This is a genomic window from Pseudomonas sp. GM33 (assembly GCF_000282295.1).
GTDB lineage: Bacteria > Pseudomonadota > Gammaproteobacteria > Pseudomonadales > Pseudomonadaceae > Aquipseudomonas > Aquipseudomonas laurylsulfatiphila.
Genome location: NZ_AKJO01000182.1, coordinates 1 through 115,343 on the forward strand (window position 1 = coordinate 1; position 115,343 = coordinate 115,343).

98 protein-coding genes and 1 tRNA gene are annotated in these 115,343 nt (G+C 58.2%); 51 read left to right on the plus strand and 48 right to left on the minus strand.

Going from position 1 to position 115,343, the window contains the following annotated elements:
• Positions 1 to 56 precede the first annotated feature (56 nt).
• Positions 57 to 1,256 (minus strand): tyrosine--tRNA ligase, encoded by a 1,200-nt coding sequence (gene tyrS, locus PMI26_RS02010; protein ID WP_007980168.1) that lies wholly within the window; start codon positions 1,254 to 1,256, stop codon positions 57 to 59.
• A 211-nt stretch (positions 1,257 to 1,467) separates the two neighbouring features.
• Between tyrS and PMI26_RS02005 the strand changes: the two genes are divergently transcribed.
• Both PMI26_RS02005 and PMI26_RS02000 read left to right on the plus strand, forming a co-directional pair.
• On the plus strand, positions 1,468 to 2,892 hold the full coding sequence (locus PMI26_RS02005; RefSeq protein WP_007980170.1) for a peptidoglycan DD-metalloendopeptidase family protein: 1,425 nt from the start codon (positions 1,468 to 1,470) through the stop codon (positions 2,890 to 2,892).
• Positions 2,893 to 2,895: 3 nt separating this feature from the next.
• On the plus strand, positions 2,896 to 3,987 hold the full coding sequence (locus PMI26_RS02000) for an anhydro-N-acetylmuramic acid kinase (RefSeq protein WP_007980172.1): 1,092 nt from the start codon (positions 2,896 to 2,898) through the stop codon (positions 3,985 to 3,987).
• Between the two features lie 68 nt (positions 3,988 to 4,055).
• On the opposite strand, the gene erpA is transcribed toward PMI26_RS02000, so the two are convergent.
• Complete coding sequence (gene erpA / locus PMI26_RS01995) at positions 4,056 to 4,406, minus strand: iron-sulfur cluster insertion protein ErpA (RefSeq protein WP_007906865.1); 351 nt, start codon at positions 4,404 to 4,406, stop codon at positions 4,056 to 4,058.
• Between the two features lie 166 nt (positions 4,407 to 4,572).
• Complete coding sequence (gene argC / locus PMI26_RS01990) at positions 4,573 to 5,607, minus strand: N-acetyl-gamma-glutamyl-phosphate reductase (RefSeq protein ID WP_007980174.1); 1,035 nt, start codon at positions 5,605 to 5,607, stop codon at positions 4,573 to 4,575.
• Positions 5,608 to 5,742: 135 nt separating this feature from the next.
• Between argC and hemJ the strand changes: the two genes are divergently transcribed.
• The 6 genes from hemJ to coq7 all read left to right on the plus strand — a co-directional run bounded on the left by hemJ (position 5,743) and on the right by coq7 (position 10,373).
• Positions 5,743 to 6,171: a protoporphyrinogen oxidase HemJ gene (gene hemJ / locus PMI26_RS01985; RefSeq protein WP_007980176.1), complete on the plus strand. Its 429-nt coding sequence runs from the start codon at positions 5,743 to 5,745 to the stop codon at positions 6,169 to 6,171.
• Positions 6,172 to 6,204: 33 nt separating this feature from the next.
• Positions 6,205 to 7,173, plus strand: coding sequence for an NAD(P)H-dependent flavin oxidoreductase (locus PMI26_RS01980; RefSeq protein ID WP_007980178.1), 969 nt, complete (start codon positions 6,205 to 6,207; stop codon positions 7,171 to 7,173).
• A gap of 93 nt (positions 7,174 to 7,266) precedes the next feature.
• On the plus strand, positions 7,267 to 8,232 hold the full coding sequence (locus tag PMI26_RS01975; RefSeq protein WP_007980180.1) for a DUF805 domain-containing protein: 966 nt from the start codon (positions 7,267 to 7,269) through the stop codon (positions 8,230 to 8,232).
• Between the two features lie 61 nt (positions 8,233 to 8,293).
• On the plus strand, positions 8,294 to 9,082 hold the full coding sequence (locus PMI26_RS01970; protein ID WP_033048446.1) for an SDR family NAD(P)-dependent oxidoreductase: 789 nt from the start codon (positions 8,294 to 8,296) through the stop codon (positions 9,080 to 9,082).
• Between the two features lie 80 nt (positions 9,083 to 9,162).
• Positions 9,163 to 9,501, plus strand: a complete 339-nt coding sequence (locus PMI26_RS01965; RefSeq protein ID WP_007980184.1) for a histidine triad nucleotide-binding protein — start codon at positions 9,163 to 9,165, stop codon at positions 9,499 to 9,501.
• A gap of 224 nt (positions 9,502 to 9,725) precedes the next feature.
• Positions 9,726 to 10,373, plus strand: a complete 648-nt coding sequence (coq7, locus tag PMI26_RS01960) for a 2-polyprenyl-3-methyl-6-methoxy-1,4-benzoquinone monooxygenase (RefSeq protein WP_007980187.1) — start codon at positions 9,726 to 9,728, stop codon at positions 10,371 to 10,373.
• A 178-nt stretch (positions 10,374 to 10,551) separates the two neighbouring features.
• Here coq7 and speD read toward each other — a convergent pair whose 3' ends face one another.
• Together speD and PMI26_RS01950 are read right to left on the minus strand one after the other, a co-directional pair.
• On the minus strand, positions 10,552 to 11,343 hold the full coding sequence (gene speD, locus PMI26_RS01955; RefSeq protein WP_007980189.1) for an adenosylmethionine decarboxylase: 792 nt from the start codon (positions 11,341 to 11,343) through the stop codon (positions 10,552 to 10,554).
• Between the two features lie 239 nt (positions 11,344 to 11,582).
• On the minus strand, positions 11,583 to 12,005 hold the full coding sequence (locus PMI26_RS01950; RefSeq protein ID WP_003176451.1) for an OsmC family protein: 423 nt from the start codon (positions 12,003 to 12,005) through the stop codon (positions 11,583 to 11,585).
• 224 nt (positions 12,006 to 12,229) lie between these two features.
• Between PMI26_RS01950 and crp the strand changes: the two genes are divergently transcribed.
• Positions 12,230 to 12,874, plus strand: coding sequence for a cAMP-activated global transcriptional regulator CRP (gene crp, locus PMI26_RS01945; protein WP_007980190.1), 645 nt, complete (start codon positions 12,230 to 12,232; stop codon positions 12,872 to 12,874).
• 10 nt (positions 12,875 to 12,884) lie between these two features.
• Here crp and PMI26_RS01940 read toward each other — a convergent pair whose 3' ends face one another.
• From PMI26_RS01940 to PMI26_RS01925, 4 genes are all read right to left on the minus strand, one after another.
• Positions 12,885 to 13,586: a lipoate--protein ligase family protein gene (locus PMI26_RS01940; protein WP_007980191.1), complete on the minus strand. Its 702-nt coding sequence runs from the start codon at positions 13,584 to 13,586 to the stop codon at positions 12,885 to 12,887.
• Positions 13,587 to 13,685: 99 nt separating this feature from the next.
• Positions 13,686 to 14,522 carry an indole-3-glycerol phosphate synthase TrpC gene (gene trpC / locus PMI26_RS01935; RefSeq protein ID WP_007980192.1) on the minus strand — a complete coding sequence of 279 codons (837 nt, stop codon included), beginning with the start codon at positions 14,520 to 14,522 and terminating at the stop codon, positions 13,686 to 13,688.
• A complete protein-coding gene (gene trpD / locus PMI26_RS01930; RefSeq protein WP_007980193.1) occupies positions 14,519 to 15,568 on the minus strand; it encodes an anthranilate phosphoribosyltransferase in 1,050 nt (349 codons plus the stop codon). The genes trpC and trpD overlap by 4 nt, the downstream gene beginning before the upstream one ends.
• A gap of 9 nt (positions 15,569 to 15,577) precedes the next feature.
• Positions 15,578 to 16,171, minus strand: a complete 594-nt coding sequence (locus PMI26_RS01925) for an aminodeoxychorismate/anthranilate synthase component II (protein ID WP_007980194.1) — start codon at positions 16,169 to 16,171, stop codon at positions 15,578 to 15,580.
• A 408-nt stretch (positions 16,172 to 16,579) separates the two neighbouring features.
• Here PMI26_RS01925 and estP point away from each other — a divergent pair, with 408 nt between their 5' ends.
• Positions 16,580 to 18,490, plus strand: coding sequence for an esterase EstP (gene estP, locus PMI26_RS01920; RefSeq protein WP_007980195.1), 1,911 nt, complete (start codon positions 16,580 to 16,582; stop codon positions 18,488 to 18,490).
• A gap of 170 nt (positions 18,491 to 18,660) precedes the next feature.
• Here the strand turns inward: estP and trpE are convergent, their stop codons facing one another.
• From trpE to PMI26_RS01870, 10 genes are all read right to left on the minus strand, one after another.
• Positions 18,661 to 20,142: an anthranilate synthase component I gene (gene trpE, locus PMI26_RS01915; RefSeq protein ID WP_007980196.1), complete on the minus strand. Its 1,482-nt coding sequence runs from the start codon at positions 20,140 to 20,142 to the stop codon at positions 18,661 to 18,663.
• 69 nt (positions 20,143 to 20,211) lie between these two features.
• Entirely contained in the window at positions 20,212 to 21,030 is an 819-nt protein-coding gene (locus PMI26_RS01910; protein ID WP_007980197.1) for a phosphoglycolate phosphatase, read from the minus strand.
• Complete coding sequence (gene rpe, locus PMI26_RS01905; protein ID WP_007980198.1) at positions 21,027 to 21,701, minus strand: ribulose-phosphate 3-epimerase; 675 nt, start codon at positions 21,699 to 21,701, stop codon at positions 21,027 to 21,029. The genes PMI26_RS01910 and rpe overlap by 4 nt, the downstream gene beginning before the upstream one ends.
• 115 nt (positions 21,702 to 21,816) lie before the next feature.
• A complete protein-coding gene (locus tag PMI26_RS01900) occupies positions 21,817 to 22,965 on the minus strand; it encodes an iron-containing alcohol dehydrogenase (protein WP_007980199.1) in 1,149 nt (382 codons plus the stop codon).
• Positions 22,966 to 23,189: 224 nt separating this feature from the next.
• Entirely contained in the window at positions 23,190 to 24,014 is an 825-nt protein-coding gene (locus PMI26_RS01895) for an ABC transporter permease (protein ID WP_007980200.1), read from the minus strand.
• Between the two features lie 12 nt (positions 24,015 to 24,026).
• On the minus strand, positions 24,027 to 25,274 hold the full coding sequence (locus PMI26_RS01890; protein ID WP_007980201.1) for an ABC transporter permease: 1,248 nt from the start codon (positions 25,272 to 25,274) through the stop codon (positions 24,027 to 24,029).
• Positions 25,275 to 25,455: 181 nt separating this feature from the next.
• Positions 25,456 to 26,499: an ABC transporter substrate-binding protein gene (locus PMI26_RS01885; protein WP_007980202.1), complete on the minus strand. Its 1,044-nt coding sequence runs from the start codon at positions 26,497 to 26,499 to the stop codon at positions 25,456 to 25,458.
• Positions 26,500 to 26,547: 48 nt separating this feature from the next.
• The gene (locus PMI26_RS01880; protein ID WP_007980203.1) at positions 26,548 to 27,672 is read right to left on the minus strand and encodes an ABC transporter ATP-binding protein; all 1,125 of its coding nucleotides are present in this window, start codon (positions 27,670 to 27,672) and stop codon (positions 26,548 to 26,550) included.
• A 343-nt stretch (positions 27,673 to 28,015) separates the two neighbouring features.
• Positions 28,016 to 28,669, minus strand: coding sequence for a response regulator (locus tag PMI26_RS01875; RefSeq protein ID WP_007980204.1), 654 nt, complete (start codon positions 28,667 to 28,669; stop codon positions 28,016 to 28,018).
• Positions 28,670 to 28,771: 102 nt separating this feature from the next.
• A complete protein-coding gene (locus PMI26_RS01870; protein ID WP_007980205.1) occupies positions 28,772 to 31,168 on the minus strand; it encodes a PAS domain-containing sensor histidine kinase in 2,397 nt (798 codons plus the stop codon).
• A gap of 73 nt (positions 31,169 to 31,241) precedes the next feature.
• Between PMI26_RS01870 and PMI26_RS01865 the strand changes: the two genes are divergently transcribed.
• On the plus strand, positions 31,242 to 32,231 hold the full coding sequence (locus PMI26_RS01865) for an alpha/beta hydrolase family protein (protein WP_007980206.1): 990 nt from the start codon (positions 31,242 to 31,244) through the stop codon (positions 32,229 to 32,231).
• Positions 32,232 to 32,368: 137 nt separating this feature from the next.
• Here PMI26_RS01865 and PMI26_RS01860 read toward each other — a convergent pair whose 3' ends face one another.
• Genes PMI26_RS01860 through PMI26_RS01850 form a run of 3 tightly spaced genes read right to left on the minus strand, consistent with a single transcriptional unit; the run spans position 32,369 to position 34,825 of the window.
• Positions 32,369 to 33,136 (minus strand): TerB family tellurite resistance protein, encoded by a 768-nt coding sequence (locus PMI26_RS01860; protein ID WP_007980207.1) that lies wholly within the window; start codon positions 33,134 to 33,136, stop codon positions 32,369 to 32,371.
• A gap of 1 nt (position 33,137) precedes the next feature.
• Positions 33,138 to 33,809 carry an N-acetylmuramate alpha-1-phosphate uridylyltransferase MurU gene (murU, locus tag PMI26_RS01855; RefSeq protein ID WP_007980208.1) on the minus strand — a complete coding sequence of 224 codons (672 nt, stop codon included), beginning with the start codon at positions 33,807 to 33,809 and terminating at the stop codon, positions 33,138 to 33,140.
• Complete coding sequence (locus PMI26_RS01850; RefSeq protein WP_007980209.1) at positions 33,806 to 34,825, minus strand: aminoglycoside phosphotransferase family protein; 1,020 nt, start codon at positions 34,823 to 34,825, stop codon at positions 33,806 to 33,808. The genes murU and PMI26_RS01850 overlap by 4 nt, the downstream gene beginning before the upstream one ends.
• Before the next feature lie 130 nt (positions 34,826 to 34,955).
• On the opposite strand from PMI26_RS01850, the gene PMI26_RS01845 reads away from it, so the two are divergent.
• From PMI26_RS01845 to PMI26_RS01795, 11 genes are all read left to right on the plus strand, one after another.
• Complete coding sequence (locus PMI26_RS01845; protein ID WP_007980210.1) at positions 34,956 to 37,766, plus strand: LPS-assembly protein LptD; 2,811 nt, start codon at positions 34,956 to 34,958, stop codon at positions 37,764 to 37,766.
• A complete protein-coding gene (surA, locus tag PMI26_RS01840) occupies positions 37,741 to 39,063 on the plus strand; it encodes a peptidylprolyl isomerase SurA (RefSeq protein WP_007980211.1) in 1,323 nt (440 codons plus the stop codon). Before PMI26_RS01845 ends, surA begins: the two co-directional genes overlap by 26 nt.
• Positions 39,060 to 40,049: a 4-hydroxythreonine-4-phosphate dehydrogenase PdxA gene (pdxA, locus tag PMI26_RS01835; RefSeq protein ID WP_007980212.1), complete on the plus strand. Its 990-nt coding sequence runs from the start codon at positions 39,060 to 39,062 to the stop codon at positions 40,047 to 40,049. Before surA ends, pdxA begins: the two co-directional genes overlap by 4 nt.
• The gene (gene rsmA / locus PMI26_RS01830) at positions 40,046 to 40,864 is read left to right on the plus strand and encodes a 16S rRNA (adenine(1518)-N(6)/adenine(1519)-N(6))-dimethyltransferase RsmA (RefSeq protein WP_007980213.1); all 819 of its coding nucleotides are present in this window, start codon (positions 40,046 to 40,048) and stop codon (positions 40,862 to 40,864) included. The genes pdxA and rsmA overlap by 4 nt, the downstream gene beginning before the upstream one ends.
• A 115-nt stretch (positions 40,865 to 40,979) precedes the next feature.
• On the plus strand, positions 40,980 to 41,360 hold the full coding sequence (gene apaG, locus PMI26_RS01825) for a Co2+/Mg2+ efflux protein ApaG (RefSeq protein WP_007980214.1): 381 nt from the start codon (positions 40,980 to 40,982) through the stop codon (positions 41,358 to 41,360).
• The gene (locus PMI26_RS01820; protein ID WP_007980215.1) at positions 41,360 to 42,241 is read left to right on the plus strand and encodes a symmetrical bis(5'-nucleosyl)-tetraphosphatase; all 882 of its coding nucleotides are present in this window, start codon (positions 41,360 to 41,362) and stop codon (positions 42,239 to 42,241) included. Before apaG ends, PMI26_RS01820 begins: the two co-directional genes overlap by 1 nt.
• Positions 42,242 to 42,274: 33 nt before the next feature.
• Positions 42,275 to 42,604, plus strand: a complete 330-nt coding sequence (glpE, locus tag PMI26_RS01815; RefSeq protein ID WP_007980216.1) for a thiosulfate sulfurtransferase GlpE — start codon at positions 42,275 to 42,277, stop codon at positions 42,602 to 42,604.
• Between the two features lie 297 nt (positions 42,605 to 42,901).
• Positions 42,902 to 44,824: a PrkA family serine protein kinase gene (locus PMI26_RS01810; protein ID WP_007980217.1), complete on the plus strand. Its 1,923-nt coding sequence runs from the start codon at positions 42,902 to 42,904 to the stop codon at positions 44,822 to 44,824.
• A 204-nt stretch (positions 44,825 to 45,028) separates the two neighbouring features.
• Entirely contained in the window at positions 45,029 to 46,300 is a 1,272-nt protein-coding gene (locus PMI26_RS01805) for a YeaH/YhbH family protein (protein WP_007980218.1), read from the plus strand.
• Positions 46,297 to 47,859: a SpoVR family protein gene (locus PMI26_RS01800; RefSeq protein WP_007980219.1), complete on the plus strand. Its 1,563-nt coding sequence runs from the start codon at positions 46,297 to 46,299 to the stop codon at positions 47,857 to 47,859. Before PMI26_RS01805 ends, PMI26_RS01800 begins: the two co-directional genes overlap by 4 nt.
• A 63-nt stretch (positions 47,860 to 47,922) precedes the next feature.
• Entirely contained in the window at positions 47,923 to 49,146 is a 1,224-nt protein-coding gene (locus tag PMI26_RS01795) for a multifunctional CCA addition/repair protein (RefSeq protein ID WP_007980220.1), read from the plus strand.
• Between the two features lie 89 nt (positions 49,147 to 49,235).
• Here PMI26_RS01795 and folK read toward each other — a convergent pair whose 3' ends face one another.
• Positions 49,236 to 49,754 (minus strand): 2-amino-4-hydroxy-6-hydroxymethyldihydropteridine diphosphokinase, encoded by a 519-nt coding sequence (folK, locus tag PMI26_RS01790; RefSeq protein WP_007980222.1) that lies wholly within the window; start codon positions 49,752 to 49,754, stop codon positions 49,236 to 49,238.
• Positions 49,745 to 50,101: a dihydroneopterin aldolase gene (folB, locus tag PMI26_RS01785; RefSeq protein ID WP_007980224.1), complete on the minus strand. Its 357-nt coding sequence runs from the start codon at positions 50,099 to 50,101 to the stop codon at positions 49,745 to 49,747. The genes folK and folB overlap by 10 nt, the downstream gene beginning before the upstream one ends.
• Positions 50,102 to 50,175: 74 nt before the next feature.
• On the opposite strand from folB, the gene plsY reads away from it, so the two are divergent.
• Entirely contained in the window at positions 50,176 to 50,745 is a 570-nt protein-coding gene (gene plsY, locus PMI26_RS01780) for a glycerol-3-phosphate 1-O-acyltransferase PlsY (RefSeq protein ID WP_007980227.1), read from the plus strand.
• Between the two features lie 23 nt (positions 50,746 to 50,768).
• Here plsY and tsaD read toward each other — a convergent pair whose 3' ends face one another.
• A complete protein-coding gene (gene tsaD, locus PMI26_RS01775) occupies positions 50,769 to 51,794 on the minus strand; it encodes a tRNA (adenosine(37)-N6)-threonylcarbamoyltransferase complex transferase subunit TsaD (RefSeq protein ID WP_007980230.1) in 1,026 nt (341 codons plus the stop codon).
• Positions 51,795 to 51,993: 199 nt separating this feature from the next.
• Between tsaD and rpsU the strand changes: the two genes are divergently transcribed.
• The 8 genes from rpsU to PMI26_RS01745 all read left to right on the plus strand — a co-directional run bounded on the left by rpsU (position 51,994) and on the right by PMI26_RS01745 (position 63,170).
• Positions 51,994 to 52,209 carry a 30S ribosomal protein S21 gene (gene rpsU / locus PMI26_RS31090; RefSeq protein ID WP_002551877.1) on the plus strand — a complete coding sequence of 72 codons (216 nt, stop codon included), beginning with the start codon at positions 51,994 to 51,996 and terminating at the stop codon, positions 52,207 to 52,209.
• 480 nt (positions 52,210 to 52,689) lie between these two features.
• Complete coding sequence (gene dnaG / locus PMI26_RS01770; RefSeq protein WP_007980233.1) at positions 52,690 to 54,657, plus strand: DNA primase; 1,968 nt, start codon at positions 52,690 to 52,692, stop codon at positions 54,655 to 54,657.
• Between the two features lie 67 nt (positions 54,658 to 54,724).
• Positions 54,725 to 56,572, plus strand: a complete 1,848-nt coding sequence (gene rpoD / locus PMI26_RS01765) for an RNA polymerase sigma factor RpoD (RefSeq protein ID WP_007980239.1) — start codon at positions 54,725 to 54,727, stop codon at positions 56,570 to 56,572.
• A gap of 123 nt (positions 56,573 to 56,695) precedes the next feature.
• Positions 56,696 to 60,442 (plus strand): bifunctional diguanylate cyclase/phosphodiesterase, encoded by a 3,747-nt coding sequence (locus PMI26_RS01760; RefSeq protein WP_007980241.1) that lies wholly within the window; start codon positions 56,696 to 56,698, stop codon positions 60,440 to 60,442.
• A 15-nt stretch (positions 60,443 to 60,457) separates the two neighbouring features.
• Positions 60,458 to 60,534, plus strand: a tRNA-Ile gene (locus PMI26_RS01755).
• A 105-nt stretch (positions 60,535 to 60,639) separates the two neighbouring features.
• Complete coding sequence (locus PMI26_RS01750) at positions 60,640 to 61,704, plus strand: site-specific integrase (RefSeq protein ID WP_007980243.1); 1,065 nt, start codon at positions 60,640 to 60,642, stop codon at positions 61,702 to 61,704.
• Between the two features lie 117 nt (positions 61,705 to 61,821).
• Positions 61,822 to 62,091 (plus strand): hypothetical protein, encoded by a 270-nt coding sequence (locus PMI26_RS0129970; protein ID WP_007980245.1) that lies wholly within the window; start codon positions 61,822 to 61,824, stop codon positions 62,089 to 62,091.
• A complete protein-coding gene (locus PMI26_RS01745) occupies positions 62,088 to 63,170 on the plus strand; it encodes an AAA family ATPase (RefSeq protein WP_007980247.1) in 1,083 nt (360 codons plus the stop codon). The genes PMI26_RS0129970 and PMI26_RS01745 overlap by 4 nt, the downstream gene beginning before the upstream one ends.
• Before the next feature lie 277 nt (positions 63,171 to 63,447).
• On the opposite strand, the gene PMI26_RS01740 is transcribed toward PMI26_RS01745, so the two are convergent.
• Genes PMI26_RS01740 through PMI26_RS31565 form a run of 3 tightly spaced genes read right to left on the minus strand, consistent with a single transcriptional unit; the run spans position 63,448 to position 65,211 of the window.
• Positions 63,448 to 64,080 (minus strand): hypothetical protein, encoded by a 633-nt coding sequence (locus PMI26_RS01740; protein WP_007980248.1) that lies wholly within the window; start codon positions 64,078 to 64,080, stop codon positions 63,448 to 63,450.
• Positions 64,077 to 64,967, minus strand: a complete 891-nt coding sequence (locus tag PMI26_RS0129975; RefSeq protein ID WP_033048451.1) for a tyrosine-type recombinase/integrase — start codon at positions 64,965 to 64,967, stop codon at positions 64,077 to 64,079. Before PMI26_RS0129975 ends, PMI26_RS01740 begins: the two co-directional genes overlap by 4 nt.
• Positions 64,951 to 65,211, minus strand: coding sequence for a hypothetical protein (locus tag PMI26_RS31565; protein WP_007980253.1), 261 nt, complete (start codon positions 65,209 to 65,211; stop codon positions 64,951 to 64,953). Before PMI26_RS31565 ends, PMI26_RS0129975 begins: the two co-directional genes overlap by 17 nt.
• Before the next feature lie 846 nt (positions 65,212 to 66,057).
• On the opposite strand from PMI26_RS31565, the gene PMI26_RS0129980 reads away from it, so the two are divergent.
• From PMI26_RS0129980 to PMI26_RS01730, 3 genes are all read left to right on the plus strand, one after another.
• Positions 66,058 to 66,381, plus strand: a complete 324-nt coding sequence (locus PMI26_RS0129980) for a hypothetical protein (protein WP_007980255.1) — start codon at positions 66,058 to 66,060, stop codon at positions 66,379 to 66,381.
• A 52-nt stretch (positions 66,382 to 66,433) separates the two neighbouring features.
• Positions 66,434 to 66,718 carry a hypothetical protein gene (locus PMI26_RS01735; RefSeq protein WP_007980257.1) on the plus strand — a complete coding sequence of 95 codons (285 nt, stop codon included), beginning with the start codon at positions 66,434 to 66,436 and terminating at the stop codon, positions 66,716 to 66,718.
• Between the two features lie 144 nt (positions 66,719 to 66,862).
• Positions 66,863 to 67,219 carry a DUF805 domain-containing protein gene (locus PMI26_RS01730; protein ID WP_007980259.1) on the plus strand — a complete coding sequence of 119 codons (357 nt, stop codon included), beginning with the start codon at positions 66,863 to 66,865 and terminating at the stop codon, positions 67,217 to 67,219.
• 196 nt (positions 67,220 to 67,415) lie between these two features.
• On the opposite strand, the gene PMI26_RS01725 is transcribed toward PMI26_RS01730, so the two are convergent.
• Entirely contained in the window at positions 67,416 to 68,195 is a 780-nt protein-coding gene (locus PMI26_RS01725; protein WP_007980261.1) for a hypothetical protein, read from the minus strand.
• 44 nt (positions 68,196 to 68,239) lie between these two features.
• Positions 68,240 to 68,962, minus strand: a complete 723-nt coding sequence (locus PMI26_RS01720; RefSeq protein ID WP_007980263.1) for a hypothetical protein — start codon at positions 68,960 to 68,962, stop codon at positions 68,240 to 68,242.
• A gap of 879 nt (positions 68,963 to 69,841) precedes the next feature.
• Here PMI26_RS01720 and hhe point away from each other — a divergent pair.
• The 3 genes from hhe to PMI26_RS01705 all read left to right on the plus strand — a co-directional run bounded on the left by hhe (position 69,842) and on the right by PMI26_RS01705 (position 77,454).
• Positions 69,842 to 75,577: a DUF4011 domain-containing anti-phage protein Hhe gene (gene hhe / locus PMI26_RS01715; RefSeq protein WP_238540852.1), complete on the plus strand. Its 5,736-nt coding sequence runs from the start codon at positions 69,842 to 69,844 to the stop codon at positions 75,575 to 75,577.
• Between the two features lie 66 nt (positions 75,578 to 75,643).
• A complete protein-coding gene (locus tag PMI26_RS01710) occupies positions 75,644 to 76,243 on the plus strand; it encodes a hypothetical protein (RefSeq protein ID WP_007980267.1) in 600 nt (199 codons plus the stop codon).
• Positions 76,244 to 76,356: 113 nt separating this feature from the next.
• Entirely contained in the window at positions 76,357 to 77,454 is a 1,098-nt protein-coding gene (locus PMI26_RS01705; RefSeq protein WP_007980269.1) for an endonuclease NucS domain-containing protein, read from the plus strand.
• Between the two features lie 318 nt (positions 77,455 to 77,772).
• Here the strand turns inward: PMI26_RS01705 and PMI26_RS31510 are convergent, their stop codons facing one another.
• Positions 77,773 to 77,943, minus strand: a complete 171-nt coding sequence (locus tag PMI26_RS31510; RefSeq protein WP_007980273.1) for a hypothetical protein — start codon at positions 77,941 to 77,943, stop codon at positions 77,773 to 77,775.
• Between the two features lie 183 nt (positions 77,944 to 78,126).
• On the opposite strand from PMI26_RS31510, the gene PMI26_RS01700 reads away from it, so the two are divergent.
• Both PMI26_RS01700 and PMI26_RS31515 read left to right on the plus strand, forming a co-directional pair.
• Complete coding sequence (locus PMI26_RS01700; RefSeq protein WP_007980275.1) at positions 78,127 to 78,378, plus strand: hypothetical protein; 252 nt, start codon at positions 78,127 to 78,129, stop codon at positions 78,376 to 78,378.
• Positions 78,362 to 78,856: a hypothetical protein gene (locus tag PMI26_RS31515; protein WP_157222291.1), complete on the plus strand. Its 495-nt coding sequence runs from the start codon at positions 78,362 to 78,364 to the stop codon at positions 78,854 to 78,856. Before PMI26_RS01700 ends, PMI26_RS31515 begins: the two co-directional genes overlap by 17 nt.
• 492 nt (positions 78,857 to 79,348) lie before the next feature.
• On the opposite strand, the gene PMI26_RS01695 is transcribed toward PMI26_RS31515, so the two are convergent.
• The 7 genes from PMI26_RS01695 to PMI26_RS01665 all read right to left on the minus strand — a co-directional run bounded on the left by PMI26_RS01695 (position 79,349) and on the right by PMI26_RS01665 (position 88,574).
• Positions 79,349 to 79,966, minus strand: coding sequence for a recombinase family protein (locus PMI26_RS01695; protein ID WP_007980276.1), 618 nt, complete (start codon positions 79,964 to 79,966; stop codon positions 79,349 to 79,351).
• A gap of 267 nt (positions 79,967 to 80,233) precedes the next feature.
• On the minus strand, positions 80,234 to 80,827 hold the full coding sequence (locus tag PMI26_RS01690; RefSeq protein WP_033048457.1) for a hypothetical protein: 594 nt from the start codon (positions 80,825 to 80,827) through the stop codon (positions 80,234 to 80,236).
• A 174-nt stretch (positions 80,828 to 81,001) separates the two neighbouring features.
• The gene (locus PMI26_RS01685) at positions 81,002 to 84,343 is read right to left on the minus strand and encodes a tetratricopeptide repeat protein (RefSeq protein WP_007980281.1); all 3,342 of its coding nucleotides are present in this window, start codon (positions 84,341 to 84,343) and stop codon (positions 81,002 to 81,004) included.
• 57 nt (positions 84,344 to 84,400) lie between these two features.
• Positions 84,401 to 85,564 carry a patatin-like phospholipase family protein gene (locus tag PMI26_RS01680; RefSeq protein WP_007980283.1) on the minus strand — a complete coding sequence of 388 codons (1,164 nt, stop codon included), beginning with the start codon at positions 85,562 to 85,564 and terminating at the stop codon, positions 84,401 to 84,403.
• Positions 85,565 to 85,596: 32 nt separating this feature from the next.
• Positions 85,597 to 87,330, minus strand: coding sequence for a hypothetical protein (locus PMI26_RS01675; RefSeq protein WP_007980285.1), 1,734 nt, complete (start codon positions 87,328 to 87,330; stop codon positions 85,597 to 85,599).
• Positions 87,331 to 87,910: 580 nt separating this feature from the next.
• Positions 87,911 to 88,216: an XRE family transcriptional regulator gene (locus PMI26_RS01670; protein ID WP_007980287.1), complete on the minus strand. Its 306-nt coding sequence runs from the start codon at positions 88,214 to 88,216 to the stop codon at positions 87,911 to 87,913.
• Entirely contained in the window at positions 88,209 to 88,574 is a 366-nt protein-coding gene (locus PMI26_RS01665; RefSeq protein ID WP_007980289.1) for a type II toxin-antitoxin system RelE/ParE family toxin, read from the minus strand. Before PMI26_RS01665 ends, PMI26_RS01670 begins: the two co-directional genes overlap by 8 nt.
• A gap of 555 nt (positions 88,575 to 89,129) precedes the next feature.
• Between PMI26_RS01665 and PMI26_RS01660 the strand changes: the two genes are divergently transcribed.
• Complete coding sequence (locus PMI26_RS01660) at positions 89,130 to 89,429, plus strand: DUF3077 domain-containing protein (protein WP_007980291.1); 300 nt, start codon at positions 89,130 to 89,132, stop codon at positions 89,427 to 89,429.
• A gap of 94 nt (positions 89,430 to 89,523) precedes the next feature.
• Here the strand turns inward: PMI26_RS01660 and PMI26_RS01655 are convergent, their stop codons facing one another.
• Positions 89,524 to 90,156 carry a peptidase M41 gene (locus PMI26_RS01655; RefSeq protein ID WP_033048477.1) on the minus strand — a complete coding sequence of 211 codons (633 nt, stop codon included), beginning with the start codon at positions 90,154 to 90,156 and terminating at the stop codon, positions 89,524 to 89,526.
• Positions 90,157 to 90,344: 188 nt separating this feature from the next.
• Complete coding sequence (locus PMI26_RS01650) at positions 90,345 to 92,699, minus strand: glucose/quinate/shikimate family membrane-bound PQQ-dependent dehydrogenase (protein WP_033048459.1); 2,355 nt, start codon at positions 92,697 to 92,699, stop codon at positions 90,345 to 90,347.
• Between the two features lie 185 nt (positions 92,700 to 92,884).
• Here PMI26_RS01650 and PMI26_RS01645 point away from each other — a divergent pair, with 185 nt between their 5' ends.
• The 10 genes from PMI26_RS01645 to PMI26_RS01605 all read left to right on the plus strand — a co-directional run bounded on the left by PMI26_RS01645 (position 92,885) and on the right by PMI26_RS01605 (position 103,837).
• Positions 92,885 to 93,346: an Lrp/AsnC family transcriptional regulator gene (locus PMI26_RS01645; RefSeq protein ID WP_007980298.1), complete on the plus strand. Its 462-nt coding sequence runs from the start codon at positions 92,885 to 92,887 to the stop codon at positions 93,344 to 93,346.
• A gap of 222 nt (positions 93,347 to 93,568) precedes the next feature.
• The gene (locus PMI26_RS01640) at positions 93,569 to 95,251 is read left to right on the plus strand and encodes a flavin monoamine oxidase family protein (protein WP_007980300.1); all 1,683 of its coding nucleotides are present in this window, start codon (positions 93,569 to 93,571) and stop codon (positions 95,249 to 95,251) included.
• Positions 95,252 to 95,263: 12 nt separating this feature from the next.
• Positions 95,264 to 96,058 carry a carbon-nitrogen hydrolase family protein gene (locus PMI26_RS01635; protein ID WP_007980302.1) on the plus strand — a complete coding sequence of 265 codons (795 nt, stop codon included), beginning with the start codon at positions 95,264 to 95,266 and terminating at the stop codon, positions 96,056 to 96,058.
• A gap of 38 nt (positions 96,059 to 96,096) precedes the next feature.
• On the plus strand, positions 96,097 to 98,526 hold the full coding sequence (gene pqqF, locus PMI26_RS01630; RefSeq protein WP_007980304.1) for a pyrroloquinoline quinone biosynthesis protein PqqF: 2,430 nt from the start codon (positions 96,097 to 96,099) through the stop codon (positions 98,524 to 98,526).
• 157 nt (positions 98,527 to 98,683) lie between these two features.
• Complete coding sequence (gene pqqA / locus PMI26_RS31105) at positions 98,684 to 98,758, plus strand: pyrroloquinoline quinone precursor peptide PqqA (protein ID WP_003444522.1); 75 nt, start codon at positions 98,684 to 98,686, stop codon at positions 98,756 to 98,758.
• Positions 98,759 to 98,839: 81 nt separating this feature from the next.
• Positions 98,840 to 99,751 (plus strand): pyrroloquinoline quinone biosynthesis protein PqqB, encoded by a 912-nt coding sequence (gene pqqB, locus PMI26_RS01625; RefSeq protein WP_007980305.1) that lies wholly within the window; start codon positions 98,840 to 98,842, stop codon positions 99,749 to 99,751.
• Between the two features lie 125 nt (positions 99,752 to 99,876).
• Positions 99,877 to 100,629 (plus strand): pyrroloquinoline-quinone synthase PqqC, encoded by a 753-nt coding sequence (gene pqqC, locus PMI26_RS01620; RefSeq protein WP_007980308.1) that lies wholly within the window; start codon positions 99,877 to 99,879, stop codon positions 100,627 to 100,629.
• Entirely contained in the window at positions 100,626 to 100,901 is a 276-nt protein-coding gene (pqqD, locus tag PMI26_RS01615) for a pyrroloquinoline quinone biosynthesis peptide chaperone PqqD (protein WP_007980311.1), read from the plus strand. Before pqqC ends, pqqD begins: the two co-directional genes overlap by 4 nt.
• A complete protein-coding gene (pqqE, locus tag PMI26_RS01610) occupies positions 100,873 to 102,045 on the plus strand; it encodes a pyrroloquinoline quinone biosynthesis protein PqqE (RefSeq protein ID WP_007980313.1) in 1,173 nt (390 codons plus the stop codon). The genes pqqD and pqqE overlap by 29 nt, the downstream gene beginning before the upstream one ends.
• On the plus strand, positions 102,011 to 103,837 hold the full coding sequence (locus PMI26_RS01605; protein ID WP_007980314.1) for a S9 family peptidase: 1,827 nt from the start codon (positions 102,011 to 102,013) through the stop codon (positions 103,835 to 103,837). Before pqqE ends, PMI26_RS01605 begins: the two co-directional genes overlap by 35 nt.
• An 85-nt stretch (positions 103,838 to 103,922) precedes the next feature.
• Here PMI26_RS01605 and PMI26_RS31110 read toward each other — a convergent pair whose 3' ends face one another.
• The 4 genes from PMI26_RS31110 to PMI26_RS01585 form a co-directional block, all read right to left on the minus strand.
• Positions 103,923 to 104,081 carry a YqaE/Pmp3 family membrane protein gene (locus tag PMI26_RS31110; RefSeq protein ID WP_003228885.1) on the minus strand — a complete coding sequence of 53 codons (159 nt, stop codon included), beginning with the start codon at positions 104,079 to 104,081 and terminating at the stop codon, positions 103,923 to 103,925.
• A gap of 84 nt (positions 104,082 to 104,165) precedes the next feature.
• Positions 104,166 to 104,486 (minus strand): helix-turn-helix domain-containing protein, encoded by a 321-nt coding sequence (locus PMI26_RS01595; protein ID WP_007980317.1) that lies wholly within the window; start codon positions 104,484 to 104,486, stop codon positions 104,166 to 104,168.
• On the minus strand, positions 104,479 to 104,835 hold the full coding sequence (locus PMI26_RS01590) for a type II toxin-antitoxin system RelE/ParE family toxin (protein ID WP_007980319.1): 357 nt from the start codon (positions 104,833 to 104,835) through the stop codon (positions 104,479 to 104,481). The genes PMI26_RS01595 and PMI26_RS01590 overlap by 8 nt, the downstream gene beginning before the upstream one ends.
• Before the next feature lie 254 nt (positions 104,836 to 105,089).
• Entirely contained in the window at positions 105,090 to 106,373 is a 1,284-nt protein-coding gene (locus tag PMI26_RS01585) for an aspartate aminotransferase family protein (RefSeq protein WP_007980321.1), read from the minus strand.
• Positions 106,374 to 106,542: 169 nt separating this feature from the next.
• Between PMI26_RS01585 and PMI26_RS01580 the strand changes: the two genes are divergently transcribed.
• Positions 106,543 to 107,472, plus strand: coding sequence for a LysR family transcriptional regulator (locus tag PMI26_RS01580; RefSeq protein ID WP_007980323.1), 930 nt, complete (start codon positions 106,543 to 106,545; stop codon positions 107,470 to 107,472).
• 228 nt (positions 107,473 to 107,700) lie between these two features.
• Here the strand turns inward: PMI26_RS01580 and PMI26_RS01575 are convergent, their stop codons facing one another.
• The 4 genes from PMI26_RS01575 to PMI26_RS01560 all read right to left on the minus strand — a co-directional run bounded on the left by PMI26_RS01575 (position 107,701) and on the right by PMI26_RS01560 (position 115,157).
• On the minus strand, positions 107,701 to 109,479 hold the full coding sequence (locus PMI26_RS01575; RefSeq protein WP_007980325.1) for an acyl-CoA dehydrogenase C-terminal domain-containing protein: 1,779 nt from the start codon (positions 109,477 to 109,479) through the stop codon (positions 107,701 to 107,703).
• A 264-nt stretch (positions 109,480 to 109,743) separates the two neighbouring features.
• Positions 109,744 to 111,540 (minus strand): acyl-CoA dehydrogenase C-terminal domain-containing protein, encoded by a 1,797-nt coding sequence (locus tag PMI26_RS01570; protein ID WP_007980327.1) that lies wholly within the window; start codon positions 111,538 to 111,540, stop codon positions 109,744 to 109,746.
• Between the two features lie 85 nt (positions 111,541 to 111,625).
• Complete coding sequence (locus PMI26_RS01565) at positions 111,626 to 112,918, minus strand: GGDEF domain-containing protein (protein ID WP_007980329.1); 1,293 nt, start codon at positions 112,916 to 112,918, stop codon at positions 111,626 to 111,628.
• A 151-nt stretch (positions 112,919 to 113,069) separates the two neighbouring features.
• Positions 113,070 to 115,157, minus strand: coding sequence for a cytochrome-c peroxidase (locus PMI26_RS01560; protein WP_033048478.1), 2,088 nt, complete (start codon positions 115,155 to 115,157; stop codon positions 113,070 to 113,072).
• Positions 115,158 to 115,343: the final 186 nt, after the last annotated feature.

Genomic DNA, 115,343 nt, shown 5'->3' on the forward strand with positions numbered 1-115,343 from the left:
GGAAGTGGGGCGAATTATAGGCTTCTAAAATTCGCCGTCAACACTTAATTTCAACCTTATTCAGCTTTGAGCGTAATACGCGCAAATGCCTTCTTGCCGGCCTGGCAAACATGAGTTGCACCCACTGCGTATATAAAGGTGCGATCAACCACCTCACCATCTATACGCACGCCACCCGAGCCGAGAAGATCGCGCGCCATTGCCGAGTTCTTCACCAGGCCCGCCTTGTTAAGGACGGCAGCAATCGGCATATCTTCGGCAGCAGTCAACTCGATCTCTGGCAGATCGTCCGGCAGCTCGCCATCCTTCATTCGATTACCGGCAGCACGATGAGCGTTGGCAGCAGCCTCTTCACCATGAAAGCGCGCAACGATCTCTTCAGCCAGCTTGATCTTGATGTCGCGCGGATTGGCACCCGCCTCCACATCAGCGCGGAACGCATTGATCTCATCCATGGAGCGGAAGCTGAGCAATTCGAAGTAGCGCCACATCAGCGCATCCGGAATGGAAACCAGCTTGCTGTACATCACTCCCGGCGCCTCCTGGATGCCGACGTAGTTACCCAGGGATTTGGACATCTTCTTCACGCCATCCAGACCTTCAAGCAGCGGCATGGTCAAGATGCACTGAGCTTCCTGGCCATAACCACGCTGCAGCTCACGTCCCATCAGCAGGTTGAACTTCTGGTCGGTACCGCCGAGCTCGACGTCCGCACGCAGAGCTACCGAGTCGTAACCCTGAACCAGCGGATAGAGGAACTCGTGAATGGCGATTGGCTGATTGGTCGTGTAGCGCTTGTCGAAGTCATCGCGCTCGAGCATGCGAGCCACGGTGTACTGCGAAGTCAGGCGAATGAAGTCGGCCGGCCCCATCTGATCCATCCAAGTGGAGTTGAAAGCCACTTCGGTTTTTGCCGGGTCCAGAATCTTGAAGACCTGAGTCTTGTAGGTCTCGGCGTTCTCGAGGACCTGCTCGCGAGTGAGCGGCGGACGTGTAGCACTCTTGCCGCTCGGATCACCGATCATCCCGGTGAAGTCACCAATCAGGAAGATCACCTGATGCCCCAGCTCCTGGAACTGGCGCAGCTTATTAATAAGCACGGTGTGACCCAGGTGCAGGTCCGGAGCCGTTGGATCGAAGCCCGCCTTAATACGCAGCGGCTGGCCACGCTTGAGCTTTTCAATCAGCTCGGACTCGACCAACAGTTCTTCCGCACCACGTTTGATCAGCGCTAGCTGCTCTTCAACCGACTTCATAACAGACCCGCAAGGCTCAGATTCAAAGGGAACCAACCATACAAGATCGCGCGTCAAATACAAGGTTTGCCCGGCGCACGGACGCCAATCCGCAGGCAGGGCACCTACGGACTTGCTTCAGAGATGATTTGGTTATATTTTATACAGTTATTTCATCTTCATCATGTCATTCATCTTTTCCAATTCATCTTTTTCAAAGTCAAAACCACTTATGACCAACGAATCGTCTAAAGCGCCGCCGCTTTACCCGAAGACCCACCTGCTCGCCGCAAGTGGAATCGCCGCCCTTCTCAGCCTGGCGCTCCTGGTATTCCCTTCCAGCGATGTTGAAGCCAAAAAAACGACCCTGAGTCTTGAACTGGAAAGTCCTGCTGAACAACTGACACAAGATCAAGACGCTGCAGAAGTCGTTCAAGCCACAAATGAACCCGCAACATCCCCCTTCGCGCAGATCGACAACAGCGCCGAGGACACTCAGGAAGCCGCTCAAGCCGAACCGGCACCGGTCGTTGAAGTTGAAGAAAAGAAGCCGGCAAGCCACAGGGAAGTGATCGTCGCCAAGGGCGATACCCTCTCCACGCTGTTCGAGAAAGTCGGGCTGCCAGCCACTTCGGTGCATGAAATACTGGCCAGCGACAAGCAGGCCAAGCAGTTCAGCCAGCTCAAGCGCGGGCAAAAACTTGAATTCGAACTGAGCCCTGACGGCCAGCTGACCAACTTGCACAGCAAGCTCAACGACATCGAAAGCATCAGCCTGACCAGGAACGACAAGGGCTACACGTTCAATCGCATCACTGCGAAACCGACCGTGCGCTCCGCTTATGTTCATGGCGTGATCAACAGCTCGCTGTCGCAGTCCGCGGCCCGAGCTGGCCTGTCCCACAGCCTGACCATGGACATGGCGAGTGTGTTTGGCTACGACGTGGACTTCGCCCAGGACATTCGCCAGGGCGACGAATTCGACGTGATCTACGAACAGAAAGTAGTCAACGGCAAGGCCGTCGGCAATGGCCCGATCCTGTCGGCGCGCTTTACCAACCGCGGCAAGACCTACACCGCCGTTCGCTACACCAACAAACAAGGCAACAGCAGCTACTACACCGCTGACGGAAACAGCATGCGCAAGGCGTTCATCCGCACACCGGTGGACTTCGCCCGCATCAGCTCGAAATTTTCCATGGGCCGCAAACACCCGATCCTGAACAAGATCCGCGCCCACAAAGGCGTCGACTACGCAGCACCACGCGGCACGCCGATCAAGGCAGCCGGTGACGGCAAGGTCTTGCTGGCCGGGCGCCGTGGTGGCTACGGCAATACCGTCGTTCTCCAACACGGCAATACCTACACTACGCTCTACGGCCACATGCAAGGCTTCGCCAAAGGCGTGAAGACTGGCGGCACGGTGAAGCAGGGCCAGGTGATTGGTTATATCGGCACCACAGGCCTCTCCACCGGCCCGCACCTGCACTACGAGTTCCAGGTCAATGGTGTGCACGTCGACCCGTTGGGCCAGAAACTGCCGATGGCCGATCCGATTGCCAAGGCCGAACGCGCACGCTTCCTCGCCCAAAGCCAGCCTCTGATGGCGCGCATGGATCAGGAAAAAGCCACGATGCTGGCTTCGAGCAAGCGTTAAGTCATGGCGCTCTATATAGGTGTGATGTCCGGGACCAGCCTTGATGGCCTGGATATCGCGCTGATCGAGCAAGCCCCGGCGATCAGGCTGATCGCCTCCCACTACATTCCGATGCCCGACTCCCTGCGCGCCGAGCTGCTCGGCTTGTGCGCCAGCGGCCCGGACGAAATCGCCCGCTCCGCCATCGCCCAGCAGAACTGGGTGAAACTGGCAGCGAAAGGAATTCACACCCTCCTCGCTCAACAGCAACTGAAGCCTGACGACATTCGCGCCATTGGCAGCCATGGCCAGACCATCCGCCATGAACCGGCACGCGGCTTCACCGTGCAGATCGGCAACCCGGCCCTGCTGACGGAGCTGACCGGCATCACCGTGGTCAGCGACTTCCGCAGCCGCGATGTCGCTGCTGGGGGACAAGGTGCACCGCTGGTTCCCGCCTTTCACGAAGCCTTGTTTGAGGAGCGGATCGGGAACCGTGCAGTACTGAACGTAGGCGGCTTCAGCAATCTCAGCCTTATCGAGCCCGGCAAGCCGGTCGCCGGTTTCGACTGCGGCCCGGGCAACGTGCTGCTGGACGCCTGGATTCATCAGCAACGCGGCGACCACTTTGACCGTGACGGCCAATGGGCTGCCAGCGGCAACATTCAACCGGTGCTATTGAATGCGCTACTGAGTGACCCGTTCTTTGTGACCAAAGGCCCGAAGAGTACCGGGCGGGAAGTGTTCAACCTGCCATGGCTGACGCAGCATCTGGCGCAGCTGCCAGCCTTCTGCGCCGAAGATGTTCAGGCGACCCTGCTTGAACTGACTGCACTGACCATTATCGAATCACTGCAAAGCGCCCAGACAGACACGCAGGAACTGCTGGTCTGCGGCGGCGGCGCCCACAACACGACCTTGATGAACCGCCTGGCCAGCCTGCTGCCAAACGCCAGTGTCAGCAGCACCGCGACTTACGGTGTAGACCCCGACTGGGTCGAAGCCATGGCCTTCGCGTGGCTGGCTCATTGTTGCCTCGAAGGCATCGCGGCCAACCGTCCGAGCGTTACCGGTGCCCGTGGATTGCGCGTACTCGGCGCCATCTACCCCGCATAAATCCTCCACACAGCAAAACGCCGCAAGACCCTGAGGCCGTGCGGCGTTCTGTGAAACAGGCGCGCTGATCAGATCGAGAACGAAGACCCGCAGCCACAGGTGGTGGTCGCATTCGGGTTCTTGATGACGAAGCGCGAACCTTCCAGACCTTCCTGGTAGTCCACCTCGGCACCGGCCAGGTACTGGAAGCTCATCGGATCGACCACCAGGCTCACGCCTTCGCGTTCGACGATGGTGTCGTCATCGGCCACTTCCTCATCGAAAGTGAAACCGTACTGAAAACCTGAACAACCGCCGCCCGTAACAAATACGCGCAGCTTCAAGCGATCATTCCCCTCTTCATCGACCAGGCTCTTCACCTTGTGCGCGGCACCGTGGGTGAATTGCAAAGCCGTGGGGGTGAAGGATTCGACGCTCATGCTGACTATCTCCCGGCGTTACGCCGTCATATTGCGTGATGACGTGCATTATCCGCTTCTCCTAGAAAAGCGGTCAACTATTGTTATGGTATATCAACCAATCCGATCGCCGGCCCGGAATGCAAAAAGGCCCGTCAGACGGGCCTTTTGCTGTACGCGATAAACCTTACGGCAGCATGCCGGCGTGGGAGAGACCCAGACGCTCATCCAGCCCGAACAGAATGTTCATGTTCTGCACGGCCTGACCCGACGCCCCTTTGACCAGGTTGTCGATCACCGACAGCACCACCACCAGATCACCGTCCTGAGGGCGATGCACGGCAATACGGCAAACGTTGGCACCCCGCACGCTACGCGTCTCCGGATGGCTGCCGGCCGGCATGACATCGACGAACGGTTCATTGGCATAACGCTTTTCAAACAACGCCTGCAGGTCCACCGAGCGATCAACAACAGTCGCGTAGAGCGTCGAGTGAATGCCGCGAATCATCGGCGTCAGGTGCGGAACGAAGGTCAGCCCGACGTCCTTGCCTGCTGCGCGACGCAACCCCTGGCGGATTTCCGGCAAATGACGATGACCTTTGACAGCATAGGCCTTCATGCTTTCCGACGTCTCGGAGTACAGCGAACCTACGGAAGCACCACGACCGGCACCGCTGACACCGGATTTGCAGTCAGCAATCAGATGCGCAGCATCGGCCAGGCCGGCTTCGAGCAATGGCAGGAAACCCAATTGCGTTGCAGTTGGGTAGCAGCCCGGCACGGCAATCAGACGCGCTTTCTTGATCTGCTCGCGATTGACTTCCGGCAAGCCGTAGACCGCTTCGTCCAACAACTCCGGTGCACCGTGCGGCTGGCCGTACCACTTGGCCCATTCATCGGCGTCTTGCAGACGGAAGTCGGCCGACAGGTCGATAACCTTGGTCCCGGCCGCCAGCAGTTCGCCCGCCAGGGCATGGGCAACACCGTGCGGCGTGGCGAAGAACACCACATCACAGGCACCCAGGGTCTTGATGTCCGGAACGCTGAACGCCAGGCCGTCGTAATGGCCTCGCAGGTTCGGGTACATGTCGGCTACGGCCAGGCCAGCCTCGGATCGGGAAGTGATGACAACCACCTCAGCTTGCGGATGTTGCGCCAACAGACGCAGCAGTTCGACACCGGTGTAACCCGTGCCGCCGACGATACCGACCTTGACCATAAACCTGCCCTCAACGAACCCACTGGAAAGCCGTCGATAATAGGGGCCGCGCGCGCCTGCGACAACCGTCAAGGTGACGTGCGGACGCTCAAGCCTCTACTATTCCCATTACCGTGAATTGGGGAATAACCAAAAATGCTTTATCTGTGGCTCAAAGCGTTACATATCGTCAGCGTCGTGTGCTGGTTTGCCGGCCTGTTCTACCTGCCCAGACTGTTCGTTTATCACGCTCAAAGCGAAGACACGATCAGCAAGGAACGCTTCAGCGTCATGGAGCGCAAGCTGTACCGGGGCATCATGGGCCCGGCAATGATCGCCACTTTGATCTTCGGCGGCTGGCTCATCTACCTCAATCCTGGCATCTTCAGCCAGGGTGGCTGGATACACGCCAAACTGACCCTGGTCGTGTTGCTGATCGGCTATCACCACATGTGCGGCGCACAGGTAAAACGTTTTGCCCGTGGCGAAAACACCCGCAGCCATGTCTTTTATCGCTGGTTCAATGAGGTTCCGGTTCTGATATTGCTGGCAATCGTAATTCTGGTCGTCGTTCGGCCGTTCTAAATCCAATAGACACCACTCACCGGGGTACTTCCAATGTCGCTGCCCGCTCTGCTCGAACAACGTTTGCGTCTGCCTGTGGTGGCTGCGCCGATGTTCCTGATTTCCAATCCGCAATTGGTACTCGCCTGTTGTCGTCAGGGCGTGGTCGGCAGCTTCCCGGCGCTGAACCAGCGCGAAAGCAGCGGCTTCAAGGCCTGGCTGGAGGAGATCGAAGCCGGACTGGCAACAATGGAAGACCCCGCGCCTTATGCCGTGAACCTGATCGTGCATAACAGCAATCCACGCTTACAGGCGGACCTGGAGATCTGTGTAGAACACAAAGTGCCGATCGTGATCACCAGCCTCGGCGCCGTGAAAGAACTGGTCGATGCGGTGCACAGCTACGGCGGCCTGGTGTTCCATGATGTGACGACACGTCGTCATGCCGAGAAAGCGGCCGAAGCCGGCGTGGATGGATTGATCGCCGTGGCTGCCGGGGCCGGTGGACACGCCGGGACCTGGAGCCCGTTCTCGCTGATTGCCGAAATCCGCCAGTTCTTCGACAAGACCCTGTTGCTGGCCGGCTGTTTGAACCACGGGCATGAAATTCTTGCCGCGCAATTGCTCGGCGCGGATCTGGCCTACTTTGGCACTCGGTTTATCGGCACGACCGAAAGTCACGCGCCCGACGCCTACAAAGAAATGCTGCTGACATCCAAAGCCGCAGACATCATCCATACGCCAGCCGTGTCAGGTGTCCCCGCGAGTTTCATGCGCCAGAGCCTGGAAGCCGCCGGTTTCGACATGGCCGCGTTGCAGGGCAAGGGCGAGATCAACTTCGGTTCCAAGCTCAAACCCGTAAGCGATGAGGCCAAAGCCTGGAAAACCGTTTGGTCTGCAGGCCAGGGCGTGGGAGAAATCGAGGACTTGCCGAGTGTCGAGCAGTTGATTGCACGTCTCGACGCCGAGTACCGCCAGGCCCTGGAGCATGCCGCCCAGCTCCCAAAACGCTGGCCGCGCTGACAGTAAATCTTGGCCAGCCCCGCCCAGCTGGCCTTACACTCACCCGGGTAAAACCTTCTTCTTTCAACCTCTCGCGACAAGGATGCCTCGCACATGGGCGAAAATCGTTTCAAGATCATCTTCGAAGGTGCCTTGCTGCCCGGTGTCGACATCACCACGGCAAAGCTCAATCTCGCCGAATTGTTCAAAAGCGATGTCACGGCCATCGAGCGTTTGTTCACCGGGCGTCCGGTAGCGCTCAAACGCAACCTGTCGCAGGCCGATGCCCAGACCTATCTCCAGGCACTGAGCAAGACCGGTATCGACGCGCGCATCGAAGCCGAAACACCGATCGAGTTGAACCTCGCCGACGTGCATGACCATACCCCGGCCAGCAGCCAGGCGGCATTGGCAGAACCGCAGTCTCCCTACGCTCCGCCTCGCGCGCCCGTCGGCGAAGCCGTGGCGCAATTCGCCACGCTCAAGCCATTCAGTTTCGATGGCCGTATCGGTCGCTTGCGTTACCTCGCCTGGACGCTGGTGCTGACACTGGTGCTGATGGCTGTTTGCGGGGTGTTTGCATTGGTCGCTCTGGCCCTCATCGGTGCGGATTCAACCGCCGGCCTGATCCTGGGCGGCTTGCTGGCTCTGATCCTGTTTGTCGGATTTGCCTTCGTCAGTATCCAGATCACCGTTCAACGATTGCATGATGTCGGCTGGTCCGGCTGGCTGTGGTTGCTGAACCTGGTGCCGTTTGTGGGTACTTTCTTTCCGTTCGTGACCATGGTTGTACCGGGCAACGAACTGGCCAACCGCTACGGCCCACCGCCTCCGCCGAACAGTACCGCGGTCAAAGTATTGTCTTCGCTGTGGCTGGTCGTCATCGCATTGATTCTGGTCGGTTCCCTGGCCGGTGGTCTCTCGGCGATACAGGAAGAATACGAAAACGCCGCCCAGAGCAGCTACGACAGCAGTTCGGTCACCACCGATGAAATCGACGTCGAGGTCGAACCGGTGCCAAATTCCGCCGACGATGCAGCCGAAGAGGCCCAGCCCCCTGTAGACTCTGCGAAAGAATGAACAGCGCTCCTGGCCCGTGACACCTGCGTCGCGGCGCGGAGCTGTTGCGATGGAGAACTGCATGACCCGTTACGCTCTGATCACTGGCGCCTCCAGCGGCATCGGCCTGGCAATGGCCGAAGCGCTGGCCCGGCGCGGCCGCAGCCTGATTCTGGTGGCCCGACAACGTGATCAGCTGGAAAGCATTGCGATTGAATTGACCCAAAGGTTCGGCGTGGAAGTGCTGTTCCGTGCCTGTGACCTGGGCGAACCATTGCGCCTGTCCGGATTCCTGCTGGAGCTGGAAGAAGGCGACCGGCAGATCGATCTGTTGGTCAACTGCGCCGGCATCGGCACATGCGGCCCGTTTCTGGCCCAGGACTGGATGACCGAGCAAGACCTGATCGAAGTGAACATCCTCGCCCTCACCCGTCTGTGCCATGCCATCGGCAACAGCATGGCCCTGCAAGGTGGCGGGCAGATTCTGAATGTGGCCTCGGTGGCAGCGTTTCAACCGGGACCGTGGATGAGCACCTATTACGCCAGCAAGGCCTATGTGCTGCACTTTTCCGAGGGATTGCGCGTCGAGCTGAAAAAGTGTGCGATCAAGGTTTCGGTGCTCTGCCCCGGGCCGACCCGCACAGCGTTCTTCCGTACTGCGCAACTCGACAGCGACAAACTGACCAACAGCAAACTGTTGATGAGCCCCGAGGAAGTGGCGCTCTACACCGTGCGCGCACTGGAAAAGAACCAAGCGATCATTATTCCGGGGCGGCGCAACCGCTGGTTCGCCTTCCTGCCAAGGCTCGGCTCACGCTGGCTGACGCGCACAATCGCCGGCATGGTCAACAAGGCTTACTGCCCGCGCTGATCCAACTCAAGGTAAAAGGCTGGGCGCTGGCATACGCCATGAGTACACTCAGGCCAGCCCAAACAACGGAGAAAACAGCTGTGGATACTCTGTTCACCAAGATCATCAACCGGGAAATCCCGGCGAAGATCATTTACGAGGACGACCAGGTACTGGCCTTCCACGACATTTCCCCACAGGCACCGGTACATTTCCTGGTGATCCCGAAGAAGCCGGTTCGCACCCTGAACGATCTGACGGAAGACGACAAGGCATTGGCTGGACACATTCTGTTCACCGCCCAGCGCCTGGCCCTGGAACTGGGCTGCGAAAAAGGCTTCCGCGTCGTCATGAACTGCAATGAAGAAGGCGGGCAAACCGTCTACCACATTCATATGCACGTGCTGGGTCAGCGCCAGATGCACTGGCCGCCGGGCTGATTGCTGCCTCCCCTTGTGGGAGCGGCGGTGCGGCGATCCGACTTGCTCGCGAAGAGGACCTCACTTTCAACATCCTTGTTGACTGACACTCCGACTTCGCGAGCAAGCCCGCTCCCACAAGGGCATCACAACACTGTCACAGCCTCTGCATCACAATGACCCAGCGCAAACCATCCCCGGCCGATTGGGTTAAACTGGCCGCCGAAATTCCCCCGGAGGTCAGCATGACTACCCAACGTCACTACTCGCCCATTGACCGCCTTCTGCTGCAAGCCGATGCCGCGATGCGCACCCTGCTGCCCTTCAGCGGCCAGCCGTACCGTCCGTCGCCGGCCATCGTGCAGCCCGATGCAAAAATGAGCGACGAAGACACGCGCCACGTTGCCGGCCTGATGCGCATCAACCATACCGGCGAAGTCTGCGCCCAGGCGCTGTATCAGGGGCAGGCGCTGACCGCCAGACTGCCGCAGGTGCGTGCCGCCATGGAACATGCCGCCGAAGAAGAAATCGATCATCTGGTCTGGTGCGAACAACGCATCCATCAACTGGGCAGCCACACCAGCATCCTCAATCCGCTGTTTTATGGCATGTCGTTCGGAATTGGCGCCGTGGCCGGCCTGATCAGCGACAAAGTCAGCCTGGGCTTCGTGGCGGCAACGGAAGACCAGGTGTGCAAGCACCTGAACGAACACCTGGAGCAATTGCCGGCCGAGGATGAGAAATCCCGGGCGATTCTTGAGCAGATGCGTATCGACGAAGAACAGCACGCCGAAAGCGCGCTGGAGGCTGGCGGGTTCCGCTTCCCGGCGCCGGTGAAGTTCGGGATGAGTCTGATGGCCAAGGTGATGACCAAGAGTACTTACCGGATCTGATATCCCGGTCGCCTGTGAGGGCCTCTTCGCGGGCAAGCCCGCTCCCACAGGGTTCGGTGTGCGGCAGCTTAATGTGGGAGCGGGCTTGCTCGCGAACAGCATCACTCGACCGCCCTGACTGCCAGCAATAAAAAAGGCGACTACCGCAAGGAAGTCGCCTTTTTTGTGCTCGATAACCTTACGCCATGTTGCGCGCGTAGAAGATTTCGAGCATTTCGTGTTTCACCCGCTCGGTCACCTGGGCACGTTGCTCAGAGGACAGGTTGCTGGTGGCGTCACCGAACAGGTAGTTATCCAGCTCGAAGTTCTTCAGCAGCATTTTGGTGTGGAACAGGTTTTCCTGGTACACGTTCACGTCGGTCATCTGGTACGCGTCGCGAGTGTCATCGGAGAGGTAGTTCTGGATCGAGTTGATCTCGTGGTCGATGAAGTGCTTTTTGCCCTCAACGTCACGGGTGAAGCCGCGCACACGGTAGTCCACGGTCACGATGTCCGAATCGAACTGGTGAATCAGGAAGTTGAGCGCTTTAAGCGGTGAAATGACCCCGCAAGTCGACACGTCGATGTCCACACGGAAGGTTGCAATACCGCTGACCGGATGGATTTCCGGGTAGGTGTGCACCGTGATGTGGCTCTTGTCGAGGTGGGCCAGAATGATTTCGGGCAGCGGGCCCGGAGACTCTTCTATCTGACTGTCGGTCGGGGTTACCGGCTCTTCGGAGATCAGAATCGTGACGCTGGCGCCCTGCGGCTCATAGTCCTGACTGGCAATGTTCAGGATGTTGGCACCAATGATATCGACAACTTCCGTGAGGATCTGCGTCAGGCGTTTCGCGTTGTACTCTTTATTGATGTACTCGACGTAAGCCTGCTGGTCTTGCGGGGTTTCCGCGTAGCAGATGTCATAGATGTTGAAGCTCAAGGTCTTTGTCAGGTTATTGAACCCGTGGAGCTTGAGTTTGCTTTTCACCGTTAAAAACTCTCTATGTGTTTGCGGCCCGGCCGCGTGATCAAGCATGCCCGTCAGATGCGAACAACACACCTGCGTAGGACGGTTAACACCTCTTCGCGATGGCGATTTTGGTTGTCTGTTCGGGTGCGAGGCCTGTCGGCTGACGGGCCACTACCCTGAAAAAAGTGGCGCATTATGCAGACGTCAGCTTGTGTTCGCCAGAGTCTGCACTGCTTTTATGATAGTTGAATGTCGATTCAACCGAGCTCGATGATCTCGTAGTCGTGAGTAATTGCCACGCCAGCCGCGCCGAGCATGATCGAGGCCGAGCAATACTTCTCGGCAGACAATTCAATGGCGCGTTTGACCTGGGCCTCTTTCAGCCCGCGGCCCTTGACCACGAAGTGCATGTGGATCTTGGTGAAAACCTTTGGATCTTCGGTCGCGCGCTCGGCTTCGAGGAAGGCTTCGCAGCTCTCGACGGCCTGGCGGGACTTCTTGAGGATGCTGACCACGTCGAAATTGCTGCAACCGCCGACACCCAGCAGCAGCATTTCCATCGGCCGGACACCCAGGTTACGTCCGCCGGCCTCGGGCGGACCGTCCATGACCACGACATGACCGCTACCGGATTCGCCGAGGAACATGGCTTCGCCAGCCCATTGGATGCGTGCCTTCATCGCCAAGACTCCACTGTATAAAAAAGGGTCGCCAGCTTAGCACAGCCCCCGAGATTGACAGCGCCCGCCGTCCTAGGACATATCCCACTGCCTTGTAGGTAAATGCTCGAATATTTCAGGAGGTGTCTGGTAAGCTGACGCCAATTCAATGGCGCATGGCCAGCCTCACTCCAGCGTTCGCTATTTATAAAAACCATACCGTGCAGTCTTTTCGGGATACAACCATGGTTGCTATTGCCCCCAACCCCAAGCTCAAGAACCTCGACAAGCTGTTGATGCATTGCCAGCGCCGCCGCTATCAGGCCAAGAGCAACATCATTTGTGCCGGTGACCGCTCGGAAACGCTGTTCTTCATCATCAAAGGCTCAGTGACCATCCTGATCGAGGATGACGACGGGCGGGAAATGATCATTTCCTACCTGAACGCCGGGGACTTTTTCGGTGAGTTGGGCCTGTTTGAGCAAGCCGGTCTGGAGCAGGAGCGCAGTGCCTGGGTGCGGGCCAAGGTCGAATGCGAAGTTGCGGAAATCAGCTACGCAAAATTCCGCGAGTTGTCCCTGCAGGATCCGGACATTCTTTACGTCCTCAGCGGACAAATCGCACAGCGCCTGCGCAACACCACGCGCAAGGTCGGTGACCTGGCATTTTTTGACGTGACCGGCCGCGTTGCCCGCTGCCTGCTGGAGCTGTGCAAACAGCCAGACGCCATGACCCACCCCGACGGCATGCAAATCAAGGTGACCCGTCAGGAAATCGGGCGGATTGTCGGTTGTTCCCGGGAGATGGTCGGTCGCGTGCTCAAGGATCTGGAAGAACGCAACCTGGTGGACGTCAAAGGCAAGACCATGGTGGTCTTCGGTACGCGATAAGCTCGAAAACCTAGCCGCCGAACATCTGTGCCAGCATCAATCGATAAAGTTCGTCGAGGCGCGCCAGTGCATCGGGCGCCGCGAACTTCTCATGCAATGCAATGTGGCTTTCGGCGCGTACTCGCTGTTCCAGACCACAGGCCTCGTTGAAGCGATTGACCGCGGCGACCATTGACGCCCGGTCGTTATCCATCAGCATCGCACCGTGCACCAGCCCCACCGGACGCTGACCACCCTGACTCTGGCGCCAGCGCTGGGCGGTGCCAACCATTTTGCGCCCGTCGAGATTGACGTTGAAGCGGCCATCGCAGAACGCACCGTCGATTTCGCCAAGGGACGACGAGCCACCCAATTCATCCAGCAACTGGCAGATGGGGTCGCACAGGCGCCGGTAACCGGTTTCGATGCGGTTCAAATCACCTTCGCTGCGCGGTGGCGCGTAAACCAGGGCGATATTGATCGTAGTGGCGGATTGTGGAACCGGTTCGCCGCCGGTATCGCGCAGCAGCACCGGCCAACCGGCCGCCGCCGACACTTCACAGGCAGCCTCGAAACCCGGCAAGCGATTCAAGCGGCGCGGCATGACCAACGCCTGATCGCCCGGTTGCCAGAACAACAGGCCGAACTCCGCGTCGCCTGCACAGACCGAGGCCAGCAGATCTTGTTCGGCTTGCAGGCCGGCTTCGATGGTCAGGAAGGTTGGCAGCGACATGGAAGGCTCCGACAGACCTGAGGTCTCTAGGGGATTTGCGGGCCTCTTCGCGGGCAAGCCCGCTCCCACAGTGGAAGCGGTTTGCCTGTGAAGATGTGTTTAGTCGAGGGTCGAGCCGCTGACTGGAACGCCGCGCTCGGGGAAGAACAGTCGCTGCAATTCGGTACCCGGGCTTTCGGCGCGCATGAACGCTTCACCGACCAGGAACGCGTAGACGTCGCTGATTTCCATCAGTTCGACATCGGCGCGGTTGAGAATGCCGCTCTCGGTGATGACCAGACGATCGCGCGGAATACGCGGCAACAGGTCGAGGGTGGTTTCCAGGCTGACATCGAAGGTGTGCAGGTTGCGGTTGTTCACGCCAACCAGCGGAGTATCGAGGGTTTTCAAGGCCCGCTCCAACTCATCGCCGTCGTGGACTTCCACCAGCACATCAAGGTTGACGCTTTTGGCCACGGCTGCCAGTTCGGCCATTTTCACGTCATCCAGCGCCGACACGATCAACAGCACGCAATCGGCACCCAGGGCACGGGCTTCGACGATCTGGTAGGGATCGATCATGAAGTCCTTGCGGATCACCGGCAGTTGGCACGCCGCGCGGGCCTGCTGCAGGTACGCATCGGCGCCCTGGAAGTAGTCGATATCGGTGAGTACCGACAGGCAAGTCGCGCCGCCCTTCTCGTAGCTTCTGGCGATATCGGCGGGAACGAAGTTCTCGCGGATCACGCCTTTGCTCGGCGAAGCTTTCTTGACTTCAGCAATGACTGCCGGTTGCTTCAGCTTGGCCTGAGCCAGCAATGCCTTGGCAAAACCACGAGGTGCATCGGCCACCTTGGCCAGACTTTCCAGCTCGGCGAGGCTGACGCGAGCGCTGCGCTCGGCCACTTCCTCGACTTTGCGCGCCAGAATCTTTTCCAGAACCGTCGGTACACTCATCCCTCATTCTCCACTCTGAATACCGCGGTAAACGCACCCAGCTCCTCGAGCTTTTCTCGAGCGAGGCCGGTGTGCAGCGCATCGTGCGCAAGTGCAACTCCCTCTTTCAAACTGCTGGCATGGTCGGCCGCATACAGTGCGGCACCGGCATTGAGCATGATCATCTCGGCCGCTTTCTGACCGTTCTCGGTCTTGCGCTTGCCCAGGGCATCGCGAATCAGCTCCAGGGACGCCGCCGGGCTTTCCACGGCCAGGCCGTGCAGGCTCTGGCTCTTCATGCCCAGGTCTTCCGGCTCGACCCAATACTCGGTGATCTGGTCATCCTTCAGCTCAGCGACAAACGTCGGTGCGGCCAGGCTGAATTCGTCCAGGCCATCCTTCGAATGCACCACCAACACATGCTTGCTACCCAGACGCTGCAACACTTCCGCCAGCGGCCGGCACAAGGCCTGGGTAAATACGCCCACCACCTGATGCTTCACACCGGCCGGATTCGTAAGCGGGCCGAGCATGTTGAACAATGTGCGCAAGCCAAGATCACGACGCGGGCTGGCGGCGTATTTCATCGCAGAGTGATGAGTCTGGGCAAACATGAAACCAATACCAACGTTGTCAATGCAGCGCGCCACTTGCACCGGCGTCAGGTTCAGGTAGATGCCGGCCGCCTCCAGCAAATCGGCACTGCCGCTCTTGCCCGACACCGCACGGTTGCCGTGTTTGGCTACCGTACAACCGGCCGCCGCAACCACGAAAGCGGAAGCGGTCGATACGTTGAAGATATTGGCGCCGTCACCGCCGGTGCCCACCACATCGACCACACCGTCGAGGGTCTTGAGTTCGACCTTGTCCGCCAGTTCACGCATCACCGACACCGCGCCGACGATTTCGTCGATGCTTTCGCTCTTCATGCGCATGGCCATCATGAACGCACCGATCTGTGCGTCCGTGCATTGCCCGGTCATGATTTCGCGCATCACATCGCGCATTTCATCGGTGCTGAGGTCGAGGTGATCGACGACACGGCTCAGGGCTGTCTTGATATTCATGATGAGTCCTTAGCGTGTGCCGCCGGTTTGTTTGAGGAAGTTGGCGAACAGTTCGTGGCCCTGCTCGGTGAGGATCGATTCAGGGTGGAACTGCACGCCCTCGATGTTCAGGGTCTTGTGACGCAGGCCCATGATCTCGTCGACCGAGCCGTCTTCAAGCTGGGTCCAGGCCGTCAGCTCCAGGCAATCGGGCAGGGTTTCGCGCTTGACGATCAATGAATGATAGCGGGTCACCGTCAGCGGACGGTTCAGGCCTGCGAATACACCCTTGTCCTCGTGAAATACCGGGCTAGTCTTACCGTGCATCACTTGGCGGGCGCGCACCACATCGCCGCCAAAGGCCTGGCCGATGGATTGGTGACCCAGGCAGACGCCAAGAATCGGCAGTTTGCCGGCGAAATGCTTGATCGCTTCAATCGAGATGCCGGCTTCGGTCGGGGTGCAAGGACCGGGGGACACAACGATGCGCTCAGGATTGAGGGCTTCGATTTCAGCGATGGTCAGTTCATCGTTGCGCACGACTTTGACCTGGGAGCCGAGCTCGCCCAGGTACTGCACAACGTTGTAGGTAAAGGAGTCGTAGTTATCGATCATCAGCAACATGGCGTTAATAACCTCTTGAATTCACTGACTTTAAAGATGGCCTTCGAATGATTGACCCGCAGAGCGCTGCGCTTTGACAGGTGCTGGAGGAGCGCCAGCAAAGCGGCATTTCAAACAGGTAAAGAAGGCGAAGCGGTACAGGTCCGGCGAGGCCGGCAAAAGAATTCAGGCGCGCCAACGCCAGCGGGCGTGTGCCTTGATGACTTGATCCAGGAGTTTACTGATGATCAACACGGGGAAGGTCTCGTTCGTACGTCCCGGCACAGTATCGTAGCTGGGCAGAGCGTGCAATATCGCCGGGGGTCCTGCCCGCGAAACTATCAAAGGCTCCGCGACAGATGGCAAAAGGCCGAACGTTTTTGGTACTGTCGTTTCGTTCACTACAACAATAAATAAACGGACTTGCTCATGATCAAACAGTCGTTGTCTGTACCGCTCGCAGGATGCTTGCTCGCGATGGCGTGCGCCCAGGCGAACGCCGCACCCAATCCTTATACAAATTTCGTGGTCTTCGGGGACAGCCTCAACGACGCCGGGACCTTTGCCGACACCGGCGGGCCTGCCGGGGCGACGCAGCGCTTTACCAACCGGACAGGGCCGGTGTATCTGGATGGCAGCGGCGAAGTCCGCTCGCTCAACTCCACGCAGATACTGGGTGGAAAACTCGGGTTCTCGGCGGACCAGACTGCGTCATCATCTTCGGCGGTGCGTGCCAACAACGGCCAGCCCGATGGCAACAACTGGGCCGTCGGCGGCTACCGCACGGATCAGATCCTGGATTCGATCACCAGCGTTTCCGCCACCGGCGAACGCACCCGCGCCGGCTACCTGCCGTCGAACAACTTCCGTGCCGACCCGAACGCACTGTATTACCTGTCGGGTGGTGGTAACGACTTCCTGCAAGGTCGCGTCACCAGCCTGCCCCAGGCCAGCGCTGCAGCCGATCGACTGGCCGACAGCGTGCAGACACTGCAAACCGCCGGCGCCAAATACGTCATGGTCTGGTTGCTGCCCGATATCGGCTTCACCCCGGCGTTCAACGGCACCCCGCTGCAAGCGTTCACGTCCCAACTCAGCGCCCAGTTCAATAATGAACTGGTCAGCCGACTGCAGAACATCAATGCCGAAGTCATCCCGCTCAACATTCCGGTACTGCTCAAAGAGACGTTCGCCAATCCGGCGCAATTTGGTCTGGCCACCGACCAGAACCTCATCGCCACCTGCTTCAGCGGCAACGGGTGTACCGAGAATGCCCGTTACGGCATCAACAGCGCCACGCCGGACCCGACCAAACTGATCTACAACGACTCCGTGCACCCCACAGAAGCCGGGCAGCGCCTGATTGCCGACTATGCGTATTCCCTGTTGGCAGCCCCCTGGGAGCTGACATTACTGCCGGAAATGGCCCAGGGCACCCTGCGCGCGCATCAGGATGAATTGCGCAACCAGTGGCTGGCCGATTGGCAAAACTGGCAGGGCGTCGGCCAATGGCGAGCCATTGTTTCTGGCGGCGGACAGCATCAGGACTTTGACAGCCAGGACAGCGCGGTCAGTGCCGACGGCAACGGAGCCAACCTGAACATCGGGGGCAGCTACCGCATCGACGATGCCTGGCGCGTTGGCCTGGCGGCGGGTTTCTATAACCAGAAACTCGAAGCCGGCAGCAACGATTCCGACTACAAGCTCAACACTTACCTGGGCACGGCATTCGCCCAATACCAGCAAAACCGTGTCTGGGCTGACGTGGCGCTGACGGCCGGCCACCTGGATTACGACAGCCTCAAGCGCAAGTTCCAGTTGGGTGCCAACGAACGCAGTGAAAAAGGCGATACCAGCGGCTACATCGAAGCCTTCAGCGCTCGCCTGGGTTACGACATTGCACAACAAGCGAGCAGCCCCTGGCACGTGTCGCCGTTTATCAGCGCTGATTTCTCCAAGGCGAAAGTCGATGGCTACTCGGAGGACGGCAACGATTCCACGGCGCTGACCTTTGCCGATCAGGAAGTGATTTCCCGACGCCTGGGTGCTGGCCTGCAGGGTAAATACCAGATCACCCCGCAAACCCAGGTGTTCGGCGAGGCGGCAATCGAGCGTGAGTACAACGACGATACCCAGGACGTGGGCATCAACCTCAACAGTCTGCCGAACAACCAGTTCACACTGGAAGGCTACACCCCGCAAAGCCACTTGCAGCGCGTGAACCTGGGAGTGAGCCACAACCTCACCCGCGACCTGGCATTGCGCGCCAGCTACAACATTCGCAGGGACGACGACTTCACCCAACAAGGCATCAACGTAGGTGTTGCGCTGGACTTCTGATGGACCGGCAATAAAAAACGCGGCGCCCTTACAGGCGCCGCGTTTTTTTATTGCTGGTGTACCCCCTGTAGGAGCGAGCTTGCTCGCGATTGCGGTGGGTCAGACCACATCAATGTGGCAGTGCTGCCCCCATCGCGAGCAAGCTCGCTCCTACAGGTTTTTGCGTGAACTCAGGTGTTCGGGGTTTGTTCGGCCAGTGCCACGGCGCGGAACATTGCGCGGCGCTTGTTCAGGGTTTCTTCCCATTCCAATGCCGGCACCGAGTCGGCGACGATGCCGCCACCGGCCTGCACGTGCAGTTCGCCGTTCTTGATCACCGCCGTGCGGATCGCAATCGCGGTGTCCATGTTGCCGTTCCAGGCGAAGTAACCGACCGCACCGCCGTAGACGCCACGCTTGACCGGCTCCAGTTCGTCGATGATTTCCATCGCGCGAATCTTCGGTGCGCCAGACAAGGTGCCCGCCGGCAGAATCGCCCGCAGTGCATCCATTGCCGTCAGCCCGGCCTTAAGTTGCCCGGTAACGTTGGACACGATGTGCATCACGTTGGAATAACGCTCGATGACCATTTTCTCGGTGAGTTTCACCGAGCCGATTTCCGAGACACGACCAGTGTCGTTGCGACCGAGGTCGATCAGCATCAAGTGTTCGGCGATTTCCTTGTCGTCCGACAGCAGGTCTTTTTCCAGCGCCAGATCAGCTTCTTCATTGGCCCCGCGTGGGCGGGTGCCGGCAATCGGGCGCACGGTAATCAGGTTGTCTTCGACCCGCACCAGCACTTCCGGCGAACTGCCGACGACGTGGAAGTTGCCAAAATTGAAGAAGTACATGTAAGGCGTCGGGTTGAAGCAGCGCAGCGCGCGGTACAGATCGATCGGCGCGGCCTTGAAGTCGATCGACATACGCTGGGACGGCACGACCTGCATGCAGTCACCGGCCAGGATGTATTCCTTGATGGTGTCGACGGCTTTTTCGTAATCGTCCTGGGTGAAGCTGGAGCGGAACACCGGGTCAGCCGATTGTTGCTGGCTGAAGTCCAGGCCACGGCGCGGGGTGATCGGCTGGCGCAGTTTTTCCAGCAGCTCTTCCAGGCGGGCGCGGCCTTGCTCGAAGGCATCTTCCTGCGCCGGGTCGGCCAGCACGATGGCGTGCATCTTGCCGGCGAGGTTGTCGAACACCACGACGGCGTCGGAGACCATCAGCAGAATGTCCGGTACGCCAAGCGGATCCGGGTTCGGGCACTTGCCCAGACGCTTCTCCACATAACGCACGCAGTCATAACCGAAGTAACCCACCAGACCGCCGTTGAAACGCGGCAGGCCGGCGATGGTCGGCACGTTGTAGCGGGCCTTGAAGGTTTCGACGAAGGCCAGTGGGTCTTCCACGTCGTGGCTTTCGGTCTCGACGCCGTCGACGGTCACGCTGACGTGATGGTCGTGAACCCGCAGCACAGTGCGGCATGGCAAGCCGATGATCGAGTAACGGCCCCACTTCTCGCCGCCCTGCACGGACTCCAGCAAGTAGGAATTGGGCTCGTCGGCCAGCTTCAGGTAGATCGACAGCGGCGTGTCGAAGTCGGCCAGGGTTTCGCAGGCAAGCGGAATGCGGTTGTAGCCGGCAGCGGCCAAACGCAGGAATTCTTCGCGGATCATGAGGTGCCTCGTGGCTTGAGGGTCGAACGGTCAGGTATGCAAACGCGCCGGAAACCGGCCAGGATCAAGTCAGGCGCGCCAACGCCAGCGGGCCAGGGCCTTGATGACTTTCATCCAGAGTTTGCGAGTGACCACCACGATGGCGTTTCCAGAAGGGGGTTTGACAGAGTCGGCCAACGTTATCTCAGCGGCCGGATCCAGGCAACCGGGAATTAGTTTGCGCAGGTCGTCGATCACCAACGCCGGCGATTCTTCGGCGATCGGCCGCCCGTGGTTATAGCCGTAGCTCAGAGCCACACACTTGACCCCCGCCGCTTTCGCCGCCAGCACATCGCTGCGTGAATCGCCGACGAACAACGACTGCGAAGCCGGAATGTTGGCCATTTTCATCACGAAAAACAGCGCGGCCGGATCGGGTTTTTTCTGTGGCAGGGTGTCGCCGCCGATGATCCAGCGGAAATAACGGCCGATCTTCATCTGATCCAGCAGCGGCGCGACGAAGCGCTCCGGCTTGTTGGTGATCAGCGCCATCTCGACACCCTGCTTTTGCAGCCATTTGAGGGTATCGCGCACGCCGGGGTAAACCACCGTCAGCTCATGGCTCTCGCCATAGGCTTGCATGAAATACTCCAGCGCCCGTTCGGCCTCGGCGTTATCGACCGCCGAATGATCGATGCCGCCGGCCAGCGCGCGACGCACCAGTACCGGCGCGCCATTGCCGACCCATTCGCGCACTGCTTCCAGGCCGGCGGGTTGGCGACCGAGATTGAGCAGCATCTTGTCCACAGCCACTGCCAGGTCCGGGACCGAATCGATCAACGTGCCGTCCAGATCGAACATCACCAGCCGTGGCAATTGCCCCGGGAACAGCTGCTCAAAGCCACTCATGGGCGAGCCAGCGCCAGTTCGGAGCGCATCTTGTCGATGACTTCCTGATAGTTCGGCGCATTGAAGATGGCCGAACCGGCGACGAAGGTGTCAGCACCGGCCGCAGCGATTTCGCGAATGTTGTTGACGTTCACGCCGCCGTCGATTTCCAGGCGAATGTCACGACCCGAAGCATCGATCAGCGCCCGCGCTTCACGCAGCTTGTCGAGGGTGCCGGGGATGAACTTCTGCCCGCCGAAGCCCGGGTTGACGCTCATCAGCAGGATCATGTCGACCTTGTCCATCACGTACTTGAGGACGTCCAGCGGGGTCGCCGGGTTGAACACCAGGCCCGACTTGCAGCCGCCTTCGCGGATCAGTTGCAGGGAGCGGTCGACGTGCTGGGTGGCTTCCGGGTGGAAGGTGATGTAGGTCGCGCCGGCTTCGATGAAGTCGCCGACGATACGGTCCACCGGGCTGACCATCAGGTGCGCGTCGATCGGCGCGGTCACGCCGTACTTGCGCAGCGCCGAACAGACCATCGGGCCGATGGTCAGGTTCGGTACGTAGTGGTTGTCCATGACATCGAAGTGCACGAAGTCGGCGCCGGCGGCCAGGACGTTGTCCACTTCTTCACCCAGGCGGGCGAAGTCGGCGGAAAGAATCGACGGAGCAATTACGAAGGGCTGCATGACGCACCTTTTCTGAGCAGAATCACGATGGCGCGCATTGTATACCTCATGCTTTGACGCGCGCACCGTGAGCGCGATGATTGGACCTTGCCATCATCCATCAACGGCAGAGTCTCTAGTACGCCGCGCGATAGATCTTCTCGATATCGACGGCACTCAACTTGCGCGGGTTATTGCGCATCAGGCGCTCGATCCCCGCCGCTTCGACGGCCATGGACGCGATGGCGTCCTCGGGTACACCGAAACTGCGCAGGCCCTGGGGAATTTCCACGACGGCACACAGCTCGGTCATGGCTTGCACGGCTTTGTCAGCCGCTTCGTTGACACTTAGATGAGCGGTCTTCACGCCCATGGCCTCGGCGATATCCTGCATGCGTTCGATGCAGGCCATCTTGTTCCAGGTCATGACATAGGGGAGTAACAAGGCATTGCTCACGCCATGGGCAATGTTGAAACGTCCGCCTAGCGGATACGCCAACGCATGCACCGCGCCGACCCCGGCGTTGCCGAACGCCATGCCGGCCATCAGGCTGGCGGTGGCCATGTCTTCCCGGGCTTGCAGGTTCGACGGGTTGGCGTACGCCTTGGGCAAGGCCTTGGCGATCAACTTGATGGCGCCAATGGCCAGGGCATCGGTAATCGGCGAGGCATTGACCGACAGATAGGATTCGATGGCATGCACCAGCGCATCGACGCCGCTGGCCGCCGTGACGCTGCGCGGACAGGTCAGGGTCATTTGCGGACTGACCAGCGCCACGTCCGGCAACAGGTAGTCGCTGACGATACCTTTTTTCAGTTGCGCGACCTTGTCGGAAAGGATGGCGACGTTGGTCACTTCCGAACCGGTACCGGCCGTGGTCGGGATAGCGATCAACGGCGGGCCTTTGCGCGGCACCTGATCGATACCGAACAGATCCTCCAGCGCACCGTGGTATCCGGCATAGGCCGCCACGCTCTTGGCAATGTCGATGGCACTGCCGCCGCCCAGGCCGATCAGGCCGTCATGCCCGCCCTCGCGATACACCTGCATACAATCTTCGACGATGGCGATTTCCGGGTCCGGCAGTACCCGGTCGAAAATCTCGTAGCTGCGTTCGCCCAACTGCGCCAGCGCCAGCTCTACCGTGCCGGACTTGACCAGGGCGGCATCGGTGACGATCAGCGGATTATCAATGTCCAGACGCGCCAGCTCGGCGGACAGCTGCTCGATGGCACCTGCGCCGGTGATCAGTTTGTGAGCGATCTTGAAAGAGGAAAGACTCATGTGCGCAGCCTCTTATAGGTAGGGGAGCTGGGCACAATAGTAGCTGGGGATTGGGGTTTGTCTGGCATTCAGGCCATGAATGTCCGAACAGACTCTGGAGAACCCATGTAGGAGCGAGCTTGCTCGCGATGGACTTGAAAACGCCGCTGGGTGTCAGGCTTCCAGCGTTATCGTTGACGACCATCGCGAGCAGGCTCGCTCCTACAGGTGATCGGGGCGTGGCTTCAGACCTGCGCGGTCCGCAGTTTCTCGCTACGCCCACGCAGCCATTCCAGGGTCAGCAACAGGATCACCGAGAAGGCAATCAGCAGCGTCGCGGCGGCGGCGATGGTCGGGCTGAGGTTTTCGCGGATGCCGCTGAACATCTGCCGTGGCAGGGTCGCTTGTTCAGGGCCGGCGAGGAACAGCGTCACCACCACCTCATCGAACGACGTCGCAAAGGCAAACAGCGCCCCCGAAATCACGCCCGGCGCGATCAGCGGCAAGGTCACCCGGCGGAACGTGGTCAGCGGCGAAGCGCCCAGGCTGGCCGCAGCTCGCACCAGATTGTGGTTGAACCCCTGCAAGGTCGCCGACACGGTGATGATCACAAACGGCACACCCAACACCGCATGCACCACGATCAGCGAGAAGAAGCTGTTACCCAGCCCCAGCGGAGCGAAGAACAGGTAACTGGCCACACCGATGATCACCACTGGCACCACCATCGGCGAAATCACCAGCGCCATCACCAGCGCCTTGCCGGGGAAGTCGCCGCGGGTCAGTCCAATCGCCGCCAGCGTACCGAAGACCATGGCCAGCACCGTGGCCGCCGGGGCGACGATGATGCTGTTCTTCAGGGCGCGCATCCACTCCGCCGAGGCGAAGAAATCGTGGTACCACTGCAGCGAGAAACCTTGCAGCGGGTACACCAGGAAACTGCCGGAGTTGAACGACAGCGGAATGATCACCAGCACCGGCAGGATCAGGAACAACAGAATCAAGCCGCAGAGAATCCGCAAGCTGTAGAACCACACCCGTTCGATGGGCGACATATAAGGACTCAGCATTTCGTTCTCCCCTTAGCTCAGGCGCAGGCGGCTCGCGCCCACCAGCCAGCTGTAAATCAGATAAAGCACGACCGTTGCGAGCAACAGCAGCCCACCGAGTGCGGTCGCCATGCCCCAGTTGATGCTGGTGTTGGTGTAGAAGGCGACGAAGTAGCTGACCATCTGATCGTTCGGGCTGCCCAGCAAGGCCGGGGTGATGTAGTAGCCAATGGCGAGGATGAACACCAACAGGCAACCGGCGCCGACACCGGCATAGGTCTGCGGGAAGTACACCCGCCAGAAACTGGCGAACGGATGGCAGCCGAGGGAAATCGCGGCGCGCATGTAAGTCGGCGAGATGCCTTTCATCACGCTGTAGATCGGCAGGATCATGAACGGCAGCAGGATATGCACCATGGAGATGTAGACACCGACGCGGTTGAACACCAGTTCGATCGGCTTGTCGATGATGCCCATGGCCATCAGACCGCTGTTGATCAGGCCGCCCGACTGCAGCAACACGATCCACGCCGCGACCCGTACCAGGATAGAGGTCCAGAACGGCAACAGCACCAGAATCATCAGCAGGTTGCTCTGGCGCGACGGCAGATTGGCCAGCAGGTAAGCCAGTGGGTACGCCAGCACCAGGCAGATCACGGTGATGATCAGGCCCATCCAGAAAGTGCGGGCAAAGATGTCGAGGTAGATTGCCTGGTCCGGGGTGGCCGGGGCGATTTCGCCGAGGTCGTCGATGCGATGATCGACAGCCGCCAGCAGGTAATACGGGGTGATGCTGCTGGTGTTGCGGCGCACCGCTTGCCAGTAGGCCGGGTCGCCCCAGCGCTCATCGAGACCTTCCAGCGCTTCTTTATAGGAGGCCGGCTCGGTGGCAAGCGGCAAGGCGCGGGCGGTTTTGGTCAGCAGGCTGCGGTAGCCGGCCAGCTCCATGTTCAGGCGCTTGGACAGATCGCCCAGGGTCTGGTTCTTGCGGGCTTCGGCGAGGTCTTCGGCCGCCGCTTTGTAAACCGGTTCAGCGGGCAGGCCGCGGCCGTCCCAGCTGGCGATGGCGGTCACGGTGCGCGGCATGCCGCCGACCACTTCCGGGTTGCCAACGCTTTTGTAGAGCAGCGCCACGATCGGCACCAGGAACACCAGCAACAGAAACAACACCAGCGGCGCGATCAACGCCTGGGCCTTCCAGCGGTTGACCCGCTCGGCGTGCTTGAGCCGCTGCTTCAAGGTGGGGCTGGTGCCCTCGTTCAGGGGAACGGCGATAGCCATGACGTACTCCGGGAATCTTTGATCGTACAGAGGCGGAGAACCACCTCTGTTGTGTTGAAACACCGCAACCTGTGGGAGCGAGCTTGCTCGCGATGAGGCCATCACATTCAACATCTATGTTGATTGACCCACCGCTTTCGCGAGCAAGCTCGCTCCTACAGCGTAAGCCCGCGGTGCGGTCTTACTTGGCAGCCCAGGCGTTGAAACGCTGTTCCAGTTGCTCGCCGTTGTCAGCCCAGAAGCTGACATCGATCTGCACCTGGTTGGCGATGTTTTCCGGGGTGGTCGGCATGTCTTTCAGGACATCCTTGGCCAGCAACGGTACGGCTTGGGTGTTGGCCGGGCCGTAGGCGATGTTTTCCGAATAGGTCTTCTGCTGCTGTGGCATCACCGAGAAGGCGATGAACTTCTTCGCTGCTTCAGCACGCTTGGCATCCAGACCTTTTGGAATGGCCCATGCGTCGAAGTCGTAGATGCCACCGTTCCACACGACTTTCAGGTTGCTTTCTTTCTGCACGGCAGCGATCCGGCCGTTGTAGGCCGAACTCATGACCACGTCACCGGAAGCAAGGTATTGCGGCGGTTGTGCACCGGCTTCCCACCACTGGATGTTCGGCTTGAGTTCATCGAGCTTCTTGAACGCGCGGTCTTGACCGTCTTTGCCGGCCAGCACTTTGTAGACGTCCTTCGGCGCAACGCCGTCGGCCATCAGAGCGAATTCCAGGGTGTACTTGGCGCCTTTACGCAGGCCACGCTTGCCCGGGAACTGCTTGGTGTCCCAGAAATCCACCCAGCTAGTCGGTGCGGATTTCAGCTTGTCGGCGTTGTAGGCCAGCACGGTCGACCACACGAAGAAACCCACGCCGCACGGCTGGATGGCGCCCTTGACGTAGTCTTCGGTCTTGCCGAACAACTTCGGATCAAGCTGTTCGAACATGTCTTCGTCGCAACCACGGGACAGTTCCGGCGACTCAACCTCTACCAGATCCCAGGACACGCTCTTGGTGTCGACCATGGCCTTGACCTTGGCCATTTCGCCGTTGTACTCGCCGGCCACGATCTTGCCGTTGCCTGCCGCTTCCCACGGTGCGTAGAAGGCTTTGACCTGAGCCGCCTTGTTCGCCCCGCCAAAGGACACCACGGTCAGGTCAGGGCCGGCCGCCATTGCGTGTGCCGCGCCCATCATGCCCAGTGCCAAAGCGGTGAATTTCAGGGATCTCAACATTTATTGTTCTCTCCACGTGCAGGGTTGGTGTTGGTATTGCCGGGGCGATCAGTTCGCCTCTAGAAGGGGATCGAGTGCACGAACGTGCTCGACCTGCCAGCCAAGCGGTACCACGTCGCCGACGGCGAGCGAGGGATCAAGCTCGGCAATCGGTTGTTTCACGAAGAAGTCGCTCTTGCCGCAGACTTCCATGCGCACCCGGACGTGGTCGCCCAGATAGATGAATTCCTCGACCCGCCCGGAGAAGCGGTTGACGCATTGGTCGCTGGAGCCGTTGAGGCTCACTCGTTCCGGACGAATGGACAGGGTCACCGGCTCGCCGGTCTGGCCAACGTTGACCGCCAGGGCTTCCACCTTCTCACCGCGCCCGAGTTCCACAATGCAACGGTCGCCGGTTTGACTGTGCAGGCGGCCATTGAGGCGATTGTTCTCGCCGATGAAGTTGGCGACGAAGGTGTTCTTCGGCTCTTCGTAGAGGGTGCGCGGCGGCGCGATCTGCTGAATTTCGCCCTGATGGAACACCGCCACACGGTCGGACATGGTCAGGGCTTCACCCTGATCGTGGGTCACGTAGACCACGGTGACGCCCAGGCGCTGGTGCAGGTGCTTGATTTCCATCTGCATGTGTTCACGCAGTTGTTTGTCGAGTGCGCCGAGGGGTTCGTCCATCAGCACCAGTTGCGGCTCGAACACCAGCGCCCGGGCCAAGGCCACACGCTGTTGCTGACCGCCGGAAAGCTGCGCCGGGTAACGCTGGGCGAAGCTGTCGAGCTGGACCATGCTCAGCACGCGCTTGACCCGGGCACTGACGTCGCTCTTGTTCATCCCGCGCACGGTCAGCGGGAACGCCAGGTTCTCGGCCACCGTCATGTGCGGGAACAAGGCGTAGTTCTGAAACACCATGCCGATGTCGCGCTTGTGCGGCGGCACGTTGTTGATGGCGCGCCCGGCCAACAGGATTTCGCCCGCGGTTGGCGTTTCGAAGCCGGCGAGCATCATCAGGCTGGTGGTCTTGCCGGAGCCGGACGGCCCGAGCAACGTGAGGAATTCGCCTTTGCGAATGTCCAGGTTGAGGTCTTTGACGATCAGGTTCTCGCCGTCGTAGCTCTTCTGCACTCCACGAAAGCTGACCAGAACATCATTGGCCCCTGCGCTTGAATCGACCTGGCTCATACCCACACCTTTGTTATTGATGACTGCTGTGGGGTTAAGCCTAGTGGACGCTGGGGACCACGCAAATCGGGGGGCAAGAGAGATTCGCCTCAGCCGGATGGAAGGCTGGGGGTAGGGATTGCCCTACAAGGATGGCGCGTTTTGGCAAACGCAGTGACCGGCGGTCAGCTGCAGGCCGCCAGCAAAGGCAAAAGCGGATTTGCAGGATGTCGCAAATGGACATGCCACCACCAGACCTGTGGGAGCGGGCTTGCTCGCGAAAGCGGTGTATCAGGCCCGGATATGTCGACTGACACACTGCTTTCGCGAGCAAGCCCGCTCCCACATTGGATCTTGGTGGGCCTTAGAGCAGCTTGTGCTCCATCGCGTACTTCACCAGCTCCGCCAGCGAGGTGATGTTGAGCTTCTGCATCAGCCGCGCCTTGTGGGTGCTGATGGTCTTGCTGCTCAGTGCCAGTTGCTGGGCAATGTCGTTGACGTTGGCGCCCTGGGCCAGGCGTTCGAACACGGAAAACTCGCGCTCGGAGAGCAACGAATGCAATGGCCTCGAGTCGGTAAGACCGACCTCGAAGACCATGCGGTCGGCCAGTTCCGGGTCGATATAACGCCCGCCTGACGCCACTTTGCGTATGGCGGTCAGCAACAGTGCCGGATCGCTGTCCTTGGTTGCATAACCGGCGGCCCCGACCTTCAGCGCCCGGGCAGCCATTTGTGCTTCGTCGTGCATCGACAACACCAGGATCGCCGGCGGATTGTTCAGGGAGCGAATCCGCGGAATGGCCTCCAGGCCATTGACGCCGGGCATGGAAATGTCCAGCAGCACCACTTCGCAGGGCACATGACGCAAGGTGTCGAGCAACTGCTCGCCATTGCTCGCCTCCCCCACCACCAGCAAGTCCTTGGCCAGGCCGATCAGCTGTTTGATGCCTTCGCGGACGATGGTGTGGTCTTCAGCTACCAGTACACGGATCACGTTCTTCTCCAGATTCAGGATCATTCGCGAGCAAGCCCGCTCCCACAAGGGATTTTGTGACCACCCTAGATCCCCTGTGGGAGCGGGCTTGCCCGCGAAGGCGTCAGTACAGACAACACAACTTATTCAGGCAACATCCAATGGCACTTTCACACTCAGCGTCGTACCCTCACCCGGCTCACTCTCAAGGGACAACTCCCCTCCCATGATCAACACCCGCTCACGCATTCCGACGATCCCGAAGGACGTTGGCCTGCCAGGCGCTGCAACAAATCCTACGCCATCATCGGCGACCGTCAGACACAACACGTCGCCTTCCAGCGCCAGTGTCAGTTCAACAGTATGCGCCTGGGCATGGCGCATGACATTGGTCAGTGCTTCCTGAAGGATCCGGAACAGGCCTATGGCCTTGGCATCGCTGAGCACCGGCAGATTGTCCGGTACCTGCACCAGACACGGAATCTGCGTACGCGCCTCGAATCGTCGGGCCTGCCATTCGATGGCCGAGGCAATGCCGGCATCGAGAATCGGCGGGCGCAAGGCAGTCGCCACGTCGCGAACCAACTGAAAGAGCTGAGCGATCAGGCGTTTCATGCTGCCCAGGCGCTCGTTAAGGCCCGGATCAAGTTGCGCGTAAGCCAGTTCGCACATGGAGGTTTCCAGTTTGAGCACGGTCAGCATCTGCCCCAGTTCATCGTGAACTTCCCGGGCGATGCGTGCTTTTTCTTCTTCGCGCACGCTTTCCAGGTGCGCGGACAGCTCACGCAGTTGTTCCCGGGAGCTGGCCAGCTCAAGCTCGATGCGCTTGCTCTCGCTGATGTCCCAGACGATGCCGTCCCAGACATAGGCGCCGTCTTCCAGCCGGCGGGTGATGGCCTTGATTTCCGCCCAACGCTGCTCGCCCTGACGCGTGAGGATTCGCCCTTGCCACGACCAGTCGCTGTCGGTATCCAGCGCATGATCCTGGGTCTGGTGATAACTCGCCTTGTCATCCGGATGCACCAGGCTGCGCAGGCCTTTGTCACGATGCGCCAGGGTGGCCGGTGAATAACCCACCAGGCTTTCGCTGCCTTCGCTGATATAGGCAAAGTCGATCTGGCCAGTCACCGGTGCCCGCTCCAGGCGGAAAACCAGCCCCGGAACGTTGGCGGCGATGCCCTGCAGCCGCGCCTCGCTTTCCTGCAAGGCCGCCAGGGCGCGGCGCCGCTCGGTGACGTCGTTGAGGTAAACCACCAGGTATTCGCCATCGCGAAAACGCAGAAAACTCAACGAAACATCGGCCGGCAGGATGCTGCCGTCGGCGCGCACGCAGTTGGTTTCGAAGCTTTGCGGGCCCTCTTCACTGGCCCGGGCGCGCTTCCACAGATTGAGCCAACGATCCATGTGCAGGCCGGGTTCGAAATCGATCAAGGGCCGATCGATGATCGCGCCGGCTGGATAGCCGAGCATGCTTTCCGCCGCACGATTGGCGTAGCGCACGTGACTGTCCCAATTGACCCAGAGGATGCCGACGGTGCTTTGATCGATGGAAAACTGGGTCAGCCGCAACGCCTCCTCGCTGGCGGCACGCAAGGCAATGTCTTCCTGCGCCGCCATCAGGCGTTGTTCCAGACTGTGCTGCTGGCGACGCTGCCAGAACACGATGGCCACGCAACTCAACGCCAGCACGGCCAGCAACAGGCAGAGGTTTTGCCAGAACCCCCGCGACTCGGTGAGACGTGGATATTTGGGTTGCAGCCATTGATTGTGCAGTTGCTCCAGATCCTTGGCCGGGATCGCCCGCAATGCGCTTTCGACAATACCCGCCAGTTCCGGCTTGTCGCGACGCGTGGCTACCCGCAACAGCTGCGGCAGGCCGACATCCCCGACCACCACCAACCCGGCAAACTCCGGTTCGACGGAGAGGCGCCCCAATTGCGCTTCATCGACCACCGCATAAGCCGCCTGCTGGCCCGTCACTAACTGCAATGCCTGGCGCTCCATCGGCACGCCCTGCAGATTCAGGTGTGGATAGTTGCCGTGCAGGTAATCGGCGATGGCGCTGGGCATTCGCACGGCGACGCGGGTCTGGCTGTCGAGTTTTTCCAGCTCAATCGCACCGGCGCTTTTCTGGTCGCTGACCACCAGTTGCGGCACCCGCATGTAGGGGTCGGAGAATTGCCAGAGGCGCAGCCCGCCGGGTGTCTGGGTCAGTCCCGGGGCGATGTCGATTTCGCCTTCGCGTGCGGCAGCTTCCAGTTGTTCAAGGTCGGGAAAGTTGCGCCAGCTCAACTCGACGTCGAGGGTCTTTGCCAACCGCTTCATCAAGTCGACATTCACCCCGGACAGGCGCTGCAAGCGGCGATCATATTGCGCATAGGGTGCCTGCAACACCAGTCCGACCCGTAACTCGCCCTGCTGCATCAGCCAGTGCTGTTGTTTCGGGGTCAGTTGGGCAACGTGCGCCGGGGGCACGACTGCCGCCCAACCCATCAAGGGAAACCACAAACAGCCGATAACCCACAGGCAGCGAAAACGCATCATTGAACTCTCACACACTGACAAATACTGACCAACCCATTAGGCTGCCGGAACCACTTCCGGCCTGGAATATCCAATGCCCCCTGTCTACCGCCTGGCACTGCCAGCATTGTGCATGTCGCTGATCCTGCCTTGCGTTTTTTCCGTGGAGGCGGCCGAACCGGCGCCTGCCGCAACAGAAAAGCCCGCCGAAGAAAAACCACTCGAACGTCAGCCGCTGCCTGAGCGCAGTCAGGAAGAAGCGACTGCACTTGAGCGAAAAATCCCGGCTCAGGAACAGCAACAACTGCAAGCGGGCACCGACACTTTTCTGGCCTTGTGGAAACCGGCCAATACCGCTGAACCCAAAGGCGCGGTGATTATCATCCCGGGCGCCGGCGAAACCGTTGACTGGCCGCAAGCGGTCGGTCCTTTGCGGCGAAAATTGCCGGACGCCGAGTGGAGCAGCCTGAGTATCACCTTGCCGGACCTGCAAAGCGATGCCATTGCGCCACGAATCGTGGAGGCAACGCCGGCGCCCAAGGCCCCCGAAGCCGGCAGCAAGGACTCGACCACAGCGGCCCCGATCGAACAGGTGGCCGGTGGCGAGGCCGATGTGGCCGACAAGGCCATCGCTGATACCACCGAAGAACAATCCAGGGCAGATGCCGAGCGCATCTTCGCCCGGATCGAAGCGGCGATCGCGTTTGCCGAACAACAAAGCGCCCGCAGCATCGTAGTGCTGGGGCATGGCACGGGTGCCTATTGGGCGGCGCGCTACCTGAGCGAGAAGCAGCCATCGCAAGTCGAGAAACTGGTCATGGTCGCCACTCGCACACCGGTGGCAGAGAAGCCCGAGCTGGTGGAACTGACCCCGACCCTGAAACTGCCGACCGCCGATATTTACTACAAAGACAAAGCGCCGGACCGCAACGCCGCACTGGAACGCCTGCAGGCCAGCAAACGCTTGAAGTCCTCGACATTCAGTCAGGTCACGCTCAAGGCCTTGCCCGATAGCAAGGCCGAGCAGGAGCAATTGTTCCGTCGGGTGCGGGGTTGGTTGAATCCGCAGAACCCGGCGGACTGACAGACCGAGGCGCTTCATTCGCGAGCAAGCCCGCTCCCACAGGTTTTATGCCGGTCACGAAATGGCGGACGACATCAAACCTGTGGGAGCGGGCTTGCTCGCGAAGGAGCCATTACAGGCAACACAAAGCTGTTCTGCTAGCGAAAATCCCGCCGCTCCCGAATCAGCGTATAGGCACTATGCAGTTCACGCGTTCGCTCGGTGGCCTCACGCACCTGCATCGCCGTCGCGCCACTGCCGGCAATCTTGTCCGGATGATGGCGACTGAGCAGGCGCCGATAAGCACGCTTGATCTGCGCAGGCTCGGTGGTGGCCGACACCCCCAACAGCTTCAAGGCGTCCTGATAACTTGGCACGCTGTTGCCCAATGGCCGTTTCTGCGGCTCGTAATCGTGGGCCAACGCCTGCACCTGATGCGGCGTCCAGCCCAGCCACTGGCCCCACTGGCGGATCAACTCACGCTCACCGCTGCCGGCACGACCATCGGCCCAGACCATTCGCCAGCAGGCGCGTAACACACCTTCCGCCGCATGGGGCTGGGCACTCAGGCTACGCAGATAACCGCGTAGCCGGTCGCGGCCCGACTTGCCACGGTTGAACGCGGCAATTGCACGGCGCTGAGCCGGCCCGGACATATCCAGCGAGCGCATTTCCGCCCGGGCCTGTTCGATGTGCCCAGCCATCACCTGGCCGTCGCACTTGGCCAGGCGTCCCAGCAGGACAAACAGCAATTCATCGTTGCGCAGCACCGGGCGACCGCCCAGTTTCTCCCGCAAATGCCCCCAGCTCTGCAGCTGCAAGCGCCGATCCAGCGCCTGCCCCAACAATGCGCCGAGCATGGCCCCCGGAATGCTGGCTATGGCAAAGCCCGCCCCGGCTCCTATCAGAGTCCCTGGCCACAGCATGTCAGCGGCTCGCTTCTATTAATGTTTCAACTTCGGCCAGACGCTCGTGAGTACCGACATCGACCCAGTGCCCCCGCAACTGCTCGCCGGTCACCTGCCCGTCAGCCATGGCTTTGCGTAGCAGCGGCGCGAGCTTGAAGGCCCCGGCGGTGCAACCGTCGAACAACTGCGGGTGCAACACGGCGATGCCGCTGTAGGTCAGGGTGGGAGCCTGCGGTTGACCGTCGTTCACCTGGTTTCCGACCAGACTGAAGTCCCCGGCCGGATGATGCGGCGGGTTGCTGGTCAGCACCAGGTGCGCCAGGCCGTTGATGGGTTGGTGCAGCACACTGAAGTCGTAATCGGTCCAGATATCGCCGTTGACCACCACAAAGGCTTCATCTCCCAACAACGGCAAGGCGCGGAAAATTCCGCCGCCGGTTTCCAGGGGTTCACCCTCCGCCGAATACTGGATGCTCACGCCATAACGCGAACCATCGCCCAGATAGTCTTCGATCTGCTGACCGAGCCAGGCGTGATTGATCACGATGTCGGTGAACCCCGCCGCAGCCAGCGCCCGCAGGTGATACTCGATCAGCGGCACGCCGCCGGCACGCACCAGCGGTTTTGGCGTGGTCAGGGTCAGCGGGCGCATGCGCTCGCCTTTGCCCGCGGCCAGAATCATTGCCTTCATGCTTTGACTCCGGCACGCAGGCTGGCCAGCAGCACATCCAGTTCGGCCAGTTCGGGGCGGCGAGCGATCACGGCATCTATATAGGCAAAGAAACGCGGCACATCACCCAGATAACGCGGTTTGCCGTCGCGATGGCAGATACGGGCGAAAATACCGATGACTTTCAGGTGACGTTGCACCCCCATCAAGTCGCTGGCACGCAGGAAATCCTCGAACTCGGGCTGAACCGGAATACCGAGGGCGCCCGCCTGTTGCCAGTAGCTTTCGAGCCAACCGTGTACACGCTCCTCGGGCCAACTGAGGAAGGCGTCCTTGAACAGGCAGGTCACGTCGTAGGTCACCGGGCCATATACCGCATCCTGGAAATCCAGCACGCCGGGATTGGGCTCGCTGAGCATCAGGTTGCGCGGCATGTAGTCGCGATGCACCAGGACTTTTGGCTGTGCCAGGGCGCTGTCAATCAACAGATCGCTGACCTGCTGCCAGAGCACTTGCTGCGCCGCGTCGAATTCGATGCCCAATTCGCGCTTCACGTACCACTCGGGGAACAGTTCCAGTTCGCGACGCAGTAATGCCACGTCATAGCTCGGCAGCGGCGCAACCATCGGCAACTGCTGGAAAGCCAGCAACGCCTGCAGGGCATCCTTGAACAAATCGTCGGCGTTTTCGCTGTCGATGACGTCCAGATAGGTTTTGTTGCCAAGGTCATTGAGCAAAAGAAAACCGCGCTCGAGGTCTTCGGCATAAATTTTCGGCACGTTTATTCCGGATTTCGCCAGCAAAAAGGCGATATCCACGAAGGGTTTGCAGTTCTCCTGGGGCGGTGGCGCGTCCATCACGATGAAACTTTTGCCATCGCCTTCCCAGCGAAAATACCGCCGGAAACTTGCGTCGCTGCTGGCCGCAGTCAACGTGGCCGGGGGTACGACGCCCCAACCCTGCTCGGCAAAAAGGGTCGCCAATTGTTCATCGAGCCAAACTTTCAGGTGTTGCAAGCGTACATCTTGATCAGGCATTGCAAGGGTCTCCGACGGCGCTAGCCGTCAAGCGGGTCATGCTTTATTATCCAGCATCTTTTTCAGACCATCGAGAGGCGTGCGGCCCACACCGCGGGCAGATGGCACGCAGGAAGCCCGGACTAATAAGATGGCATTGAAATCCCCCGCGTTTCGTAAAAAATTTCCGTTGTTGGTTACCGGCAGTTTGCTGGCGCTGCAACCCCTTGCCACTTCCTACGTGGTCGCCGCGGAACAGTTTGACTGCTCAGTCTCTGCTTCGGGTTCCTGGGACTGCGCACCAAAGACGCCGGCGGCTGCATTGCCACCGCGTCCCGTCCATGACGGCAGCGCAGTTTCCGCCTCCGGCGAAGCCCCGGCCGAGAGCGGTTCCAGTGAAGACACTGGCGCCAAGCCGGTGCTGGTCACCGAATCCAAAGGCCGAGGCCTGAAGTCGCGTAGCGAAGACTACAGTCACCTTGACTGGGTTCCCCGCGAGCAGCTCACCGCCGCACAATTGGCTGAAACCGGTCCTTATTGCTCTGGTTCCTATATCGAACCGATTCGTCCTGGCATGAATGACAAGACGGATAAAAGTGACGCGCCTACCTTTATCGGCGCAAAAGCCTCCCGCTATAAGCAGGATGAACAGGTCGCGACCCTGGCCGGCGACGTCGTCATGCGCCAGGGCAGCATGCAGGTCGAAGCCGACGAAGCCAACCTGTACCAGGCCGAGAGCCGTGGCGACCTGAATGGCAACGTGCGCATTCGCGACAATGGCGCGCTGATCGTGGGCGACCACGCCGACGTGCAGCTCGACACCGGTGAAGCCAAGGTCGACAACGCCGAATACGTGATGCATAAGTCTCGCATTCGCGGTAATGCGCTGTACGCCAAACGTGCCGAGAACGCGATCATCCGCCTCAAGGATGGTACGTACACCACGTGCGAACCGAACAGCAACGCCTGGCAGCTCAAGGGCAACAACATCACCCTGAACCCGGCCACCGGCTTCGGTACGGCGACCAACGTGACGCTGCGGGTCAAGGACATTCCGGTCCTGTACACGCCGTACATCTATTTCCCGATCGACGACCGTCGCCAGTCCGGCTTCCTGCCGCCGACCATCGGCACCGGCAGCGATACCGGCTTCATGCTGGTCACCCCGTACTACTTCAACCTGGCGCCGAACTACGATGCCACGTTGTACCCGCGCTACATGGAAAAGCACGGCTTGTTGATGGAAGGCGAGTTCCGCTACCTGACCAAGTCCAGCGAAGGCCAGTTCGGTGCGGCGTACCTCAACGACGAAAGCAACGAGCGCGACAAGCAGTCCGACGCCGAAAAAACCCGCTACATGTACAACTGGCAGCACAAGGGTGGCCTCGACTCGCGAGTACTCACGCAAGTCGACTACACCAAGATCAGCGATCCGTATTACTTCCAGGATCTGCAGACCGACCAGATTGGCGTGAAAAGCAACGATTACGTGAACCAGCAGGGTTCCGTGACCTATCGCGGCGAGGGTTATACCGCTCGCGCGAACGCCCAGGCATACCAGCTGGCGAGCGTATCGAACATTACCCCGTACGACCGCCTGCCGCAGCTCACCCTCGACGGTATGCTGCCATACCATCCGGAAGGCCTGGATTTCACGTACAACACCGAACTCGTGCGGTTTGACCGGAATCTGCAGAGCGGGACCTACTTTGACGAAGATGGCGTCGGCTCTCCCCGTATTGATAACAACATTCAAGGTCTGGCTCGCGCCAATGGCGACCGCCTGAATCTCGCGCCCGCCATGAGCCTGCCGATGAACACGACGTACGGCTTCCTGACACCGAAGCTCAAGTACCAGTACACCCAGTACCAACTGGATCTGGACGGTACCGGCAAAACTCAAATCGCACAGCAAAATCAAAACGCAGCTAACAACGGGACTAAAAATTTCAACGGTCAGTTCGACAGCAACCAGAACCGCGGCGTGCCGATCGCCAGCATCGACAGCGGCCTGTACTTCGATCGCAATACCCAGTATTTCGGCAAGAACTACCGCCAGACCCTGGAGCCGCGCCTGTTCTACCTGTACGTGCCTGAGGTCGACCAGGAAGACATTCCGGTATTCGACACCAGCGAATACACCTTCAACTTTGCGTCGCTGTTCCGTGACAACCGTTTCTCCGGCTCCGACCGTGTCGGCGACGAGAACAAACTGTCCCTGGGCCTGACCAGCCGCTGGATCGAAGACAACGGTTTCGAGCGTCAACGCATCAGTGTCGGCCAGGCCTTGTACTTCAAGGACCGCGAAGTTCAGTTGCCAGGTATCGACCCAAAAACCCGCGCCGATGCACATTCGAATGTTTCGCCTTATGCGCTGGAATACGAATATCGCTGGAACCGCGACTGGCGCACCACGGCCGACTACAACTGGGACCCGGACAGCCGCAGCCCTCGCTCGGGCAGCGCGATGTTCCACTACCAGCCTGAGGACAACCCGAACAAGATCGTCAACCTTGGCTATCGCTATCGTAACGACCAGGTGATCTACAACCAGAACACCGGTCAATGGCAGTTCGGCGGCAACTACGGCACCGAAGGCCAGCCTGGCTTCGTGAAGGACTACTACAAGATCGAACAGCACGACTTCTCGGTGATCTGGCCGATCGTGCCGCAATGGAGCGCTATCAGCCGCTGGCAGTATGACTACAACCGCAACCGTACCCTGGAAGCCTTCGGTGGCTTCGAGTACGACAGCTGCTGCTGGAAACTGCGCCTGATCAACCGTTACTTCGTTGATTACGACGAGTTCAGCCAGCAGGCACCGGAAAACGAAAAAGGCGACCATGGCGTCTTCCTCCAAATTGTTCTGAAGGGACTCGGCGGCCTCACCGGCGCCAAGGCAGAGAGCTTCCTCGACAAAGGCATTCAAGGTTATCGTGAACGTGAAGACCAAGCTTTCTGATTGTCTGCGCCCGCTGATGCTGGGCGCGCTGTTCCTGAGTACGGCGGCCAGTGCCGCCGTGCAGTCCATCGATAAAGTGGTGGCCATCGTCGACAACGACGTGGTCATGCAGAGCCAACTGGACCGACGCGTCCATGAAGTTCAGCAAACCATTGCCAAGCGTGGTTCTGCCGTACCGCCGGCCAGCGTGCTGGAGCAGCAGGTACTTGAGCGCCTGATCGTCGAAAACCTGCAATTGCAGATCGGCGAGCGTTCCGGCATCCGCATTACCGATGAAGAGCTGAACCAGGCCGTGGGCACCATTGCCCAGCGCAACAACATGTCGATCGAGCAGTTCCGCGCCGCCCTGACTCGCGACGGTCTGTCCTACGACGACGCACGCGAGCAGATTCGCCGCGAAATGGTCATCAGCCGCGTGCGCCAGCGTCGGGTCGCCGAACGCATTCAGGTCTCCGAGCAGGAAGTGAAGAACTTCCTGGCGTCCGACCTGGGCAAAATGCAGCTGTCCGAAGAGTTCCACCTGGCCAACATCCTGATTCCTACGCCGGAAAGCGCCAACTCCGAAGCGATTCAGAGTGCCGCCAAACAGGCCGATGCGATTTACCAGCAGCTCAAGCAAGGCGCTGACTTCAGTCAGTTGGCAATCGCCAAATCCGCCAGCGAAACCGCCCTGGAAGGTGGTGACATGGGCTGGCGTAAAGCAGCTCAATTGCCTCCGCCGTTCGATCGCCTGCTGAGCACCATGCCGGTGGGTGATGTCACCCAGCCAATGCGTACCCCGGGCGGCTTCATCATCCTGAAGATCCTCGACAAGCGTGGCGGCGAGACGCAGATGCGCGACGAAGTGCATGTACGCCACATCCTGGTCAAGCCGAGCCCGATCCGCGACGCAGCGAAAACCAAGGCCCTGGCCGAATCGCTCTACAGCCGTATCGAGGCTGGCGAAGACTTCGGTGAGCTGGCGAAAAACTACTCGGAAGACCCGGGTTCCGCCCTCAACGGCGGCGACCTGAACTGGATCGACCCGAACGCGCTGGTGCCCGAGTTCCGCGAAGTGATGGCCAAGACCCCGCAAGGTCAGCTGTCCAAGCCGTTCCAGACTCAATACGGCTGGCATGTGCTGGAAGTCCTGGGCCGTCGCGCCACCGACAGCACCAGCCAGGCTCGCGAGCAGCAAGCCATGACCGTTTTGCGTAACCGCAAATACGACGAAGAGCTGCAAACCTGGCTGCGTCAGATCCGTGACGAGGCGTACGTGGAAATCAAACTCCCTGGCGCCGACCAGGCAGCCCAGTGAAACTCCAACGTTTCGCGCTGACACCCGGTGAACCAGCCGGCATAGGTCCTGACCTGTGCCTGCTGCTTGCCTCGCAAGCCCAGCCCCATCCCCTGATTGCCATTACCAGCCGCGACCTGCTCATCGAGCGGGCCGCGCAACTGGGCGTGGCGGTCGACTTGCTGCCGGTCACCCCGGACAACTGGCCGGATGCACCCGCGCCAGCCAACAGCCTGTATGTCTGGGACACACCGCTCAACGCCAAGGTCATCGCCGGACAACTGGACAAGGCCAACGCCGCGTTCGTCCTGGAAACCCTGACCCGGGCCGGCCAAGGCTGCCTCAGCGGGGATTTTGCCGGCATGATCACCGCGCCTGTGCACAAAGGCGTCATCAACGAATCCGGCATCGCCTTTTCCGGGCACACGGAATTCCTTGCCGACCTGACCCACACCGCGCAAGTGGTGATGATGCTGGCCACTCGTGGCTTGCGCGTGGCCCTGGTGACCACTCACCTGCCCCTTCGCGAGATTGCCGATGCCATCACGCCGGAGCGCCTGGAACGCGTCACGCGAATCCTGCACGCCGACCTGCAAAACAAGTTCGGCATCGCCCGGCCGCGCATCCTGGTCTGCGGACTCAACCCGCATGCCGGTGAAGGCGGACACCTGGGCCATGAAGAAATCGATATCATCGAACCCACATTAGAGCGCCTGCGCGGCGAGGGCATGGACCTTCGCGGCCCCCTGCCCGCCGACACTCTGTTTACCCCCAAATATCTGGAGCACTGCGATGCGGTGCTGGCGATGTACCACGACCAGGGCCTGCCGGTGCTGAAGTACAAAGGCTTCGGCGCGGCAGTCAACGTGACCCTCGGCTTGCCGATCATCCGCACCTCGGTCGACCACGGCACCGCCCTGGATCTGGCCGGCAGCGGCAAGATCGACACCGGCAGCCTGCAAGTCGCCCTGGAAACCGCCTACCAGATGGCCGAGACCCGTTTATGACCGAGCAATACCAACACAAGGCGCGCAAACGCTTTGGCCAGAACTTCCTGCACGATGCCGGCGTTATCGACCGCATCCTGCGCTCCATCCATGCCAAGGCAGAAGACCGCCTGCTGGAAATCGGCCCAGGCCAGGGCGCACTGACCCAAGGTTTGCTCAGCAGCGGCGCGCAACTCGACGTGGTGGAACTGGACAAGGACCTGATCCCGATCCTCAACCAGCAGTTTGCCGGCAAGAGCAACTTCAACCTGCATCAGGGCGATGCACTGAAGTTCGACTTCAACAGCCTGAATGCCGCGCCAGGCAGCCTGCGAGTGGTCGGCAACCTGCCATACAACATCTCCACGCCGCTGATTTTTCACCTGCTGCACAACTCGCACCTGATCCGCGACATGCACTTCATGCTGCAAAAGGAAGTGGTCGAGCGCCTGGCTGCCGGCCCGGGTGGTGGTGACTGGGGCCGTCTGTCGATCATGGTTCAGTACCATTGCCGGGTCGAGCACCTGTTCAACGTCGGCCCGGGCGCGTTCAACCCGCCACCGAAAGTCGATTCGGCCATCGTGCGCCTGGTACCCCACGCGGTACTGCCGCACCCGGCCAAGGATCACCGCCTGCTGGAGCGCGTCGTGCGCGAAGCGTTCAACCAGCGCCGCAAGACCCTGCGCAACACCCTCAAGCTGCTGCTGAGCAATGCCGAAATCGAAGCCGCCGGCGTCGATGGCAGCCTGCGTCCCGAGCAGCTCGACCTGGCCGCCTTCGTGCGCCTGGCTGACAAGCTCAGCGAGCAAGCGCCACAAAAGCCTGCCGCGAACTGACAGGCGATGAGCGCTATCGGGTAGGACGCCACTCTGGTCTACTACCCGATACTTGGCCTAGACTGAACCCCATCAGCTACGCCCCGCGTCCCGCTTCGTTTTTAAGGCCCCTTGCATGTCCGATCCTCGTTATCAGGTCGACGTCAGCGTCGTCACCCGCTATCTGGCAGAACAATCGCAACCCGAGCACGACCGTTTTGCCTTCGCCTACACCATTACCGTGCAAAACAATGGCGAAATGCCCGCCAAACTGCTTTCACGGCACTGGGTCATCACCGATGGTGACGGGCATGTCGAAGAAGTCCGCGGCGCAGGCGTGGTAGGCCAGCAGCCGCTGATCGACCCGGGCAAGAGCCACACCTACAGCAGCGGCACGGTGATGACCACCAAGGTCGGCACCATGCAAGGCACCTATCAGATGCTTTCCGACGACGGCAAACATTTCGATGCCATCATCGCGCCCTTCCGCCTGGCGGTGCCGGGAGCCCTGCACTGATGGCAACCTACGCCGTCGGCGACCTGCAAGGCTGCCTTCAGGCCCTGCAATGCCTGCTCAAACAAGTGGCGTTCGACCCTCAACGCGATCGCCTGTGGCTGGTGGGCGACCTGGTCAACCGCGGCCCGCAGTCGCTGGAAACCCTGCGCTTCCTCTATAGCATCCGCGAATCGCTGGTGTGCGTGCTCGGCAACCACGACCTGCACCTGCTGGCGGCCGGGCGCAACATCGAACGCCTGAAGAAGGCCGACACCCTGCACGAGATCATTGAAGCGCCGGATAGCGCCGAGCTGCTCGAATGGCTGCGCCAGCAAAAGCTCATGCACTACGACGAACAGCGCAACATGGCACTGGTCCATGCCGGCATCCCACCCCAGTGGTCGCTGCGCAAAGCCTTGAAGTGTGCCGCCGAAGTCGAGACCGCCTTGCGTGACGACAACCTGCTGCCGCCCTACCTCGATGGCATGTACGGCAACGATCCGGCGAAATGGGACAATGACCTCAAAGGCGTGACGCGCCTGCGGGTGATCACCAACTATTTCACCCGCATGCGTTTTTGCACCGCCGAAGGCAAACTCGACCTCAAGAGCAAGGAAGGCCTCGGTACCGCACCACCCGGCTACAAACCCTGGTTCCAGCACAAGGAACGCAAGACCAAGGGCCTGAAGATCATCTTCGGCCACTGGGCGGCACTGGAAGGCAATATCAATGAGCCTGGCATCTCGGCCCTCGACACCGGTTGCGTCTGGGGCGGCGCCCTGACCCTGATGAACGTCGACAGCTTTGAGCGCCTGTCCTGCAAATGCGACGAACACGGCCATGCCGTACCGCCAGTCGCCTCATCCATTCCCCAAACATCGCCAGCCAGCGCACCGCGCTAGACTGCCCATTCTGCCGAGCCACAGGAGCCCGCCATGAGCGAATTCAAACGTATCCCCCCGGAACAGGCCCAGGCCCTGCGCGAAAAAGGCGCAGTGGTGGTCGACGTCCGCGACCCGGCCACTTTTGCCGCCCTGCATATCGCAGGCTCGAAGCATCTGGACAATCATTCCCTGCACGCTTTCATCCAGGGCGCCGACCTCGATGCGCCGACCGTGGTGGTCTGCTATCACGGCAATTCCAGCCAGGGTGCGGCCGCCTACCTGATCAGCCAGGGCTTCTCCGACGTCTACAGCATGGATGGCGGATTCGAGTTGTGGCGTACGACCTATCCGGCGGAAACGGCGCAAGGCACGTCCGAATAATTTTTTTGTAACGTTGCAGGCCCCGGCTCCCGCGGGCTAGCGCGGTGGCAGACGAACGGTCTGCCACAACTAATTACGTATCTCGCCTTTACCTCTCGAATTCCCAACTATCCTTAAGCCCAGGCCATCCAAAACAGGGGAGAGCCGGTACACCGGCGCACGGGTCATCGGGAGTAGCTTTCGGAGTCGTCAGCTCCGGGAGAGTTCTGGGGGGTAAACAGCAATCGCCTGTTCGGTTGCTGCCAGCATCGACTGAGTGATCCGGCGTCGGCTCCACGTATCGAGCGAGGTGACGTCATGAGTATCTTTAGCCACTTCCAACAACGCTTCGAGTCCACACGCCAGGAAGAACTCTCACTGCAAGAGTATCTTGAGCTGTGCAAAAAAGACCGCAGCGCCTACGTTTCCGCCGCCGAGCGTCTGCTGCTGGCCATCGGTGAACCGGAACTGCTCGACACCTCGACCAACTCGAGGCTTTCGCGCATCTTCTCCAACAAGGTCATCCGCCGCTATCCGGCCTTTGAAGACTTCCACGGGATGGAAGAATGCATCGACCAGATCGTGTCGTATTTCCGCCACGCCGCTCAGGGCCTGGAAGAGAAGAAACAGATCCTGTACCTGCTCGGCCCTGTCGGTGGCGGTAAATCGTCCCTGGCCGAGAAGCTCAAGCAGCTGATGGAAAAAGTGCCCTTCTACGCGATCAAGGGCTCGCCGGTTTTCGAGTCGCCCCTGGGTCTGTTCAACTCCACTGAAGATGGAGCGATCCTCGAGGAAGACTTCGGCATTCCACGGCGCTACCTCAACACCATCATGTCGCCATGGGCGACCAAGCGCCTGGCCGAATTCGGTGGCGACATCAGCCAGTTCCGCGTGGTGAAACTCTACCCGTCGATCCTCAACCAGATCGCCGTGGCCAAGACCGAGCCTGGTGACGAAAACAACCAGGACATTTCGGCACTGGTGGGCAAGGTCGATATCCGCAAACTGGAGGAGTTCCCACAAAACGACGCCGACGCCTACAGCTATTCGGGCGCCCTCTGCCGGGCCAACCAGGGCCTGATGGAATTCGTCGAAATGTTCAAGGCACCGATCAAGGTGCTGCACCCGTTGCTGACCGCCACCCAGGAAGGCAACTACAACAGTACCGAAGGCCTTGGCGCGATTCCGTTCACCGGGATCCTGCTGGCGCACTCCAACGAATCGGAGTGGCACACCTTCCGCAACAACAAGAACAACGAAGCCTTCATCGACCGGATCTACATCGTCAAAGTGCCGTACTGCCTGCGGGTCAGTGACGAAGTGAAGATCTACGACAAGCTGCTGTTCAACAGTTCGCTGGCCAAGGCGCATTGCGCGCCGGACACCCTGAAGATGCTGGCCCAGTTCACCGTGCTCTCGCGTCTCAAAGAGCCGGAAAACTCCAACATCTATTCGAAGATGCGCGTGTACGACGGCGAGAACCTCAAGGACACCGATCCGAAAGCCAAGTCGATTCAGGAATACCGCGACAACGCCGGTGTCGACGAAGGCATGAACGGTCTGTCGACCCGCTTCGCGTTCAAGATCCTGTCGAAGGTATTCAACTTCGACCCGCACGAAATTGCCGCCAACCCGGTACATCTGCTCTATGTGCTGGAACAACAGATCGAACAGGAACAGTTCCAGGCCGAGACCCGCGAACGCTATCTGCGCTTCCTCAAGGAGTACCTGGCACCGCGCTACATCGAATTCATCGGCAAGGAGATCCAGACTGCCTACCTCGAGTCCTACAGCGAGTACGGCCAGAACATCTTCGATCGCTACGTGCTGTACGCCGACTTCTGGATCCAGGACCAGGAATACCGCGACCCGGAAACCGGCGAAATCCTCAACCGCGTAGCCCTGAACGAAGAGCTGGAGAAAATCGAAAAACCGGCCGGCATCAGCAATCCGAAGGATTTCCGCAACGAAATCGTCAACTTCGTCCTGCGTGCCCGGGCCAACAACAACGGCAAGAACCCGACCTGGCTCAGCTACGAAAAACTGCGGGTGGTCATCGAGAAGAAAATGTTCTCCAACACCGAGGACCTGCTACCGGTCATCAGCTTCAACGCCAAGGCCAGCAAGGAGGACCAGCAAAAACACAACGACTTCGTCACACGGATGGTCGAGCGGGGCTACACCGACAAACAGGTACGACTGCTGTCCGAGTGGTACCTGCGGGTCAGAAAATCACAATAACCCGCTGCCGGTCAGACCGGTTGTCGTCAGCCAGAGACCTGTGTGCGCTTTTTCTGTTACACAGGCCTCTGGAAGGTGTTCGAAAGTCGGTAGCGAGTTCAGGCAGCATCCAAGGCGCTTGGGGGAGCGTTCAATATCCCTCGGCTCTCGGTTCGATGCTGTATCACCGCTCGCCCCTTTCAGGACAGCTTCTAAGGAGCAGTCATGAGCTATGTGATCGACCGACGTCTCAATGGCAAGAACAAGAGCACGGTGAACCGCCAGCGGTTTCTGCGGCGCTACCGTGATCACATTAAAAAGGCTGTCGAAGAGGCGGTCAGCCGGCGCTCCATTACCGATATGGAACACGGCGAACAAATCAGCATTCCCGGCCGCGACATCGACGAGCCGGTGCTTCACCACGGTCGCGGTGGCAAGCAGACGGTCGTGCACCCGGGCAACAAGGAGTTCACCAGTGGCGAACATATCGCCCGCCCACCAGGAGGCGGTGGCGGCCGAGGTCCCGGCAAGGCCGGCAATTCCGGTGAAGGGATGGACGAATTCGTCTTCCAGATCACCCAGGAAGAGTTCCTCGAATTCATGTTCGAGGATCTGGAACTGCCCAACCTGGTCAAACGCAACCTGACCGGCACCGACACCTTCAAGACCGTACGGGCAGGGATCAGCAACGAGGGCAACCCGTCGCGGATCAACATCATCCGCACCCTGCGCTCAGCCCACGCCCGACGCATCGCCCTGTCCGGCAGCAGCCGGGCAAAACTGCGCGAGGCCAAGGAAGAACTTCTGCGACTCAAGCAGGAAGAACCGGACAACTTCGGCGATATTCAGGAAATCGAAGCTGAAATCGAAAAACTCAGCGCGCGCATTCACCGTGTGCCGTTTCTCGACACGTTCGACCTCAAGTACAACCTGCTCATCAAGCAGCCCAACCCCAGTTCCAAGGCCGTAATGTTCTGCCTGATGGACGTGTCCGGCTCGATGACCCAGGCGACCAAGGACATCGCCAAGCGCTTCTTTATCCTGCTGTACCTGTTTCTCAAGCGTAACTACGACAAGATCGACGTCGTGTTCATCCGCCATCACACCAGTGCCCGCGAAGTGGATGAAGAAGAGTTTTTCTACTCCCGGGAAACCGGCGGCACCATTGTCTCCAGCGCCCTGAAACTGATGCAGGAGATCATGGCCGAGCGCTACCCGAGTAACGAGTGGAACATTTACGCCGCACAGGCCTCCGATGGTGACAACTGGAACGACGATTCCCCGATCTGCCGCGACATCCTGATCAACCAGATCATGCCATTCGTGCAGTACTACACTTACGTTGAGATCACCCCGCGCGAACACCAGGCCCTTTGGTTCGAATACGAGCGCATCGCCGAAGCCTTTTCCGACACGTTTGCCCAGCAACAACTGGTCTCGGCCGGGGATATCTATCCGGTCTTCCGTGAACTCTTCCAGCGCAGGTTAGTGACATGACCGCCAAAGAGCAGAAGCGCCAACCCATTTCCACCGGCTCCGAATGGACGTTCGAGCTGATCCAGGCGTACGACCGAGAAATCAGTCGCATTGCGGCGGGTTACGCCCTCGATACGTACCCGAACCAGATCGAAGTGATCACCGCCGAGCAGATGATGGATGCCTACGCCTCCGTCGGTATGCCTCTGGGTTATCACCACTGGTCCTACGGCAAGCACTTCCTCAGCACTGAAAAATCCTACACTCGCGGCCAGATGGGGCTGGCGTACGAGATCGTGATCAACTCAGACCCGTGCATCGCCTACCTGATGGAAGAAAACACCATCTGCATGCAGGCGCTGGTGGTGGCCCATGCCTGCTACGGGCACAACAGCTTTTTCAAAGGCAATTACCTGTTCCGCACCTGGACCGATGCCAGCTCGATCATCGATTACCTGGTGTTTGCCAAGCAGTACATCATGCAATGCGAGGAGCGCCACGGCATCGACGCAGTCGAGGACCTGCTCGACTCCTGCCATGCACTGATGAACTATGGCGTCGACCGCTACAAACGCCCCTATCCGATTTCCGCGGAAGAAGAGCGCCGCCGGCAAAAGGACCGGGAGGAGCATTTGCAGAAACAGATCAACGATCTGTGGCGCACCATTCCCAAAGGCGCGGACAAGTACAGCGACAAGGACAACGCGCGCTTCCCCGCCGAACCTCAGGAAAACATCCTGTACTTCATCGAAAAACATGCGCCGCTGCTGGAACCCTGGCAGCGGGAAATCGTGCGCATCGTGCGCAAGATCGCCCAGTATTTTTATCCACAGCGCCAGACCCAGGTGATGAACGAAGGTTGGGCCACCTTCTGGCACTACACCCTGATGAACGATCTGTACGACGAGGGCCTGGTCACCGACGGCTTCATGATGGAGTTCCTGACGTCCCACACCAGCGTGGTGTTCCAGCCTGGCTTCGACAGCCCCTACTACAGCGGCATCAACCCTTACGCCCTGGGATTTGCCATGTACCGTGACATCCGTCGCATGTGCGAAGAACCCACGGAAGAAGATCGCCGCTGGTTCCCTGACATCGCCGGTACCGACTGGCTGGCAGCCATCAAGTTCGCCATGAGCAGCTTCAAGGATGAGAGCTTCATCCTGCAGTACCTGTCGCCCAAGGTGATCCGCGACCTCAAGCTGTTCAGCATTCTCGATGACGACCAGAAGGACGACCTGCTGGTGCCCGCCATTCACGACGAAGGTGGCTACCGCATCATCCGTGAAACCCTCGCGGCACAGTACAACCTGGGCAATCGCGAGCCTAACGTGCAGATCTATAGCATCGACCGCCGTGGCGACCGTTCCCTGACCCTGCGTCACCAGCAACACGACCGCAAACCGTTGGGCGATTCGACCGAAGAAGTACTCAAACACCTGCACCGCCTCTGGGGTTTCGACATTCACCTGGAAACCCTGCAAGGAGACACCGTGATGAAAACCCACCATGTGCCGCCCCGAAACGAGCACAGTGAAGGTGATTACGGTCGACTGGACCTGGCTGTCATCCATCTTTGATCCGCTTTGCGCCTCCGAAAGCTCGATGCAAGGGTTATCCTGTCGAGCTAACGGAGGTTTTTTATGCGTATTTATAAAGTCGGCGGCGCGGTACGTGATCGCCTGCTGGGTATACCGGTCACCGATATCGACTGGGTTGTGGTCGGCGCCACCACCGAAGAAATGCTCGCCAAGGGCTTTCGCCCGGTGGGCGCGGATTTCCCGGTGTTCCTTCATCCAAAAAGCGGAGAGGAATACGCCCTCGCCCGCACCGAGCGCAAAAGCGGGCGCGGTTACGGCGGGTTCACGTTTCACGCCAGCCCTGAAGTCACCCTCGAAGAAGACCTGATCCGTCGCGACCTCACCATCAACGCCATGGCCGAAGACGATCAGCAGAACCTGACGGACCCCTACCACGGCCAGCGAGATCTCGAAGCGCGCCTGCTGCGCCATGTTTCCCCGGCGTTTGCCGAGGATCCGCTCAGGGTCCTGCGCGTTGCCCGCTTTGCTGCACGATATGCCGCACTGGGTTTTACCGTTGCCCCGGAAACCCTGGAACTGATGCGTCAACTCAGCGAGTCAGGCGAGCTTGAAGCGCTGACTCCCGAGCGCAGCTGGAAGGAAATCTCCCGCGCCCTGATGGAAGATCAGCCGCAGGTGTTTATCGAGGTGTTGCGCGCATGCGGCGCACTCAAGGTACTGATGCCGGAGGTCGACGCACTGTTCGGCGTCCCGCAGCCTCCGGCCCACCACCCGGAAATCGATACTGGCGCCCATACCCTGAGCGTGTTGCAGCAAGCAGCACTGTACAAACAGCCGCTGACCGTGCGCTGGGCCTGCCTGCTGCACGATCTGGGCAAGGGCCTGACGCCAGAGGAGGAGTGGCCGCGGCACATTGCCCACGAGTTCAAGGGCCTGAAGCTGATCAAAGCGGTCAACGAACGCTTCAAGGCGCCGAGAGACTGCCAGGAACTGGCAATGCTGGTGGGCGAGTACCACACCCACGGGCATCGCGCCCTTGAGCTGAAGCCATCGACATTGCTGGAACTGTTGCAAAGCTTCGACGTTTATCGTCGGCCACAACGGTTCGAGGAGTTCATCGCGGCATGCGAGATGGATGCGCGCGGACGTGAGGGGCTGGAAGAGAGAAGTTATCCACAGGCGGATTATCTGCGCGGGGCGGCGACTGCGGCGCGAACCGTTGCGGTTCAGCCGTTGCTGGAGAAGGGGTTCAAGGGGCCGGAGCTGGGCGAGGCGATCAAGCGTGAGCGGCTCAAGGCGTTGAAGGCCTACAAGGAACAAGTCTAGGCAAGATCAAAAGATCGCAGCCTTCGGCAGCTCCTACAGGGTGCACATCAATCCTCTGTAGGAGCTGCCGAAGGCTGCGATCTTTTGCCTTACAACAAATTCGAAGGGGTCAGCTGTTCGCCGCGCCACTCGAATGCCACCGGCGCCAAGACCTGATCGATCTGAGCTTCGCCCCACAAAGTCGCAAAACTTTTGCCTACACCTGGATGCAGTCTATCTGGCGCGATCAACGACAACGGCCACAGAACAAAAGCATTTTTCAGGATTTCTGCCCGCGGCAAGATCAGGCCATCGAAGTTGCCCACCAGGTCTCCGAACAACAACACGTCGATATCCAGCGGCAAACCTCGGCGATCCGGTGCGTAACGACCGTTATCCGCCTCAATGAACTTCAGCCGTCGATCAAGCTCCATCAGTGGCAGATCGGTATACGCCGACACCACGAAATTGAAGAACGGACCGCTCTTGATGCCCACCGGCTGGCTTTCGAACACTGCCGAACAGCGGATATCGACAAGGAACGCCACCAATGCATCGAGCCCCGCCCGCAAATGGGTTTCACGCTCGATATTGCTACCGAGCCCGAGGTACACCTGAGTCAGCGACATCCGCGCTCGATCTCCACGCCCACACCACCGGTGGCAGCCGGGACCGCGCCGGGCTTGGTCAACTTCAGACGCACCCAGGTGATCTTGAATTCGCTCATCAGCACTTCAACCAGACGCTCGGCAAAGGTCTCGACCAGTTGGTATTGCGCCTGCTCGGCAAACGCCTGGATGCGCGAAGAAACACTGGCGTAGTCGAGCGCCAGGGTCAGGTCATCACCGGCTGCGGCCGGGCGATTGTCCCAGGCGAAGCTCAGGTCAAGACGCAAGCACTGTCGGATGCCTCGCTCCCAGTCGTAGGCACCAATCACCGTGTCGACTTCCAGGCCCTCGATAAACACTCTGTCCAAGCACTTCTCTCCGCTACACGACAAGGGCGCAATGCGCCGTTAGAATCAGGGCTTCCTCGCCCGGAATAGTTAGCATGTTTTGGTTATTGGCGATCCTCGCCTACCTGCTCGGCTCTCTGTCCTTTGCCATTTTGCTCAGCCGCCTGACCGGTAACCCCGATCCGCGAATGAGTGGCTCGGGCAATGCCGGCGCCACCAACATGTTGCGCCTGGCCGGCAAGAAACTCGCCATCCTGACCCTGCTCGGCGACCTTTGCAAAGGCCTGCTGCCGGTACTGATAGCGCGTCTTGCGGACCTTTCGCAGCAGGAGCAAGCCTGGATCGGCGTCTATGCCGTCATCGGCCACCTGTTTCCGCTGTACTTCCGCTTTCGCGGCGGCAAGGGTGTCGCCACCGCTGCCGGCATGCTGCTGGGCCTGTACCCGCCCGCCGCCCTCCTGGCGGTCTGCGCCTGGCTCCTGACGTTCTACCTGACCCGCACCAGCTCCCTGGCCGCCCTGATCGCCACGCCGCTGACCCTGCCTTTGCTGGCCTGGCAAGAACCGGCGGCCCTGCTGCCCATGAGCACGCTCACCGGGCTGATCGTCTGGCGCCATCGCGGCAATCTACGCGACCTGTTTGCCGGGCGCGAACGGCATTTCTAGCGGCCGGACATGAACGCCGCTCATCACAACGCCGACAACTGCTCCATCGGCCAGCGTGCCTGCACGCTGATCGCCAGGCTTTCCTGCTGACCGGCCTGCAAGCGCTGGCAGCCGGCAAAGGCGATCATCGCACCGTTATCGGTACAGAACTGCGGACGGGCATAAAACACATCGCCCTTCATATCGCCGAGCATTTTCTCCAGAGAAACGCGTAACGCCTTGTTGGCACTGACGCCCCCGGCGATCACCAGGCGCTTCATGCCGGCGGCTTTAAGGGCACGCTTGCACTTGATGGTCAAAGTCTCCACCACGGCCTGCTGGAACGCCAGTGCGATGTCGCATTGGGCTTGCTCGCCGTCGTCCCCGGCACTGACGCATTGTTGCCAGGTATTCAACGCAAAGGTTTTCAGGCCACTGAAGCTGAAATCCAGGCCCGGGCGGTCGCACATCGGACGCGGGAAGACGAAACGCCCTGCAACACCCTGCTCTGCAAGGCGAGCGATCTCCGGTCCGCCCGGATAATTGAGACCCATCATCTTGGCCGTCTTGTCGAAAGCTTCGCCGGCCGCATCATCCAGGGTCTCGCCCAGGAGCCTGTACTGACCAATTCCGTCGACCTGAACCAGCTGCGTATGACCACCGGAGACCAACAAAGCGACGAACGGGAATTCCGGCGGTTGCGACTCCAGCATCGGTGCCAGCAAGTGGCCTTCCATGTGGTGTACGCCGAGGGCCGGAATGCCCCAGGCAAAGGCCAGCGCCTGGGCGCAGGAAGCCCCCACCAGCAAGGCGCCGACCAGGCCAGGACCCGCGGTATAGGCGATGGCGTCGATCTCGGTCGGCACGCAGTCGGCCTCGGCCAACACCTGACGAATCAAGGGCAGCATGCGCTTGACGTGATCGCGCGAGGCCAGCTCCGGCACCACGCCACCATAGGCGCGGTGCAGGTCGATCTGACTGAAAAGCGCATCGGCCAACAGCCCGCGTTCACTGTCATATAATGCGACGCCGGTTTCGTCGCAGGAGGTTTCTAATCCCAGTACTAGCATGGGTTTGCGCCTTGTTTAGGCTGAATTCGAAGGCGCGCATAATAGTCGTCGCGGGATGCCCCGACCAGCGGTTTTCGATCAGAGGCTTTGCATTCCGAGCGATGAGGGGTTAACATCCGCAACCCTTAAAAACCGACGTCTTCAAGTGCTCTTTTGCCGCGAGGATGTTGACCCCGGTAATGAATGAAGGTAGCTCTGGATGCCAGCCGTCAAAGTAAAAGAGAACGAACCCTTCGACGTAGCTCTGCGTCGTTTCAAGCGCTCCTGCGAAAAAGCCGGTGTACTGGCTGAAGTTCGTAGCCGCGAATTTTACGAGAAGCCAACTTCTGAGCGTAAGCGCAAAGCAGCTGCTGCTGTTAAGCGTCACGCCAAGAAAGTTCAGCGCGAACAGCGCCGCGCCGTTCGTCTGTACTAATACACAGACGACCGTAGCAAGCTTCTGCCAAGCCCGGCCCTCAGCCGGGCTTATGGCATTTGCGTAAAACGCTTGATGCTTCACTGTCGAAGCCGCAGACGCGACCGAGACAAATCTGCTTCACCGCGTCAGACCTGGCTTTTTTGCCAGCGGTGCACGTCTTTTCTGACGAGCCTTTCAAGGCTACTGACGAGCACACCCACTGATTCCTCTCACGACGATCAGCCCAAGGCACCTGCTTGCGTGCCGAATGATGAGCTATCCGAGGCCCGTGATTGGCCGCAGCGGATTCAGCGCAACACATTCAAACAGTCGAATACTGATTGGCATTAACGTCAGTGGATTTTCGGCAGATACACTTCCCGACAGCGATTACGCAGACGACACTGGTCGAGCCGCACACTTTGCGCGTTTCAATCAATGCCCGCGTTCGGTCGCCGTACGTTTCGGGCTCCTTTCAGCGCAGATGACGAGAACGCCATGGCCGGGCTAATTCCCCAGAGCTTCATTGACGACCTTCTGAACCGCACCGACATCGTCGATGTGGTCAGCTCGCGCCTGCAATTGAAAAAGGCCGGCAAGAACCACACCGCCTGCTGCCCGTTCCACAAGGAAAAGACGCCCTCGTTCAGCGTCAGCCCCGACAAGCAGTTCTATTACTGCTTCGGCTGCGGCGCTGGCGGCAACGCCCTCGGCTTCATCATGGACCACGACAACCTGGATTTCGTCCAGGCAGTCGAAGAACTGGCCAAAGCCGCCGGCATGGAAATCCCCCGCGAAGAAAGCGGCCGCCCGCACAAGCCGCGGCAGCCGACCGATTCGCCGCTGTATCCGCTGCTCAGCGCCGCCGCGGACTTTTATCGTCAGGCCTTGAAAAGCCATCCATCACGCAAGGCCGCCGTGGACTACCTGAAAGGTCGCGGGCTGACCGGCGAAATCGCCCGGGACTTCGGCCTGGGCTTTGCACCGCCTGGCTGGGACAACCTGTTCAAGCACTTGAGCAGCGATACCCTGCAACAAAAAGCCATGATCGATGCCGGCCTGCTGATCGAAAACGCCGAAAGCGGCAAACGTTACGACCGCTTCCGCGACCGAGTGATGTTCCCGATCCGCGACAGCCGCGGGCGTGTCATCGCCTTTGGCGGCCGGGTATTGGGCGACGACAAGCCGAAGTACCTGAACTCCCCGGAAACCCCGGTATTCCATAAGGGCCAGGAACTCTACGGCCTGTACGAAGCGCGCAAGACCAACCGCAACCTCGACGAGATCATCGTCGTCGAGGGCTACATGGACGTCATCGCCCTGGCCCAGCAAGGCCTGCGCAATGCCGTCGCGACCCTGGGTACCGCCACCAGCGAAGAGCACCTCAAGCGGCTGTTTCGCGTCGTGCCCAGCGTACTGTTCTGCTTCGACGGCGATCAGGCCGGTCGCAATGCGGCCTGGCGGGCACTGGAGGCGACACTTTCGAGCTTGCAGGACGGTCGTCGTGCACGTTTTTTGTTCCTGCCCGAGGGCGAGGATCCGGACACCCTGGTCCGCTCCGAAGGCACCGACGCCTTCCGCGCACGGATCAACCAGCACGCACAACCTCTGGCCGATTACTTCTTCCAGCAATTGACGGAAGAAGCCGACCCGCGCTCGCTCGAAGGCAAGGCCCACATGGCCACCCTCGCCGCACCGCTGATCGACAAAGTCCCGGGCGCCAACCTGCGCACCCTGATGCGTCAGCGCCTGAGCGAAATCACCGGCCTGAGCGGCGAAGCGGTGAGCCAGCTGGCACAAAGCGCCCCGCAGGAAGCACCGCCGGCCTACGATCCGGGCATCGATTACGACGCGATGCCCGATTACAGCGACTATCATCAGCCGCAGGCACAGGACATGTATGTGCCGCAGCAGGAATGGACGCCAAAGAAACCCGGTGCAGGAGGCAAGAAATGGGACAAGAAACCGTGGGACAAGAATGGCAAACGGGGCGGTGATCGCGACCAACCCCGCGCGCCACGAGTGCCCGCCGCCGTAGAACCGCCGACCCTCGCCGCCTTGCGCACGCTGCTGCATCACCCGCAACTGGCCGAGAAAGTCGAGGACGCCGGGCACTTCGCCGCCGAGGATCACACCAACACACAATTGCTGGTGGCGCTGCTCGAAGCCGTGCAGAAGAATCCCAAGCTAAACTCAATTCAGCTGATTGCCCGCTGGCACGGCACAGAGCAGGGCCGCTTGCTCAAGGCCCTGGCGGAAAAGGAATGGCTGATTGATGGAGACAACCTTGAACAACAGTTTTTCGACACCATTACTAGCTTGTCAGCCCGCCAACGCGAGCGAAACCTGGAACAACTTCTTCGAAAAGCACGTCAAAGTGAATTGAGTACCGAAGAGAAAAACCAACTGCGCGACCTTTTAAGTCGCAATGTTTCCGCATCAAACCCGACCTCAACTGGCGCGTGAGGTCATAGCTCAGGTATAATCCTCGGCTTGTTTTTTGCCCGCCAAGACCTTCAGTGGATAGGGTGTTATGTCCGGAAAAGCGCAACAGCAGTCTCGTATCAAAGAGTTGATCACACTTGGTCGTGAGCAGGGCTACCTGACTTACGCGGAGGTCAACGACCACCTGCCGGAGGATATTTCAGATCCGGAACAGGTGGAAGACATCATCCGCATGATCAATGACATGGGGATCAACGTATTCGAGGTTGCGCCAGATAAGGATTCCCTTATGCTGGCCGACGCCGATACCGACGAAGCCGCAGCCGAAGAGGCCGCTGCAGCGTTGGCTGCGGTCGAGACCGACATTGGTCGCACTACCGACCCGGTGCGCATGTACATGCGCGAAATGGGTACGGTGGAGCTCCTCACGCGTGAAGGCGAAATTGAAATCGCCAAGCGTATTGAAGAGGGCATCCGTGAGGTGATGAGCGCCATCGCGCACTTCCCTGGCACGGTTGATCATATTCTCTCCGAGTACACCCGCGTCACCACCGAAGGTGGCCGCCTGTCCGACGTCCTGAGCGGTTATATCGACCCGGACGACGGCATCGCGCCGCCTGCGGCAGAAGTGCCGCCACCGATTGACGCGAAAGCCGTCAAGGCGGATGACGACACCGACGACGAAGACGGTGAAGCCTCGGATGACGAGGAAGAAGCCGAAAGCGGTCCGGATCCGATCATCGCCGCCCAGCGTTTTGGCGCTGTGGCCGATCAGATGGAAATCACCCGCAAGGCGCTGAAAAAGCACGGTCGTCACAACAAGGCAGCGATTGCCGAGTTGCTGGCCCTGGCCGACCTGTTCATGCCGATCAAACTGGTACCGAAGCAATTCGAAGCCCTGGTCGAGCGTGTTCGCAGTGCCCTGGATCGCCTGCGTCAGCAAGAGCGTGCAATCATGCAGCTCTGCGTTCGTGATGCGCGCATGCCGCGTGCAGACTTCCTGCGCCAGTTCCCGGGCAACGAAGTCGACGAAAGCTGGAGTGACGCCCTGGCCAAAGGCAAAAGCAAATACGCTGAAGCCATTGGTCGCCTGCAGCCGGACATCGTCCGTTGCCAGCAGAAGCTGACCGCGCTGGAAACCGAAACCGGTTTGACCATCGCCGAGATCAAGGACATCAACCGTCGCATGTCGATCGGTGAGGCCAAGGCCCGCCGCGCGAAGAAAGAGATGGTTGAAGCCAACTTGCGCCTGGTGATCTCGATCGCCAAGAAGTACACCAACCGTGGCCTGCAATTCCTCGATCTGATCCAGGAAGGCAACATCGGCTTGATGAAAGCGGTAGACAAGTTCGAATACCGCCGCGGCTACAAGTTCTCGACTTATGCCACCTGGTGGATCCGTCAGGCGATCACTCGCTCGATCGCCGACCAGGCCCGCACCATCCGTATTCCGGTGCACATGATCGAGACGATCAACAAGCTCAACCGCATTTCCCGGCAGATGTTGCAGGAAATGGGTCGCGAACCGACCCCGGAAGAGCTGGGCGAACGCATGGAAATGCCTGAGGACAAGATCCGCAAGGTATTGAAGATCGCTAAAGAGCCGATCTCCATGGAAACGCCGATCGGTGATGACGAAGACTCCCATCTGGGTGACTTCATCGAAGACTCGACCATGCAGTCGCCAATCGATGTTGCAACCGTTGAGAGCCTGAAAGAAGCGACTCGCGAAGTGCTGTCCGGCCTCACTGCCCGTGAAGCCAAGGTACTGCGCATGCGCTTCGGTATCGACATGAATACCGACCACACCCTCGAAGAGGTTGGTAAGCAGTTTGACGTGACCCGTGAGCGGATTCGTCAGATCGAAGCCAAGGCGCTGCGCAAGCTGCGCCACCCGACGAGAAGCGAGCATCTGCGCTCCTTCCTCGACGAGTAATCACAAAACCCCCGGCCCAGGCCGGGGGTTTTGTTTTATGGCAGATTAATATCTCCACACCTCCCCTCCGCCCTGTAGCCCGTCTACACTCGAAACATTCCCCAGAGCCATAACGAGACCGTTATGCCCAGACTGCCGACCGTGCTTTTTTTGCTGTCGCTGATGACCTGGACCGCAACGGCTGGCGCGCTGACTCTAACTGAGGATGAACGTAGCTGGCTGGCGGCTCACCCGGACTTGCGCCTGGGTGTCGATGCATCGTGGCCGCCCTTCGAGTTTCGCGACGATGAGGGCCGTTACCAGGGCCTTGCCGCGGATTACATCGAGGTTATTCGCCAAAGGCTGAAAACCCGGCTCACGCCCATTGAGCCGGTGAGCTGGACCGCCGTCCTGGAACAAGCCAAAAAGGGCAAAATCGACCTGCTTCCGGGCATCATGTCGACCCCGGAACGCCAGAAATACCTGTCGTTCACCCGCCCCTATCTGGATTTTCCGATCGTCATCCTGGCCCATGTCAGGGGCGCCCAGCCACACAACCTGCAAGACCTGTATGGCCTGAAAATCGCCGTGGTGGAAAACTATGCCCCCCACGAACTGCTGCGCACCCACAATCCCGACCTGAACCTGGTGGCGATGCCGAACGTCAGCTCGGCGTTACAGGCGCTGGCCACAGGTGCAGTGGATGCGGTGGTGGGCGATCTGGCGTCCAGCGTCTGGAGCCTGCGCCAACTCAAGCTCGATGGGCTGTATGTCAGCGGTGAAACCCCCTATCGCTATCAACTGGCCATGGCCGTACCCCGCAACAACGCAATTCTCGTCGGCATTCTCGACAAAGTCCTGGCGGACATGAGCCCCGCCGAAATCAGCGCCATTCAGGAGCATTGGGTCGGTAACGTCATTGATCATCGAACTTTCTGGAATGACCTGCTGGTGTATGGCCTGCCCGGATTGCTGCTGTTGACCCTGGTGCTGGCGGCGGTTATCCGCATCAACCGCCGCTTGAGTTCGGAAATCGCCCGCCGGGTCGATCTTGAACAGGAACTGCGCAGCAGCGAGTACCACTATCGCGGCCTGGTAGAGAGCCTGTCGGCCATCGCCTGGGAGGCAAGGGTCACCGACTACACCTACAGCTATGTATCGCCCCACGCCGAAGATCTTCTTGGCTATCCCCTCTCCCATTGGCTGATTCCGGGTTTCTGGCGCAACATCATTCACCCCGCCGACCTGATTCGTGCCCAGACTTTCTGCGATCACGAAGTGCTGGCCGGGCGCGATCACCGCCTCGATTACAGGGTGATCACCGCCGACGGGCGCTGCCTGTGGGTGCGCGACATCGTCAGCCTGATCGAGCATGGGCATGAGCCGGTGATGCGCGGATTGATGATCGACATCACCGACGCCAAGCGCACCGAAGAAGCGCTGCGCCTGTCGGAACAGAAATTCGCTTCCGTGTTCCAGCAATGCCCTGACATTCTGGTGATCGCCCGCCTGAGCGACGGTTGCCTGCTGGAGGTCAACGAAGCGTTCGAAGAACAGATCGGCCTCAAGGCCGAGGACGTCATTGGACTGACCGCCACCGACCTGAACATCTGGGGGATTCCCGGCGTTGGTCCGGGTCTGTTGCAACGCTTGCAGGCCGGCAGCATCCGCAACCTGGAAATGCCCTTTCGTCGCAGCAACGGCCAGGTGTTCACCGGGCTGATCTCCGCCGAACCGTTCGACCTCGACATGACACCGGCGCTGGTGGTCGTGGTGCGGGACATCACCCAGCTCAAGGAAACCCAGCAACAACTGCAAACGTCCGAAGAGAAGTTCGCCAAGGCCTTCCATGCGTCCCCCGACGGCCTGCTGCTGTCGCGGCAAAGTGACGGCTTGCTGATGGAGGTCAACGAGGGTTTCAGTCGCATCACCGGCTTCAACAGCGCCATGTCGGTGGATCGTTCGGTGCTGGATCTGGGGATCTGGGTCAATCTCAATGAACGCAAACAAATGCTCGACCTGCTGCATCGGGACGGTTTTGTCCGCGACTTCAGTTGCCATATCCGCCGCAGCGACGGGCAGATCCGCCTCTGTGAAGTGTCCAGCCGTCCGCTGCCGATCGGCGATGACGACTGCATGCTGACCATCGCCCGGGACATCACCGAGCGGCACCTGATGCAGGAAAAACTGCAACAAGCCGCGACCGTGTTCGAAAGCACCGCCGAAGGCGTATTGATCACCGATACCCAACAGCACATCAGTGCGGTCAACCGTGCCTTCACCGAAATCACCGGTTACAGCGAAAGCGAAGCGCTGGGCCACACGCCACGGCTGCTCGCTTCGGGCTTGCATGACAGCGCGTTCTACGCGGCCATGTGGCATCAATTGACTGCCGAAGGTCATTGGCAGGGCGAGATTTCCAATCGGCGCAAAAATGGCGAGCTGTACCCGAGCTGGCTGACCATCAGCGCCGTGCGCAACCGTGACAAGTTCATCACCCACTTTGTCGCGGTATTTGCCGACATCTCCAGCCTCAAGCATGCCCAGGCCAAGCTCGACTACCAGGCGCACCACGACCCGCTGACCGGCCTGCCGAACCGCACGCTGTTCGAAAGCCGCTTGCTGACGGCACTCAACAACCAGCAGGAAAACGGCGGCCAGGGCGCCGTGCTGTTCCTCGACCTTGACCGCTTCAAGCACATCAACGACAGCCTCGGCCACCCGGTGGGCGACCTGCTGCTCAAGGGCATTGCCGTACGTCTCAAGGAGCAGTTGCGTGACATCGACACCGTGGCACGCCTGGGTGGTGACGAGTTCATTATCCTGCTGCCGGGCCTGCAACAATCCAGTGATGCCGACAACATCGCCACCAAATTGCTCAATTGTTTCGCCGCGCCGTTCCAGGCCGGCGAACACGAGTTTTTCATCAGCTCCAGCATCGGCACCAGCCTCTATCCCAAGGATGGCTGCGACGTTGCCACGCTGATCAAGAACGCCGACGCGGCGATGTACCGCTCCAAAGCCAAGGGCCGCAACCGCGTCGAAAGCTACACCCGCGACCTCACCGCCCAGGCCAGCGAACGCGTGGCGCTGGAACATGAACTGCGCCGCGCCATCGAGCGCAACGAATTGCACCTGTGCTACCAACCGAAAATCAGCCTCGACGACTACAGCCTGGTCGGCGCCGAAGCCCTGATCCGCTGGCGCCACCCGACCTTTGGCGACGTGCCGCGAGAACACTTCATCCCGCTGGCTGAAGAAAACGGCATGATCCTGCAAATCGGTGACTGGGTCCTGGAAACCGCCTGCCGGCAGATGGCCGAATGGCACCGCCTGTACGAAAGCCCCGGCCCGCTGTCGGTCAACCTTGCCGGCGCCCAATTGCGCCAGCCCAACCTGCTGGGCCGCATCGAACAGTTACTCAAGGACAACGGCCTCAACCCCGGATTCCTGCAACTGGAAATCACCGAAAACTTCATCATGAGCCAGGCCGAAGAAGCGCTGGCGGTGCTGCATCAACTCAAACATCTGGGCGTGCAACTGGCCATCGATGACTTCGGCACCGGCTACTCGTCCCTGAGCTACCTCAAGCGCCTGCCGCTGGACATCCTCAAGATCGACCAGTCCTTCGTCCGCGGCCTGCCGGACGATCCCCACGATGCGGCGATCGTACGCGCCATCATCGCCCTCGGACGCAGCATGCAATTCACCGTGATTGCCGAAGGCGTCGAGACCCAGGCGCAACAGCAATTCCTCGCCGCCGAGGGTTGCGAACAGATCCAGGGCTACATCGTCAGCCTGCCTTTGCCCGCCGAAGAATTCGCCGCGACATTTCTTCGTACAACCGTAATGGCTTTTTCGGATAGCACAGCCGCGAAACCGTCGCTATAATCCGCGACCTACTGAGGGCCTATAGCTCAGTTGGTTAGAGCAGAGGACTCATAATCCTTTGGTCCACGGTTCAAGTCCGTGTGGGCCCACCATATGAATCAAGGCCTGCAGCTCAGCTGCAGGTTTTGACGCCCCAATCAGATGTTCCCGAGGTACAGTTTCGGTACAGTCCGTACCGATCTTCCCTCGGAGAACGTATGGCAACCCTCGTAAAAACCCCTTCAAGGACATGGAAAGCGGTCATTCGTAAAAATGGCTGGCCGACTGCTTCTAAGACTTTCCGCACAAAACGCGACGCTGAAGACTGGGCAAGACGCACCGAAGACGAAATGGTCAGAGGCGTTTACATCCAGCGCAGTGGTTCAGAACGGATGACGCTTGAATCTGCCCTGAAGCGTTATCTGAGCGACGTCACTCCCACCAAAAAACCTACCACTCAGCGTGGCGAAGCCTCCAAAGCTAAAAAGCTGGTTGAGCACCTAGGAAAATATTCCCTCGCAGCGCTATCAGCTGAAATCATCGCCGGGTTTCGTGATAAGCGCCTGAGCGAATCCAGCCATAAGGGAAACATCAGCAACAACACCGTCCGCCTAGAGCTAGCGCTGCTCAGTCATCTTTTCACTGTCGCAATCCAAGAGTGGGGAGTGGGCCTTACATTCAACCCCGTACTCAACATTCGTAAGCCAAGCCCTGGTGAAGGTCGAGCTCGAAGGCTGACATCTGATGAAGAGCTCCGACTGATCAATGCTGTGAACGCTCACAGCAATCCAATGTTGGGATGGATTGTGCGTATCGCTCTGGAAACCGGCATGAGGGCTTCTGAGATTTCGACCTTACGGCGACACCAAGTTGACTTAGAAAAGCGAGTCTTGAGGCTCAGAGATACGAAAAACGACTCGGCTCGAACCGTGCCCCTGAACCGATTCGCCACAGAAGCTATTAAGTCTGCGATGAACAACCCCGTTCGACCCATCGATTGTGATTTGGTCTTCTTCGGCGAGCCTGGTCGAGACAAAAAGCGTCGCCCATATGCATTTACTAAGGTTTGGGGAACCCTGAAAACGAAATTGAAAATGCGGGACTTCCGTTTTCATGACCTGCGGCACGAAGCTGTAAGTCGGCTAGTTGAAGCGGGGCTGTCGGACCAAGAGGTTTCTGCGATCAGCGGCCATAAGTCGATGCAGATGCTCAAGCGCTACACCCATCTTCGAGCAGAAGACTTGGTAGAACGCTTGGATTGCTTGGAGAAAAGTCGAGTTTAAGAAAGTTTGTACATGTACAAGGTCGTCTTACGAAGTTTTTTTGCGTCAGCGCCAGAAAAAGGCCGTTTTTTGGGGGGTACGTAAGGACTGTTAGTAAAATCACTGGAGGATTTCACTATGAAACAGTTCAAACAGTCACAAAAACCAGAACGGTCAGAATCTGTAGAAAAATTCGAGCGTGATCTCATCGATCGCTTCGGTCCCCTCCTTACTACGGTACACCTTGCGGAAATGCTCCACCGCAGCGAACAGGGCTTGCGGTGGAGCCTTACTCAGCCCGGCCAATTCGCTGACACGATCAACGCCACACGCGTCAGAATCGGTCGCCGCAACTATTATCGCGCTGCGGATCTTGCACTGTTACTGGCAGGCGAGGTGCCAGTATGACCTCTATCTTGAGACTGGGTGATATCCATCCTGCCATTGATGGAAAACCCACTCCCCAGCTCTGGAGTGCGGAACTCGCATCTGCTGCATCCATCACGCCGAGGTCCATCAGTTGGCTGTGGCCTCAATGGCTAGCGAAAGGAAAACTTACTGTTTTGGCCGGGGCCGGCGGATCAGGCAAAACAACCCTGGCCATTGGGCTAATCAGCTGCTTGACGAGGGGTGAATATTGGCCAGATGGAAGCCGTTGTAACGAGTGCGGTAATGCATTGATCTGGAGTAGCGAGGACGATCACGCAGATACCCTTGTCCCTCGTCTAATAGCTGCAGATGCAGATTTGACACGCGTACATTTCATTAATGGTCGTATCAGCGCCCTTGGCGAGCGAGATACATTTGATCCCGCAACCAACTTTGATCTACTTCGCGAAGCTTCAGCGCGTATTGGAGGGGTATCCCTGCTTTTGCTAGATCCCATGGTTGGCCTGGTACGTGGGGACATGAACAAGGCGAACGATGTTCGTCGTTCATTGCAAGTGGTTGTGGATTTTGCAGAAGCCCATAACTGCGCCGTACTTGGAATTTCCCATTTCAGTAAAGGTAGCGGCGCATCGTCTCCTGCTGACCGCGTGATAGGTAGTCAGGCGTTTAGCGCGCTTGCCCGGACCGTCCTTGTTGCAGCCAAATCCGCAAATTCCGACATCCGGGTTCTGGCTCGTGCCAAATCCAATATCAGTGATGACCAGGGCGGGGTCAGATACATCATTGAGACTTGCACAGTGATAAACGATATCGAAACCACACGTGTCATGTGGGGAGAATCAGTCGAGGGTAGTGCTGGTGACATTTTGGCCGAGATTGAGTGCTCGGATGGTGATGCTGTATCAGATGACAACCCAAGCGGAGCGTTGTGCCGAATTCTCAGGGATGGTCCGATCACCGGTAAGGAGGCTAAAAAATTGATGGCAGAGAATGGGTACACCACAAAGCAAACACGGAGTGCTCGTGAAAAGCTGGGGGTTATTGCCAGCCGCGAGGGTTTTGGCAGGGAGATGACCACCTATTGGTCTATGCCGTAAAAACAAACCGTCCAAATCACTATTCGTGCCCTTAAAAACACATTGATGCCCACCAGAAATGGTGGGCATCAATGTGTGGTGTGGGCACGAATGATGAGCGGCCACCTGACAAGTTTTTGCCGAACATCTAGTGCTCAAAGGATTCATTCGTAGCCTATGGCGCATTGATATGACTGGGCCTAAGGTGCAGCTCCTTTCTATGCCTGCTTTTTTATTTAGTGAAGGGTTTACTGCCCCCGCCTCACGTCAGCTACTGCCGACATGAGGCGACAGCCATTCATCTTCTAGGGGTTGGATCGCCGCCGTAATCGCTGTAATCGTCAATTTTGGGGGGTTGACGATTACGTCGCTTGTGCCGCTCTGCCGCTCCTTGAGCATTTGATTTCCTAGCTTCTAGTTTTGCCAACTCCTCCTTGTTACGAGCCAGCAGCCACTCAGCGGCTTGCGCCTGCCGTTCTGCTACCTCTGCCCGCCACATCGCATCATTTACTAGCTGGTTACACTCCTTTTCACGTGCGTTGATGCTGGCAAACTCGTCATACAATTGTTGCCTCGCACGCTCAATACCGATTTTTTCAGCATTCAAGTAACGTTGCTTCGCTTGCTCCAATCGATTTCGGTAATCCCTACCAGCGCGCGCTTCGTAAATGACGATACCTATTGATGCACCGATCAAGATGGAGATCGTGACGATCAGGAGCATGAGAGGCATTGCATGCCACAAAATATCCCAACCATACGCCCTCTTTTCCCAGTGCTGGTCTACCCACACATCTAGACGCATGATTTGGAGTTGCATCTTGAGGGATGGGAAAATGGCAATCACACCGAGTAACAGCAAAGCGATGATCACAGAGGGAGTGGTCAGCTCAGCTATCAAAACATAGAAATTCCGGATGTTTTTATTCATCGTAGATACACCTCGGTAATGTCTGGACGGAAATGACCGAGCTCCTGTGACACCGTTTCTAGTGCGATAACCCGCTCCAAACCCGCGAGCTGAAGTTCAGCCATGCGCTGCTGCGCATAGCTGTGACGAAGCCCATGCGCACCTGCAGACCAACCCAGCGCACGAGTCGAGGCCGCGCTATAGCTGGAGGACCAACGATGCCCACCGGCTATGTCGTAATACTGCTGATAATGGACACCCCGATCGGTCACCCGCCGGGGTGTATCGAGGCTCAGGCTTTCAAGGCGCTCGGCCAGCGCCAACGAGATGATTACCTGGCGAACGAGGCCTCCTTTGCCCTGAACTGTGTAGAGCAGTCCCGTTCGCCCTTGGAATTTTTCTATACGTGCCGGCCGGGGATCAGCGATACGCTCATCGGCCCTACGCAGAGTTAAGAGTTCGTGCGCGCGTAGACCTGCTGCATAAGCAATTTCCGTCGCTATGGCATTACGTTGCTGCTGAGCTAATGCGACCAATGCAACCTGCTCGCACTTGTAGGCGCGCGACTTCAGAGCTTGATCCAGCTCAGACTTTACAACGGGTAGGGTATGTCCGACCGCTAGCTCATGGGTGAGATGCTGGAACATGGCCTGGATGGCTTGGCGCTCCAAGTTCAGCGCGCTTTGCCCAACCGACTGAGACCGCATCTCCAGATAATGAAGAGCTTGTTGGCTAGTGAGGCTTTGCAATCCTACGGGAAGCCGCTCAGCTTTCATCCATTCAGCGACTCTAGCTAAGGCGGCTTGGTAGTTTCTGACTGTACCAATGGATTTAAGTATGCCATCTCGGCCCTGAAGTCTCTTCACAACGGCAACGGCCTGCCTGACAGGGCTAGCAAATTTGCCCATTGCTCGCACCCCCAGCCACTTGACGCTTCATCCACCGGGCTACAGTCGCATGGACGACAACCACGCGACGCTCTCGCAACCAACGCTGTAATTCGGCAATGGTTGCCCCAGCTTTGCGCAGCTGTATGAGCTCACCGGCATAGCGGTCGAGTCGAGAGTGGCGATATTTGGTTTTGCGTCGTGCAGCGGTAATTTTGCGTAACCGAGCGGATTCGGCAATGGGGTCAAAGCTGGATTGGCTCATAGCGCTCTCCTGTGTATTTACAGGAGGAGCTTATTGAGCGGCCAGAAGCTTTCAACCGAATAGGGTGTCAAAAACGCACAGTGCGTGCGCATGTACTACAGATCTGTAAGAACACCTGGCCGACGTGTCGGTCTCAGCGGCTATTCGCCTGTTCGCCCCTGTTTGCACTATCTGCTGGCTCGGACTGATCTCGCCATTTGACCTAATTATCGAGCGGTCAGCTCGTTGCGGGTTTGTCAGTCCACATACCTGACCCCATCCATTTATCACAGCTGATGAGGTAGCCATGCCGCACAGAATGGCTGTGGGCGTCTCGGTTTTTACATGGGCGGTGCCATGAACTGATGCTCGTCAGTTGGCGGTCAACGAACTCACAATAACGATGCACGACGCATCGCGCCATCTGCGTTTGCAAAAATGCGCGGGAGATATGCAAGTGATTCTGTGCGCGAAATAGTTGAAAGCGAGAGCCCCCGCTATGTACAGGTGAGCCTGCGAGCCTGACATAGCGGGGGTACGTGCAACACTGAACCAACAGGAAATACATGAACGCTTACGGGCTCATATCTCCCCAATGTCCGTACGAAAGTGGCATGCCAAGGATCGTGACACGCTAACGATCAAGGGAGTTTCGGCCATACCGAGCCGATCCCGAGAATGGGGATTCACCGTTCATGTATCCGGGGTGGAGTCGCCCGCAACTACTACGATCTTTCACGATGCGACCGTATGAGTTGATCTGCGATGAGTGCGCTCCATTGATCGAGGTGGAAAAATAGGCTGGTGACACAGCTAAACCAGCAACACGATGCCACCTCCCCTGTCACTTCGCCTTGGAGGTGTTCTGTGAATCAGAAAATTCGTATTTTCGGTCTGTCGTTGACGCGGTGGCGTTTTGTTGTAGTCGCAGCCTGCTTTTTTGTATTTGCCCTAACTGCGGGTGGCGCTTGGCTCCCAATGGCCAAGGTCGATAGCAACCCGCTCGATTTGCTGCTCAGTGCCCAAGTGGTGTCGTTCGTGTTGCTGATCGGCGCTGCACTATTTTCTTATGCCGGCGCGCTCAAAGCCCTGCCTGCCTGGGAGCGCGAAGTGGTGTTTTTCAACACGGCTGTACTCGGAAGCTACGCCGGAAATCAGTTGCTTCCGTTATTTCCAGGATGGAGCTGGTGACACACCCCAATCGCCCTAAAGCTGCAGCCCCCTCATCATTAGGAGAGCCTGTATGTTTATTCAACCTCACAACATTTCCAGCGATCTGGTGCTCAAGCTCGACAGGCAACTGACCCGCCTCGGCGCCGTCGCACATGTCGCAGTGAAGCACTTCGATACTCCGATCTTGGTCGCAATCGGTCAGGGCTTCTTTGCCCCCGTTTCTCTCCACCATCCAACCATCAGCTCGTTTGTTGAGGCTGAGCTAATTGCTGCCAGGCTCAATGCCTTGCAAGGGATTGATGATCGTCAGCGCATAACGATTCTGCAGAGCATGGCTGGTGCAGCAGGCCGCTGATGTAATGACTTGGACGATGCGGGAACTCACCCGCCGGGAAATGCCAAGTCTGAGATCGGCATCGAGCGAGCTAGGTACACCTTCTCTAAACGCCCAGGCAACCGATCATTGGGTGATAAGAAAAATTGAAAGGAGTTCAAATTGATGAACCCAATTAAAGGCTACTGCAACTATATGATACGCGTAGGGCGCATGAACGAACGTATGACACGTAAAGAATTTTGGCCGTACTTCATCTTCAATTGGGGGGTGTTGTATGTGCTTGATAAGGTGCTTAAGCCGTTGGCCGTTAATGGCGGCGGTCTGCTGTTAAACGTCGTGTGTTTTATGCTGATGTTCTACATCTTCGGCCCAATGATTCAGCGTGTGAACGACGCATATTTGCGTAAAAGATTCCTCTTTTTACTGATTGTGCCCTACGTCGGCCCGGCGATCGTTTTTCTTATGCTTCTCCGGAAGAGCTATCCGAAGACCACTGAGTATGGACCTTGCCGTGATTAACGCTGTCGCAGATACCCGCAACGTGTCATACCCGCGCAAAAAAAAGCGGCTCTGAATACCAGGGCCGCCTGACTGCTGAGCAGTAAGCTGGGCAAGCCCAGCAACGAGAGAGAGGGGGTACTTCCGCCCCACCCCAGGCGGTGACCACAACAACCTGACAGGACAGCCCGAATAACGGCGAGCGTCCTCGTAATCTTTAGCCCATACGACTCTCACTCTGCAGCGTGGCCAATTTGGCCAGAAGCCGGGTTTTGGCGGCGTCCAGTACGGTAGGGTTGGTTTTGCTCGACAGCTTTTCCCGCGTTTTGCTGCCAAGGAAGTAGCTAATCCGCTCCGCATTGGCGCCCGAGGGATGCGGCAGGCCATCCAAAATCTGTTCGGCTTTCAAAAGGCCTCGCGCTTGCAAGTGCTGAAACACCTCAGTGACCTTGGGCCCGAGCGGGATATAGAGACACTGGGGGCCAAGTGTCCGGACTTCTTCCGCCAAGTGCGTTTCCACTTGGTGACGCAAACTGGGACGACTGAGCATGGCCGGGCTGCCGCTGTAATTCTGGCCGTCTACCAACACCGGGTAACGCAGCGCCGAGGTGTAGTGCACCAGGTGCCGGTGTGTACTAAACAGGCGTGCACAGCTATCAATGTCTAGCAACGTCTGCAGCCCGATGTGATCCAGCAGGGCGATCAGGTTGTTACGCATCGCGCCGGCGAAACTGGCCGTTTCCTTGGCGGCTTGTTTGGCCTGTTCGATGGAGGCGCCTGCCTGCAGTTGCTGACGAGCTTCATCCAGGGCACGGCTGGCCTGCTGCAAGCCCGGCGTGATGCCGCACAACACGACTCGAGCGCCAGCATTGACGTGATCAAACGGAGCATAAAAGGTCTGCAGATTGCCTTCTGAGGTGAGCAAGAGTTCGGCGGGCAGCGTGGCAAAATTATGGGTGGAGGTTGAAAGCAGGCGGCTGAACTGTTCGAGGCTCATGGTGATGTCCTTTGGCGATGGCGATTGGGTTAGGTAAGTGAGCGTTAATCCGCACGGGTGACAACAAACCCCCGACGACCTTTCAGCCAGCGCAATGCCTCTTCAGAGTCGACCACCGTCTGGTTCTGTTCCTTACGGGTGTAGAGCCGATCCGCCGCCGTGGGCTGGGCGGCATTGCGCACGGCGCGTTCCGACATCTGACCCAGTAGCGCGATGTCTTTCAGCGTCAGGTAGCCGCTGTTGTCCTCTCCGGACAAGAACATCGGTACCGCCTCTTCATCTTCAAATTTCGGATGGGTATCCAAGTCTAGGCGGGCTCTTACCAACGCATGGAAAAGGACGTGTTCGAGTCCTGTCGGTAAAAGCATTTCGCGGCCTCGGATTCGTGGCGAAAACACCTCGATTCCTGGTCGTGCAGATAGCACTAAAAGGGCCAAGCAGTTCCAGGCGTCGTTCATCTTGGTTTGCTCTATCCCATCCCTGGCCAGCTTGAGTCGCCCATTGATCGCGTAGTCGTAGCAATCATTGGCGGCGCTACGCACTCGACCTTCACCAAGGTAAAACTGATCGAGGCTCTTCAGTTTGGCCTCATCAACTTCGCCGTTATCAGACTGGCCTTCATCAGACCGGTCATGAAACATGGTCAGTGAAGCTCCCATCCAGCCCAAATAGGCGTCCTGAGCCTCTTGGAGGATATCGTCCAAGGCGAGTTTTTTTTCGGTTGGGATGAAGTTTCTTTCGAACTGGTTACGCCAGTAGGTGCTCATCGCTTCTGCTCTCGATCAGTAAGTTGTGAGCAGAGGTTAGCGTCACAATATGACACGGTAAATGATTAATTTATGATATTCAGAGAGATTAATGGCGATGCCATTATTTCCAGCGCTTGCAGGCTAGCCGGGGGAGCCCTTTCAGCATTGCCTATATGTGACACGTTCGGTTGTGAAGCGAGTGATGACAGCACCTCCCTCCTAAGGGGAAGGTTGGCAGTTCGAACCTGCCCTGGGACACCATATATTCCGGGTCTCTCCAGCCAAAGTCCTGACAGTTCAGTTTTTCTGTGACAGCAGGGTGGCAGCAGCAGGAAAAAAGTAAGCCCCGTCAGGCAATGTTAAGGCGGGGCTTTTTTATGCCTAACGCTTGCAGGGCGAAGATTACCTCTCAGTCAGTATGATGGGGGGGAGCCTGCAACGACCCCCGGACCCCGGTGCGGATCAAAGCTGCTCTGGTTGTGGTCATGTAGTTAGCGAGTCTGGCGTTGATTCGGCCAAACCTCTGCCTCAAATTCGCACATTACGACAAGGGCTTTGGTGATTTCGCGTGAGTCTGTTGCAGGTGCTCAACTAAAAAGCCTGGCACCACTATTCTCAACAAGCGTAGGGTCGGGCTAACAACCAATCGTCGAGAAAGCAGGGGATTGTGCTGCGTTAAGGCACTTTGCCTTTACCTTGCTCTACGTGCTGGATATTGTGACATCCATCAAATTTCAGGCAGACCGCTGTTTTCCAGGGATGGCATCTTGCGCTCCGAACTATCGGCAGTGACCCTTAAAGCCTCTTTTGTAATCGCGGCCCGCTCAAGCTGAGCATCGGTTCATCGTGCCCAGAAAAATCCAATAGGCAGTAGCCAAAAAAATAGCGGTGATTGACGTGAACTCAGGCCCTGAATCATTGGCTATCCAGCGATATGAACTAGTTCAGAAATGGATACTGGAATGGGTCCCGGCAGACGGGACGGCCGTCGGCAACAAAACACTCCGTGACAGGATTGACCGTCGAGCTGAGCTTCAGAATTTTTCCATCTCTGAGGAAGAGTACTGGAGCCTTCGCGATGAGCTCATTAACAAGGGGGTGCTCAATAAAGGGGCTGGTCGCGGTGGATCGGTTTATCGATTCGATACAGAGGCCAAAAAATACTCGAAGTCCGTTGATCCTGAGCCGCCTACCGATTGGGATGACCTTGATACCCCCCCAAGCGTGATACCGGATAGCCTGGAGAAACTGAGAAGCAGACTACTTGACCTCAGCGCCCGCAACAGGCTGCTGAATTTTTCGCATGCACGCTCCAAGCGGTTCGTACGAATCATAGATGAACTGCCAGATCACCTATTTGAGTCTCTGGCAGATGAAAAAGCTATGCGATTTGCTGCTGTACCCGAACCAACGGAAAGGCAACTTCTTACACATGGTTTTTTAAAGGTGGACGAGAAGACTGGTGCAGTCGTCGAGTTGAAAAAACAGCCGACAGCTGAGGTTTGGGCGCAGATTCTGGGCATGGCGACCAGCTACGAGCTGCCACGCCCCCCTGAAAGCGGGCAGCCCGCCAAGCACTCTGACGATGCGATTCAGACACTTTATTACCCCGCAGAGATGGAGTCGCGGTTACAGGTTTTGTATACCCAGTCGCGATCAGCCCTCGAGGAGACAGGGGCGAACATCCTTTATCTTGCGCTCGGGTTTCTGGAGTGGGATGAATCAGTCGCGGGGAAAGACAGCACCCGTCTGGCGCCCCTGATGTTGGTGCCAGTGAACCTGGAGAAAGGCAAGCTCAACCCTCAAACCGCGACATTCGAATACCGCGTACATCCTACTGGCGAAGACATTCTTACCAACCTGTCATTGCGAGAAAAGCTTCGCGTCGATTTTGGTATTGCACTACCGCGGATTACCGACGACAGCACGCCCGAGGAGTATTTCGAACGCATTGTTGAAACGGTGCTGAAGGTCAAACCTGACTGGAAGGTTCATCGCTTCGCTTCGCTTGGCTTGTTCGAGTTTGGCAAGTTGATGATGTATCTCGACCTTGATCCAGGTCGTTGGAAAGACCAATCGTTGCTGGATCATGGTCTGCTCAAACGGCTTACAGGGATGGACGGCTTACCGGCTGATTCGTCAGGAAAGCAAGGCGCCTTTTGCGTCGAGCATTCAATCGACGATATCGAACAAGTGCACCTGCAGTTTCCTCTGATCGACGATGCCGACAGCTCACAGCACAGTGCCTTGATAGATGTGATTCGCGGTGATGATCTTGTGATTGAGGGGCCACCAGGCACCGGTAAGTCTCAGACCATCACTAACATGATTGCAGCGGCGCTAGCTCAAGGTAAAAAAGTGTTGTTCGTTGCCGAGAAGCGCGCAGCGCTTGAGGTGGTCAAGACCCGACTGACCAGAGCCGGTTTGGGCGATTTTTGTCTGGAGTTGCACAGCCATAAGAGTCAAAAAAGCGCTGTCATCGATAGCATTCGCCAACGGATTCAGAATAGTGGCGGCTACCGCTCGCCCAAGCAGTTAACGGATCTGATAGCCAACTATGAGCGATTGAAGCAGCAACTCAATAAGCACGTACATCACTTGCATGCCCAATTCGAAGAGTCGGGCATGAGTATTCACGAAGTACTCATGCAGGCAACTCGATTGCGTGAGGCATTGTCGATTAAACCGGCCGATCTCCATCCGCAGTCAGACCTGCGAATCGATAAAGCGCACCTGCAAGAACAGGCCGGTTTCTATGCACACATCTATCGCAAGACGGCTGAGGAAGCTGGTCGCGCGGGCAAACTTGAGACGCACCCATGGTTTGGTAGCACCAAAACTCGTGTGACTGGCGCAGAGCGCTCTTCACTTCTAGAGAGTCTTTCCTTGGCTCAGCAGGCACTGAGTGGCCTAGCCGCTCTTCGACCTCAATTAGCGGAGCAGCTACAAGTAGCTGTTCTGGAAACCTACAGCCCAGATCAGCTTCGAAGTTTGGCCGCTTCAATTCCGGTTCTTGCGCTACCTAAAGGTGACGAGGATTGGGATCTGTTGGGGCGACTTGATATCGAGTCTTGCGAGGCATTGAAGCTCTGGCTGCAAGGTATGGACTCCATGTTGGACGAGCAAGTTGACCTGGCTCGATCGCTGCGCGCCGATGTTATTGGCTCTGGGCAAGCAATCGCGTCAATCAAAAAATCCTGCGCGGCCATTCGTTTGCATAACAGCGATGAGGCCCTGTCCCTCAATGCGTTGCTCGATGTGATCGAAGAGGCTGAGGAGTTGCTGGAACTTGCTCCACGCGCCCAAATGCTGATTCGGCTGTTATCGGAAGAGTCTGCGGTTCAAGGTTTGCGAAGCGATTTGGTCGGGATTGAGCAACTGGTGCTTTTTCTGCAAATGCTTGCGGCGATGCCCGAAGATTTAGCACCTCTTCGGCATAAGCGCTTCGAAGATGAGAGCTTGGATGAGTTGGTCGCAGAGTTGGATAGCGACATTCCGGTCATCAAGCAGTTGCAGGAGCAGGCAGCGAATCATTTCACTCTGGATCGATTGCCCAGTCATACACGACTGGAAGATTTGAGTCGGGTTCTGGCGGACAAATCACTTTTCCGTTGGTTCAAGGGGCAATGGCGCTCTGCGAAGGCCGAAATCCTGACTATGGCGCGACCAGGGCTCAAGCTGAACCAGCTTCTGGTGAGCTTGCCAGATGTCATCGCTTATCTGAAAAAATACAGTCAACTGAATGAAAGCAAAGTGTTCGCCGAGAAGCTGGGTGAGCACTTCAAAGGGCTTGATACTCCCATCGATGCGCTCAAGCGTATTCGGGGTTGGTACAAGCTCCTGCGTACTGAATGCGGACGGGGGTTTGGAGCAAAGGTATGGATCGCGGAGTACCTGCTCAAGGTAGATAGCGAGCATCTGGCCAAAGTTGCGACTGATAGTGCGGAGCTTGAACCTTACTTGTTGGATGTTCTGGATCATCGGCTGGATCTGGAAGAACTGTTGCCCTTTGACAGTCATGATTTGCGTTCAGAAGACTTACTCTCCTCAGAGGGCCTGTATGTTCGCCTGATCAAGGACGTCGGAACCGCACTGCGCTCTTTGTTACCCGTCATCAGCGAAGAGCAGCCAACCATGGGGCAAATGCTTCAGCTGATTCAGTCGGTGGAAAGTTGGCAGGCCCGTTCGGCAGCCTTGCAAAACGACGCGGTACTACAGACTTGCCTGCAGGATGAAGAGCTTCCTCGGATAGACAATCTTTCTGCGGCACGACCTCGCTTGACGAGTTGGCGGCATACCGTTGCCTTTGTTCAGCCCATTCTGGCATTGCCGATTCGAGATATTCTCATTCCGCGCTTGACCGCCTGCACGTCAAAAGAAGCCGAGTCCCTAATTCTTCATTGGCATCAACAAGCTAAAACTCTCGCGCTCGCTGTAGAGACTTGGGAACAGTCGATCGCGTCATTCTTCCAAAGTGCTGCAGTTATTGCTGGTCAATGGTGGCAGTCCATCGAGAAACAAGATTTCGAGCCAATGGCTGGCCGTCTGGCCTGGGCAGCTCAAAACCCTGATTTGCTCGACCATTGGTTCGAGTACCGTCGCTTGCGATTGCGTCTGGTTGAGTTGGGGTTTGAGACAGTCGTCGAAGCAATCGAGACGCAAAAACTGGAATCTGAGCGCTGCGTTGATGCCTGCCTGCTAGGGCTTCTTGATAGCTGGGCATTGAAAGTCCTTGAGCTAAATCCCGACTTGGGCCAGTTTTCGGGCAAAGAGCAGGAGGCTATCCGCGCTCGTTTTGCGGAAATCGATGAGCAGCTCAAGCGTCTTCAGCGCGAACAGGTTTCATCGCGTATCAGTCAAAACAATATCCCTGTCGGAAATAGCCATGGAGCGGTCAGAGACTTCACGCAATTGGCCCTACTGCAACGTGAGGCCGAGAAAAAGACACGGCACGTACCGATCCGTAGCTTGATGAATCGTGCGGCTGAAGCCCTGCAAGGCCTCAAGCCCTGCTTCATGATGTCGCCAATGGCCGTCGCTCAATACTTACCCGCAGGGCACGTCGAATTCGATCTGGTCGTGATGGACGAAGCCTCTCAAATGCGCCCGGAAGAGGCATTGGGAAGCATCGCCCGGGGCAAGCAGTTAGTGGTCGTGGGAGACCCGAAACAGCTGCCACCTACGAACTTCTTCTCACGCAATGGCGGCGATTCGGATACCGACGAAACCGATGCTTCGTTAGCTGAGGACTCGGAAAGCATTTTGGAAGCTGCCATGCCGCTGTTCAAACTGCGACGTTTACGTTGGCACTATCGTTCTCGCCACGAGAGCCTGATCGCCTTCTCTAACAAAGCCTTCTATGAAAGCAATCTGGTGGTGTACCCATCACCGCACCGTGAGTCTGCAGAGTTCGGCGTCAAGTTTGTCAGAGTGCCGCGCGGGCGTTTTGTCGAACAGCGCAACCTGGAAGAGGCGGAGGTTGTCGCCAAAGCCATTGAACACCACGTGATTCATCGCCCTGATGAATCGCTGGGTGTCGTGGCCATGAACGTCAAACAGGCTGACCAGATCGAGCGGGTGCTTGAGCATCTGGCTAAACAGAGCCCGCAGCTACAAGTCGCGCTGGACCGTAATCAGAGTCAGGATGAGCCGCTGTTCATCAAAAACCTGGAAAACGTTCAGGGTGATGAACGAGATGTTATTTACATCTCCGGGACCTACGGTCCAATGGAGGTAGGTGGTAGCGTTCCTCAACGTTTCGGCCCAATCAACGGTGCCAGCGGATGGCGGCGTTTGAACGTGCTCTATACCCGTTCGAAGAAGCGCATGCAGGTTTTCTCCTCGTTTGGCTCAACCGATGTCCTTGTAACTGGGACCTCCAGTAGAGGCGTGCAGGCACTGCGTGATTTTCTGCATTTTGCTGAGTCTGGCCAGATGCCTCACATCAAAGAAAACGATCGTGCGCCCGACAGTGATTTCGAAGTGGCAGTCATTGAGATGTTGGCGCGCCATGGCTATCAGTGCGAGCCGCAGGTTGGTGTGGCTGGTTTCTTCATCGATTTGGCCGTCCGCGATCCTGGGCAACCTGGCCGTTACCTGATGGGGATCGAGTGCGATGGAGCTGCCTACCATTCGGCCAAATCGGCGCGTGACCGTGATCGCTTACGCCAAAGCGTACTGGAGCAATTGGGGTGGAATATTCGCCGCATTTGGTCGGTGGATTGGTTCCGTAATGCTCGCGTACAGATTGAGCCGATTCTTCAAGAACTGGCGCGGTTGAGAACCGAGCCGGTAGAAATGGCCGAAGTGCCGGTTGAGGATTCGGAAGAACTAGCCATACAGCAAGTAGCCGACGAGCAGAGCGAGCATGCTGAACGTATAACTATCGAGGGGGGGCACAGTCTTCGAGAGAAGCTAATTTGGCTTGACGAAAATGTCATTCGCTCGAAGCTACCTGATGTGCCTGATCACCAGCGTTTGTTGAGACCTGCGATGTTAGAAGCATTGCTAGAGTTTCAGCCTTCAGACCGTCTTGAGTTTCAACAGATGATCCCTGGGTACTTGCGCAACGGAACCCATAGCGCAGAAGGTCGTTACATTGATGATGTACTGATGCTGATTGGTGGGCAGTGAGCTTCAAGCTGCTTTTGTAATGGGAAGAATTGTGTGCTCAATTTTTTGGTTTTAGGAGGTTGGGAAATGTTTGCTACTGCAGCTGATGGTCGAAAGGTCGTACTTAATGAAGACGGAACTTGGGAATATCAAACGAGTATTGTGGCCAGCTCAGGTGCAGGTAATAGTTTTCGGAAGCTTTCTTGGGGGACGCACCGATTAAATATAAAACAGTCCGAGCCAAATGCCTCTTGGCTGGAGGGTGAGGGCTATTTGGGGTTTGAGTCGGCGCTTGGTGGGAATGAGTGCCTAGTGCTGTTCGTTTTATTGAATGATATATTGGTTCGGGGTAAATATGTCTTCAATCAAAAATTTGCCAATGATAATACATACTTGTCGAAGTTTGATGAGTTTAAAGAGATGCTTCAGAAAAAGTACGGTGCGCCAGACAGTAATAACGAGTACTGGCTCAACGACCTTTATCAGGATGATTATCAAAGTTGGGGTATGGCTGTAAGCGCCGGTCATATGTCGCGATTTACCACTTGGGTTGATGGCGCGACGAAAATTTGTTTGTCGTTGGCAGGGGAGAGCTATCAGTGCGATCTGTCAATAGAGTATTCATCTATTGAGTACGAAACTGAAGAGCGAAAATACAATGAAAGCACTGTATTGGATCTTCTTTGATTTCTAATCTTTTTTGTCGGATATAGGTTATGGAAGCAGGGAGGTTTAGCTCTCCGCTTCTCAACAAATGAGTGTTTGATTTCGTTAATAAAAACATTAAGGGGGCTCTCATCGTGCCAATCAAAACGGACGTCTGGACCGTGGGCCTTGTGCCTAACAAGCTTCGCCAAAGCCGATTGGCCAGTGAGCAGCTGTTGGAAGAGATGATCATCAGCTCTCCCAGCATCCTCTCGGATGAATGGATGCTGATAGGCAGGCAAGAAAACACCGGAATGGGGGGCCGAATTGATTTGTTAGCCATCGCTCCTGATGGAGCTCTGGTGTTGATCGAGCTCAAACGCGACCGCACGCCTCGCGAGGTCGTTGCCCAAACCCTCGACTATGCCGCGTGGGTTGAAAGTCTACGTGGCGACGAAATCGCGGCAATCTACAAACGCTTTCGGCCTGAAAGCAGCCTGGATGTAGATTTTCAGGCTCGCTTTGGACGGGTATTGGATGACGATGACCTGAACAAAAGTCATCAGCTGATCATTGTCGCCACGGTGTTGGATGCCAGTAGTGAGCGAATTGTTGAATACCTCAGCAAACGAGATATTCCAATCAACGTGCTTTGCTTTCAGATTTTCCAGGTTGGCGATCAGCAACTGCTGAGCAGATCCTGGTTACTCGATCCTGTGCAAACCCAAGTGAATGCGGTGTCGACGAGTGAAGGGCACAGCGAGCCCTGGAATGGTGAATTCTATTGCTCGTTCGGTGACTCTGTCTCGCGCTCATGGGCTGATGCCGTCGAGTTTGGTTTCATTGCCGGCGGCGGCGGTGCATGGTACAGCAAGACTTTGCAGCTGCTGGCTCCAGGCGATCGGGTCTGGGTCAATGTTCCGCAACAAGGCTATGTCGGCGTTGGGCGGGTTCTCGGTACAGCCGCACCGGCAAAGGATTTTACGGTGATACAGGAGGGGGTTGAGCGACCTGTGCTTGAGGTTGCGACCCGCGCTAAGTACCACGCCGAGTTTGTGGATGATCCTGAGCGATGTGAGTACTTCGTTCCAATCCAATGGTTGGACACCGTTCCTGTGAGTCAGGCGGTACGTGAGATCGGGATGTTTGGTAATCAGAATACGGTTTGTCGTCCAAGTACGCCGAAGTGGCGTTGGACGATTGAGCGGTTGAAGCAGCGGTTCCCCCTATTTGAAGCGGTAGCAGTCACTTAAGAGGTTGGCATTTAACCGGCCAGGAATTTTCAAGGTCGGCACCAGCGCCGATGTTTTTGTCCTACAGCCCAGCCACCGCAAGCTCAGTGCAACCTCACGCTTCACGTCCATTTGAGTCTCCTTAACCCGGCCCTATACCTGTTGCCGGAAACTATCCGAACCAATAGCGTAACGGCCCACCCTCGTCTTGTGATCACAGTCCGCTCCTGGCCGATTTCTGCCTGTCATCGCCGACTGCTTTCGGCCGACTCTGTTGAAAAAGTCCCGTCGCGATTTTTGCCCATGAAAAAGCGTGAGCGACGTTGAAATATGGTTCGCTCAGAAGACGGAGCTGCCTTGATTTTTACGTAACAACGCCGAAATCAAGTGTTTCTTGAGATGCCTACAAGCAGCTCTCTCAGAAATCGACTTTTTCAACAGAGTCGGCCAAGAGCGGTCACCAAGTGTCTGGGAGATCATGGACGACTCACCCTCGGTGGTGGTGTTCATGACTTTTCCTCCACATGAGGGAGAACGAGGATGGCCAGCCAGAGCAAGGGGCACCAACACCAATAGGCTCAAAAGGGGGCGTATGGGCAAGGAGCGTTATGCGCTAGCAGCAGCGAAAACATTGAGCCACTATAGCTAGGCAGCGGAGCAAACCATTGCCGAAAGGTTTTTCAAGGACACCACATGCCTCTGATCAAACAAATCTATGAAGCAGTCGAAGCTGGTCATTTAATTCAGCCATTCACAACTCAAGATCTCAAGGACTGGATGAAGAAAATGAATATTGTCAAGGATGAGGGCTGTGAATATGCTCCATCATCGATTGATGCCATTCTTTCTAACTCAAACAAGAAGAATGCTCCGACGTCAAATCTAAACATAAAAATCTTGCAAAGCAGGCGTAACAAGGGAGGGAAAAATGAATACTGGTTCTAAGTGTAGGGTAACGCCTAGTGGATTTGGATCACTTGTAACTGCCGCTTTTATCTGTTTCTCAATGTCGGGATGCGGTCCTTCAGAGAAGCAATTAAAAGAAGACGCTGCACGAAAAGCAAAAGAGGAAGCATCGGAAACTCTCCTAGTGTGCGAAGGATATTCTTCAAGTCTCGTTCCGGGAATGAGCGGCAAAGAACGGAAAACGTTCATCGTTACGAAACTGGGCGACAAAGTCACGAAGGTTAAGGAAGAGCCTTTCACCTACACACTTGAAAGGGGCGAAATAAGCACCGGTGACGACAAAGCCCCCATATATAGTCAGCTTGTCATAGAGCCAGACAAGCTTATCTTGCGCATAGAAAATACGGGAAGCAATAATACAGTTGAAACTGTATTATTCAATACCGGAGCATATAAGCAAAATCTATCTCTTGGTAGCGCTGAGGGGCAGTGTGCTGTTGCTAAAAAAGCATTCTAATCCATAGTGCAGCTAACTACATGGACAGCCTTTGCAATCAAGTAAAGCGTCGGAACTTAATTAAGCCCCAATCAATATCCTAGCGTCGAATTTTGCTCAGGAACTCCGCCAAAAATAATACGTGGCGGAGCTCCAGTGAAATTGAGCGTTAGTGTCCGTTTATTGGCTGCTTTTGGCCGATTGTGTTGAAAAAGTCGGTCCTTCCAGGCTTCCCTCGTACTAACAGCTGAAAATGTATTTTTTGCGCGCAGCTACGCGAAATCTGAGCCCGGAATCCTCTGCTCAAAGTAAGGATTTCAATCTCAAGCGCGTACTTTTCTGCCGCGGAAACCATGGCCGACTTTTTCAACACAATCGGCCGTTCTCTGCCAGTCATGATTACGAAGTTCGCTGGTCACTTTCGATGCACACGGGTGGGCAAGTGAAGTGCAATTACCCAGTCGTCATGACGCTCCGCTATGATTCTAACCGTAAAGCCGTTTTTTGGTGCTTTCAGGCGCTGGCCAAGTCCCTGATCCTGAGGACTGTTGTGGTTGAGCAGTTGGCGTGCCTGGCTGTTGCGCGGATGCCCAGCCCAGCACCTAGTAGCTCAGTAACGCGCTTGTGCAGATCTTCATCTACAGGCCGGCCCTGATATTTACCGGCAGCTTTGGCCTTCTCGATACCTTGGGCCTGGCGCTCGCGGCGCTGCTCGTAATCCTTGCGCGCAATGGCGGCCATCATTTCCACCAGCATCGAGTTGATAGCGCCCAGCATCCGCCCGGTAAACTCGTCGCCCTTCGTGTCATGCATTCCCTGGTGACTGGTCGGCAGATCGAGCGCGACGATGCGCAGGCCTTTGGAGTCAATCGCGGCCTTGAGCTTCTGCCAATCCTCTACTGGAAGGCGGGAGAGCCGGTCTATCGACTCCACCAGCAGCACATCACCCTTCCGCGCATCCTTGAGCAGCCGGAGAAGTTCGGGGCGGTCTACCGCGGCGCCGCTGGCATTTTCCAGATACACGCTCGCAATGACCTTGTTGTGGTCGGTTGTGAATTGCTCGAGCGAAGCACGGGCGCGGCCAGCGTCTTGCTCTTCGGTCGATGCTCGGAGGTATGCGCGGATGAACATAATGGGGCCTGTATCAGTTAGGGTGTTATCCTAACACTCTTTCACTTTGGGTGTTACTTATCAAGCGAAAAGGCTGAAAAGGCGAAATTTTCCCGTATCTAGATAGGCATACCCCAAAAACACGAGCGACCCAGCATACCGATTAAACTATTATGGAATACTGAGACGCAGGTCGATAATGAATGAACCTTAATAACTACGCTGTCAAAGCAGCGCGCAGCCCGCCCCTATAACTTCGCCTTGATCTCGAACAACAAATAATACTCTTTAGTCTACCATATACTCTTCCGGCGGTTGATTTAGCGGTGAATTTACAAGAAGACAAACACCGAAAGTAGAGCCAACCAAAATCATGACCAGAGCAGAAAACAGGCTTGAGTCGGTGAAATATATCATGGCGATAGCCGCCAAATATGAAATCTGGGTGCAAACCACAGGAAGAAAAGCATGCCAGCCGCATGATTTTATTACCCCTTCTTGTCGGTAGCAAATTGTTGAGAATGCCACAGTATAAGACCATATGAGCATGGGCACCGCTGACTCAGAAGCATAGTGCTTAGCAAAAAAAATCAAAACAAACCAACACCAAACCGTCATGACTAAGGAATGTCCCCCCCCTAACAAATACAGCCTTAATCTACTTTTTTTATTGGGAGATACCGCAGCATAAGGAATCAATTTCTCCGGAGCCAGAAGCTTGGCCATCATAAACCCAAGCGTGAACAAAAGCAGCAGGCCTAGCCCAACTTGCCGCCACTCCCCAAGTGTGACAAGCCAAATAATTGAGACAACTCCCCCGAGAGCATTAAAAAAAGCTACCGGGATAAAAAATAGCTTTACCAATCTCAACATGTTTTTCAAAATACCACCCCATTAATAAAAATCACCACATCATCTCCTGCCTTTAGACTAGATAAATTTGGCATAAGCCTCAAACCAAATATCAAAAAAACCGACAACAAAAGCAGGAGCATGCTCTTCGTTATTTTTCACGACAATAGCAATAGCCACCTCAATACAGCTTTACACAGTATTTTATTTCACTACACATACAAATAATACTCTGACAGCCGCCCACCCTGCTTTAAATGCCAATAGCGGCGATTTGAAAAATAAAAATACTTGGCGCAGATACATGGTCAAAATATGGTCTATACACGCAAGAATTTCTGGATGTCCGGCAGGCAGATTCTTATTGAGCACCTTAAGGGATTCAAGATATAACGGCTCAGCTTTATTGAAAACACCGTTATTAATGTAAAAATCAGCAACTTTAGCAATTCTAATTCCTATACTTGGATCCCCTTTAGTAAAGGCCTTTCGATAAATACTCAAAGCTTCCAGATACAGGGGCTCTGCGTCTTTTATTAATTTATCTCCATTATATTCATCGGCCAGGTCGAAAAGAGCATCTGCGATACCCGGATGCTCTTCTGGCAGAGTTTTACGACGAGCAACTACATTACTCTGAAGCCTTGCGTATTTCCCAACAGTCCGACTCGACGACATTGGTTCAATAACTCTAATTAAAATTTCCGACCTTATCTTTTGCACCTTCCAATGCTTTTCAGGTAGCGCTGCAGAATAGACGCCTAAAGCAATCGAATTCATAGCATCAGCGTCATCCAGCCTACCTTGGGCGCGATAAGTTTCAGCAAGAAGTTTAATGCATTGTGCATTCTCAGGATGCCCCACAGGCAAAGTCTTGCGGCGAATCGCCAGCGCATCCAAAACCGAGGCCTCAGCCTCGCTTAGGCGACGGCTATGAAGGTAAGCTACTGCAAGACTAACAAGAGTCCTTGCAATATCAGGGTGACCTTCTGGCAACGATTTACGAAGCATCGTCAATGTTACTTGAAGCAAATCTTCTGCACTGTCAAACTGCTTTAAGCTTATATAAAACCCTGCAAGATCACTAATAGTTTTCGCTATTCGAAAGTGCGTTACTGGCAATAACTTCAAGTATATAGCCAGCGCCTCTTGATACAGTGGCCCGGCCTCGTTCAGACGATTTTGATCTCGAAAAATATCTGCCATACAGCTAAGTGCGACAGCTATATTGAGATCTCCCTCTGGCAAACTCTTACGACAGGCCTCCAAAGCTTCCTGAGACTTGATCTCAGCTTCCGCCAACCTGCCTAAGGCACGGTAACCAACTGCTAAGTTAACAAGATCGATGATTATGCTTGGATGCCCTGCGGGGCAAGCTCTTTTTGACGACTTCAAAATCTGCTCAGCCCAAGCCACCCCAACATTTAGATATGAGTTATCTAAGAGATTTGATGTTATTTCTCTATTTAGTGCAAGATCGTCGGACAAGCTGAATTTTTCCAGCCAGCCGTTAACAAGGGCTTCGGTATGGCGATTGAGTTCTGACTCACCAGCCCCAATAGCTTGTAATGCGAGCCGGAGAGTACCCTGATCGGTTCTGTAGCATTTTTTTAGATTCTCCGGAAGAGACAGCTCTGTTACCAGACCCTGTTTAGAACCAGACTTGAACTCATGCAAAGATAACAAAGAGTGCTGGTAAATTCGCTCAGTTACACTCCAGTCTCTTTCGCTCGCGCAACCATTTATTAATATTTTTCTTAGCGATTTTTCCTCGCAATAATTTAGTACTGTAGATTGCAGTGCGCTGTGCATTAATTGCTCGCGCCCTGCATTTCGCAGCAGGTAGGGACGCAGCACTGCAAGCAGCTGGCTCAACAGTTGGCGGGATAGGCGAGGCCTACCAGATTGGCAATCATCTGGGTCCGTTTCAGAAGCCATAAGCTCGCCAAGTTGCTCCTCCGACAAGCCGACCCTGGACACCGCCAGCAGGCCCGCTAGGCGGCTGACCGGCTTGGGATGTAGGCTATCGCAGAAGTCCCGATCCCAGGTTTCGAGCAGGTGCTGGAACAGATCACCAACACTGGCGTATTGCAGGAGCGCTTCGAGGTCTTGTCGCAAGTTTTCATGAACAGCGCGCACTCGTAGTTGCTCCAAGACCACCCTCAGATAAAGGGGCAATGTCGCAGCCGAAGCTCCAGCTATTCGCTCCACCAAGTCGGGCGCCAATGCTTTACGGTAGTTATGGGTATATGCACCGATCATGTCCCGTAGCTGAGTGATATCTGGTATCCCAAGCGGATAGGTCCAGACATCCTCTTTATTCGTCTCTACCTCGGGTGTCGCAGACAGGATCAGAATGACTCCCTGGGGTAGCGACAGCTGTCGCAGTTGATGCAGTGCCACCGCGACGTCCACAGCTTGGTTGAGCGCATCTAAAAGCAGAATCAGTGTTCTGCCTTCGCGACTTTTGGAGGTCTCATGTAGTTGGGCCTCCAAAAACTGCCAGCGATCCATTTCCTGAGCGTTCTTAGTGTCTTGCACAGACTTAGCCTGCGAGCCTGTCAGGAGTACAAGTAATTCATCGCGCCACTGCTCAATGCTGCGTTGACCATCAGCACCAACGTAATAGTCGATTACTTCAGCCCCCTCAATTTGCGTTGGCAGGTAGCGTGCCAAGTCGGCTATTAATGCACTCTTGCCTAGTCCCGACTCACCCTGAATCAGGCAATTGCGTTTTTCTTCCATGCACAGCCGCTTGCGGCAATAGTCGAGAATGTCTCGTCGGGCATTGGCTAGAGGCACATAGCAAGTTAGGCGTGTGCGGGCAAAATTTATGTGTGGGCGACGAAGTTGAGAGCAGGGGTCTGCGCTTTCGCTTTGTGGATAACGGCGAGCTAGTTCGGCCAACAGTTGGTCTTTAATCGACTCCCCAAATACCTCTATAGATGCGTAGTTGTCGATCTCAAGCAGAGGGCTTTTACGTAGACGCTGCTTGAGAGCGTCCATTCTCCCATCGGCGGCATCATAGAAGTCGCTCTTTTGCTTAGCTTCAGATTGCTGAAAAAGCGCTTGCGTTAATTCCGGGCTTCGTAGATAGAACAGGGCTTCGATTTGGTCCTGCCGCTGGCCTTGGAGTGCATACTGAAACTCAAGCTCAGTGACGCTGATACCGGACTCAAGTGCCATCTCGATCTCAGCGGCATACTCATTTAGATCCCTGCGTTCTAAATAGCAAGCCAAGTCTTCGCGGCTCGGAACCCAGCCATATCGTTCGCCTAAGAATCCGATGAAAAAGGGCGGAAAGCCACGACAACGGTCTATCTCACTAAGACAGATCGCGATCGTAGTGCCATTTTTGGCTTCCTCCTCGGTAACCCCCCAGCGCAGATCTATCTCGGTGAAGCCAACGCCGCGCTCGGTACAGCGCTCTCGAACTTCGGGAAATACATGCTTGAGAAGGTAATCACGCTCTACCTGCATGTCCTTGAAGGTGGAGGACAGAAAAACCCGAATCTCACGAGTGGAATCTATGGCGTTGTTTGGCACGTGGACGTCCCTGTCTATTTTCCGTAACTTAATTAAGTACCCAGGTAGAAGGCTTTCTCAGCACGCCTGACGTTGTTCGTGCGATGTCGACCGCTCGATAAAGCGTTCGAGATGCTCGAGGCGGACCCGGCTTTTGGCCACAGCGCGACCGACTGCCTGCATGTCATGAATCAGGTCGATGGCATCAAGGCGATGCAAGTCTCGGCCGATTAACTCGTCACAACCGATGGATGCCAAGCCTTGACCAGTCAAATCAACGTTGTAGCGCGCATAGGTGAAGCAAGGCTCAGGTATTGCACCGCGCTGGGCACCGATCATATCGCCCAACTCGCTGTCTAATGGATCGCCAGCCACGCATTTGCCAAGCGCCCGGCACAGCATGTCTTGCTGGTTGGCCGAAGCGAACATCAAGGCCGCCGGTGTAGAAGTTGCGGTGTAGAGTAGGTTCATCCGTGCGGGCGTGAGGTCTGGTGCCGACGCCGGATGCAGGCCGGTCCCCACCGACACTACCAACATGTCGTCTTCACCAGATTTCCAGCCCATGCGATAAGCCGGTAACGTGGCATTAAGGTAGCTGATGAAGCCGGGGTTGTTATAGGGCGTAAGACCTCCGTCGATGAACACAAAGGGCTTTTTCATTCCCGGAAAATGGATGGTTTCGGGAGCGAAGAAAGTCGGCGCGGCGGTGCTGGCCCGGACGATACGCCACAGTGGCAGGTCCAGGTTGCACCCCGGGCCCGGCTGGTTGAACTGTGCATAGGGGTTGTTGGTAAGCAACCAGGGCGAGTCAGTCGTGGCGTTCTTGAGCACAACCATCAGCAGCGTCTTCAGTCGATCAGAGCCCAGCGTGGTGTGTTCACCGAAGCGCTCTTTCATCAGGCGCTCGAGTTCATTGTGAACATAGCGATGAAAGCCTAAGCGCCGCCACCAGCCCGCGCGTTGAAACATCCGCTGGCCTGACTCACTGTATAGGTCGCGCAACTCTGCCACTTCCATGCCCAGTGACAACCCAGCAGCCAGAATCGCACCAGTGCTACAGCCGGAGATGAAGTGGAACCAGTCGGACAAACGCATCTGTGGATTACCTGTGCCCAAGCGGAGCAGGCGCTCGATCTCGGCGAGAATCTCCACCGCGATCACCCCACGAATACCACCGCCGTCGATTGTCAGCAGGCGTTTCTTGCCCTCACTGCGCACAATGCCCTGAATGGCTGAACTCACTACAGGCTTCCTTCTGTGTTCTCGATTATCGATTAACCGCCATGGGCCGGGACTATTGCCTTGCGTTCGGTGGTAGCAAGCCATTGCATGTGCTCACGGGACAGCTCGACCCCGACCACTTCGAAAATCGCCGGGCTCATGTCCACTGCCTGCGGGCTCGCCAGAAGTGCCTCCACTCGCTCAAGGTAATGCTCGGTCGCCTGGTACTGGGCATGTAGTTCTTTGATCGAGGTGTTGTTGGCGTGTAGCTCCAGCACCGCCCCAATGACCGGAATCCAGCCGATGGCAAAGACAATCAGATCTTTCCAGACCAGCTCCAGCCCGGGTAAGGTGGTGTGTTTGAAGAAGGAGTAGAAGCACAGCAACAACACGCAGAGAACCACCGGAATGCAGATAGTCGCCTTTACCACACGCTCGATTTTCTCGTGCTTTTCGTGTAGGCGGTGCCTAGCTTTCTGGTAGTACGCACGCTGTGCAGCAATCCAGTCGTGGAGCACTTTACTGCTGTCGAAGGTATGGGCGCCGACATTGTTGCCGCCCCACGAGGCCTGCCTGATCAGTGAGACGATCGTGCGGCGTTTATCGAGGCCTTGGCCGGGCAGGCGTTGGGCCAGTGAAGCATTGCCCTGCGGATCAACCAGTCCCAGCGCCTGCCAGAAAAACTCAATGCGCAAGGACTCGGAAACGGCGCGGTAGAAGGCATAGCGGAACTTGGTCTGGTTGGGCTTGACCCGCAGGTACCAGAGCAGTGACAGCACGAACAGGCAGACATACCCCGCCAGTACCCACGGCACCGGGAGAATTTTTGCGTAGAACAAAAACACGCTGGTCAGTAGCAGCGTCAGCCCGGCCACCGCCCGGTGGGTACGGGCGGTCTTGCGCTGCATCGCATTTGCCAGCCCGTCGAAACGCTTGAAGTACTCTGCGATCGAATTTAGGTTGGCGCAGCGCTCGCTGTAGTACGGCTGGTCATCGCATGGCCAATAGCCCTGGCTGTCGTTGTTTTCGGCAAGGGCTCGACTGGAGCGGTTCAATTCACGCAGATGTTCGGTGGTGCGGGCCGGTGGCTGGTCGGTAACACTAATGCCCTCGGCGCTGGCACTGAGGATGTAACCGCAGCGCTCATCCGCGGCACTGGCAGACCGGCGGTTGGCGCTGATTCGGTACACCGGCATAGTGCTGGTGTCGTGCAGGTAGCTGCTGATATCGCTGTGCAGTTGGCCGGCAGATTCGCAGGTACGAGCAAGCAGGCCCAGCGGCTCGAGCGCCTGCAAGGTGATGTACTCCGTGCCACCGGGCTTAGGCAGCGCGCCGTGATTGGCCGACAAGTTGCCATCCCAGATCACCACAAGCATGTCGGACTTATTCAGCAGGTAGTCGCCCAGGTTGGCATAGGCCTGCTGACGCTCGCTCACCATCGGCAGTTCCATTACCGGCAGCTGGAGTGCCATGAACTGTGCGTGGAGTGCCTCGAAGGCCTCCAGTGCCACGCCGTGGAAGTCCTCGCGGTATTGCGTTAGCGGCATTGGATAAACCGCCACCGGCTGTATCGACAAGCCTTCCTTGCAAAGTGCCAGGGCGGTCTTGGCGATCAATTGATCAGCACCTTCGGCTAGGCCGGTGATCACACGCAGGACGACGTCGGGGTATTGCCGAACCAATCCCGCAATCAGCTCGCGGAACTGGCGTTCGATCCGTGCGGTGTCTTGCGCTAGAAGGTCGCGATGCCCGGTGACACCGATGACGATGGAAAGGCGATGGGGCATACCGGCGAAATCATTTATCAACTGGAAAGTACCTAGTACATAGGGTCAACTGTCGGCTCCGAAACAGACCGAGGGACTGAAACCCGTAAAAACAAGGCTGACTTCAATGCACCTTGGCGTAAAGAGTGCCAGCATACCGCCAATGGCAGTAATTACCGAAAAATATAGCGAAAAGCCATCACTATTTTTCAATCGAACAAAATCGCTGACACTCCAACTTCCCATACCTGTTGCCAGCTGGACCAACTTGATCAGGTAGATCAGGTAGATCAGGTAGATTAACGTTTAAGCGCCCCAGACCAATGCTCCAATTCCATGAGAAGGTACAGCAGCGGTACAGTGCCCAGCATTACCCAACTAGCGAAAACTAGCCAAACCTACATGTAATCAACTAGTTAAAGATATTGTACCCTTCCTGTACCTAGCCTAGACTTTACTGACCTCGGTACATCAGTCGGCGACTCATAATCCTTTGGTCCACGGTTCAAGTCCGTGTGGGCCCACCAAACAAGAAAGCCGCGCATTGCGCGGCTTTTGCGTGTCTGGATAGACCGAAACAGTAGAGCCATTTGTTAGTCGTTCAGCTGGCAAAGTTCTCGATCTTCACCTGGCCCTCGGGGAAAGTGGCGATGATTTCCAGCTCGCCCCCCATGGCGCGGATGTAGTTGCGCAAAGTACTGATGTACATGTCCGTTCGCCGCTCCATCTTGGAGATCGCCGCCTGGTTGACATGCAGTGTCCTGGCTAGTGTGTCCTGACTCAACGCTTGCGCCTGGCGCAACTCGTGCAACGGCATTTGAGCTCGTAGCTTCTGATGCAAAGCCTCGACACGCGCTTGAGACTCTGGAGAGCGACGTGCCACCAAATCAGCAAATTTTTTAGCCATTGTCATAGCCCTCTTTCATCAATGTTTCCAAGTGCTCGTCGTAGATACGCTCGGCCAGTGGCACGTGTTCCGCATACCAACGTTCCTGGCCGGTTTTATCACCGCCAATCAGCAGGATCGCGCTGCGCCGTGGATCAAACGCGTACAGCACACGGTACGGCCTGCCAGCGTGCTGCACCCTTAACTCACGCAGGTTGCCATGCCGTGAACCCTTGATATCGCTGGTATGTGGAAAACCCAAGTGTGGGCCATCCTCGCCCAGCAACATCACCGTGGCCTGAACCGAGTCCTGTTCGGCCTCGTTCAGGCGATCCCACCAGGCCTCAAATTCATCCGTGTATTCGACGTCCCATTTCATACAAATATGCCACCAAAGGAATATAACCTCAAAGGAATAAATGTATGAGCTTCAGCGGTGCCCAACCACCCTGATTCCCCTGTCAATTGTTAACGACGGTTACTGGTGGGGGGTTGTCGTTTCGCCCATTGCTTGGTGCCCTCATGACAACGCGGGCACCAGGCGTTTGGCTCGACGACTCAAAGGATGCACCGGCCTGGAAAATCGCTCGTCGCGCCAGTCTTCGTTTACTGAGGGTGTCGAAATATCGGATGACGCCTTAGGACCTTGTAGGCAAACTCCGAATCTTGCTGTTGGGCACTTTGCCGCCTTGTTGCGCTTTTCTTTGACGGGATAGTCTCCGGTGTCGCTGACAAATCAGCGACCGGGCTTGGAAACCCGACGAAATTAGACGCAACAGATTGCCCACCTCAATTTCGAGTTATGGCGGCTGTGCGTGGGACGTCCCTGGGCGTGCCGGTTTCCTAGTTTCCCGGTTTTCCAACCTGCGCACAGCTGCCACCCATTCGCTTGGAAACGAATGTGACAGCTCCTTAAAAAATTAGGAGTTTGAACATGAGCACATCCGCACCTTCAGAACTGAAAACCATTGGCTTCACCCCCTTCCTGTTTCTCTCGAATCAGCCACTGTTCCACGTCTGTCGAGACGTCCCCATCGCCGACGCCCTGGCCCAAGCCTCCGACCTGCTGTTCCTCGCAAAGTCCCTCACCGTGGACGCTGCCTACACCCAAGACTCCGACCGCCACGCCTGGGCCGCGCATTACCTGACGACGATGAGCAAAGCGGTGATTGATGATGTGGTGAAGGTGTTGACGCGCAGACCTGCTCAAACGAGAGCGCAAGCAGATCAATAGAATAAACAGAGCCTGAAAATTCCTAAAAAGGGACCGAGCGTTCCCTTTTTGGGACTGATAGAGCCAGATTTTTCGGCTCATCAGTCCAAACACATCACGGAGGAATGGCCTGCACTGCCCGCAACCGCTCCAGCATCGGCCCGGTGAACACCACCTCATACGTATCCGCCGCCCGCCCCCATTGCTCCACAAGAGCCATACCGTCCACCAGCGCCCCTGCCAATTCGGCAATCGTCTCGGCCTGATCCTCGATGATTTTTTGCGTCCGACCCCACACCCGATCAGTCATCGCTTTAAGCTCCGCCGTTATGCGCTCGTTCGACGCTGGATCGGTATCGGGGTAGACGATGTTGCGCAGCAGATGCTGAAGCTCCCTGATTTTTGCGTAGTCCTGTTCCGCCCCCTGCTCGCCTTTGAGGATGGCGGTGGCTTTGAGCTTGTCGACGTGTTTTGCGGTTGAAGATTTTGAAGCGAGTGTCTGCGCCATAGCGCCCGCCAGGAGCACCATCATCCGGGCTTCCAGATGTTCCTTCATGGCATCTATCGACGAAATTGGCCGCACCAGGGTAATGGAGGCCCCGCCCTGGTGTCGCAAATCCCTGGTCACGGTCAGGGTCACGCCGCCCGTTTCAAAGCCCAGGGCGCGGGCCACCACGTAGTGCCCCATTTCGTGATGAGCGATCTGCAATGCGCGGTCGCGTACAGCGGCAGGCAGGTTCGTCGTCATGTCCATTGTCTCGGATCCTTCGTTCTCGCATTCGACTACGAGTGACGGTCGCTGTCCATCCTGTTGCCCCGCACAATCAACAATGTAGGAGCGAGCTTGCTCGCGATGGACTTGAACGCGCCGCGTCCATTCAGACAGCACGCGTTATCGTTAACGTCCATCGCGAGCAAGCTCGCTCCTACGTCACCTTATTTGGGCAAAGCGTAGGCAATCACATAATCCCCACGATCCGTCGACTGACGCGCACCGCCCACCGTCAGCAGGATGTACTGCCTGCCGGTTTTCGGTGATACGTAGGTCATCGGCCCGGACTGGCTGCCGACCGGCAAGCGCGATTTCCAGATTTCGTTGCCGTTGCCGGTGTCGAAGGCGCGCAGGTAGAAGTCCTGGGTGCCGGCGAAGAACAGCAGGCCCGACTGGGTGGCGAGCGATGCGCCGAGGGTGGGCATGCCGATCGGGATCGGCAGGTGCATGCGGATGCCCAGCGGGCCGGTGTCCTGTACGGTGCCGACCGGGACTTGCCACATCAGTTTGTGGGTCTTGAGGTCGATGGCGGACATGGTGCCGAACGGTGGTTTCTGGCACGGAATGCCAACCGCCGAGAGGAAGCGCTCGCGCATGGCGCCGAACGGCGTGCCTTCCTGCGGCACCACGCCCATTTCGATACCGCTGGCCCCGGCTTTGATCTTGTCGCGCGGGATCATGTAGTTGGCCAGGCCCAGGCGCATGTCGTTGACGAACATGTAGTTCGTGTTCGGATCGACCGAGACACTGCCCCAGTTCATGCCGCCCAGCGAGCCCGGGAATTGCAGGGCGCGGTCCATGCCCGGCGGGGTGTAGACGCCTTCGTGGCGCATGCCCTTGAACTGGATGCGGCACATCAACTGGTCAAACGGCGTGGCGCCCCACATGTCGGATTCGGTCAGGGTCTTGTTGCCGATTGACGGCATGTCGACCGAGAACGGTTGGGTTGGTGAATAGCGTTCGCCGGGAACCTTGCCTTGTGGCACCAGGCGCTCTTCGACTCGGGCAATCGGCACGCCGGTTTCGCGGTTGAGCAGGAAGATCTCGCCCTGTTTGGTGACTTGCGCCAGGGCTGGCTGGGTGCCGCCCTTGTCGTCCGGCACGTCGTACAGCAGCGGTTGCGCCGGCAGGTCGAAGTCCCACAGGTCGTGGTGAGTGGTCTGGAAGTGCCAGCGCACCTGACCGGTTTTCACGTCGATGGCAACGATGGACGAGCTCCACTTGTCGTCGAACTCGGTGCGTTGACCGCCAAAGAAGTCTGGCGTTGCGTTGCCGGTCGGCAGGTAGACCAGACCGAGTTTGGCGTCGTAGGACATGGCCGACCACACGTTCGGCGTACCACGGGTGTAGGTCTCACCGGCCGGCGGACGTTTGCTGGTGTTCGGATTGCCCGGATCCCACGCCCACACCAGTTCGCCGCTGCGCACGTCGTAGGCTCGCACCACGCCCGGCGGTTCGCCGGTGGAGTAGTTGTCGGCCACGCGGCCGCCAACGATCACCACGTCCCCTGCGACCAATGGGGTCGAGGTTTGCTGGTAGTAACCGGGCTTCACTTCGCCCATATCGGTGGTCAGGTCGACGGTGCCTTTGTTGCCGAACTCTTCGCAGGGCTTGCCGGTGTCGGCGTTGATGGCGATCAGACGGGCATCGCCGGTCGGCAGAAACAGACGTTTGGTACAGGCGGTTGGCTGATTGTCCGAAGACGCCGGGGTTTCGGAATAGCCCAGGCCACGGCAGCGCTGCCAATTGGGCGCGGTGCCTTGCGGGTCGAACTTCCAGCGCTGGGCGCCGGTGTCGGCATCCAGGGCGAAGACTTTGCCATAGGCGGTGCAGGTGTAGACCGTGTCACCGATTTGCAGCGGGGTGTTCTGGTCTTCGGCGCCGGCCCCGGTACTTTGCGGGATATCGCCGGTGCGGAAGGTCCAGGCGACCTGCAACTTGTCGATGTTTGCCTTGTTGATCTGGTCCAGCGCGGCAAAGCGATTGCCGGCGGTGGTGTTGCCCCAGTGCGCCCAGTCTTTCTGTTCGGCGCCCGGAGTGACCGGCGAAACCGCAGGTTCAACGGAGGCCTTGACCACGTGGGTCGGCACGAACATGTAGGCCATCGTCGCTACAACGCCCACACCCAGAATGCCGGCCAGACCGTAGGCACCACGCCCGCCGGTCGCACCCGATGCGCGGACCAGGGTCGGATAGATCAGCGCCACCACCAAACCGATCACGGCGAAGGTCAGGACCCGCGAGACCAGCGGCCAGTATTCAAGACCCGCATCCCACAGGGCCCAGATTGCGGTGAGGACCAGCGCCACACCATACAGCCAGGCGCCCAGCGGCTTGCGACGGGCAATCAACAGGCCGGACACCAGCATCGCCAGGCCCATCAGCAGGAAATACCAGCTGCCACCCAGCGCAATCAGATAGCCGCCACCACCCGCCAGGCCGAGCCCGATCAGTGCAATCAGCACACCCAGCCCCACCAGCAACCATTTGCTGCCGGCGGCAGCCCCAGAATTGTTCATGTCGGACATTTTCCCCATTTGTGACAAGGGCGGAATAATGTACTAACTGGTTACTTATGGCAATTTGTCGCAGGCGGAAATGTCATGAACGGTACTGAGGCTTGATCAGGAATCCGTCGCGAGCGTCGTACAGAATCTGCCTGTAACATGCTTGCGCACCGATCCATACCGCTGGAGATAACCCTTTGCCTGACACTCGCCCACCCGTTCTCGACGAAATCGACCGCCAGTTGATTGCAGCCCTGCAGATCAACGCCCGCGAGAGCGTGGCCATGCTCGCCCGGCAATTGGGCATCGCCCGCACCACCGTCACCTCGCGCCTGGCGCGGCTGGAAAAGGCCAAAGTGATCACCGGCTACGGCGTGCGCCTCGGGCAGCGGGTGGTGGACGGCGGGTTGCAGGCGTATGTCGGGATCACGGTGCAACCGCGTTCCGGCAAGGAGGTGTTGCGCCGCCTGAGCGCGATGGCGCAGGTACAACAGTTGTGTGCGGTGAGTGGCGAATTTGATTATGTGGCGTGGTTGCGCACCGACTCGCCGGAGCAGCTGGATCAGTTGCTGGATCAGATTGGCAGTGTGGATGGGGTGGAGAAGACCACGACGTCGATCATCTTGAGCAGCAAGATTGATCGGGGGCAGCCGGTTTGACTTTTCAGGCCTGGGTTCATCGGTGACTGAACTGGCGCTATCGCGAGCAAGCTCGCTCCCACAGTGGTCAGTGTGTATTGATAGATCGTCATACAGATCAAACAAATGGCAAAACGACGACACTTTGCGTCTTATTAACGTGTTCTGTGCTCTCTAAAATGGCCGGCATCTTTTCCTATACTCAGATGCGCATTCCGCGTCGGGTCGCCAGCAAGGTCAGCCATGAACAAGAACAATCGCCATCCTGCAGACGGTAAAAAACCAATCACCATTTTCGGCCCGGATTTTCCTTTCGCCTTCGACGACTGGATCGAACACCCGGCCGGGCTGGGTAGCATTCCCGAGCACAATCACGGTGCCGAAGTGGCGATTGTCGGCGGCGGGATTGCCGGTCTGGTGGCCGCGTATGAGCTGATGAAGCTGGGGCTGAAACCGGTCGTCTACGAAGCCTCGAAAATGGGTGGCCGTCTGCGCTCCCAGGCGTTCAACGGCGCCGAAGGCATCGTGGCTGAGCTGGGTGGCATGCGCTTCCCGGTGTCGTCCACCGCGTTCTATCACTACGTCGACAAGCTCGGTCTGGAAACCAAACCGTTCCCCAACCCGCTGACGCCTGCGTCGGGCAGCACGGTGATCGATCTCGAAGGCCAGACCCATTACGCACAGAAGCTGTCGGACCTTCCTGCGCTGTTCCAGGAAGTGGCTGACGCCTGGGCCGACGCCCTGGAAGCCGGCTCGCAGTTCTCCGATATCCAGCAGGCCATTCGCGACCGCGACGTGCCGCGCCTCAAGGAGCTGTGGAACACCCTGGTGCCGCTGTGGGACGACCGCACCTTCTATGACTTCGTCGCCACGTCCAAAGCCTTTGCCAAGCTGTCGTTCCATCACCGCGAAGTGTTTGGCCAGGTCGGTTTCGGCACCGGCGGCTGGGACTCTGACTTCCCGAATTCGATGCTGGAAATCTTCCGCGTGGTGATGACCAACTGCGACGATCACCAGCACCTGGTGGTCGGCGGCGTGGAACAGGTGCCACAAGGCATCTGGCGCCATGTGCCAGAGCGTTGCGCACACTGGCCAGCCGGCACCAGCCTCAGCTCCCTGCACAGCGGCGCACCACGCACCGGCGTGAAGAAGATTGCCCACGCGCCGGGCGGCCGTTTCGCCGTAACCGACAACTGGGGCGACACCCGCGAATACGCCGCCGTGTTGACCACCTGCCAGAGCTGGCTGCTGACCACCCAGATCGAATGCGACGAAACCCTGTTCTCGCAAAAGATGTGGATGGCCCTGGATCGCACCCGCTACATGCAATCGTCGAAAACCTTCGTGATGGTCGACCGCCCGTTCTGGAAGGACAAGGATCCGGAAACCGGCCGCGACCTGATGAGCATGACCCTCACCGATCGCCTGACCCGTGGCACCTACCTGTTCGACAACGGCGACGACAAGCCAGGGGTGATTTGCCTGTCGTACTCGTGGATGAGCGACGCGCTGAAAATGCTCCCGCACCCGGTGGAAAAACGCGTGAAACTGGCGCTGGATGCACTGAAGAAGATCTACCCGAAAGTCGACATCGCCGCGCGGATCATTGGCGATCCGATCACTGTGTCCTGGGAAGCCGACCCGCATTTCCTCGGCGCGTTCAAAGGCGCACTGCCCGGTCACTACCGCTACAACCAGCGCATGTATGCGCACTTCATGCAGGACGACATGCCGGCAGAACAGCGCGGGATCTTCATTGCCGGTGACGACGTGTCGTGGACGCCAGCCTGGGTTGAAGGCGCAGTACAGACCTCGCTCAACGCGGTGTGGGGCATCATGAAACACTTCGGCGGTGCAACTCACGCCGAGAATCCGGGTCCAGGAGATGTATTCAACGAGATCGGACCGATCGCCCTGCCCGAGTAAGAGGAATCCGAAATGCGCGTAGCCCTTTACCAATGTCCACCGTTGCCGCTGGATGTCGCCGGCAACCTGCAACGCCTGCAACAACTGGCGCTGGAGGCAAAAGGCGCGGACCTGCTGGTGCTGCCGGAGATGTTCCTGACCGGCTACAACATCGGCGTCGATGCCGTCAGCGTGTTGGCGGAGGTGTACAACGGTGAGTCGGCGCAGCAGATCGCGCGCATTGCCAAGGCAGCCGGGATTGCCATCTTGTATGGCTACCCGGAGCGCACCGAGGACGGGCAGATCTACAACGCCGTGCAGTTGATCGACGCCAATGGCGAGCGCGTGTGCAACTACCGCAAGACGCACTTGTTCGGCGACCTCGATCACTCGATGTTCAGTGCAGGTTCCGATGAGTTTCCCATCGTTGAGCTCAACGGCTGGAAGCTCGGTTTCCTGATCTGCTACGACCTGGAATTTCCGGAAAACGCCCGACGCCTGGCCCTGGGCGGCGCCGAGCTGATTCTGGTGCCGACCGCGAACATGATTCCGTTCGATTTCGTCGCCGATGTCACCGTGCGTTCCCGCGCCTTCGAAAACCAATGCTATGTGGCTTACGCCAACTACTGTGGCCATGAAGGCGACATCCACTATTGCGGCCAGAGCAGCATTGCTGCGCCGGATGGCAGCCGTATCGCTCAGGCGGGACTGGATGAATCGCTGATTGTCGGTGAGCTGGATCGACAATTGATGGTCGATTCCCGTGCCGCCAATCGCTACCTGATCGATCGTCGTCCCGAGCTTTACGGCGAGCTGAACAAGTCCTAATCCGCTAGCATTGGCACTTCACTGTTCTGGAAGTGCCCATGCCCGCGCTGAATCACCCTCGCCCCCACACTGAAACCCTGGCCAACGGCTTGCGGGTGACGCTGCGTCATGCCCCGAATCTGAAGCGTTGCGCAGCAGCGTTGCGGGTCGCCGCGGGCAGCCATGATGTGCCGCTGGCGTGGCCGGGCCTGGCGCACTTTCTTGAGCATCTGCTGTTTCTGGGCACTGAGCGTTTTCCTGCCGGGCAAGGGTTGATGGCCTACGTCCAGAGTCATGGCGGCCAGATGAACGCGCGCACCAGCGAGCGCACCACGGACTACTTTTTCGAACTGCCACCCCAGGCATTTTCCGGTGGGCTGGAGCGTCTGTCAGACATGCTCGCCCATCCGCGTATGAATCCGGACGATCAGCAGCGGGAACGGGAAGTGCTGCAGGCGGAGTTTGTCGCCTGGTCGCAGGATGCGGCAGCGCAGCAGCAATTTGCGCTGTTCGACGGACTGGCAGAAGCACATCCGCTTCGCGGTTTTCATGCCGGCAATCGCGCCACCCTGGCTGTAGAGCAGCCCGAGTTTCAGCAGGCCCTGCAGGATTTTTATCAGCGGTTTTACCAGACCGGGCAGATGATGTTGAGCCTGGCCGGACCGCAAAGCCTCGAAGAGCTAAGGACCCTGGCTGAAGCGTTTGGTAACGTCATCGTCAAGGGAGAAAGCATTGAGCAACACGCTCCTGTGCCACTGATGTCGACCTCAAAAAGAAGTTATCAACAGGCTGAAGAACGGCGACTGGATTGGCTGTTCGCCCTTGAATCGCTGCCCGAGCCTTGCGCCGAGGCGCTGGCATTCTTGTGCAACTGGCTGAGTTCGGCAAAACCCGGTGGCTTGTCGGCGGACCTGCGCGAGCGCGGGCTGGCCGATCACCTGAAAGCCCAGCCGCTGTACCAGTTCGCCGGTCAAGCCTTGCTGCATCTCGAGTTCACGTTGCCGGCCAATGGGTTGCCGACAGGGATTCACGAACGCCTTATGGACTGGCTAAGCTTTTTTGCCCGGCAGGACTGGACCCGACTGCGCGAAGAATACGCAACCCTGTGCCAGAGCCAGCAACAGGTCAGCAGTGCCCTGCAATTGGCCCGGCTGGACAGCGAACAACGCGAAGTCGGGTTATCTGGCCAAGGCGTTACAGCGCTCAAGCAAATCCTCACTCAAATCGGCGTTGTGGATAACTTCAGCGGCCCATGGCAGTTACCCGCAGCCAATCCGTTCCTGCGCACCGAAACACCCGCGTCCAACGCTGGACTGATTCGTGGCCAGACCAGCGCCCACCGTGGCCTGCGTACCTTTGCCCAGGATCGCTCGCGCAGCCGTCGTGAACGTTCGCCGATGCAATTCAGCCAGGCCTTGCCGGACAACAGCGCGGAAGGTGCGATTTATCTGCGCTGGCGTCTGGACTCGAGTCCTGCCAGCGCCCTTCAATCACGCCTGGAAAATAACCTGCAATCGTTGCGCGAAGACGCACTTCAGGCCGGTGTGGATGTTTCCTTCAGTGCCTCGGGCAACGAATGGCTGCTGAAAATGACCGGACTGCAGGAGCCGATGCCCACCGTTCTGGAGCATGCGCTGAAAGAGCTGACACAACCTGACGCTGCCGTCTCACAAGCCGCGCCGGAGAGCGTCGCACTGATGCCCATTCGACAGCTGCTCAAGGCATTGCCCGATCACTGCCTTGCGCACACCGCGAACACGGACGATGCGCAGCAACTCTGGTCGAGTGCACGCTGGGATGGTCTGGCGATTGGCCTGTCCGCCCAGACTCAAGCGGCCATGGGCCTGGCCTTGAGCCGTATACCTGGCACGCCGGACAATCAATTGACCCCGCCGCCAACCCTCCCGTCACAACGTCTGTGGAGCGCCGTCGACAGCGACTCCAGCGAGCACGCACTGCTGCTGTTTTGCCCTGCCGCAACCGGGGAGTTGGCCGACGAAGCCGCGTGGCGTCTGCTTGCGCACTTCTGTCAGACGCCGTTCTACCAGCGCCTGCGAGTGGAGTTGCAACTGGGCTATGCGGTGTTCAGCGCCCTGCGCCAGATTCACGGGACAACCGGATTACTGTTCGGCGTGCAATCACCGAACGTAGTGCCGGCAGATCTGCTGCAACACATCGAGCAGTTCCTCAGCGGTTTGCCAATACTGATCAATGCCCTCGACGACAACGCGTTCATCGCCGGGCGCCAGACCTTGGCCAAGCAATTTTCCCAGTCTGCCTTGCCCACTGCCCAGGCTGCGGAATTGCTTTGGCAGGGCAAGCTGGGCGGCCGCTCGTCGGATTATCTGACGCAATTGCCCGAGGCCATTTTGCAAATTGACCGGGTCGCTCTACTGGCGGCGGCCCAACGCCTGAATCAGGCCGAGGGCGGCTGGCGCTGCCTGGCCAGTTCCACCAGCCCAGACACGCCATGGCAAGCGGCAAAATGATCATTACCGGGGCGGTAAGGAGCTTTCTCAAAGTTTCACGGGCAATTTCTTTGAAATTTTGAGTAACATAGCAACCTAACTATTTGGAACATCTCTGACCTGAGGTGGACTAAACCTATAGATAGCGCTGTCCCACCTACCTGAAGGAGTTCAATTGATGGCCTGGACCAAACCTGCCTACACCGACCTGCGTATCGGCTTTGAAGTCACCATGTACTTCGCAAGCCGCTAATCTCTGCTTTGGCAGATGTGCAGCACAACGCCTCGGTTATCCGAGGCGTTTTATTTTCAGCGTTGAAATGATGGAGCGTCCATGTTTGTCCAGATTCTAGGTTCCGCCGCCGGCGGCGGCTTCCCCCAGTGGAACTGCAACTGCGTGAACTGCGCAGGCTTTCGCGACGGCAGCCTGCGGGCCAAGGCGCGGACGCAGTCGTCCATCGCGATTTCCGATGACGGCGTGAACTGGGTGCTGTGCAACACCTCCCCGGACATCCGCGCCCAACTCCAGGGCTTCGCCCCGATGCAGCCGGGCCGCGCCCTGCGCGATACCGGGATCGGCGCGATCATCCTGATGGACAGCCAGATCGACCACACCACCGGCCTGCTCATGCTGCGTGAGGGTTGCCCGCATCAGGTGTGGTGCACCGACATGGTCCACGAAGACCTGAGCACCGGTTTTCCGCTGTTCAACATGCTGACACACTGGAACGGCGGGCTGAACTGGAACCGCATCGAACTCGATCAAAGCTTCACCATTCCCGCCTGCCCGAACCTGCGCTTCACCCCGCTGCCTTTGCGCAGTGCCGCACCGCCGTACTCGCCGCACCGCTTCGACCCGCATCCGGGCGACAACATCGGCCTGATCGTCGAAGACCGGGGCACGGGCGGCAAACTGTTCTACGCACCGGGTCTGGGCAAGGTGGATGCCGCGCTGCTGGAGATCATGGCCGGCAGCGATTGCCTGCTGGTCGACGGCACGCTGTGGGATGACGATGAAATGCAGCGTCGTGGCGTAGGCACCCGCACCGGTCGGGAGATGGGCCACCTGGCGCAAAACGGCCCGGGCGGCATGCTCGAAGTGCTGGAGCAACTGCCCACGCAGCGCAAGGTGCTTATCCACATCAACAACACCAACCCGATTCTCGATGAAGATTCGCCCGAGCGCGCAGAGCTGGATCGGCGCCAGGTTGAAGTGGCGTATGACGGCATGAGTATTGTGCTGTAGCAGATGGCCCTATCGCGAGCAAGCTCGCTCCCACAGTTGACCACATCCCCCTGTGGGAGCGAGCTTGCTCGCGATGAGTCCGGCACAGGCACTAGACCTCTACGGTTGTTTCCCGGAGAACCCCGATGACCGACACCCCGATGTCCCCCGCCGAATTCGAAGCGGCCCTGCGCGCCAAGGGCGCCTACTACCACATCCATCACCCCTACCACGTGGCGATGTACGAAGGCCGGGCGACCCGCGAGCAGATCCAGGGCTGGGTCGCCAACCGTTTCTACTATCAGGTGAACATTCCCCTGAAGGACGCGGCCATTCTGGCGAATTGCCCCGACCGCGAGATCCGCCGCGAGTGGATTCAGCGCCTGCTCGACCACGACGGCGCGCCCGGCGAAGACGGCGGCATCGAAGCCTGGCTGCGACTGGGCCAGGCCGTCGGCCTCGACCCGGACCAGTTGCGCTCTCAGGAACTGGTCCTGCCCGGCGTGCGCTTCGCCGTGGACGCCTACGTCAACTTCGCCCGCCGCGCCAGCTGGCAGGAGGCCGCCAGCAGCTCGCTGACCGAACTGTTCGCCCCGCAAATCCACCAATCGCGCCTGGACAGTTGGCCGCAGCATTACCCATGGATCGACCCGGCCGGCTACGCGTATTTCCGCACGCGCCTGGGCCAGGCACGGCGTGATGTCGAGCACGGCCTGGCGATCACGCTACAGCACTACACCACCCGTAAAGGCCAGGAGCGCATGCTGGAAATTCTCCAGTTCAAACTGGACATTCTTTGGAGCATGCTCGATGCCATGAGCATGGCCTACGAACTGAAACGCCCGCCGTATCACAGCGTGACCGGAGAACGGGTCTGGCACAAAGGAATCACCTTATGAGTTTCGATCGCAGCAAGACCCCGACCTGGCGTCCCGGCTACCGCTTCCAGTACGAACCAGCGCAGAAAGGCCACGTGCTGCTGTACCCGGAAGGCATGATCAAGCTCAACGAAAGTGCCGCCCTGATCGGCGGCTTGATTGACGGTGAACGGGATGTCGCGGCGATCATCGCCGAACTCGAGCAACAGTTCCCCGGCGTACCCGAGCTCGGTGACGACATCGAGCAATTCATGGAGGTAGCCCGTGCGCAGCACTGGATCGAACTTGCCTGAATCATCAGTGCAAGTGCCGCCCAAACCGGACGTCGGCCTGCCGCTGTGGCTGCTCGCCGAACTGACCTATCGCTGCCCGCTGCAATGCCCTTACTGCTCCAATCCGCTGGATTTCGCCGAACAGGGCAAAGAGCTGAGCACCGAACAGTGGATCAAGGTGTTCCGTGAAGCGCGGGAAATGGGCGCGGCGCAACTGGGCTTTTCCGGTGGTGAACCGCTGGTGCGCCAGGACCTCGCCGAGCTGATTACCGAAGCCCGCAAACTGGGTTTCTACACCAACCTGATCACCTCCGGCATCGGCCTCACCGAGCAGAAAATCAGCGACTTCAAGCAGGCCGGTCTCGATCACATCCAGATCAGTTTCCAGGCCAGCGACGAGCAGGTGAACAACCTGCTGGCTGGCTCGAAAAAGGCCTTTGCGCAGAAACTGGAAATGGCCCGGGCGGTGAAGGCCCATGGTTATCCGATGGTGCTGAACTTCGTCACTCATCGGCACAACATTGACCAGATCGACCGCATCATCGAGCTGTGCATCGCCCTGGAAGCGGACTTCGTCGAGCTCGCCACGTGCCAGTTCTACGGCTGGGCGCAACTCAATCGCGTCGGGCTATTGCCGACCCAGGAGCAACTGCTGCGCGCCGAACGCATCACCAATGAATACCGCGCCAAACTGGAAGCCCAAGGGCATCCGTGCAAGCTGATTTTCGTCACCCCGGACTATTACGAAGAACGCCCGAAAGCCTGCATGAACGGCTGGGGCAGTATTTTTCTGACGGTCACGCCGGACGGAACCGCCCTGCCCTGTCACGGCGCCCGACAGCTGCCGGTGCAGTTTCCCAACGTACGCGACCACAGCATGCAGCACATCTGGTACGACTCGTTTGGCTTCAATCGCTTTCGCGGTTACGACTGGATGCCCGAGCCGTGCCGCTCCTGTGACGAGAAAGAACAAGACTTCGGCGGCTGCCGCTGCCAGGCGTTCATGCTCACCGGTGATGCCAGCAACGCCGACCCGGTGTGCAGCAAGTCGCCACAACACGGCGTGATCCTCAAGGCTCGCGAAGAAGCCGAACACGCGACCCAGACCATCGACCAACTGGCCTTTCGCAATGAACGAAACTCACGCCTCATCGCCAAAAGCTGAACCGTTCAGCGCTGCCAAAGCCGTGGCTGCCGGTATCGACTTTGCCGAACTGCAGGTCGGTCCAAACGGCCTGTTCTGGAACGAGTACCGACCCGAAGACGCGGCGTGCCGGATCTGGCATTGGCGTGACGGCACAGCGAAATGCCTGACGCCGCCGGGGTTCAGCGTACGCAGTCGGGTGTACGAATATGGCGGTGGAGCCTTTTGTCTGACGGACGACGGCATCGTTTTCGTCAACGAGGCCGACCAGCAGTTGTATCGGCAAACGCTGCAAGGCGATGCGCCCGAAAAGCTGACATCCGGTGCGTGCCGTTATGGCGATCTGCAGTTCGCCAGCGGGCAGGTGCTGGCGGTCGAGGAGCATCGAGACCAACACCGACTGGTGGCGATCGATCTGTTGGATGGCGCACGCCACCTGCTGGTCGAAGGTGCTGATTTTTACGCGGCACCGACGCTGAGCCCTGATGCCCGACGCCTGGCCTGGATCGAATGGAGTCGCCCGGATCAGCCATGGACAGCGACCCGCTTGATGGTTGCCGAACGCCTCGCCCATGGCGGGTTTGCCGAGGCGCGTTGTGTGGCGGGCGACGGTGCTCAAGAGTCGGTGCAACAGCCACGGTTTGATGCCGATGGTCGCTTGTACTGCCTGACGGATCGCGGCGGTTACTGGCAGCCATGGGTGGAATCCGGGAAAGGCCTGAGCCCATTGCCAAGTGCCAACGCCGACCATGGCCCGGCGCCCTGGCAACTCGGCGGCAGTACCTGGTTGCCGCTGGGCGACGATAGTTTTCTGGCCAGTTGGACCGAAGGCGGGTTTGGCCGTTTAGGCATAGGCGGCAACTCCTGCGCCGACTTCACCGGCGACTACAGCCGCTTCCGCCATCTCGCGGTGGATGGGCAGTTCATCTATTGCATTGCAGCGTCGCCCGTCAGCTCAACCGCCGTCATCGCCATCGACCGTCAAAGCCGGCAAGTGAAGGTGCTGGCTGGCGGCATCGCACCGCTTCCTCCCGAACGGATCAGCCGCCCGCAGACCTTGCGCTACCCCAGCGGCTCAGGCGAAGCACACGGCTTCTTCTACCCGGCAATGACCGGCGCGGCGAAACCGCCACTGGTGGTGTTCATCCATGGCGGCCCGACGTCGGCGTGCTACCCGATGCTCGATCCACGCATCCAGTTCTGGACACAGCGGGGCTTCGCCGTGGCCGACCTCAACTATCGCGGCAGCAGCGGTTATGGCCGGGCCTATCGTCAGGCGCTTCATTTGAGCTGGGGTGATGTGGATGTCGAAGACGCTTGCTCCGTGGTCAGTTACCTCAACGAACGCAGCCTGATCGACGGCGACAAGGCCTTCATTCGCGGCGGCAGCGCCGGTGGCTACACAACGCTTTGCGCCCTGGCGTTTCACAACGTGTTCTGTGCCGGAGCCAGTCTGTATGGGGTCAGTGACCCGGTCGCGCTGGGGCGCGCGACCCACAAATTCGAAAGCGACTATCTGGACTGGTTGATCGGCGATCCTCTGCTTGACGCCGAACGCTACGCCGCCCGCACTCCGCTGCTGCATGCCAGCTACATCCGCGTGCCGATGATCTTCTTTCAGGGAGAACTGGATGCCGTGGTCGTCCCGCAACAGACCCGCGACATGGTCGCGGCGCTGCAGGACAACGGCATCCTGGTCGAAGCGCATTACTACGCGGACGAACGCCATGGCTTTCGCAAGGCCGGCAATCAGGCCCATGCGCTGGAGCAGGAGTGGTTGTTTTATCGAAGGGTGATGGATTCAGTGGACTGAAGCCGCTCCCACAGGTTCTGTGGTTTGCACAAATCCTGTGGGAGCGGGCTTGCTCGCGAAGGCGGCCGACCTGCCGCCGCAAAATTCAGCGCTTGGCGATGATGTAAACCGCATGCACGATCCCCGGAATATAACCGCACAACGTCAGCAGAATATTCAGCCAGAACGCTCCGCCGAATCCTACTTGCAAAAACACACCCAGCGGCGGCAACAGGATGGCGATGATGATGCGAATAAAGTCCATGGGGGCAGCTCCTGATTGGGGTGGACTCGTTCGAGCCCTACAGCTAATCGACCTGTGCCGTTTGTCAGGGTTCAGCCCGATTCCTCAGGCCAGTATTTCCAGACCGTGTTTCTGCACGATACTCAGCAACTTCAACGCCATGCCACTGGGGTGCTTATCCCCTGCTTCCCATTGTTTGACCGTGGAAGCACTGGTGTTGAGGTAGCGCGCAAACACCGGTTGGCTGACATTGTTGCGTTCGCGCAATGCCTTGATCTCCTCAGCGGGAATCGCATTCGGCACCGTTGCAAGACAAGACTCATCGAATTCACGCATGGTCGCCTTGCTGATTGCACCGATGGCGTACAAGGCACTGGCCGATTCGTGGATCGATTCCGATAGCTCACTTTTGAATTTTTTACTCATTTGGTATCTCCACAAACTCCTTTGCATCCAGCAAGCGCTGAATTTCCATTTCGGTCAGCCCACCATATGTCTTGGCCAACTCTCGCAAGTCGAGCAAATGCCTGGGGCTGATGTTGCTCTGATCTTTCTTCGCATACAGGAACTGATAGATCCAATAAGCACCTCCCTTGGCCAGGATAATCGAGCGATGGCGGTTGGAGTTCAAACGCTTCTTCCAGACCCCGCCACCCAGATTGTCAGCCTGACCATTGAGCATTTCGGTGAATGCCTCCCGGAGTTCGTCATCACCGATCCAGGCCTTGGCGGCCTGCATCGCAAAACGTTTTGTCTTGAACAGCCTCGGCGACATAGGTATCCCTTCCGCAAAAACATACCACCCAGTGGTATGGAATTCAAAGCCAACGACGAAACAAGGTTCAATCGCTGGCACCGGCACTCCCTGCCGATGCACGCTAGAAAGCCATTGATGGGTTAACCGCTCAAGCCGAAATTGCCTTTGGCAAAAACCAGCCACAAAAAAACGCCCCACACCAAAAATGTCAGGCGTGAGGCGTGCGTATTACCGCGAGACGGTTCGGGAATGTGTACAGGGCGCGCGTCGGATCAGACGGCAATCCCTTTGCGGCACCGCAATTGCGCGGTGCGTACTCGGGAGAAGGCGCGCGCCAGGCGCAGGAGCATTTCATCGATGTTGGCGTTGCTGACATTCAGCGCAGGGGTAAAGCGCAGGCAGTCGGGTTGCGGGGCGTTGAGCAACAGGCCTTCGTAGAGCGAGGCCTTGACCACCGCATCAGCGGAGTCGTCCGACAGCGTCAGCCCCCACAGCAGCCCTTGTCCGCGCAACTCGCCGTGACCGTAACGATGGGCCAAACGCCCCAAGCCCTCACGCAGGTGCTGACCGGCTTCTGCGACGTGCTTGAGGAAAGCCTTGTCCTGCACCGTATCGAGCACCGAAAGTCCCGCCGCGGTCATCAGTGCATTGCCATGATGGGTACCGGTCATCTCGCCGGGTTCGAAACAGCAAGCCTTGCCCCGGGCCAGCAGTGCGGCCAATGGCACGCCGCCGCCCAGGCCTTTGCCAAGCACGACGATATCCGCCGTTACCCCGAAGGACTGTTCCGCGAGCAAGGTGCCACAACGGCCGATGCCGGTTTGCACTTCATCGAAGATCAGCAAAATGCCGAGTTCACGGCACAGGCGTTCGACGCCCTTGAGGTAATGCGCAGTGGCCGGGATCACGCCGGCTTCGCTCTGGATCGGTTCGAGCATGATCGCGACGGTCCGCTCATCCACGGCCGCATGCAAAGCCGGAAGGTCATTGAACGGGACATGGCTGAAGCCCGGCAGTTGCGGCTCGAATCGGTTGGCCAATGTCGAACTGTCCGACGCCGACATCGTCGCCAGGCTACGGCCATGGTTACCGTTGTTGGCCACAATGATTCGCGACGCACCACCGCGATGCTGTTGACCCCATTTGCGCGCCAGTTTTATCGCCGCCTCACAGGCTTCGCTGCCGGTATTGAGCAGGTAGGCCTGATCACTGCCGGTGCTGGCACACAGGCGTTCGGCAAGTTTGAGCATGCCGCGGTTATGCAGGCCGAAACCCGGATTGATCAGCGATTGAGCCTGGGCAGTGATGGCGTTGACCAGTACCGAAGGGCTATGACCAAGGCTGTTGGCCCCACCGCCCTGGGAGAAATCCAGATACGCACGGTCATCGCTGTCCCACAGCCATGAACCCTGGCCGCGCACAAACACCTGTTTCGGCCGCTCGATACCGGGCATCAAGTACTCGCTGGAAAGACTGTTGTCTTTGGAAGGCAGGGAGGCGTCCATGACCAGATCATCAAGACTGGGAGGACTCCGGCGCAGACTGAACAGATTCATCCGAAAAAACCTCTTTTGAGGTTTTTTGCCTTACCTATGTAAACAGCATCAAAGCAAAGGGTATTCATCGCGCTCTGTGGCCCTGTAAGCCCTGTGAATGCGGTTAGACTAGGCTCAGGCAAGGCATACAGCCATTTCGATTTCCCAGCATTTTCGATAAGTAATACTTATGGATTTCAAGCAACTGCGTTATTTCGTCGCGGTCTATGAAGAAGGCCATGTGGGCCGGGCCGCCGAACGCCTGTCGATCTCCCAGCCGGCGCTGTCCCAGCAAATCCGTCACCTCGAGAAAAACCTCGATGTGAGCCTGTTCGAACGCAACAGCAAACGCCTGTTGCCGACCCTCGCGGCCCACACGCTGTACAACCACGCCCTGCCTTTGCTCGATGGCCTGCAACGGGCACGGGAGGCGCTCGGCAACTTCAAGGGTCAGGCGCTGCGCACCCTGGCCATCGGTGTATTGCAGACCGTGCATACCAGCCTCGTTCCACAGATGCTCGAACGCGTGCGCAAGGCGCAGCCGCATCTTGTCGTGCAGATCTACGAACTGACCGGACTGGAAATCGAGCGGCGACTGCTCAACGGTTCTCTGGATATCGGCATCAGCTACCTGCCGCCCCGCCAACCTGGCTTGCATGGCGTGATGCTGTACGAAGATGAACTGACCCTGGTCATCCCGGCAGAGCACCCGCTGCGTGAATTCAAGAAAGTGTCCATGAGCCAGGCCGCCGAGCTGCCGATGTTGCTGCTGGGCGAGGAGTTTCAAATCCGGCAGATCTGGCAAACCCAACTGGCGAACCTCGGACGTCGCCCGCAGGTGCAAGCCGAACTGAACAACATGGCCGGCATCCTCGACAGCCTGCCGCACACACGCCTGGCGACGGTGCTGCCCGGACGCTCGCAAAAGACCCATGGCAACCACGAATTGCTGTGGAAACCCCTGAGCGAACCACGAGTACCACTGAAAGTCGGGTTGGTGTGTCGGGATGTGCAACGGCAGCAGGCCTCGCTGGCCTTGCTGCGGACATTGCTGGAAGAAGTAATCAATGGCCCCGCTGAACGCTTGAACAGCGCGCAGGCTCTGGACGGGCTGAGCTAGGAAACTTTTCTTCGGGCAAAAGAAAACCCCGCCGAAGCGGGGCTTTGCAGACTGTTTCCCTGACATCCATTTCACTCCGCCATCCTGGCAGAATCCTACGTGTCCCTGTTGTTGCTTTGCGCTTCCTGCGCTACGTCCATGAGAAGTAGATTAGCTGTGGATCCAATTTGCATCTATGGGAGAACAGCAGCACGTTATGTAAGAGAATGCTTACAAACCATTACGTCATCAGAATTGTCCTGCATCCAGCAGGAACAACGATTCGCTACCGGCCTTGACCGACGCGCTCAACGAGTGAATCCGCGGCAACAGACGGGCGAAATAGAACCGTGCGGTGCCCAGTTTGCTGGCGTAGAAATCGTCTTGCGCCTCCTTGCCCAAAGCGGCCTTGGCCATCAGGGCCCACATGTAGGCATACGCCACGTAGCCGAAAACCTGCAGATACTCGACCGATGCCGCGCCGATTTCGTTCGGATTGCTCTTCGCCCGATCCAGCAACCACGCGGTCAGTTCGTCGAGGGTGGTGACGGCGTCGTTGAGCGGCTTGGTGAACTCCGCCAGGTCAGCGCTGGCCGTTGCGGTGAAGTGACGAATCTCGTCGGCGAACAGGTTGTAGAACGCCCCGCCGCTGCCGACGATCTTGCGCCCCACCAGGTCCAGCGCCTGAATGCCGTTGGTGCCTTCATAGATCTGGGTGATGCGCACGTCACGCACCAGTTGCTCCTGGCCCCACTCACGGATGTAACCGTGGCCGCCGAACACCTGCTGGCCGTGAACGGTGGTTTCCAGACCCAGATCGGTCAGGAACGCCTTCGCCACCGGAGTCAGCAAGGCCACCAGGTCTTCCGCACGCTTGCGGGTGGCGGCATCTTCGCTGAACTTGGCAGTGTCCAGTTGCATGGCCACGTAAGTGGAGAACGCACGCCCCCCCTCGTTCGAGGCTTTCATGGTCAGCAGCATGCGACGCACGTCCGGGTGGACGATGATCGGGTCAGCCACTTTGTCCTTGTTCTGCGCGCCCGTCGGCGAACGGCTTTGCAGACGGTCACGGGCGTATTCCACGGCGTTCTGGTACGAGCGCTCGCCCGTGGCCAGGCCCTGGATACCGACACCCAGGCGCTCGTAGTTCATCATGGTGAACATCGCCGCCAGGCCTTTGTTCGGTTCGCCGACCAGGTAACCCACGGCCTCATCGAAGTTCATCACGCAGGTCGCGGACGCCTGGATGCCCATCTTGTGTTCGATCGACCCGCAGTTCGCCGGGTTGCGCGCGCCCAGGCTGCCATCGGCATTGACCATGAACTTCGGCACCAGGAACAGCGAAATGCCTTTCGGCCCCGCCGGTGCATCCGGCAACTTGGCCAGCACCAGGTGGATGATGTTTTCGGTGAGGTCGTGTTCGCCACCGGTGATGAAGATCTTGGTGCCGCTGACCTTGTAGGAACCGTCGGCCTGAGGCTCGGCCTTGGTGCGAATGATCCCCAGGTCAGTACCGGCGTGTGGCTCGGTCAGGCACATGGAACCGGCCCAGATGCCAGCGTACATGTTCGGCAGGTACGCGGCTTTCAGCTCTTCGCTGGCGTGGGCGTTGATCGACAGGCAGGCACCGGCGGTCAGCATCGGATACAGACCGAACGACAGGCTGGCGGAGTTGACCATTTCTTCGACCTGGGCCGAAACGGCTTTGGGCATGCCCATGCCGCCGTAGGATGGATCGCCACCGACGCCGACCCAACCGCCTTCCGCGTAGGTCTGATAGGCCTGCGGGAAACCTGCCGGCGTGGTGACCGCACCGTCGACCCAATGGCAACCTTCCTCGTCCGCGGCACGGCTCAGCGGGGCAATGCTTTTGCTGGTGACTTTGCCGGCTTCTTCCAGGATGGCTTCGACCGTTTCTGCATCGACGGTCTCGGCCAGCGCAGGCAGTTCGGCCCAGAGTTTGGCGACCTCGAAAACTTCATTGAGGACGAAGCGCATATCGCGCAGGGGCGCTTTGTAGTCAGCCATGGCAAACCTCGCAAGATCTATACAGGTGATTCACAGGAAGAGTTGTTTTCGTTGGGTCGGAGTGTACCTCAACAACTTTTGTGACACATAGGGTCAGCTCATGACCGTTTTGTAATTTTTAGTCATTGCGATGTGGAGAGGCGAAACATAAGAACTGTAGGAGCGAGCCCGCTCGCGAAAAACCCCTAGGCGCCACTGGACATCTGGTTTTACGCGTTATCGTTCACGACCATCGCGAGCAAGCTCGCTCCTACAGGGTATGTGTCAGAGCGCAAACATCTCGGCCGGCAGTTGCATCAGACAGTCGCTCCCCGCTTCGATGGCCACCCGATGAGCGGCGGTGCGTGGCAACAGACGCTTGAAGTAAAACTCGCTGGTCGCCAGTTTGCCCCGGCAGAAGCCGGCATCACCGCTGCCAGCCTCGAGTTGCGCCTGAGCCACCAGCGCCATGCGCAACCACAGGTAGCCGAGGATGATGTAACCGCTGTACATCAGGTAATCCACCGACGCGGCACCGACTTCGTCCGGGTTTTTCATCGCCGCCATGCCGACCCTGGTGGTCAACTCACCCCACTGTTGGTTCAGTTGATTGAGCTGCGCCACATACCCGGCCAGCTGTGGATGTTCGGCGTTCGCCGCGCAGAACTTGTGGACGATTTTGGTGAACCCGCGCAACAGCTTGCCCTGACTGCCGAGTACCTTGCGCCCGAGCAAGTCCAGTGCCTGAATGCCGTTGGTGCCCTCATAGATCGGCGCAATGCGGCAGTCGCGTACCAGTTGCTCCATCCCCCACTCACGAATGAACCCGTGGCCGCCAAACACCTGCATGCCATGGTTGGTCACTTCCAGGCCGGTGTCGGTCATGAAGGCTTTGCAGATCGGCGTGAGGAACGCCAGCAGGTCTTCGGCATCCTGGCGCGCCGTTTCGTCCGGGCTCAGGTGTGCAATGTCGAGTAACTGTGCAGTGAAGTAGGTCAGCGCGCGGTTGCCTTCGTTGAAGGCTTTCATGGTCAGCAACATCCGCCGCACATCAGGGTGCACGATGATCGGGTCGGCGGCTTTTTCCGGGGCTTTCGGGCCAGTCAGCGAGCGCATCTGCAATCGGTCGTTGGCGTATTTGATCGCGCCCTGGAAGCTCGCCTCGCCCAGACACAGACCTTGCATGCCCGTGCCCAACCGCGCGTGGTTCATCATGGTGAACATGCAATTCAGGCCCTTGTTCGGCTCGCCGATCAAAAAGCCCTTGGCCTCGTCGAAGTTCAGCACGCAGGTGGCCGAGGCCTTGATGCCCATCTTGTGTTCGATCGAGCCGCAGGACACGTTGTTGCGCTCACCCGCTTCGCCCATCGCGTCGGGCAGGAACTTGGGCACGATAAACAGCGAAATCCCCTTGGTCCCGGCCGGTGCGTCCGGCAATTTGGCGAGCACCAGGTGAATGATGTTGGCGCTCATGTCGTGCTCGCCCGCAGAGATGAAGATCTTGCTGCCGGAGATCGCATAGCTGCCATCGGCCGCTGGCACGGCACGGGTCTTGATGATGCCCAAGTCGGTGCCGCAATGGGCTTCTGTCAGGCACATGGTGCCGGTCCATTGGCCAGCGGTGAGTTTCTTCAAATAGGTCTGCTTCTGCTCCTCGGTGCCATGGGCGTGGATCGCCGACATCGCACCGTGGGTCAGGCCGGGGTACATGCCCCACGAGGTGTTGCTGGAACCCACCATCTCGCTGATGACCAGCCCCAGAGAGATCGGCAACCCTTGACCGCCGTAAACCGGGTCCGCCGCCAGGCCATGCCAGCCGCCCTCGACATATTGGGCGAAGGCCTGCTTGAAGCCCGCGGGCGTAGTGACCACGCCGTTGTCGAAATGGCAGCCTTCTTCATCACCGCTGCGGTTGAGCGGCGACAGCACGTTTTCGCAGAACTTCGCGCCTTCTTCGAGGATTGCATTGACCATGTCCGGGCTGGCATCGGTGGCCCCCAGCGCGGCGTAACTACTGTGAAAGTCGAAGACGTGGTCGATCAGAAAGCGCATGTCGCGCAAGGGAGCTTTGTACTCGGGCATGGTCATTCTCCGTCGGCAGTTTTTTCCAACCTACTGCCGCCGACACTACGCCACAATCAATGTCCAGTCGCTGAATGCGCGATCATCACTCAACCGTAGCGGCCTCCATGCGTACGGCGCCGCGACGGTTCTGCCCGAACGCCATCACGCAGTTGCGCCCGGCGCCCTTGGCGCTGTAGAGCGCCTGGTCAGCGGACTTGAGCACCTCTTCCGGGCTCCGTTGATCGATCCGCTCGGCGACGCCGATACTGACCGTCACCGACACACTCGATGCGCCGGAACCGGTACGCCGCTGGCGCCCCTGATTGTCGTCCTGCGGGCGGTTTTCCTGATTACGCAGCTGAATGTTGTAGGTGGCGATGGACTCGCGGATGACTTCCAGGTGCGGCATGCACTCTTCGAGGGTCTTGCCTGCAAACACCAGGGCAAATTCCTCACCGCCATAGCGATACGCCTTACCGCCACCGCCGATTTTCGACAGTTTGCTGGCCACCAGGCGCAACACCTGGTCGCCGACATCGTGGCCGTGGGTGTCGTTGAATTTCTTGAAATGGTCGACGTCGCTCATCGCCAACACGTAGTTGCGTCCCAGCCGTTGCATGCGTTCATTCAGCGCACGGCGGCCCGGCAGCCCGGTCAGTTCGTCGCGGAAGGCCATTTGATAGGCTTCGTGGGCAACGGCGGCGGCGATCATCAGCATCACCTGGCTGCACATGATGTTCAGCGTGAACGGCAAGATGAAGGTCTTCGGCAGCATCCAGAACAACCCGAGCAATCCCACCAGTTGCGCGGCATGCAGCGGTCGCGGGTTGCGCCAGTATTGCCAGGTCAGCAGCACAAACACGGCAATGAACACCGGATAGGACAACTGGATCAGACTCATCCAGGCACCATGCAGCGCGGGCCAGCGAATCTCCGACAACCAGATCAGCAGCGCGTGTGGATAACTTTGCTCAAGCCCCAGCGCCACGCTACCGACCGCCAGCAATACGGCGAAACGCGCCACCATGTCCTGGAACAGATGGGTGCGTTCCTGCCACGCCGCGAACACGCCAAACAACAATGGCAGCAGCAGGCAACACAGGTGAAAGACCACGGCGGCATCGTCACGCACCTTGCCGTTGTCGCGGTAATAGTCGGTCTGGCTGTCGAGCAGGAAGTAGGCGATGTACACCGTGACCATCAGAAACAGTTCACGCTGGCGTCGGTACACCGCGCAATAGGCGCCGCCGAGTAACAACACCAGGGTGGGCAGCACGTTGAACAGCGAGGTGAAAAAGACGTTCAGATCCTTGATGTAAGCAGCCGCAAGCCCCGCCAGCAACAGCAGTAATGACGGCAGGAAATGACTGAAACGTACAGCGGATGAGCGCGGCAAGGGTAAAGCTCCGACCCGTCAAATCAATAGATGGCAATGTGCCCACTACTGTAACGGCAGAAACCCCGAATTGCTGAGTGAAATACTGAGGTAATTGTAAAAGGGCGCCACTGGCATCCATCAGATGCCAGTGGCGCAAGGGGAAATACGGTTACAGGTCGTTGTTGAACGGTTGCAGCGGCCCTTCCAGAGCCGGGCGACCCTCGGCACCGACCGGTTTGAGCTGGAAGTCGGCATCCTGCGCCTGCCTCGTCGTGATCTTCGGACTGGCCGGTTTTTGCCCGACGGAGTTTTCATCTCCCTTTTCGCCCTGCGGCAGTACCAGCGAAGGATGGTCAAACGGCGCCCGTTCCCACGCCACCCGAGGATCGGTCAACCCGACCTCCATGAACTTGACCAGCGCATCCACTTCATCCGGGGTGAGGTTCAGCCGGGTCATGTCCGGGTCGAGGTTCGAGCCGTTGTGCTGATTGACCGCCGGATGCTCGAAGCCACTGGTATTGCTGGCATCCTCTCCACGCCGATCGCCACCACGGTTGTAGAACTCCATGACCTGCTGCAGCGTTGCGCGACTGCCGTTGTGGAAGTACGGGCCGGTCAACGCGATATTGCGCAGGGTTGGCGTCTTGAAGGCGCCATCGACCGCGTCGCGGAAATCGACATTGGGCTTGAGCGTCGCATCACAGGGGATAGCCGGGCTCAAACGCGCTTCGAAGGTGCACACATCGACGTCCAGTGGATCAGGGATCGTGCCGCCCTTCAGTACGGTGTTGTACTGACGGGTGAAAGACAACGGATTACCCCACGCATCCGAGCCACCGAGTGCCAGGTCTTCCGAGGTCGGGCGCACCCCGGTGTTGTAGAAGCCGTTGTCATAGAGCGTGGTCAGGTTGTCGGCCATGATCATCCGTTCGATACGTTCCCGAGGATGGAACAGCAAGCGGCTGCCGGCGTTGGTCAATTCCGCGCCGCCGTGGCAACTGATGCACTTGCCTTTGCCCAGGAACAGGTTCATGCCCTGGACCTGCTGGCTGTTCATGGCAGTGTGATCGCCTTGCAAATAGGCATCCAGCGGTGCCTGGTCCGAGATCAGCGTGGACTCATACATCTGAATCGCCAGCCCGAAGAACAACGGGAAGTTCGCCTCCATCTGGGTGTATGGCGCGCCGCCCAGCGAGACCTGCTGCGTGGCATTCCACAAGCGCGGCTGGAACGCGTTCTTGATCAGTTCACGGTACGTCGGGCGGCGGGCACCGGATACCGGCCCGAGCACCGAATCAGTGGATGAAATCCGCTGCTGCTTGAGCATCAAGGTGTCGAGCATGCGTCGGCCAATGTCGGCGAAGGTACGCCCGCCGCAGGACATTTCCACCGGGCTGCCGGGTGGACCTACCGCTTGCGAGGCGGCGGAAGCATCCTTGAGCGCCAGCCTGACTTTGGTCGCCACGCCACTGCGATCACTGGTCACGAAAATCCCGGCGTCAGGGTCGCGATTGCCGAACGGCGAGAAGCCGTTGAAGACGTTATTGGCCCGGCCATCCCAGAAGTTGCGCACGTTGAACGCGGCGTTGATCACCGTGGGTGCGTTGCGTCCGGTACTGCGGCGAACATTGATCCCTCCCACCTGGAAGATGCCGTCCGGTTGCTGGATGCACTTGTCGAAACGCGACTGACGAGGCTTGACGAAGTTGGCGTCGAACACGCCTTGCGAACCGATCACATCGTCAGTCGAATAGACAATCGCCGAATTGCGATCCAGGGGATCTGCCAGCACATGGGTCGGGAAGTCGCCTTTCTTCAGCAGGTAGTTCGGACCGCCCTTGCCTCCTGATTTGGTGGTGTAGCTTGGCACGTCCCCCGGAATGTCCGAGGCGGTGAACGGTTTGTTGAAGATCGATGAGACGTTCGCGTTAGTGTTCGCCTGACCCGGGTTGATCTGGTTGGTAGTGCGGTGATCGGCGCCCGCGTGGAAGTGACATGACGCGCAAGCCGTGGAACCGTCACTGCCGATCTCCATGTCCCAGAACAGTGCCTTGCCCAGAAGCACTGCCGCCGAGCGATTGAGCACGTAGTCGGTCATCAGGTCGACTTTGCGCCCGCCTTCGGTTCCCGATGGGTCGGGCGGGAGCAGCCCACGCAGCGATTGCAGAGTGGGCACGTCCGGCACGGGCGGATCGACCACTACCGGGTCAGCGGCCCAAACGTTCATGACAGGCAGGCCGGTGACGAAGAGAGTCATCGCCATCGCCCTGGCCAAACAGGTGGTTCGGAAGATGCTCAAATACTTAAACATGACGACGCTCCCGATTCAGTACGGAGTAGTCAGCCTCCGCGGTTACCCTGTTACAAGATGAGCTCATCGCCATGAATCTTGCTGTTCGCTCGAACAACCACGCCAACTTTAAGTTACATGGGTATTGCGAGA

Excerpts from the sequence above, each read along its gene's own strand:
- tyrS (WP_007980168.1), bottom strand. The coding sequence starts at position 1,256 with ATGAAGTCGGTTGAAGAGCAGCTAGCGCTGATCAAACGTGGTGCGGAA.
- PMI26_RS02005 (WP_007980170.1), top strand. The coding sequence starts at position 1,468 with ATGACCAACGAATCGTCTAAAGCGCCGCCGCTTTACCCGAAGACCCAC.
- PMI26_RS02000 (WP_007980172.1), top strand. The coding sequence starts at position 2,896 with ATGGCGCTCTATATAGGTGTGATGTCCGGGACCAGCCTTGATGGCCTG.
- erpA (WP_007906865.1), bottom strand. The coding sequence starts at position 4,406 with ATGAGCGTCGAATCCTTCACCCCCACGGCTTTGCAATTCACCCACGGT.
- argC (WP_007980174.1), bottom strand. The coding sequence starts at position 5,607 with ATGGTCAAGGTCGGTATCGTCGGCGGCACGGGTTACACCGGTGTCGAA.
- hemJ (WP_007980176.1), top strand. The coding sequence starts at position 5,743 with ATGCTTTATCTGTGGCTCAAAGCGTTACATATCGTCAGCGTCGTGTGC.
- PMI26_RS01980 (WP_007980178.1), top strand. The coding sequence starts at position 6,205 with ATGTCGCTGCCCGCTCTGCTCGAACAACGTTTGCGTCTGCCTGTGGTG.
- PMI26_RS01975 (WP_007980180.1), top strand. The coding sequence starts at position 7,267 with ATGGGCGAAAATCGTTTCAAGATCATCTTCGAAGGTGCCTTGCTGCCC.
- PMI26_RS01970 (WP_033048446.1), top strand. The coding sequence starts at position 8,294 with ATGACCCGTTACGCTCTGATCACTGGCGCCTCCAGCGGCATCGGCCTG.
- coq7 (WP_007980187.1), top strand. The coding sequence starts at position 9,726 with ATGACTACCCAACGTCACTACTCGCCCATTGACCGCCTTCTGCTGCAA.
- PMI26_RS01950 (WP_003176451.1), bottom strand. The coding sequence starts at position 12,005 with ATGAAGGCACGCATCCAATGGGCTGGCGAAGCCATGTTCCTCGGCGAA.
- crp (WP_007980190.1), top strand. The coding sequence starts at position 12,230 with ATGGTTGCTATTGCCCCCAACCCCAAGCTCAAGAACCTCGACAAGCTG.
- PMI26_RS01940 (WP_007980191.1), bottom strand. The coding sequence starts at position 13,586 with ATGTCGCTGCCAACCTTCCTGACCATCGAAGCCGGCCTGCAAGCCGAA.
- trpC (WP_007980192.1), bottom strand. The coding sequence starts at position 14,522 with ATGAGTGTACCGACGGTTCTGGAAAAGATTCTGGCGCGCAAAGTCGAG.
- trpD (WP_007980193.1), bottom strand. The coding sequence starts at position 15,568 with ATGAATATCAAGACAGCCCTGAGCCGTGTCGTCGATCACCTCGACCTC.
- PMI26_RS01925 (WP_007980194.1), bottom strand. The coding sequence starts at position 16,171 with ATGTTGCTGATGATCGATAACTACGACTCCTTTACCTACAACGTTGTG.
- estP (WP_007980195.1), top strand. The coding sequence starts at position 16,580 with ATGATCAAACAGTCGTTGTCTGTACCGCTCGCAGGATGCTTGCTCGCG.
- trpE (WP_007980196.1), bottom strand. The coding sequence starts at position 20,142 with ATGATCCGCGAAGAATTCCTGCGTTTGGCCGCTGCCGGCTACAACCGC.
- PMI26_RS01910 (WP_007980197.1), bottom strand. The coding sequence starts at position 21,030 with ATGAGTGGCTTTGAGCAGCTGTTCCCGGGGCAATTGCCACGGCTGGTG.
- rpe (WP_007980198.1), bottom strand. The coding sequence starts at position 21,701 with ATGCAGCCCTTCGTAATTGCTCCGTCGATTCTTTCCGCCGACTTCGCC.
- PMI26_RS01900 (WP_007980199.1), bottom strand. The coding sequence starts at position 22,965 with ATGAGTCTTTCCTCTTTCAAGATCGCTCACAAACTGATCACCGGCGCA.
- PMI26_RS01895 (WP_007980200.1), bottom strand. The coding sequence starts at position 24,014 with ATGCTGAGTCCTTATATGTCGCCCATCGAACGGGTGTGGTTCTACAGC.
- PMI26_RS01890 (WP_007980201.1), bottom strand. The coding sequence starts at position 25,274 with ATGGCTATCGCCGTTCCCCTGAACGAGGGCACCAGCCCCACCTTGAAG.
- PMI26_RS01885 (WP_007980202.1), bottom strand. The coding sequence starts at position 26,499 with ATGTTGAGATCCCTGAAATTCACCGCTTTGGCACTGGGCATGATGGGC.
- PMI26_RS01880 (WP_007980203.1), bottom strand. The coding sequence starts at position 27,672 with ATGAGCCAGGTCGATTCAAGCGCAGGGGCCAATGATGTTCTGGTCAGC.
- PMI26_RS01875 (WP_007980204.1), bottom strand. The coding sequence starts at position 28,669 with ATGATCCTGAATCTGGAGAAGAACGTGATCCGTGTACTGGTAGCTGAA.
- PMI26_RS01870 (WP_007980205.1), bottom strand. The coding sequence starts at position 31,168 with ATGATGCGTTTTCGCTGCCTGTGGGTTATCGGCTGTTTGTGGTTTCCC.
- PMI26_RS01865 (WP_007980206.1), top strand. The coding sequence starts at position 31,242 with ATGCCCCCTGTCTACCGCCTGGCACTGCCAGCATTGTGCATGTCGCTG.
- PMI26_RS01860 (WP_007980207.1), bottom strand. The coding sequence starts at position 33,136 with ATGCTGTGGCCAGGGACTCTGATAGGAGCCGGGGCGGGCTTTGCCATA.
- murU (WP_007980208.1), bottom strand. The coding sequence starts at position 33,809 with ATGAAGGCAATGATTCTGGCCGCGGGCAAAGGCGAGCGCATGCGCCCG.
- PMI26_RS01850 (WP_007980209.1), bottom strand. The coding sequence starts at position 34,825 with ATGCCTGATCAAGATGTACGCTTGCAACACCTGAAAGTTTGGCTCGAT.
- PMI26_RS01845 (WP_007980210.1), top strand. The coding sequence starts at position 34,956 with ATGGCATTGAAATCCCCCGCGTTTCGTAAAAAATTTCCGTTGTTGGTT.
- rsmA (WP_007980213.1), top strand. The coding sequence starts at position 40,046 with ATGACCGAGCAATACCAACACAAGGCGCGCAAACGCTTTGGCCAGAAC.
- apaG (WP_007980214.1), top strand. The coding sequence starts at position 40,980 with ATGTCCGATCCTCGTTATCAGGTCGACGTCAGCGTCGTCACCCGCTAT.
- PMI26_RS01820 (WP_007980215.1), top strand. The coding sequence starts at position 41,360 with ATGGCAACCTACGCCGTCGGCGACCTGCAAGGCTGCCTTCAGGCCCTG.
- glpE (WP_007980216.1), top strand. The coding sequence starts at position 42,275 with ATGAGCGAATTCAAACGTATCCCCCCGGAACAGGCCCAGGCCCTGCGC.
- PMI26_RS01810 (WP_007980217.1), top strand. The coding sequence starts at position 42,902 with ATGAGTATCTTTAGCCACTTCCAACAACGCTTCGAGTCCACACGCCAG.
- PMI26_RS01805 (WP_007980218.1), top strand. The coding sequence starts at position 45,029 with ATGAGCTATGTGATCGACCGACGTCTCAATGGCAAGAACAAGAGCACG.
- PMI26_RS01800 (WP_007980219.1), top strand. The coding sequence starts at position 46,297 with ATGACCGCCAAAGAGCAGAAGCGCCAACCCATTTCCACCGGCTCCGAA.
- PMI26_RS01795 (WP_007980220.1), top strand. The coding sequence starts at position 47,923 with ATGCGTATTTATAAAGTCGGCGGCGCGGTACGTGATCGCCTGCTGGGT.
- folK (WP_007980222.1), bottom strand. The coding sequence starts at position 49,754 with ATGTCGCTGACTCAGGTGTACCTCGGGCTCGGTAGCAATATCGAGCGT.
- plsY (WP_007980227.1), top strand. The coding sequence starts at position 50,176 with ATGTTTTGGTTATTGGCGATCCTCGCCTACCTGCTCGGCTCTCTGTCC.
- tsaD (WP_007980230.1), bottom strand. The coding sequence starts at position 51,794 with ATGCTAGTACTGGGATTAGAAACCTCCTGCGACGAAACCGGCGTCGCA.
- rpsU (WP_002551877.1), top strand. The coding sequence starts at position 51,994 with ATGCCAGCCGTCAAAGTAAAAGAGAACGAACCCTTCGACGTAGCTCTG.
- dnaG (WP_007980233.1), top strand. The coding sequence starts at position 52,690 with ATGGCCGGGCTAATTCCCCAGAGCTTCATTGACGACCTTCTGAACCGC.
- rpoD (WP_007980239.1), top strand. The coding sequence starts at position 54,725 with ATGTCCGGAAAAGCGCAACAGCAGTCTCGTATCAAAGAGTTGATCACA.
- PMI26_RS01760 (WP_007980241.1), top strand. The coding sequence starts at position 56,696 with ATGCCCAGACTGCCGACCGTGCTTTTTTTGCTGTCGCTGATGACCTGG.
- PMI26_RS01750 (WP_007980243.1), top strand. The coding sequence starts at position 60,640 with ATGGCAACCCTCGTAAAAACCCCTTCAAGGACATGGAAAGCGGTCATT.
- PMI26_RS0129970 (WP_007980245.1), top strand. The coding sequence starts at position 61,822 with ATGAAACAGTTCAAACAGTCACAAAAACCAGAACGGTCAGAATCTGTA.
- PMI26_RS01745 (WP_007980247.1), top strand. The coding sequence starts at position 62,088 with ATGACCTCTATCTTGAGACTGGGTGATATCCATCCTGCCATTGATGGA.
- PMI26_RS01740 (WP_007980248.1), bottom strand. The coding sequence starts at position 64,080 with ATGAATAAAAACATCCGGAATTTCTATGTTTTGATAGCTGAGCTGACC.
- PMI26_RS0129975 (WP_033048451.1), bottom strand. The coding sequence starts at position 64,967 with ATGGGCAAATTTGCTAGCCCTGTCAGGCAGGCCGTTGCCGTTGTGAAG.
- PMI26_RS31565 (WP_007980253.1), bottom strand. The coding sequence starts at position 65,211 with ATGAGCCAATCCAGCTTTGACCCCATTGCCGAATCCGCTCGGTTACGC.
- PMI26_RS01735 (WP_007980257.1), top strand. The coding sequence starts at position 66,434 with ATGTTTATTCAACCTCACAACATTTCCAGCGATCTGGTGCTCAAGCTC.
- PMI26_RS01730 (WP_007980259.1), top strand. The coding sequence starts at position 66,863 with ATGAACCCAATTAAAGGCTACTGCAACTATATGATACGCGTAGGGCGC.
- PMI26_RS01725 (WP_007980261.1), bottom strand. The coding sequence starts at position 68,195 with ATGAGCCTCGAACAGTTCAGCCGCCTGCTTTCAACCTCCACCCATAAT.
- PMI26_RS01720 (WP_007980263.1), bottom strand. The coding sequence starts at position 68,962 with ATGAGCACCTACTGGCGTAACCAGTTCGAAAGAAACTTCATCCCAACC.
- PMI26_RS01710 (WP_007980267.1), top strand. The coding sequence starts at position 75,644 with ATGTTTGCTACTGCAGCTGATGGTCGAAAGGTCGTACTTAATGAAGAC.
- PMI26_RS31510 (WP_007980273.1), bottom strand. The coding sequence starts at position 77,943 with ATGAACACCACCACCGAGGGTGAGTCGTCCATGATCTCCCAGACACTT.
- PMI26_RS01700 (WP_007980275.1), top strand. The coding sequence starts at position 78,127 with ATGCCTCTGATCAAACAAATCTATGAAGCAGTCGAAGCTGGTCATTTA.
- PMI26_RS31515 (WP_157222291.1), top strand. The coding sequence starts at position 78,362 with ATGAATACTGGTTCTAAGTGTAGGGTAACGCCTAGTGGATTTGGATCA.
- PMI26_RS01695 (WP_007980276.1), bottom strand. The coding sequence starts at position 79,966 with ATGTTCATCCGCGCATACCTCCGAGCATCGACCGAAGAGCAAGACGCT.
- PMI26_RS01675 (WP_007980285.1), bottom strand. The coding sequence starts at position 87,330 with ATGCCCCATCGCCTTTCCATCGTCATCGGTGTCACCGGGCATCGCGAC.
- PMI26_RS01670 (WP_007980287.1), bottom strand. The coding sequence starts at position 88,216 with ATGGCTAAAAAATTTGCTGATTTGGTGGCACGTCGCTCTCCAGAGTCT.
- PMI26_RS01665 (WP_007980289.1), bottom strand. The coding sequence starts at position 88,574 with ATGAAATGGGACGTCGAATACACGGATGAATTTGAGGCCTGGTGGGAT.
- PMI26_RS01660 (WP_007980291.1), top strand. The coding sequence starts at position 89,130 with ATGAGCACATCCGCACCTTCAGAACTGAAAACCATTGGCTTCACCCCC.
- PMI26_RS01655 (WP_033048477.1), bottom strand. The coding sequence starts at position 90,156 with ATGACGACGAACCTGCCTGCCGCTGTACGCGACCGCGCATTGCAGATC.
- PMI26_RS01650 (WP_033048459.1), bottom strand. The coding sequence starts at position 92,699 with ATGAACAATTCTGGGGCTGCCGCCGGCAGCAAATGGTTGCTGGTGGGG.
- PMI26_RS01640 (WP_007980300.1), top strand. The coding sequence starts at position 93,569 with ATGAACAAGAACAATCGCCATCCTGCAGACGGTAAAAAACCAATCACC.
- PMI26_RS01635 (WP_007980302.1), top strand. The coding sequence starts at position 95,264 with ATGCGCGTAGCCCTTTACCAATGTCCACCGTTGCCGCTGGATGTCGCC.
- pqqF (WP_007980304.1), top strand. The coding sequence starts at position 96,097 with ATGCCCGCGCTGAATCACCCTCGCCCCCACACTGAAACCCTGGCCAAC.
- pqqB (WP_007980305.1), top strand. The coding sequence starts at position 98,840 with ATGTTTGTCCAGATTCTAGGTTCCGCCGCCGGCGGCGGCTTCCCCCAG.
- pqqC (WP_007980308.1), top strand. The coding sequence starts at position 99,877 with ATGACCGACACCCCGATGTCCCCCGCCGAATTCGAAGCGGCCCTGCGC.
- pqqD (WP_007980311.1), top strand. The coding sequence starts at position 100,626 with ATGAGTTTCGATCGCAGCAAGACCCCGACCTGGCGTCCCGGCTACCGC.
- PMI26_RS01605 (WP_007980314.1), top strand. The coding sequence starts at position 102,011 with ATGAACGAAACTCACGCCTCATCGCCAAAAGCTGAACCGTTCAGCGCT.
- PMI26_RS31110 (WP_003228885.1), bottom strand. The coding sequence starts at position 104,081 with ATGGACTTTATTCGCATCATCATCGCCATCCTGTTGCCGCCGCTGGGT.
- PMI26_RS01595 (WP_007980317.1), bottom strand. The coding sequence starts at position 104,486 with ATGAGTAAAAAATTCAAAAGTGAGCTATCGGAATCGATCCACGAATCG.
- PMI26_RS01590 (WP_007980319.1), bottom strand. The coding sequence starts at position 104,835 with ATGTCGCCGAGGCTGTTCAAGACAAAACGTTTTGCGATGCAGGCCGCC.
- PMI26_RS01585 (WP_007980321.1), bottom strand. The coding sequence starts at position 106,373 with ATGAATCTGTTCAGTCTGCGCCGGAGTCCTCCCAGTCTTGATGATCTG.
- PMI26_RS01580 (WP_007980323.1), top strand. The coding sequence starts at position 106,543 with ATGGATTTCAAGCAACTGCGTTATTTCGTCGCGGTCTATGAAGAAGGC.
- PMI26_RS01575 (WP_007980325.1), bottom strand. The coding sequence starts at position 109,479 with ATGGCTGACTACAAAGCGCCCCTGCGCGATATGCGCTTCGTCCTCAAT.
- PMI26_RS01570 (WP_007980327.1), bottom strand. The coding sequence starts at position 111,540 with ATGCCCGAGTACAAAGCTCCCTTGCGCGACATGCGCTTTCTGATCGAC.
- PMI26_RS01560 (WP_033048478.1), bottom strand. The coding sequence starts at position 115,157 with ATGACTCTCTTCGTCACCGGCCTGCCTGTCATGAACGTTTGGGCCGCT.